Annotated in this window: 109 protein-coding genes and 2 tRNA genes (2 of these 111 only partly in view); 52 read left to right on the top strand and 59 right to left on the bottom strand. The window is 62.0% G+C overall.

Translation table 11 applies throughout. From position 1 onward, the window contains the following. On the bottom strand, positions 1–249 hold the 5' portion of the coding sequence (locus AC0L26_RS01850; protein ID WP_473630986.1) for a Wadjet anti-phage system protein JetA family protein. The gene continues 1,311 nt to the left of window position 1, outside the view; only the first 249 of its 1,560 coding nucleotides appear in the window; its start codon is at positions 247–249; the stop codon falls past the left edge of the window. 427 nt (positions 250–676) lie between these two features. On the opposite strand from AC0L26_RS01850, the gene AC0L26_RS01855 reads away from it, so the two are divergent. Then, entirely contained in the window at positions 677–1,669 is a 993-nt protein-coding gene (locus AC0L26_RS01855) for a type IV toxin-antitoxin system AbiEi family antitoxin domain-containing protein (protein WP_473630987.1), read from the top strand. Beyond that, complete coding sequence (locus AC0L26_RS01860) at positions 1,627–2,547, top strand: nucleotidyl transferase AbiEii/AbiGii toxin family protein (RefSeq protein WP_473630988.1); 921 nt, start codon at positions 1,627–1,629, stop codon at positions 2,545–2,547. The genes AC0L26_RS01855 and AC0L26_RS01860 overlap by 43 nt, the downstream gene beginning before the upstream one ends. A 752-nt stretch (positions 2,548–3,299) precedes the next feature. On the opposite strand, the gene AC0L26_RS01865 is transcribed toward AC0L26_RS01860, so the two are convergent. From AC0L26_RS01865 to AC0L26_RS01915, 11 genes are all read right to left on the bottom strand, one after another. Further along, entirely contained in the window at positions 3,300–4,484 is a 1,185-nt protein-coding gene (locus AC0L26_RS01865; RefSeq protein WP_473630989.1) for a tyrosine-type recombinase/integrase, read from the bottom strand. Between the two features lie 212 nt (positions 4,485–4,696). After that, positions 4,697–4,772, bottom strand: a tRNA-Phe gene (locus AC0L26_RS01870). A gap of 196 nt (positions 4,773–4,968) precedes the next feature. Further along, on the bottom strand, positions 4,969–5,166 hold the full coding sequence (gene yacG / locus AC0L26_RS01875) for a DNA gyrase inhibitor YacG (RefSeq protein ID WP_473630990.1): 198 nt from the start codon (positions 5,164–5,166) through the stop codon (positions 4,969–4,971). Between the two features lie 31 nt (positions 5,167–5,197). Further along, entirely contained in the window at positions 5,198–5,824 is a 627-nt protein-coding gene (locus tag AC0L26_RS01880; RefSeq protein ID WP_352937314.1) for a Maf-like protein, read from the bottom strand. A gap of 27 nt (positions 5,825–5,851) precedes the next feature. Next, positions 5,852–6,070, bottom strand: a complete 219-nt coding sequence (gene infA, locus AC0L26_RS01885) for a translation initiation factor IF-1 (protein WP_006200926.1) — start codon at positions 6,068–6,070, stop codon at positions 5,852–5,854. Between the two features lie 195 nt (positions 6,071–6,265). Further along, positions 6,266–6,733: an arsenate-mycothiol transferase ArsC gene (locus tag AC0L26_RS01890; RefSeq protein WP_352937347.1), complete on the bottom strand. Its 468-nt coding sequence runs from the start codon at positions 6,731–6,733 to the stop codon at positions 6,266–6,268. A 1-nt stretch (position 6,734) separates the two neighbouring features. Continuing rightward, a complete protein-coding gene (locus AC0L26_RS01895) occupies positions 6,735–7,220 on the bottom strand; it encodes a UPF0262 family protein (protein ID WP_352937313.1) in 486 nt (161 codons plus the stop codon). A 6-nt stretch (positions 7,221–7,226) separates the two neighbouring features. Then, positions 7,227–8,519, bottom strand: a complete 1,293-nt coding sequence (gene hisD, locus AC0L26_RS01900; RefSeq protein WP_473630991.1) for a histidinol dehydrogenase — start codon at positions 8,517–8,519, stop codon at positions 7,227–7,229. Between the two features lie 10 nt (positions 8,520–8,529). Then, the gene (locus tag AC0L26_RS01905) at positions 8,530–8,961 is read right to left on the bottom strand and encodes a DUF2948 family protein (protein ID WP_352937310.1); all 432 of its coding nucleotides are present in this window, start codon (positions 8,959–8,961) and stop codon (positions 8,530–8,532) included. 294 nt (positions 8,962–9,255) lie between these two features. Continuing rightward, entirely contained in the window at positions 9,256–10,548 is a 1,293-nt protein-coding gene (gene murA / locus AC0L26_RS01910; RefSeq protein ID WP_473630992.1) for a UDP-N-acetylglucosamine 1-carboxyvinyltransferase, read from the bottom strand. A gap of 130 nt (positions 10,549–10,678) precedes the next feature. Next, the gene (locus tag AC0L26_RS01915) at positions 10,679–10,867 is read right to left on the bottom strand and encodes a hypothetical protein (protein ID WP_473630993.1); all 189 of its coding nucleotides are present in this window, start codon (positions 10,865–10,867) and stop codon (positions 10,679–10,681) included. A 258-nt stretch (positions 10,868–11,125) separates the two neighbouring features. Here AC0L26_RS01915 and AC0L26_RS01920 point away from each other — a divergent pair. Beyond that, a tRNA-Thr gene (locus tag AC0L26_RS01920) sits at positions 11,126–11,200 on the top strand. Positions 11,201–11,284: 84 nt separating this feature from the next. Here the strand turns inward: AC0L26_RS01920 and AC0L26_RS01925 are convergent. Beyond that, positions 11,285–11,485, bottom strand: coding sequence for a CsbD family protein (locus AC0L26_RS01925; protein ID WP_352937345.1), 201 nt, complete (start codon positions 11,483–11,485; stop codon positions 11,285–11,287). 195 nt (positions 11,486–11,680) lie between these two features. Then, positions 11,681–11,944 carry a hypothetical protein gene (locus AC0L26_RS01930; protein ID WP_352937305.1) on the bottom strand — a complete coding sequence of 88 codons (264 nt, stop codon included), beginning with the start codon at positions 11,942–11,944 and terminating at the stop codon, positions 11,681–11,683. 214 nt (positions 11,945–12,158) lie between these two features. Here AC0L26_RS01930 and AC0L26_RS01935 point away from each other — a divergent pair, with 214 nt between their 5' ends. Then, complete coding sequence (locus AC0L26_RS01935) at positions 12,159–12,440, top strand: DUF3606 domain-containing protein (protein WP_473630994.1); 282 nt, start codon at positions 12,159–12,161, stop codon at positions 12,438–12,440. Here the strand turns inward: AC0L26_RS01935 and AC0L26_RS01940 are convergent. Next, the gene (locus AC0L26_RS01940) at positions 12,397–13,398 is read right to left on the bottom strand and encodes a YihY/virulence factor BrkB family protein (RefSeq protein ID WP_473630995.1); all 1,002 of its coding nucleotides are present in this window, start codon (positions 13,396–13,398) and stop codon (positions 12,397–12,399) included. The genes AC0L26_RS01935 and AC0L26_RS01940 overlap by 44 nt on opposite strands. 127 nt (positions 13,399–13,525) lie before the next feature. After that, complete coding sequence (locus AC0L26_RS01945) at positions 13,526–14,227, bottom strand: hypothetical protein (RefSeq protein WP_473630996.1); 702 nt, start codon at positions 14,225–14,227, stop codon at positions 13,526–13,528. 409 nt (positions 14,228–14,636) lie between these two features. Between AC0L26_RS01945 and AC0L26_RS01950 the strand changes: the two genes are divergently transcribed. Continuing rightward, positions 14,637–15,953, top strand: a complete 1,317-nt coding sequence (locus AC0L26_RS01950) for an NAD(P)H-dependent oxidoreductase (RefSeq protein WP_473630997.1) — start codon at positions 14,637–14,639, stop codon at positions 15,951–15,953. Between the two features lie 7 nt (positions 15,954–15,960). Here AC0L26_RS01950 and proC read toward each other — a convergent pair whose 3' ends face one another. From proC to AC0L26_RS01965, 3 genes are all read right to left on the bottom strand, one after another. After that, positions 15,961–16,773 carry a pyrroline-5-carboxylate reductase gene (gene proC, locus AC0L26_RS01955; RefSeq protein ID WP_473630998.1) on the bottom strand — a complete coding sequence of 271 codons (813 nt, stop codon included), beginning with the start codon at positions 16,771–16,773 and terminating at the stop codon, positions 15,961–15,963. A gap of 174 nt (positions 16,774–16,947) precedes the next feature. After that, the gene (locus tag AC0L26_RS01960) at positions 16,948–18,267 is read right to left on the bottom strand and encodes an O-antigen ligase family protein (RefSeq protein ID WP_473630999.1); all 1,320 of its coding nucleotides are present in this window, start codon (positions 18,265–18,267) and stop codon (positions 16,948–16,950) included. Continuing rightward, on the bottom strand, positions 18,236–19,234 hold the full coding sequence (locus AC0L26_RS01965; protein WP_473631000.1) for a glycosyltransferase family 2 protein: 999 nt from the start codon (positions 19,232–19,234) through the stop codon (positions 18,236–18,238). The genes AC0L26_RS01960 and AC0L26_RS01965 overlap by 32 nt, the downstream gene beginning before the upstream one ends. Before the next feature lie 173 nt (positions 19,235–19,407). Here AC0L26_RS01965 and AC0L26_RS01970 point away from each other — a divergent pair, with 173 nt between their 5' ends. Genes AC0L26_RS01970 through AC0L26_RS01980 form a run of 3 tightly spaced genes read left to right on the top strand, consistent with a single transcriptional unit; the run spans position 19,408 to position 22,303 of the window. Then, complete coding sequence (locus tag AC0L26_RS01970) at positions 19,408–20,580, top strand: glycosyltransferase (RefSeq protein ID WP_473631001.1); 1,173 nt, start codon at positions 19,408–19,410, stop codon at positions 20,578–20,580. Further along, entirely contained in the window at positions 20,577–21,383 is an 807-nt protein-coding gene (locus AC0L26_RS01975) for a WecB/TagA/CpsF family glycosyltransferase (protein ID WP_473631002.1), read from the top strand. Before AC0L26_RS01970 ends, AC0L26_RS01975 begins: the two co-directional genes overlap by 4 nt. Further along, positions 21,380–22,303, top strand: a complete 924-nt coding sequence (locus tag AC0L26_RS01980) for a DUF6492 family protein (protein WP_473631003.1) — start codon at positions 21,380–21,382, stop codon at positions 22,301–22,303. The genes AC0L26_RS01975 and AC0L26_RS01980 overlap by 4 nt, the downstream gene beginning before the upstream one ends. An 80-nt stretch (positions 22,304–22,383) precedes the next feature. Here the strand turns inward: AC0L26_RS01980 and AC0L26_RS01985 are convergent, their stop codons facing one another. From AC0L26_RS01985 to AC0L26_RS02025, 9 genes are all read right to left on the bottom strand, one after another. Beyond that, positions 22,384–23,532, bottom strand: coding sequence for an alpha-hydroxy acid oxidase (locus AC0L26_RS01985; protein ID WP_473631004.1), 1,149 nt, complete (start codon positions 23,530–23,532; stop codon positions 22,384–22,386). A 233-nt stretch (positions 23,533–23,765) separates the two neighbouring features. Beyond that, on the bottom strand, positions 23,766–24,830 hold the full coding sequence (locus tag AC0L26_RS01990) for an ABC transporter ATP-binding protein (protein ID WP_473631005.1): 1,065 nt from the start codon (positions 24,828–24,830) through the stop codon (positions 23,766–23,768). Next, positions 24,830–25,840 (bottom strand): ABC transporter ATP-binding protein, encoded by a 1,011-nt coding sequence (locus AC0L26_RS01995; protein ID WP_473631006.1) that lies wholly within the window; start codon positions 25,838–25,840, stop codon positions 24,830–24,832. The genes AC0L26_RS01990 and AC0L26_RS01995 overlap by 1 nt, the downstream gene beginning before the upstream one ends. Continuing rightward, positions 25,837–26,679 carry an ABC transporter permease gene (locus tag AC0L26_RS02000; protein WP_473631007.1) on the bottom strand — a complete coding sequence of 281 codons (843 nt, stop codon included), beginning with the start codon at positions 26,677–26,679 and terminating at the stop codon, positions 25,837–25,839. Before AC0L26_RS02000 ends, AC0L26_RS01995 begins: the two co-directional genes overlap by 4 nt. Then, on the bottom strand, positions 26,676–27,704 hold the full coding sequence (locus AC0L26_RS02005; RefSeq protein ID WP_473631008.1) for an ABC transporter permease: 1,029 nt from the start codon (positions 27,702–27,704) through the stop codon (positions 26,676–26,678). The genes AC0L26_RS02000 and AC0L26_RS02005 overlap by 4 nt, the downstream gene beginning before the upstream one ends. Positions 27,705–27,731: 27 nt before the next feature. Next, entirely contained in the window at positions 27,732–29,327 is a 1,596-nt protein-coding gene (locus tag AC0L26_RS02010; RefSeq protein WP_473631009.1) for an ABC transporter substrate-binding protein, read from the bottom strand. A gap of 83 nt (positions 29,328–29,410) precedes the next feature. Further along, positions 29,411–30,460 (bottom strand): transketolase family protein, encoded by a 1,050-nt coding sequence (locus AC0L26_RS02015; RefSeq protein ID WP_473631010.1) that lies wholly within the window; start codon positions 30,458–30,460, stop codon positions 29,411–29,413. Next, a complete protein-coding gene (locus tag AC0L26_RS02020; protein WP_473631011.1) occupies positions 30,460–31,341 on the bottom strand; it encodes a transketolase in 882 nt (293 codons plus the stop codon). Before AC0L26_RS02020 ends, AC0L26_RS02015 begins: the two co-directional genes overlap by 1 nt. A gap of 86 nt (positions 31,342–31,427) precedes the next feature. Further along, entirely contained in the window at positions 31,428–32,654 is a 1,227-nt protein-coding gene (locus tag AC0L26_RS02025; protein ID WP_473631012.1) for an aminotransferase class III-fold pyridoxal phosphate-dependent enzyme, read from the bottom strand. 159 nt (positions 32,655–32,813) lie between these two features. Here AC0L26_RS02025 and otnK point away from each other — a divergent pair, with 159 nt between their 5' ends. The 5 genes from otnK (at position 32,814) to AC0L26_RS02050 (ending at position 37,739) form a co-directional block, all read left to right on the top strand. Then, on the top strand, positions 32,814–34,094 hold the full coding sequence (gene otnK / locus AC0L26_RS02030) for a 3-oxo-tetronate kinase (RefSeq protein WP_473631013.1): 1,281 nt from the start codon (positions 32,814–32,816) through the stop codon (positions 34,092–34,094). Further along, complete coding sequence (locus tag AC0L26_RS02035; protein ID WP_473631014.1) at positions 34,095–34,745, top strand: class II aldolase/adducin family protein; 651 nt, start codon at positions 34,095–34,097, stop codon at positions 34,743–34,745. Between the two features lie 30 nt (positions 34,746–34,775). Beyond that, complete coding sequence (locus tag AC0L26_RS02040; RefSeq protein WP_473631015.1) at positions 34,776–35,564, top strand: shikimate dehydrogenase family protein; 789 nt, start codon at positions 34,776–34,778, stop codon at positions 35,562–35,564. A gap of 123 nt (positions 35,565–35,687) precedes the next feature. Next, complete coding sequence (locus AC0L26_RS02045) at positions 35,688–36,410, top strand: GntR family transcriptional regulator (RefSeq protein ID WP_473631016.1); 723 nt, start codon at positions 35,688–35,690, stop codon at positions 36,408–36,410. 27 nt (positions 36,411–36,437) lie between these two features. Continuing rightward, entirely contained in the window at positions 36,438–37,739 is a 1,302-nt protein-coding gene (locus tag AC0L26_RS02050; protein ID WP_473631017.1) for an aspartate aminotransferase family protein, read from the top strand. Positions 37,740–37,744: 5 nt separating this feature from the next. Here AC0L26_RS02050 and AC0L26_RS02055 read toward each other — a convergent pair whose 3' ends face one another. From AC0L26_RS02055 to AC0L26_RS02065, 3 genes are read right to left on the bottom strand one after another with little or no spacing between them, the layout of a single operon-like run. Further along, positions 37,745–38,425, bottom strand: coding sequence for a GntR family transcriptional regulator (locus AC0L26_RS02055; RefSeq protein WP_352937273.1), 681 nt, complete (start codon positions 38,423–38,425; stop codon positions 37,745–37,747). Beyond that, positions 38,422–39,414: a transketolase family protein gene (locus AC0L26_RS02060; protein ID WP_473631018.1), complete on the bottom strand. Its 993-nt coding sequence runs from the start codon at positions 39,412–39,414 to the stop codon at positions 38,422–38,424. Before AC0L26_RS02060 ends, AC0L26_RS02055 begins: the two co-directional genes overlap by 4 nt. Then, positions 39,411–40,283, bottom strand: a complete 873-nt coding sequence (locus tag AC0L26_RS02065; RefSeq protein ID WP_473631019.1) for a transketolase — start codon at positions 40,281–40,283, stop codon at positions 39,411–39,413. Before AC0L26_RS02065 ends, AC0L26_RS02060 begins: the two co-directional genes overlap by 4 nt. 121 nt (positions 40,284–40,404) lie before the next feature. Here AC0L26_RS02065 and AC0L26_RS02070 point away from each other — a divergent pair, with 121 nt between their 5' ends. From AC0L26_RS02070 to AC0L26_RS02100, 7 genes are all read left to right on the top strand, one after another. After that, positions 40,405–41,937: an ABC transporter substrate-binding protein gene (locus AC0L26_RS02070; protein WP_473631020.1), complete on the top strand. Its 1,533-nt coding sequence runs from the start codon at positions 40,405–40,407 to the stop codon at positions 41,935–41,937. 26 nt (positions 41,938–41,963) lie between these two features. After that, positions 41,964–42,977: an ABC transporter permease gene (locus AC0L26_RS02075; protein WP_473631021.1), complete on the top strand. Its 1,014-nt coding sequence runs from the start codon at positions 41,964–41,966 to the stop codon at positions 42,975–42,977. Between the two features lie 47 nt (positions 42,978–43,024). Continuing rightward, positions 43,025–43,810 carry an ABC transporter permease gene (locus AC0L26_RS02080; protein ID WP_352937344.1) on the top strand — a complete coding sequence of 262 codons (786 nt, stop codon included), beginning with the start codon at positions 43,025–43,027 and terminating at the stop codon, positions 43,808–43,810. Continuing rightward, positions 43,810–44,793, top strand: coding sequence for an ABC transporter ATP-binding protein (locus AC0L26_RS02085; protein WP_473631518.1), 984 nt, complete (start codon positions 43,810–43,812; stop codon positions 44,791–44,793). Before AC0L26_RS02080 ends, AC0L26_RS02085 begins: the two co-directional genes overlap by 1 nt. Positions 44,794–44,796: 3 nt before the next feature. Beyond that, positions 44,797–45,816: an ABC transporter ATP-binding protein gene (locus AC0L26_RS02090; protein ID WP_473631022.1), complete on the top strand. Its 1,020-nt coding sequence runs from the start codon at positions 44,797–44,799 to the stop codon at positions 45,814–45,816. Between the two features lie 19 nt (positions 45,817–45,835). Continuing rightward, positions 45,836–46,681 (top strand): SMP-30/gluconolactonase/LRE family protein, encoded by an 846-nt coding sequence (locus tag AC0L26_RS02095; RefSeq protein WP_473631023.1) that lies wholly within the window; start codon positions 45,836–45,838, stop codon positions 46,679–46,681. A 179-nt stretch (positions 46,682–46,860) separates the two neighbouring features. After that, positions 46,861–48,528: a N,N-dimethylformamidase beta subunit family domain-containing protein gene (locus AC0L26_RS02100; protein ID WP_473631024.1), complete on the top strand. Its 1,668-nt coding sequence runs from the start codon at positions 46,861–46,863 to the stop codon at positions 48,526–48,528. 22 nt (positions 48,529–48,550) lie between these two features. Here AC0L26_RS02100 and AC0L26_RS02105 read toward each other — a convergent pair whose 3' ends face one another. From AC0L26_RS02105 to torT, 7 genes are all read right to left on the bottom strand, one after another. After that, entirely contained in the window at positions 48,551–49,930 is a 1,380-nt protein-coding gene (locus AC0L26_RS02105; RefSeq protein WP_473631025.1) for an aminotransferase, read from the bottom strand. A gap of 220 nt (positions 49,931–50,150) precedes the next feature. Continuing rightward, positions 50,151–51,944, bottom strand: coding sequence for a hydantoinase B/oxoprolinase family protein (locus AC0L26_RS02110; RefSeq protein ID WP_473631026.1), 1,794 nt, complete (start codon positions 51,942–51,944; stop codon positions 50,151–50,153). Then, positions 51,944–54,001 (bottom strand): hydantoinase/oxoprolinase family protein, encoded by a 2,058-nt coding sequence (locus AC0L26_RS02115; RefSeq protein ID WP_473631027.1) that lies wholly within the window; start codon positions 53,999–54,001, stop codon positions 51,944–51,946. The genes AC0L26_RS02110 and AC0L26_RS02115 overlap by 1 nt, the downstream gene beginning before the upstream one ends. A 12-nt stretch (positions 54,002–54,013) precedes the next feature. Next, entirely contained in the window at positions 54,014–55,000 is a 987-nt protein-coding gene (locus tag AC0L26_RS02120) for an ABC transporter permease (protein ID WP_473631028.1), read from the bottom strand. Next, positions 54,993–55,994, bottom strand: a complete 1,002-nt coding sequence (locus tag AC0L26_RS02125) for an ABC transporter permease (RefSeq protein ID WP_473631029.1) — start codon at positions 55,992–55,994, stop codon at positions 54,993–54,995. The genes AC0L26_RS02120 and AC0L26_RS02125 overlap by 8 nt, the downstream gene beginning before the upstream one ends. Beyond that, entirely contained in the window at positions 55,991–57,526 is a 1,536-nt protein-coding gene (locus AC0L26_RS02130; RefSeq protein WP_473631030.1) for a sugar ABC transporter ATP-binding protein, read from the bottom strand. The genes AC0L26_RS02125 and AC0L26_RS02130 overlap by 4 nt, the downstream gene beginning before the upstream one ends. A gap of 148 nt (positions 57,527–57,674) precedes the next feature. Next, complete coding sequence (gene torT / locus AC0L26_RS02135; RefSeq protein ID WP_473631031.1) at positions 57,675–58,757, bottom strand: TMAO reductase system periplasmic protein TorT; 1,083 nt, start codon at positions 58,755–58,757, stop codon at positions 57,675–57,677. A 399-nt stretch (positions 58,758–59,156) separates the two neighbouring features. On the opposite strand from torT, the gene AC0L26_RS02140 reads away from it, so the two are divergent. Both AC0L26_RS02140 and AC0L26_RS02145 read left to right on the top strand, forming a co-directional pair. Continuing rightward, positions 59,157–60,368 carry an acyl-CoA dehydrogenase family protein gene (locus AC0L26_RS02140; protein WP_473631032.1) on the top strand — a complete coding sequence of 404 codons (1,212 nt, stop codon included), beginning with the start codon at positions 59,157–59,159 and terminating at the stop codon, positions 60,366–60,368. 31 nt (positions 60,369–60,399) lie between these two features. Then, positions 60,400–61,437 carry a phosphotransferase family protein gene (locus AC0L26_RS02145; protein WP_473631033.1) on the top strand — a complete coding sequence of 346 codons (1,038 nt, stop codon included), beginning with the start codon at positions 60,400–60,402 and terminating at the stop codon, positions 61,435–61,437. A gap of 58 nt (positions 61,438–61,495) precedes the next feature. On the opposite strand, the gene AC0L26_RS02150 is transcribed toward AC0L26_RS02145, so the two are convergent. Then, the gene (locus tag AC0L26_RS02150; protein WP_473631034.1) at positions 61,496–61,774 is read right to left on the bottom strand and encodes a hypothetical protein; all 279 of its coding nucleotides are present in this window, start codon (positions 61,772–61,774) and stop codon (positions 61,496–61,498) included. A gap of 163 nt (positions 61,775–61,937) precedes the next feature. Here AC0L26_RS02150 and AC0L26_RS02155 point away from each other — a divergent pair, with 163 nt between their 5' ends. The 11 genes from AC0L26_RS02155 (at position 61,938) to AC0L26_RS02205 (ending at position 72,029) form a co-directional block, all read left to right on the top strand. Continuing rightward, the gene (locus AC0L26_RS02155; protein ID WP_473631035.1) at positions 61,938–63,158 is read left to right on the top strand and encodes a helix-turn-helix domain-containing protein; all 1,221 of its coding nucleotides are present in this window, start codon (positions 61,938–61,940) and stop codon (positions 63,156–63,158) included. Between the two features lie 9 nt (positions 63,159–63,167). After that, on the top strand, positions 63,168–63,815 hold the full coding sequence (locus AC0L26_RS02160; protein ID WP_473631036.1) for a Vgb family protein: 648 nt from the start codon (positions 63,168–63,170) through the stop codon (positions 63,813–63,815). 385 nt (positions 63,816–64,200) lie between these two features. Beyond that, positions 64,201–64,917, top strand: a complete 717-nt coding sequence (locus AC0L26_RS02165) for a GntR family transcriptional regulator (protein WP_473631037.1) — start codon at positions 64,201–64,203, stop codon at positions 64,915–64,917. Continuing rightward, entirely contained in the window at positions 64,917–66,011 is a 1,095-nt protein-coding gene (locus tag AC0L26_RS02170) for an LLM class flavin-dependent oxidoreductase (RefSeq protein WP_473631519.1), read from the top strand. The genes AC0L26_RS02165 and AC0L26_RS02170 overlap by 1 nt, the downstream gene beginning before the upstream one ends. Continuing rightward, the gene (locus AC0L26_RS02175; protein WP_473631038.1) at positions 66,011–66,556 is read left to right on the top strand and encodes a flavin reductase family protein; all 546 of its coding nucleotides are present in this window, start codon (positions 66,011–66,013) and stop codon (positions 66,554–66,556) included. The genes AC0L26_RS02170 and AC0L26_RS02175 overlap by 1 nt, the downstream gene beginning before the upstream one ends. Before the next feature lie 131 nt (positions 66,557–66,687). Beyond that, the gene (gene dctP, locus AC0L26_RS02180; protein WP_473631039.1) at positions 66,688–67,629 is read left to right on the top strand and encodes a TRAP transporter substrate-binding protein DctP; all 942 of its coding nucleotides are present in this window, start codon (positions 66,688–66,690) and stop codon (positions 67,627–67,629) included. 57 nt (positions 67,630–67,686) lie between these two features. Next, entirely contained in the window at positions 67,687–68,199 is a 513-nt protein-coding gene (locus AC0L26_RS02185) for a TRAP transporter small permease (protein ID WP_473631040.1), read from the top strand. A 3-nt stretch (positions 68,200–68,202) separates the two neighbouring features. Beyond that, positions 68,203–69,513, top strand: a complete 1,311-nt coding sequence (locus AC0L26_RS02190) for a TRAP transporter large permease (RefSeq protein ID WP_473631041.1) — start codon at positions 68,203–68,205, stop codon at positions 69,511–69,513. A 26-nt stretch (positions 69,514–69,539) separates the two neighbouring features. Then, positions 69,540–70,259 (top strand): hypothetical protein, encoded by a 720-nt coding sequence (locus AC0L26_RS02195; protein ID WP_473631042.1) that lies wholly within the window; start codon positions 69,540–69,542, stop codon positions 70,257–70,259. 42 nt (positions 70,260–70,301) lie between these two features. Next, a complete protein-coding gene (locus tag AC0L26_RS02200; protein WP_473631043.1) occupies positions 70,302–71,057 on the top strand; it encodes an HpcH/HpaI aldolase family protein in 756 nt (251 codons plus the stop codon). A 15-nt stretch (positions 71,058–71,072) separates the two neighbouring features. Next, positions 71,073–72,029 (top strand): C-terminal binding protein, encoded by a 957-nt coding sequence (locus tag AC0L26_RS02205; RefSeq protein WP_473631044.1) that lies wholly within the window; start codon positions 71,073–71,075, stop codon positions 72,027–72,029. A gap of 242 nt (positions 72,030–72,271) precedes the next feature. Here AC0L26_RS02205 and AC0L26_RS02210 read toward each other — a convergent pair whose 3' ends face one another. The 8 genes from AC0L26_RS02210 to AC0L26_RS02245 form a co-directional block, all read right to left on the bottom strand. Next, on the bottom strand, positions 72,272–72,742 hold the full coding sequence (locus AC0L26_RS02210) for a MaoC/PaaZ C-terminal domain-containing protein (RefSeq protein WP_473631045.1): 471 nt from the start codon (positions 72,740–72,742) through the stop codon (positions 72,272–72,274). Position 72,743: 1 nt separating this feature from the next. Then, complete coding sequence (locus AC0L26_RS02215; RefSeq protein ID WP_473631046.1) at positions 72,744–73,820, bottom strand: Gfo/Idh/MocA family protein; 1,077 nt, start codon at positions 73,818–73,820, stop codon at positions 72,744–72,746. After that, positions 73,813–74,142: an L-rhamnose mutarotase gene (locus AC0L26_RS02220; protein ID WP_473631047.1), complete on the bottom strand. Its 330-nt coding sequence runs from the start codon at positions 74,140–74,142 to the stop codon at positions 73,813–73,815. Before AC0L26_RS02220 ends, AC0L26_RS02215 begins: the two co-directional genes overlap by 8 nt. A gap of 10 nt (positions 74,143–74,152) precedes the next feature. After that, positions 74,153–75,265: a mandelate racemase/muconate lactonizing enzyme family protein gene (locus tag AC0L26_RS02225; protein WP_473631048.1), complete on the bottom strand. Its 1,113-nt coding sequence runs from the start codon at positions 75,263–75,265 to the stop codon at positions 74,153–74,155. 4 nt (positions 75,266–75,269) lie between these two features. Beyond that, positions 75,270–76,367 (bottom strand): ABC transporter ATP-binding protein, encoded by a 1,098-nt coding sequence (locus AC0L26_RS02230; RefSeq protein ID WP_473631049.1) that lies wholly within the window; start codon positions 76,365–76,367, stop codon positions 75,270–75,272. A gap of 1 nt (position 76,368) precedes the next feature. Continuing rightward, a complete protein-coding gene (locus AC0L26_RS02235; RefSeq protein WP_473631050.1) occupies positions 76,369–77,235 on the bottom strand; it encodes a carbohydrate ABC transporter permease in 867 nt (288 codons plus the stop codon). 2 nt (positions 77,236–77,237) lie between these two features. Beyond that, complete coding sequence (locus AC0L26_RS02240) at positions 77,238–78,134, bottom strand: carbohydrate ABC transporter permease (RefSeq protein ID WP_473631051.1); 897 nt, start codon at positions 78,132–78,134, stop codon at positions 77,238–77,240. Between the two features lie 144 nt (positions 78,135–78,278). After that, positions 78,279–79,598, bottom strand: a complete 1,320-nt coding sequence (locus AC0L26_RS02245) for a type 2 periplasmic-binding domain-containing protein (RefSeq protein WP_473631052.1) — start codon at positions 79,596–79,598, stop codon at positions 78,279–78,281. Positions 79,599–79,760: 162 nt separating this feature from the next. Here AC0L26_RS02245 and AC0L26_RS02250 point away from each other — a divergent pair, with 162 nt between their 5' ends. Both AC0L26_RS02250 and AC0L26_RS02255 read left to right on the top strand, forming a co-directional pair. Then, positions 79,761–80,546, top strand: coding sequence for an IclR family transcriptional regulator (locus AC0L26_RS02250; protein WP_127289479.1), 786 nt, complete (start codon positions 79,761–79,763; stop codon positions 80,544–80,546). A gap of 67 nt (positions 80,547–80,613) precedes the next feature. Then, complete coding sequence (locus AC0L26_RS02255; protein WP_473631053.1) at positions 80,614–81,450, top strand: amidohydrolase family protein; 837 nt, start codon at positions 80,614–80,616, stop codon at positions 81,448–81,450. 6 nt (positions 81,451–81,456) lie between these two features. Here AC0L26_RS02255 and AC0L26_RS02260 read toward each other — a convergent pair whose 3' ends face one another. The 8 genes from AC0L26_RS02260 to AC0L26_RS02295 are packed head-to-tail and all read right to left on the bottom strand — an operon-like array spanning position 81,457 to position 88,983. Then, positions 81,457–82,422: an ABC transporter permease gene (locus AC0L26_RS02260; protein ID WP_473631054.1), complete on the bottom strand. Its 966-nt coding sequence runs from the start codon at positions 82,420–82,422 to the stop codon at positions 81,457–81,459. A gap of 5 nt (positions 82,423–82,427) precedes the next feature. After that, entirely contained in the window at positions 82,428–83,378 is a 951-nt protein-coding gene (locus AC0L26_RS02265; protein ID WP_473631055.1) for an ABC transporter permease, read from the bottom strand. Then, positions 83,375–84,106 (bottom strand): ATP-binding cassette domain-containing protein, encoded by a 732-nt coding sequence (locus AC0L26_RS02270; RefSeq protein WP_473631056.1) that lies wholly within the window; start codon positions 84,104–84,106, stop codon positions 83,375–83,377. Before AC0L26_RS02270 ends, AC0L26_RS02265 begins: the two co-directional genes overlap by 4 nt. After that, positions 84,099–84,836, bottom strand: coding sequence for an ATP-binding cassette domain-containing protein (locus AC0L26_RS02275; protein ID WP_473631057.1), 738 nt, complete (start codon positions 84,834–84,836; stop codon positions 84,099–84,101). The genes AC0L26_RS02270 and AC0L26_RS02275 overlap by 8 nt, the downstream gene beginning before the upstream one ends. Positions 84,837–84,894: 58 nt before the next feature. After that, complete coding sequence (locus tag AC0L26_RS02280; RefSeq protein ID WP_473631058.1) at positions 84,895–86,082, bottom strand: ABC transporter substrate-binding protein; 1,188 nt, start codon at positions 86,080–86,082, stop codon at positions 84,895–84,897. 22 nt (positions 86,083–86,104) lie between these two features. After that, complete coding sequence (locus AC0L26_RS02285; RefSeq protein ID WP_473631059.1) at positions 86,105–87,271, bottom strand: extracellular solute-binding protein; 1,167 nt, start codon at positions 87,269–87,271, stop codon at positions 86,105–86,107. After that, positions 87,268–88,428, bottom strand: a complete 1,161-nt coding sequence (locus tag AC0L26_RS02290) for a CaiB/BaiF CoA transferase family protein (protein ID WP_473631060.1) — start codon at positions 88,426–88,428, stop codon at positions 87,268–87,270. The genes AC0L26_RS02285 and AC0L26_RS02290 overlap by 4 nt, the downstream gene beginning before the upstream one ends. A gap of 3 nt (positions 88,429–88,431) precedes the next feature. Beyond that, a complete protein-coding gene (locus tag AC0L26_RS02295) occupies positions 88,432–88,983 on the bottom strand; it encodes a MaoC family dehydratase (protein ID WP_095484001.1) in 552 nt (183 codons plus the stop codon). 191 nt (positions 88,984–89,174) lie between these two features. On the opposite strand from AC0L26_RS02295, the gene AC0L26_RS02300 reads away from it, so the two are divergent. From AC0L26_RS02300 to AC0L26_RS02340, 9 genes are all read left to right on the top strand, one after another. Next, positions 89,175–90,272, top strand: coding sequence for a lactonase family protein (locus tag AC0L26_RS02300; protein WP_473631061.1), 1,098 nt, complete (start codon positions 89,175–89,177; stop codon positions 90,270–90,272). 92 nt (positions 90,273–90,364) lie between these two features. Further along, positions 90,365–91,882, top strand: coding sequence for a S10 family peptidase (locus AC0L26_RS02305; protein WP_473631062.1), 1,518 nt, complete (start codon positions 90,365–90,367; stop codon positions 91,880–91,882). 325 nt (positions 91,883–92,207) lie between these two features. Next, a complete protein-coding gene (locus AC0L26_RS02310) occupies positions 92,208–93,236 on the top strand; it encodes a proline racemase family protein (protein ID WP_473631063.1) in 1,029 nt (342 codons plus the stop codon). 75 nt (positions 93,237–93,311) lie between these two features. Continuing rightward, positions 93,312–93,896 (top strand): DUF1349 domain-containing protein, encoded by a 585-nt coding sequence (locus AC0L26_RS02315; RefSeq protein ID WP_473631064.1) that lies wholly within the window; start codon positions 93,312–93,314, stop codon positions 93,894–93,896. Beyond that, positions 93,889–94,971: a Gfo/Idh/MocA family protein gene (locus tag AC0L26_RS02320; protein WP_473631065.1), complete on the top strand. Its 1,083-nt coding sequence runs from the start codon at positions 93,889–93,891 to the stop codon at positions 94,969–94,971. Before AC0L26_RS02315 ends, AC0L26_RS02320 begins: the two co-directional genes overlap by 8 nt. A 110-nt stretch (positions 94,972–95,081) precedes the next feature. Next, entirely contained in the window at positions 95,082–95,993 is a 912-nt protein-coding gene (locus AC0L26_RS02325) for a dihydrodipicolinate synthase family protein (protein WP_473631520.1), read from the top strand. Positions 95,994–96,078: 85 nt separating this feature from the next. Continuing rightward, on the top strand, positions 96,079–97,578 hold the full coding sequence (locus tag AC0L26_RS02330; protein ID WP_473631066.1) for an aldehyde dehydrogenase family protein: 1,500 nt from the start codon (positions 96,079–96,081) through the stop codon (positions 97,576–97,578). A 54-nt stretch (positions 97,579–97,632) separates the two neighbouring features. Next, on the top strand, positions 97,633–99,270 hold the full coding sequence (locus AC0L26_RS02335) for a choline dehydrogenase (protein WP_473631067.1): 1,638 nt from the start codon (positions 97,633–97,635) through the stop codon (positions 99,268–99,270). Between the two features lie 78 nt (positions 99,271–99,348). After that, positions 99,349–100,029, top strand: coding sequence for a GntR family transcriptional regulator (locus tag AC0L26_RS02340; protein ID WP_473631068.1), 681 nt, complete (start codon positions 99,349–99,351; stop codon positions 100,027–100,029). 42 nt (positions 100,030–100,071) lie between these two features. On the opposite strand, the gene AC0L26_RS02345 is transcribed toward AC0L26_RS02340, so the two are convergent. From AC0L26_RS02345 to AC0L26_RS02360, 4 genes are read right to left on the bottom strand one after another with little or no spacing between them, the layout of a single operon-like run. Next, positions 100,072–101,172, bottom strand: a complete 1,101-nt coding sequence (locus AC0L26_RS02345) for an ABC transporter ATP-binding protein (RefSeq protein ID WP_473631069.1) — start codon at positions 101,170–101,172, stop codon at positions 100,072–100,074. Positions 101,173–101,200: 28 nt separating this feature from the next. Next, on the bottom strand, positions 101,201–102,568 hold the full coding sequence (locus AC0L26_RS02350; RefSeq protein WP_473631070.1) for a Xaa-Pro aminopeptidase: 1,368 nt from the start codon (positions 102,566–102,568) through the stop codon (positions 101,201–101,203). A gap of 56 nt (positions 102,569–102,624) precedes the next feature. Further along, positions 102,625–104,112, bottom strand: coding sequence for a M81 family metallopeptidase (locus AC0L26_RS02355; RefSeq protein ID WP_473631071.1), 1,488 nt, complete (start codon positions 104,110–104,112; stop codon positions 102,625–102,627). A gap of 31 nt (positions 104,113–104,143) precedes the next feature. After that, the gene (locus AC0L26_RS02360; protein WP_473631072.1) at positions 104,144–105,304 is read right to left on the bottom strand and encodes an ROK family protein; all 1,161 of its coding nucleotides are present in this window, start codon (positions 105,302–105,304) and stop codon (positions 104,144–104,146) included. Between the two features lie 269 nt (positions 105,305–105,573). Here AC0L26_RS02360 and AC0L26_RS02365 point away from each other — a divergent pair, with 269 nt between their 5' ends. The 8 genes from AC0L26_RS02365 to AC0L26_RS02400 form a co-directional block, all read left to right on the top strand. Then, on the top strand, positions 105,574–106,848 hold the full coding sequence (locus AC0L26_RS02365) for an ABC transporter substrate-binding protein (RefSeq protein WP_473631073.1): 1,275 nt from the start codon (positions 105,574–105,576) through the stop codon (positions 106,846–106,848). A gap of 152 nt (positions 106,849–107,000) precedes the next feature. Further along, positions 107,001–107,840 carry a carbohydrate ABC transporter permease gene (locus AC0L26_RS02370; protein ID WP_473631074.1) on the top strand — a complete coding sequence of 280 codons (840 nt, stop codon included), beginning with the start codon at positions 107,001–107,003 and terminating at the stop codon, positions 107,838–107,840. A 1-nt stretch (position 107,841) separates the two neighbouring features. Further along, positions 107,842–108,660, top strand: a complete 819-nt coding sequence (locus AC0L26_RS02375; RefSeq protein WP_473631075.1) for a carbohydrate ABC transporter permease — start codon at positions 107,842–107,844, stop codon at positions 108,658–108,660. A gap of 304 nt (positions 108,661–108,964) precedes the next feature. After that, positions 108,965–110,119: an ABC transporter substrate-binding protein gene (locus AC0L26_RS02380; protein WP_473631076.1), complete on the top strand. Its 1,155-nt coding sequence runs from the start codon at positions 108,965–108,967 to the stop codon at positions 110,117–110,119. A 143-nt stretch (positions 110,120–110,262) separates the two neighbouring features. Continuing rightward, positions 110,263–111,183: an ABC transporter permease gene (locus AC0L26_RS02385; protein WP_473631077.1), complete on the top strand. Its 921-nt coding sequence runs from the start codon at positions 110,263–110,265 to the stop codon at positions 111,181–111,183. 4 nt (positions 111,184–111,187) lie between these two features. Then, a complete protein-coding gene (locus AC0L26_RS02390; protein WP_473631078.1) occupies positions 111,188–111,976 on the top strand; it encodes an ABC transporter permease in 789 nt (262 codons plus the stop codon). Between the two features lie 12 nt (positions 111,977–111,988). Beyond that, positions 111,989–113,074, top strand: coding sequence for an ABC transporter ATP-binding protein (locus AC0L26_RS02395; RefSeq protein WP_473631079.1), 1,086 nt, complete (start codon positions 111,989–111,991; stop codon positions 113,072–113,074). A 289-nt stretch (positions 113,075–113,363) separates the two neighbouring features. Further along, a protein-coding gene (locus AC0L26_RS02400) for an ATP-binding protein (RefSeq protein ID WP_473631080.1) crosses the window boundary here: on the top strand, positions 113,364–113,846 show its start. The gene runs 2,196 nt beyond the window's last position; 483 of the gene's 2,679 nt are visible here — the first part of the coding sequence; its start codon is at positions 113,364–113,366; the stop codon falls past the right edge of the window.

Genomic DNA, 113,846 nt, shown 5'->3' on the forward strand with positions numbered 1-113,846 from the left:
GACGGCGGCCTCGTCCTCGGCCCAGAGGCCGGGCTCGCGCGTGATGCAGTCGTAGATCACGCCGACAACCTCCGCCTCGGTTGGGAACAGGAGGTCGGACCGGTAGAGGTCATCATAGACGGCGAGGATCGCACGCTCATAGAGCAGCCGGTTCTCGCCAGAGAACACCGTGAAGATGTCCGAGCCGAGTTGACCGAAGAGTTGCGGACGCGACGCATCAGGCGCTGAAGATACTGCTGAACTTGTCAAGATTCCCACCCCGATCGCCAAGTTGGCGGGAGCCCGTCTGAAGGTCAAGCGATTAGGGACGATGCCTGCCCGTTAGACACGGAAAATGGTTCACCGGCTTCAGACGACAAGTTTTAGGAGGTCTTTTACGCGAGCGCCCACCCAAAGTTCGTCCGGTAGCAAACTCAGTAATTCGCGGGACGCGCTCTCCGCTCGGAATTGTAGCACCGATGAACAAACGGCGGCTTCTGGGGTGGTCAAATTCAGCGTCGGACGTCCGGGGTGGCCGCGCCATCTCGACCCCGACCTCGGGGTGCCTGGAGCTCCGCACGTTCTGACGCAGACCGGAGCCTCACCCACTCGAACTGATAGTGCCCGCGATAAGTGTAAGCGTCGCCCCCCGCGTTATGCAGTTGTTTAGTTGCCCTATGCAAAATCAGAAGCTAGTTTGAGTTTTCTCTTAAATGCGGCGATCGTCGCCGCGTTCCTGAACAATTGCAAATTCACGTTAAAAGTGATAGTTTATCGGAGTCATGGAATGCGGCGATCATCGCCGCATGGTATCGAATATATAAACCAAGTGCCAACGAACATTGATCGGAGACAATTGCTACAAAACCTGGCGCCCGAGGGGCTACCGGTCACGAGACAATGGTTGGCGAAGCAGGCCCCAGACTTCGATCGCCACGCGCTCGATAATCTGGTCAAAAGCAGGCAGCTCACGCCACTCGCATCCGGTGTCTATATACGCCCCGGTACGCACCTGACATGGCAGGGCGTCGTCGCCGCGTTGCAGACTATCTTCCGCACGGATCTCACTGTCGGCGGGCTGACTGCACTCGAATTGCAAGGATTTGCACACTACCTGCCACTGTCGAGGCAACGTGTGGTCCATCTTTACGGCAAAGACGCTTTGCCGGCCTGGTTGCACGATGCGCTGCCTTCAGTCCAATTCGTTCGCCACAACCGCCTCTCTTCACTGGGCGGCTCCGGTCTGGTCAACCGTGAGTACGACACAAACGAGCGATCTCTCGTGGACAGCAATATACCGGGTCAGCGGCCAGGCACCTGGCCGTTTACCATGTCGTCGCCCGAGCGGGCTTATCTTGAAGTCCTGATGGACGTGCCTGGCGCCATCTCTTTCGAGCATGCCGACCAACTTCTACAGGGTATGACGACGCTCTCGCCAAAGCACATGGAGCAGCTCTTGCGCAAATGCACGAGCGTCAAATTACGCAGACTGTTCTACTGGATGGCTGAGCGCCATTCCTACGCATGGCTGAAGAAGCTCCCCAAACCCGAAGCGCTCGACGAGCTTGGCCTTGGCAGCGGCAACAGAGTGCTGGTCAGAGGCGGCAGACTCGATACAAAATACCGCATAACGGTCCCGGAGGAGATGTGGACACAGCCAGCCCTTACTACAGACAAGTCCGGCTTCTAACGCGTGTCTTGCCGCTCGTTGCGGCGGAGACGTGTTTCGCCCTCAAAGGTGGCACCGCCATCAATCTCTTTATTCGCGATCTGCCGCGGCTCTCCGTCGACATCGATCTTGTCTACCTGCCTATGGATGAGCGTGACCAGGCGCTCAAGAAAGTTGCCGAAGCGCTGTCACGCATCGCTGACGCAATCTCAAAGGCGATGCCCGATACAGAGATCATCCGATCGTATGAAGATCAGCGCGACGCGTTGCGCCTTTTCGTGACCCAAGGCGACGATCGCATCAAGATCGAACTCTCGCCCGTGCTGCGCGGTTCGGTATTTCCGGAGGAGCTACGAGAGGTCTCGCCTGCGGTCGAAGAGCAATTCGGCTTCGTCGAGATGCAGCTTCTTTCGATCCCAGATCTCTATGCCGGAAAAATCTGCGCAGCGCTCGACCGGCAACATCCGCGCGATCTCTTCGATGTCAAATTGCTGCTCGAGAATGGAGGGTTGACCGAGGATTTGGTCAAGACCTTTCTCGTCTACCTCATCAGCCATAACAGGACGATGGCTGAGCTCCTTCAGCCAGCCCGCAAGGACATTGCCGGGATCTACCAAGGTGAGTTTTTGCGCATGTCTCAGATCGAGGTTAGCCTCGATAAATTGCTCGACGTTCGCGAGCGGCTGATCACGGGCCTCAATCAGGCATTGACCGACGATCAGCGAAAATTCTTGCTTTCGTTCAAGGCGCGTCGACCGCAGTGGGGCCTGCTTGCCATTGAAGGGGTGGACCAGATGCCCGCCGTTCGATGGAAGATGCACAATCTGGGACGCATGCCAGAAGAACGGCATCGCCGGGCGTATGAGAATTTGGAACGCGCGTTGGCATCAGGTGCATGATGGATCCGACTGAATTCCCAACCGCCGATGGAGCAATTGCGGCGGTCATGGCGGAACACTTCAAATAGGTTCGAGGATGAGCAAGGGGAATTCCAGAGAACATCACTGGTCGCCTATAGGACTGGACCGACCGAAACGGTGACGTTTCACGGATCGATCCCGAAGGTCGCGTCTAAAGAAAAAGGCAAAGAACCGAAAGATTGCACGCAAATCCCATGGGCATACGATTTTTATAGGTAACGGGGAAACGAATTTCGAGCCCGAGTTTTCGAGCGCAGACGATCGTGTTCACGACACCATCGAGGCAATCGCCAAACTGCGACCTCCTGGGATACTCGATCTTTTCCGCATGATAAAAACTGCCCTAACTCGCGAGCGTCGTCTGCTGAACGTTTGCAAATTTATCATTTGGACGAGAGCACGCACCGATTCACTGCTGATACGGAGCCCAGGCAATCGGTTTCGCTATGAAAGCTATTCAAGATTCATGAATCGCCCACCCGAACAGGAGGTAGGAAGGCGAACATGCGTCAAAATTACCTTGCCGCCAAAAAGCTTTGCGTGGCTGGGATAAAGCGAGGCAGCATTATCGCCTTCACGGGCTCCGTCTGAATGTGAGTTGCGCCAGGACAGAGAGGCCGGTTTCTCGGTAGTGTATCGATACACCTAGCTGGCCGATCTGTTTCTGCGCGACAGCCAAGCCGGTCGCGATGGTGTATGGACAGCAGGCTTCCCGCGTCCCCCGATTGAGATCACCCGCAGGGTTTGCTCTCGAGTTCATCCAGATAATCGGCCCACCATTGCATCATCTTGACGCGCTCTTCCCAGTGCGCCGCCCGGGCGTAGGCGCGACGAACGTCGTTGTTCTCAATGTGGGCCAGTTGCCGCTCTATGGCATCCGGATGCCACTTTCCGCACTCGTTTAGCAGAGTTGATGCTGTTGCCCGAAAACCGTGCGCGGTAGCTTCTTCCTTGCCGTAGCCCATGCGGCGCAGGGCGGCGTTAAGCGTGTTGTCGGAAATCGGACGCGAACCGGATCCAACACTAGGAAATAACAGCGATCCACCACCAGAGATTTCTCTAAGTGAGGTCAGGACGCTGACGGCCTGCCTGGAAAGAGGTACGCGGTGCGGCCGTCGCATCTTCATGCGTCCTTCAGGGATGCTCCACACGGAGCTGTCGAGATCGAACTCGTCCCATCCGGCCGCGCGCAACTCGCCGGGGCGGGGAAACAGCAGGGCCATCAGCCTTAGGGCGGCTCGGGTTGTAGGCTGTCCGTCAAATGCATTGATCGCCCTCAGCAAGCCTCCCAAGGCCTTAGGATCGGTAACCGCGGCACGCGGCGTGACCGTTGGAGCAACGAGTGCTCCCCGCAGCGCTATCGTCGGATCTATATCGGCGCGTGCGGTTGCGATTGCATATCGAAACACGCTGCCGATAGTGGAGCGCAGTCGCCTGGCCGACTCGTATCGACCGCGAACCTCCACGCTGCGGAGAGCGGCAAGAATTGTGGCCGGATCAATCTCCCGAACGCTTTTGTCCCCCAACGTTGGATGGGCAAAGTCGAGCAACCATTTGACTTTGGTGATGGTCCGGTCGGCACGACCCTCCTTCTTCAGCTTTTCGACATAGTCCTCCGCGATTGAGCGAAAGGTGTCCTCTGCCGAAGCCTTCTGCGACTTACGCTCCTGTGCGGGGTCGATGCCACGTAGGAGGAGACGTTTGGCGGTATCGCGCGCCTCGCGTGCCTCAGTGAGGGAGATGAGGGGATAGCTGCCCAACGCCAGAAGCTTCTGCTTGCCGCCAAAACGATAGGCGAGGCGCCATAGGCGAGATCCGGTAGGCTGAACCCAAAGCTGGAGCCCGCCACCGTCAGACAATTTCACGAGCTTGGAAGCGGGTCGGGCATTTCGGCATTTCACGTCGGAAAGCGCCATTTTCGGGACCTCCAGTTGGCCACATCGATACCATCAGGATCTCCAATACCAGCGAAAATACCAGCCCTCCGCCTGGTTGGACCAACTACGCCGAAATTCCACAAAACACGACCAACCGCGCCTTGCGTCCAAAAATCACCAAGGATTTCAGACGTTTGCCGAGACAAAAGCGTAGATGCTTCGGCGAAAGAGACAGTCGGGAGAAGGGGGGATGGTGCCCAGAGGCGGATTCGAACCACCGACACGCGGATTTTCAGTCCGCTGCTCTACCAACTGAGCTATCTGGGCCTGTTCCGGCACGCGGGCATTCTGCGCACCGGATTTCATGAAAGCGCCGCAGGCGCCCCTTGAAAGCGCGTGGGTTATAGCACGGGAATCCGGCCTGTCCAGCGCTTAAGCGTTGATTTCAAGCGGGAAACGAGGAGTTGCTCGACAGGCCGAGTCATCGGGCGCGGTCGAGACCGGCGGACTGCCCCGAACGGCTTCATTTGGGAGGATCGCCGTCCGTTTCTTCCTCATCGTCACGGGCTGGAATGACGTAGGCGCCCTTAAGCCAGCGGTTGAGGTCGATGTCCTTGCAGCGCACCGAGCAGAATGGATAGGTCTCGCGCGCCGATGGCTTGCCGCATTCGGGGCAGGGCCGCTTGGGGCGCAGCGGCGTGACCTTGTCGTCCGGGCTCATGGTTGCCCCGGATTCATGGTTGTCCCGAAATTCATGGCCGAACCGACTGCCAGTTGGCGTGCACCTTGAACCCTTCGCCGGTCAGCAGCGCCACCGTCTCATAGAGCGGCAGCCCGACGACATTGGTGTAGGAGCCGACAAGCTTGACGACGAAGGCGCCGGCCAGCCCCTGGACGGCATAGCCGCCGGCCTTGCCGCGCCATTCTCCCGAGGCCACATAGGCGTCGATCTCGGCGCGCGGCAGCCGCTTGAAACGCACCCTGGTCTCGACCAGCCGCTGGCGCAGCTTGCCGCCCGGCGTGATCAGGCAAATGCCGGAATAGACCCGGTGCGAACGGCCGGACAGCAGCCCTAGGCAATTGGCGACGTCGTCGAATGTTTCGGCCTTGGGCAGAATACGCCGGCCGACGGCGACTACCGTGTCGGCGGCCAGCACGAAGCTGGGCGCATAGTCCTCTTCGCTCTGCAGCGAGGCCAGCGCCTTCTCGGCCTTGTCCTTCGACAGGCGCTTGGCCAGCGAGCGCGGATGTTCGGCGCGCAGCGGCGTCTCGTCGACACCGGCCGGCAGCACGCGGTCCGGCTCGATCCCGGCCTGCTGCAAGAGTTCGATCCGGCGCGGCGAACCCGAGGCAAGCACGAGCTTCTGCAAAATGCTCATCGCGATCCCGGCCGAACTCTGGCGATCTTACTTAAAACGGTAGGTGATGCGGCCCTTGGTCAGGTCGTAGGGTGTCATCTCGACCAGGACCTTGTCGCCGGTCAGCACGCGGATGCGGTTCTTGCGCATGCGGCCGGCCGTGTGGGCGATGATTTCGTGTTCGTTTTCAAGCTTCACCCTGAACATCGCGTTGGGCAACAATTCCGTGACGACACCCGGAAACTCGAGGACTTCTTCCTTCGGCATTCGATACCTTTGCTTGGATGGGATTCCCAGCGCCTAGAACATGATGCCGAAAAGTGTGAAGCGGTTTTCGGACGACATCATGCTCTACTTCTTTAGAGGCGGATTCAGATTTCAGGTCGAACAGACCTGAAATCATCCGACTCCAGCCGGAATTTGGGCGGAACCTATATGATAATCGCGCGCTTGTGAACATGCTTAATCAGCGCCGTTTTTTGCTTCCGGCGCCAGAAAACGGCTGGATATCCGCGCCTTCAGCCGTTCGCGCACCTCGCGATAGGCGGCCATGATCTGCTCACGCGTGCCGCCCACGTCGGTCGGGTCCGGCATCGGCCAGTATTCGACGTCGACGGCAAGCGAGCGGGTAAGCTCGAGCGCGGTGTGATGCGCCTCCGGCGATAGCGTGACGATCAGGTCGAAATAGTCGTCCTCGAGGTCGTCCAGCGTTCTCGGGTGTCGCCCACCCAGCGAAAGCCCGTCCTCGGCCAGTACGGCGTCGACGAACGGGTCGCGTTCGCCGCCGCGCACCCCGGCCGACGCCACGAAAGTGGTCGTCGGCAGCGCCTTGCGCGCCAGCATCTCGGCCATCGGCGAGCGCACGGCGTTCATGCCGCAGACAAACAGGATCGAGCGGGGCAGGATCGAGCGGGGCAGAGGGGCTGGCAGTTCAGCCTCGCCAGTGCAGCACGCAGACCAGCGTGAACAGCCGTCGCGCCGTGTCGAAATCGATGTCGATCTTGCCGGCCAGCCGGTCCATCAACGTCTGCGAGCCCTCATTGTGCAGGCCGCGCCGGCCCATGTCGATCGCCTCGATCTGGCTGGGCGTCGAGGTGCGGATAGCGTCGTAGTAGCTTTCGCAGATCATATAATAGTCCTTGACGATGCGCCTGAGCGGCGTCAGCGACAGGATATGGGTGACCACGGTCGCGCCATCCTCGCGCGTCACCGCGAAGACCAGGCGGGATTCGGCCAGCGACAGTTTCAACCGGTAGGGCCCAGCGCCGTCGTCATTGACCGGCTGGAAATGGTTTTCCTCGATCAGGTCGAAGATCGCCACCGCTCGCTCATGCTCGACATCGGGCGTCGAACGGCCAATCGACTCGTCGAGTTCGACATCGATCAGCCTGGCATGGGTTCGATCGTAGTCCGACATGTCAGTCTACATGTTCAGCCGTATGGCGACGGAGCGTCCATGCGCGTCGAGCCCTTCCGCCTTGGCCAGCGTGATGGCCGCCGGCGCCAGCGCCCGCAACTGCTCCGGCCCGAGCTTCAGGATCGAGGTGCGCTTGACGAAATCGAGCACCGAAAGCCCGGACGAGAAACGCGCCGAGCGCGCCGTCGGCAGCACGTGGTTGGAGCCGCCGACATAGTCGCCGATGGCTTCCGGCGTGTGGCGGCCGAGAAACACGGCACCGGCATTGCGCATCCGCGCCAGGAAAGCTTCCGGCTCGTCGATGGCAAGCTCGACATGTTCGGCCGCGATGCGGTCGACCAGCGGCAGCGCCGCCTCTATGCGGGGAACGAGGATGACGGCGCCGAAATCGCGCCAGCTCGCCGCCGCCGTCTCGGAGCGCGACAGACTTTTCAACTGGCGTTCGACCGCCCGTTCGACCGCCGCGCCAAAGGTAGGGTCGTCGGTGATCAGGATCGACTGCGCCGACACGTCGTGTTCGGCCTGGGCAAGCAGGTCGGCGGCGATCCAGTCCGGATCGTTGCTGCCGTCGGCCACGACAAGCACTTCCGAAGGCCCGGCGATCATGTCGATCCCCACCGTGCCGAACACCTGGCGCTTGGCCGCGGCGACATAGGCATTGCCGGGTCCGACGATCTTGGCGACCGGCTTTATCGTTTCGGTGCCATAAGCGAGCGCGGCGATCGCCTGTGCGCCGCCGACACGGTAGATCTCGGAGATGCCGGCAAGATCGGCCGCCACCAGCACCAGCGGCGGCACCTCGCCGCCTGAGGCAGGCACAACCATGGCGATGCGCTCGACGCCGGCGACCTTGGCTGGAATGGCGTTCATCAGCACCGAGCTCGGATAGCTCGCCGTGCCGCCCGGCACATAGAGCCCGACCGCCTCGATCGGCGTCCAGCGCGAACCGAGCACGACGCCGGCGGCGTCCGTATAGCGGTCGTCCTGCGGCAGTTGCCGCTGGTGATGGGTGCGGATGCGCTCGCGCGCGAATTTCAGCGCTTCGACCGTCTGCGAATCCGCCGCATCGTACGCCTTGGCAACGTCATCCTTGGAGACGGCAATGCCGAGCTTGGTCAGGTCGCCGCCGCCGAATTTTTGCGTGTAGTCGACCAGCGCCGCGTCGCCCTCGGCGCGCACTCGTGCGATGATCTCGCGCACCACCGCCTCGACGTCCGCCGAGACCTCCCGCTTGGTCAAAAGGAACGCGGCAAAACGCTGCTCGAAATCGGCATCGGACTGGCGAAGGGTGATGGCCATCTTGCGCTGCTCAGGCTCTGTGGAAGGGGCGCGAGGTCGCTTCCCAGGCGCCGCCGATGTCGGCGAGCCGCGCCTCGATGCATTCGACATCGAGCATGATCGCGCCGCCGCCTGAAAAGATCAGCTCGACAATGCCGGCAGGCTTGTCGAGGGCGAGGAAGCTGATCGCCAGCAGCGACAGCACCTCATCGGGCTTGTCGCGGGCAATGCCGCTGGTCTTGGCGCCGAGCACGCGGTCGAAATGCAGCACGCTTTGCCGCCGCTCATTGTGCTGGCGGAAGAAACCGGATTTCGCCTCCCAGACAAAGCGGTTCATGGTCATCACGAAGCGCTTGAGGGCCGGCATGTATTCGAGGTCGCCGACCTTCAGCACGGCGTCCTGGACATGGGCCGAGACGATGCTCAGATCCTGATCGTCGAGCGCGACAAGCTTGAGAGCCATTGCGGATTTGTACCTGAAAGTTGACTATTCAACCTTCTGTTAGAGCATGATCCCAAAAAGTGGAAACCGGTTTTTGGAAAAGATCATGCTCCAGGCAACAAAACAGCCGGTCTTGGCGATCCGTGCAACCGCGCCAATCGCTTCAGGTTTGCGCTGCCCCTCATCGCCCTACCGGGCACCTTCTTCCCGTACGGTGAGGGGAGAAGGACGCCTTGGCAAAGGATTCCGCCAATCTCCAGAGTTGCAGAAAGGAGCCGAGGTTGTGGCCAGCCCCTTCTCCCCGTTAGCCTGGGGTTAAGCCGAGATCCGCTCGATCACCGCGCCGCAGCCGGACAGCTTTTCCTCTAGCCGCTCGAAGCCGCGGTCGAGATGGTAGACCCGGTTGACCGTGGTCTCGCCCTCGGCCGCCAGGCCGGCGATGACCAGCGACACCGAAGCGCGAAGATCGGTCGCCATGACCGGCGCGCCCTTCAGCTTCGCAACACCGTCGACGATCGCCGTCTGGCCGGACAGCGTGATGTGGGCGCCGAGCCGGGCGAGCTCCTGGACGTGCATGAAGCGGTTTTCGAAGATTGTCTCGGTGATGCGCGACTTGCCCTTGGCCATGGTCATCAGGCCCATGAACTGCGCCTGCAAATCGGTCGGGAACGCCGGGAACGGCGCCGTCGCCACATCGACCGGCGCAATGCCGGCGCCGTTGCGCCTGACGCGGATGCCGGAATTGGTCTGCGTGATCTCGGCGCCGGTCTGCGAAATCACGTCGAGCGCGGTCTGCAACAGGTCGGCGCGTGCGCCTTCGAGCACGACGTCACCGCCGGTCATGGCGACGGCCATCGCATAGGTGCCGGTCTCGATGCGGTCGGGTATCACCCGGACGCGGGCGCCCGAAAGCGCTTCGACGCCGTCGATGGTAATGGTCGCGGTGCCGGCGCCGGAAATCTTGGCGCCCATGGCGTTGAGGCAATCGGCGAGATTGACGATCTCGGGCTCGCGGGCGGCGTTTTCGAGCACCGTCTCGCCCTTGGCCAGCGACGCTGCCATCATCAGCACGTGGGTGGCGCCGACCGATACTTTCGGGAAGACGTAGCGGTTGCCGACAAGGCGGCCGTTCCTGGTCTTGGCGATGACATAGCCGGTGTCGACGTCGATATCGGCGCCCAGCACCTGAAGGCCTTCCAGGAAAAGATCGACCGGGCGCGTGCCGATGGCGCAGCCGCCGGGCAGCGACACCTTGGCCTCGCCCATGCGGGCAAGCAGCGGGCCGATCACCCAGAAAGATGCGCGCATCTTCGACACCAGCTCGTAGGGTGCCGTGGTGTCGACGATGTTGCGGGCGGAGAAATTGATGGTGCGCGAATAGCCCTCCTGCTGCTTTTCGCGGCGGCCGTTGACCGAATAGTCGACGCCATGATTGCCGAGGATGCGGATAAGCTGCTCGACATCGGCAAGGTGCGGCACGTTTTCCAGGGTCAGCGTGTCGTCGGTGAGCAGCGAGGCGATCATCAGCGGCAGCGCGGCATTTTTCGCGCCCGAGATCGGAATGCTTCCGGCAAGCTTGTTGCCGCCGACAATTCTGATGCGATCCATTTTAAGAGGGTCCCCTCGGCCGAAAGGCCGGTTTTCAATCGGTTGAGTCTGTTGCGGCCCGTCTAGACCATTGGCCGGCTTGGTTCAAGAAACAGGATTCCCCACCCTGGACCCAGCCTGTTGATATAGGTCAATCCTTTTGCGTTTCCCTTAACGCGCTGAGCCCGTCCGGTCGCTTGTCGGCGTCCCCAGTGCGCCGCGAGCGCGACTGCGCCTTGCGCTTCTGCAGATTGGCGCGCAATTGCTCGGCAAGCCGGCTCTTGCGGTCGGCCTTTTTCGGGGGGTTGTCTTTGTCAGGTGGAATTGTCGTGTCGTTCATGGTTCCGTCCCGGCCGGCGATTAGAGCGACGTGCGTCCGCTTGGACGCACGAAGTACGCTCCAACACTTTTTACCTACGCATTGTGCTTTCCGAAAATCGATTCCGATTTTCGGGCCGATGCGCCAGCCGCTAATCAGGGATAGCCAACATTGTGGCGCCGCCATGTCCGGGAAATCTCCAGTCCCGGCTTTCAACATATGCCTTGCACCCGGCCTTGCGCTTGCCGGTTCGATATGGCAGAAGCCCCGCCATCAGCAGCTGCGGTAGCTCAGTGGTAGAGCACTCCCTTGGTAAGGGAGAGGTCGAGAGTTCAATCCTCTCTCGCAGCACCATTCCTGCCTTGTTTGATAACGAGCGCGAAGGCGCTGTCCGCTGCCTTCGCAGGACGGATTGATTTTCACGTCGCGACTGAACGATCAGGTGAGGCTTCTGGACCAGTCATCTATCTGGCGCTCTGCCTCTTCCTTGGCGATTCCATACCGTTCCTGAATACGTCCTGCGAGTTGGTCACGATTGCCCTCGATGCGATCAAGGTCATCGTCGGTTAGGTCGCCCCATTGCTCCTTGGCCCTGCCTTTGAACTGCATCCATTTTCCCTTGATCTGATCCCAGTTCATGGAATTTCCTCCTTTGTTGCTCAGAGGAAATGCAAATGGACGCCACATGTTCCCGAACAACGGATCGGCCATGACGATTATCGTTGGCGACGCAGCAAAAGCCGCCGGCCGGAGCCTGCGCGGCGAATTGGAGTGAGAAGGAGTGGAGACGATCCGCGTCTTAAAATCACATCCGCTCGACAGAAAATTCCCGGATCAACTGGCGCGTGCCAAGGCGATCGATATGACGTTATCTGCATCCGCCTCCGGTAGATCGAACAGCATCGGGAGTTGGCGGGTCATGGCCATTTCCACAATCAGCTCTTCGATGGAAGCTGTCTGCAGGTCGGTCTCGACACTCTTCGAGATCATCGAAGCAAGCTTGTGGACCGGCACTGGTGCCGACTTTGCATGGTCGTCGAGCAACCTGCTGATTTCGATTACAACGTCTGCGTCAATGCTCTTTGGCAATTCGCGCATGGCTCTTCCTCCCTGCCCATATCATGCGCGTACCAGAGGCCTGAGTCTCGAAAAATCGACGTGTTGAGGGCATGCGTCGGTCCGTTTGCTTTGGCATACGCTCGGCCTGCGGCGAACGGCCGAGCGCACCGGTGTCGCATGTGGCAACGAAATCGCTCCTTTTGCGTTGGCCAACCATGCGTCGTTAGCAAACGTAACCAAAGGAGAATAAGCAATGACAGCCGACGCGGCGAAGCTCTATCCCCGACACCGGGATCGGATCTCCGGCAGCGAGGACTACATAGTAACGCACTTTGCCCGGCAGAACGGCATCACCCCAGCGCAAGTCCATCAGTTGATCAAGAGACATGGAAGCAACCGCGCCAAACTTGTGGCCGCTGCGAAGGAACTTCGCGCGTCGCTTCGAACGGATTCCACTAAGGCGATCCCTTCGCGGCGCCGCGCCGGATACCTTAGCGCCGGTGTCGATGCCAGAAATGGCTTAGAAACACGGTGAGGAGACTGCCGAAAACAATCCAGCCGAGGATTTCGTTTTCTGAGTTTTCATTCCTGGCCGCCGTCGCCAGCTTCTGTTCGCGATCACTTGCGTCGATGGTCGCCTGCAGATCGGACCGGCTGCCGTACCGAACCGAGTAGGCGCGTGTAAATTCGGCGCCCAACAGAAAGATCTCCGACGAATAAAACACCCACAGCAGCACAACGAGCAATGCACCGGCTGCCCCGTATGACGATGCGATCGCATTTGCTCCAATATACCAGCCGATCAGCGACTTGCCGATCGTGAAGAGAAACGCCGTCACCACCGCGCCGATGCCAACATCGCGCCATCGCAGTGCGCGGTCGGGCAGCACCTTGTAAATTGCCGCGAACAAAAGCGCGATCAGGGCAAACGAGACGATCCCGTTGATCGCACTCAGGATAATGGTGCCGAAGGGCAGATGCTTGTTGATGATTTCGCCGAGCGCCGAAATTGCAGCGCTGGCGACTAGGGACACCAAGAGCAGGAAGCCGAGCGCCGCGACCAGGCCAAGGCTTGCGGCGCGGGCGCGCACAAGCCCGGAAATCGATGTTCTGCCCGGTTTGACTTTCCAGATTTCGTTCAGCGCAAGCTGCATTTCGCCGAACACGCCGGACGCGGTGACGAACAGCGCGACGAGGCCCACAATGGCAGCAAGAGTGCCCGCCGTTCGACGTGATGCGTTTTCGATTGTCGCTTGCAATAGCTCGGCGCTCTGCGGACCCATCAGCCCCGACAACTGGGCCGAAAGCGCCAGTTGCGCTGCATCGTTTCCGAAGGCCAGGCCAGCGATGGCGACAACGATGAGCAGGATTGGCGCAAGCGAGGTTGTGGCATAAAATGCCATGGCTGCGCCGTGGCTTAGGGCATTGTCATTGATGAAGCCGAGAATGCTCTCCGTAAGGAGCCCCCAGCCTTCTTTGGCCACATTCCACATGTTGCGTCACCTGCTTCTCAGCAAGCAATTAGAGGCAACACGGCAGCGGACCAGAGCAGCAATTGAGAAGTCCTGGCCCGTTTGTATCCGGAGTTTAGGTGATGGACCTCGGGTTTTTGGGACCGACCTAGGCCGAGGCCCTTTTCGTAAGACCATCCTGCGTCGGGAAGGCCGAGAACGCCGCGATGGCCAGAAAGATGGGAATCCCCAATTCGAGGATTTCCTCGAACACCATGGCGGTATAGGTCCGGGTGACGTGGATGTCGAGAAATGTGAGATTTGATGGCGCCCCGTCGAGAGCCTTGGAAAGAACAGTGCAACCGATAGCGGCGGCAATGGCAAAGGCAGTCGCCTCACCATGGCGAAGCCCGTGCACAAAGCTGCGGAAGCCGTCCCTCAGAAGCAAATAGACGGCAAAGCCGAGGATACCAACGATCGTCACGCCGATCAGCTTTTCCAACAGTGGAACGTCAGGCGAAATGTAGAGGGTGGTCTTGGTGATGTTGTAGGTCGTGAAATGCGCATGGAAGTCCAGCTCGCGCAGGCACATCGCGATCGGTATGGCGACGAGATACCACCGCTTGAACAGGTCCCGATAGGGCATTTCCCGGATAAGCGTTGCCACGACGATCAGATAGCCGGACGCCGAGAAGACCTCAATCGGACCGCCCTCGCCGAGGTACACTTTTCGTATGGAGTCGGGAAGAAAGACGAGCGGCAGGGCGACGAGAACGACGAGCACCAGCAGGGCAAGGCCCATTTGGTTGAAATAATGGCCTTTACCGTAGTCGCTCGTTCTTTCGCTCCACGCCATGTCCGTCTCGCTCATATCTGTCTTTAGCCGACTCTTTATTGATGGCGTTTCCACCCAATTTGAAAGATCGGGTCTTTGTCAAGTTTGCCGCACCTCATTCCGCCCGCTTGCCTTGGTGGCATCGGCCGAAAAAATAGGACTGGTCGTATGGCCGCCATGAGATCGGCGATATATCGGCCGGGAGGTCGCCATGCCGAATGTTTTCCAGCAGCGTTGCAGTTCAGCAACAGTCGGCCGATCTGGGCGGACCATTTGTTGAAGCGGTTGCGCCCGACACGTCCCCTCATCTCCGAACTGTATCCGGCCTGAACACCGATCCGCCCGCGGCGTACCACAAGAAATTGCCGATTGCGGCCGGTTTCGTTGGCAAAAGGTTACCGTTCCCTGCTATTCCCCGTTCAAATCAAAAGCAGTGGACTTGCGCATGACCAATGTTGCCCTGACCGGGCTTGCCCGCGATCTCGCCAAGCGCGCCGCGGAAGGGCATCCGGTGCGCATCGGCGTCATCGGCTCAGGCGAGATGGGCACCGACCTGGTGACGCAAGGCATGCTTATGCCGGGCATTTCGGTGTGCGCCGTCTCGACCCGCCGCCCGCACACGGCACGTGATGCTGTCCGGATCGCCTATGGCGACGAGGCGATGGCGCGGGAGGCCGATACGCCGTCGAAGGTCAGTGAGGCGATCGAAAACGGAAAGATCGCCATCACCTCAAACGAGCTGCTGGTAGCCAATCCGCTGATCGACGTGGTCATCGACGCCACCGGCAAGCCGGGCGTCGCCGCCGATTTCGACTTGATGGCGATGGAACACGGCAAGCATCTGGTGATGATGAATGTCGAGGCCGACGTCACCATTGGCTGTTACCTGAAGCAGCAGGCCGACCGGCTCGGCGTCGTCTATTCGGTGGGCGCGGGCGACGAGCCGTCGAGCTGCATGGAGCTGATCGAATTCGCCTCCGCACTCGGCTACACCATCGTCTCGGCCGGCAAGGGCAAGAACAACCCTCTCAACCACGACGCCGTGCCCGATGACTATCGCGCGGAAGCGCTGCGCCGCAACATGAACCCGCGCATGCTGGTCGAATTCGTCGACGGCTCCAAAACCATGGTCGAGATGTGCGCGATCGCCAACGCCACCGGGCTGGTGCCTGATGTTGCCGGCATGCACGGCCCCAAGGCCGACCGCGATGAACTGGCCAAGGTGCTTATCCCGCGCGCGGATGGCGGCATCCTGTCGAAGAAGGGCGTCGTCGACTATACTATCGGCAAGGGTGTGGCGCCTGGCGTCTTCGTCATCGTCGAGGCGACGCATCCGCGCATCATCGAGCGCATGGACGATCTGCATATCGGCCACGGACCCTATTACAGCTTCTTCCGGCCGTATCATCTGACCTCGCTCGAAGTGCCGCTCACCGCCGCCCGCATTGCGCTTTATGGCAAGCCGGACATGGTGCCGCTGCCGAGACCGGTTGCCGAGGTCTGCGCCGTGGCCAAGCGCGATCTCGCCGCAGGCGAGACGTTCGATGCGATCGGCGAGACCTGCTACCGCTCCTGGACCATGACTGTCGAAGAGGCCCGCGCCAACCGCGCCGTGCCCGTCGGCCTGCTCGAAGGCGGCAAGGTGCTGAAACCGGTCAGGAAGGGCGAGCTGCTGACGTCAGACAATGCCGCGCCCGAACCGACGACCAGGCTTTTCGCCTTGCGCCGGCTGCAGGACGAGATGCTGTACGGGACCGGCTGAGCGATTACTACCCCAGTTCGATCGACCTTAGCCGCGCGGCCTCCACGGCTTCGGTCAGCAGATTTGTCAGCCGCTCCTCGCCCATCAGCACCGCAAGCGCGGCGGCTGTCGTGCCATTGGGGCTGGTCACTTGCTGGCGCAGCACGCCCGGATCTTCGCCGCTTTCGGCGGCGAGCGAGGCGGCGCCATAGACTGTCTGCATGGCGAGCAGCCTGGCGGTCTTGGTCGGCAATCCGGCCTTCTCGGCAGCCACAGTCAGCGCTTCGATGAAATGAAAGATATAGGCCGGGCCGGACCCGGACACCGCCGTCACCGCATCCATCAGGCCTTCGTCGTCGATATCGGTCACTTCGCCGCTCGCCGAAAGCAGGTCGGCGACGAGGCGCTTGGTGTCGTCGGACACCAGCCTGTTGGCAAACACCACCATCATGCCCTTGCCGATGGCCGCCGGCGTGTTGGGCATGCAGCGCACGATTGGCGCGCGGTTCCCTAGAATGCCCTCGAAAGTGGCGACCGGCGTCCCGGCGGCAATGCTGACGAAGGTGGTGCGGCCATCATTGAAGCGCTTGTAGGCGGCGGTCACGTCGCGGATCACCTGGGGTTTCACGGCAATGACGACAAGCGCCGGCACCGCGTCCGCTGGCATGCCTCCGGTATCCGCGGCAGCACTGCAGCCCAGCGCTTCGGCGCGCTTGCGCAGATCGGCATTGGGCTCGACCACGAAAACCGCCGCCGGGGCGAGCTTGCCGGATTTCAGCCAGCCCGAGAGCATGGCGTGACCCATATTGCCGCAACCGGCGAGAACGAGCCTGATCGTCATGGAAAACCTCCGCTAGAGCGATTCCAGGAAAAGTGCGTAACGGTTTTCCGTCCGGAATTGCGTAAGAACAAATACTTAGAGCGGTTCGGCGATTCTATCAAAGCTGAACCGCTCTAGAAGGTTCTCCCATAGACGCTCGCGACTAAGCGGGAAAGCCCTCTTGGAGGGGTGGGTTCAGGACGGACCCCTAGCCGCCATCGGCCGCAGTGACACCTGCCGGAGGCCGAACATGCCGAACACGAAGAATAGCCAGACCGGATCGGCGCGACGGAAGAAGAAGCTTTCGAGGAAGGCATTCAGCGCTGCGAACAGCACCACCATCATGAAGAAGTCGCCGAGATAGATGTTTTCCTTGCGCAAGGGGATACGCATGTAATCGCGCAGCGGTGCGATCAGGAACGTGTAGACCGCCACGCAGAGCGCCGGGATGCCCATCAGCACCGCAACATCGAGATAGCCGTTGTGGCCGTGCACGATGGTTCTGATATCCCAGGCCCGGTCGAAGGGCTGATCCTGATTGAGCAGCAGCGGCGTCCCCCAGAAGCTCTCAAAGCCGTAGCCGGTCCATGGCCGCTTCGCCAGCATCTCGCCGGCGAATTCCCATAGCGTCGTGCGTCCGGTGTAGGTCAGCTCGGGAAAATAGAGTGCCGACAGATGCTTCACCGGCGGCAGGAAGACGATGCCCAGCGTGGCGATCGCCGTGCCGATGACGGCCAGGGCAAACAGGATCGGCGTGCCGAGCCGCATGCCGATCAGCCCCGGCAGCACGACGATCAGGATCGAAAACGGCACCAGCCCGGCCGTCGTCTTGGAACCTGTGTGCAGCATGAAGATCATCGCCGCGCAGAAGATCGACGCGCCCCATGGGCGCTGCCCGCGGCGATAGAGGTACAGCCCGGCGAAGCTGAAGCAGGCCATGACAGGCCCGGCGATGTTCTTGTGGGTGAACACGCCGCGCCAAAGGCCGGCATGTTCCGGCTCCAGCGAAGCAGTGGTGTGCAGCGCCTCGTTCGGAAAAACGATGAGCCCGATGTAGGAAAGGCCCATCACGACGACTGTGGTAAAAATGATGACCTTCGAGAAAGCCTCTGCGCCGCGCGGAAGCGCCAGTATCGTCGCCATCGTCAAAATGCCGATCAGCGTGAAGGACGCGGCGCGCATTGCCGACGGCGGGTCGGTTGCCATCACCACCGACAGCATGAAGAAGCCCAGCATCAGCAGCCAGGAAGGGCTGAGCAGCGAGCGCACCACGCGCGGGTCGGCAAAAGCCATCAGCGAGAAGATCGAGATCGCGCCAAGCGAGCCGAAGCCGAGCTGGTTGACGATGTCGCCGCCATCGCCGGTCATTTCGGCGCCGGCCGGCTGAAAGGGACGGAACGACACCAGGATGACAGTGAACAGCAGCGCCGCGATCGCGGTCGCGATGCCGTCGCGCGTGAACGCCGCGCTGAGCGGCGCGCGTTCAGTTCTTCTCAGGCTGTCGGTATTGCTCATTGGCATATCCGAATTCGGCAAGCACGCGGCCGAGAGCGACATGAATCGGGTACAACGCCGTCGCCAACGATCCCGTCCGCGCAAGCCTGATCGCGCCGCGAAACGGCGAGGCGGCAAGCAGCGCCAGGCTCTTCAAAAAAACCTTGGTGCCGGCGAACGGCGTGCCGGCCCGTTTCTTCTTCTCGACCAGTGTCGAGATGACGCCGTTGCGCAGGCTGCGGGCGCGGATCCAGTCGGCTTCGACGCGCCGGGCCGGGACGCTTTCGTGCACTTGCGCCTCGGCGCACCAGCCAAGCACAAAGCCTTTTTGCGCAGCACGGCTCAGGAAATCGGAATCGCCGCCGCCCATGAAGTTGAATTTCAGGTCGAGGAAGGGCGGCCCCATGGCGGTGAGCACGTTGCGTCCGACCAGCAGATTGCCGGAGGAATAGAGCGCGGGCACGCGCCCGGTCCCCCGGTAGGGTGGCGCAAAGACCGGGTGCTCGGCCCATCTGGCATGGGCCGGGTCGGCAAAGTCAGGCATTTGCGGGCCGCCGACAATGTCGGCACTGAGCGTCTCGGCCGTCTTGCACATGCGTTCGAGCCAGTGTGGATCGGCGATCTCGTCGTCGTCGATGACCAGCAGGTGCCTGAAATCGGGGAAGTGCAGGATTGCCGTCTGCCAGCCGGCATTGTAGGCGCTGCAATTGCCGCGCTCATGCGCAACGATCACCATGCCTGGAACGTCGCCGCGTTCGAACAGCGGCAGCGCCGCCTTGGCGCCGGCGCGCGCCTCGGTTTCGTTTTCGATGACGATGAGCGCGAAGCGTCTGCCGGTTTGCTGGGCCTTGAGCGATGCCAGCGTTGCCAGCAGCTGCTCCGGCCGTTTGAAGGTCGGTAGCGTGACGACCGCTTCGACGGCTTCCGTGACAAGCCCCGGAGACCGCCCAATGATCGATACCGAACCGTCCGATGGCAAAGGGATCATCCGTGTCCAACCCGGGATGGTGAGTTGGGTCTCGATAGCATCGCGACGATAACGTTTCGTTAATCACCTTTCGCGGACAAGCCCGCAAATCGGCGACCCCGGGCCGCCAAATATCGTCACTTAATCAAGGCTTCACCGCGCTTTGCTAGCCGTATCCGCTCAGGATAGGTGAGATGCATCTGCTGTTCGCCACATCGATCGTGCCCGACGGCGCTCTTGCCTCGGGCTATGAGATCGCCAATGCCGCGATCATCGCCGCGCTGCGGCGTGCCGGCGCGCGCGTCACCGTGATCGGCTTCACCTGGCCGGGCAAGCCTGCAAGCGATCCGCAAAATACCATCGTGCTCGGCGCCGTCGACGTGCGCACCGAAAGCGCATCATCGCTGCAAAAGCTCGGCTGGGTTGCCAAGGCGATGCTCTCCGGCCTCACTTTCGCATCGGTCAAGCTGCGCGTGGTCACCGACAACGAGGTCCACGCCGCCATCGAGCGCGCCGGCCCCTTCGACGGCTATGTCTTGAATTCCGTACAGTTCGCTGGCGCCTTCGAGAGCCTCTTCGGCGGCCGGCCGTCGATCTTCGTTGCCCACAATGTCGAGCACAGTTCGGCGCAGCAGAACGCCGCTGCCGCCGCCGGTCTGTTCCAGCGCCTGTTGTTTCGGCGTGAGGCCAAGCTGCTCGAGGCCGTGGAAGAACGGCTTTGCCGCCGGGCGCGCTTCGTCTTCACGCTGGCCGAGGAAGATCGCTCAGCACTCGGCGTCGCCTCCGACGACCGTTCGGCGGTGCTGCCGCTGGTGACTTGCGTCGAGCCGCCCGCGCAAAAGAAAACGCGCCGTATCGATTGCGACGCGGCGCTAATCGGCACCTGGACTTGGCAGCCGAACCGCATCGGCCTAGATTGGTTCCTGGACAAAGTGGTGCCGCATCTCAGGCCGGATTTCCGCATCAGGATAGCCGGCCGAGTGCCGTCGGGCGTCACGTCGGCACATCCCGGAGTCGAATTCGTCGGCCGCGTGCCGGAGGCGCAGGCTTTCGTGCGCAGTGCCGCTGTTATCCCGCTGATCAGCACCTCCGGCAGCGGCGTGCAGCTCAAGACCATCGAAACCTTCGAACTCGGCCTGCCTTCCGTCGCCACCAGCCATTCGCTGCGCGGCATCTGCTATCGCCCGGTCAATTGCACCGTGACCGATGATCCGGTTGCCTTCGCCGACGCTCTGCAAGCCGCCGTGGCCGATATCAGGGATGTCGACGGCAGCGCTTTCCACCACCGGCAGGTGAAGGCGCTCGATGCCGCAATCCGGCTCGGCCTGAAAAAGCTCGGACCTGTCGGGCAGGAGGTGTTGGCATGAACATGCACACCGCCCGCGCCGCGTTCGGGGTCGACAGTTTGAAATCGATCCTCGGCATTTCCGTCCTCGCCATCCGTTGGGACGACGCGGTCGCCCTGCTGGCCCGGTTGATTGCGGAGCGACGCTTCACCAAGGTCAGCTTTCTCAACGCCCACAACGCCAATGTCGCCTATACGGACCCGGTCTTTGCCGAGGCGCTCGACGATTTTCTCATCCTGCCGGACGGCGTCGGCGTCGATCTGGCGGCGAAACTGCTCTACGGAACGTGGTTTCCGGACAATCTCAACGGCACCGATTTCATCCCTGCTTTCCTGCAGGCGTCCGCCAGGCCGCTGACTGTGGGGCTGCTCGGCGCGACGCAGGCCAACGCCAAGGCGGCGTCGAAGAAGCTGGCAACGCTCGCCTTGCAGCACAGGTTCGTGGTCATCCACGACGGTTATTTCTCCCCCGCTGAAGAGCCGGCAATCGTCGATCGCATCGCCAGATTGCGGCCGGACGTGTTGCTTGTCGCCATGGGCGTGCCGCGCCAGGAATTGTGGATCGCACGCCACATCGATGCGCGCCATTGCACGCTGCCGATCGCAGTCGGCGCGCTGCTCGATTTCCTGAGCGGTGCGGTGCCGCGGGCGCCGCTGTGGATGCGCCGGCTCAGGCTCGAATGGCTGTTTCGGCTGTGGATCGAACCGGGCCGCCTCTGGCGCCGCTATGTGGTCGGTAATCCTGTGTTTCTGTGGCGCGTCATCGGTCAGAAATTCTTGCGCAGGCCCGCCCCTGCCAGATCAGGCCGCGGAGCGGGCCATTGAACAGCCGGTTCGTGCCGAGTCCTGCCGCCGGACCCGATGTCCTTAGCCAGACGCCTACGGTGGCCGTGGTTACGGCAAGCTATGCGCCGGATTTCGAGCGTTGTCGCCTGCTGTGCGAAACCCTCGACCGTTACGTTTCCGGCGTGGCACACCACTATATTCTTGTCGAGCGTCGCGACGTGGCGCTGTTTCGCCAGTTGGAGAACAGCCGCCGCACTATCGTCGACGAGCGGGACCTGTTGCCGCGCTGGCTGCACGCCTTCGACGATCCGCTCAGCCTGTTCCGACGGCGCATCTGGCTCAGCCTGAAGACCATGCCGCTGCGCGGCTGGCATGTGCAGCAGCTTCGCCGCATCGCGATATCGGCGCACGCCCGGGAAGACGTGCTGATCTTCTGCGATTCCGATGTGGCGTTCCTAAAACCTTTCGACTGCAGCGCCTTCCGGCGCGACGGCAGGGTGCGGCTGTTCCGCCGCGATGGCGTGCTGTCCGGCGAAGGCCATGAAGAGCATCGCATCTGGTCGCGCAATGCGGGCTCGGCGCTCGGCATCGAGCCATCAGAGGTTTCCGCCCACGATTACATTTCGACGCTGATTGCATGGCGCCGCGAAACCGTGACCGCCATGTGCGCCCGGATCGAAAACATCCATGGCCGCAACTGGGTCGAAATCGTCGGTGCTGTGCGCAAATTCTCCGAATGCATGATCTACGGCCGCTACGTCGACGACGTGCTCGACGGTGCCGGCCATTTCCACGGCTCGGAGGAGTTCTGCCGCGTCCACTGGACCGGCGAAGCGCTGTCGGATGACGAGTTCCGCCGCTTCGTCGCCGCCATGGCGCCGGAACAGGTGGCCATCGGCATGCAGTCCTTCATCGGCACGGATATCGGCCGTATCCGCCGCCTGATCGGGGTTGATTAGTTCCGGGTCAGACCCGATCACCTGGGTCGATCAACTTTCCATCTTCCCGGCAGGGGGATAAAACAGTGGGAAGCCGCCTGCTACTGGCGGAAGCGCAGGTTCCGTCGCGTGAGCTCGTTGACCGAGGTGCAGCCCATCAGCTTCATGCCGCGCTCGATCTCGATGTGCATCAATTCCAGTGCGCGTTCGACGCCGGCCTGCCCGGCCGCCGCCAGCGGGAAAAGATAGTAGCGGCCCAATCCGACGGCCTTTGCGCCCAGCGAGAGGGCCTTGAGCACATGCGTGCCGCGCTGGACGCCTCCATCCATCATCACATCGATTCTGTCTCCCACCGCATCGACGATCTCGGCAAGCTGGTCGAACGCGGTACGCGAGCCGTCGAGTTGGCGACCGCCGTGATTGGAGAGAACAATTCCGGTGCAGCCTATCTCGGCCGCACGACTGGCATCTTCGACCGACATGATGCCTTTCAGGCAGAACTGTCCGCCCCAGTGCTGCACCATCTCGGCAACGTCGTCCCACGACATGGCGGGATCCAACATCTCGGTGAAGTAGCGGCTGATCGACATCGCGCCGCCGCCCATGTCGACATGGCCGTCGAGCTGCGGCAGCTTGAAGCGCTCATGCGTGTAGTAGTTGATCGCCCATGACGGTTTGACCGCGAACTGGGTGATGCCAGCAAGATTGAGCCTGAAGGGGATGGCGAATCCCGTTCGCTTGTCACGCTCGCGGTTGCCGCCGGTGATGCTGTCCACGGTCAGCATCATCACCTCTACCCCGGCCTGCTTGGCCCGAGCCATCATCTCGCGGTTCAATCCGCGATCTTTGTGGAAGTAGAACTGGTAGACCTGCGGCCCATTGCTGATCTGGCGCGCCTCTTCGAGGCTGACGGTGCCGAGCGAGGAGACGCCGAACATCGTGCCATATTTCGCCGCCGCTGCCGCCACCGCACGTTCGCCCTGATGGTGGAACAGGCGCTGGAGCGCCGTTGGCGAGCAGTAGACCGGCATCGCCAGCTTCTGACCCATGACGGTCACCGACATGTCCACATTGGTCACGCCGCGCAGGACGTTAGGGACCAGGTCGCAGTCGTCGAAGGCTGCCCTGTTGCGCCGATAGGTGACCTCATCATCTGCCGCACCGTCGATGTAGTTGAAGATCGGTCGGGGAAGGCGCTGTTTGGCCATGCTGCGGAAGTCATGGAAGTTATGGCAGTTTCTCAGACGCATCTCATCACTCTGTCAGCCCGGGCTCAACTCCGTTGGTCTGGCACAACTCCGTTGGCCCGGGCACAACTCCGTTGGCCTGAGTTCACCTGCCCGAAAGCACACTGCCGCGCAATGCCTAAGCTTCAAGACAGGATGGCATGCGATTGACTTCAAGCATCGCGACCAGATGCCACCGATCGCGCATGCAGGGTCCATCGTCAAAGTCCCCCCAAATGGTGGGTGGCGTCAGTTGCCTAAAATCTGCCGGCCGGCTGCTGCAATGCGTTCCCCTTGGTGTTCCCAAACGGGTTATGGCAGGCAAAACGGCGATGACCCTCGGCTTCGGCCAGTGGCGGCTCGATCTCCCTACAAAGCGGCAGAGGCTGGAAACAGCGCGTGTGAAACCGGCATCCGGCCGGCGGGCTGGCGGGGCTGGGCACATCCCCGGTGAGCAGGATGCGCCGGCGCGCCCTTTCCTGGTCCGGGTCGTGCAGCGGAACGGCCGAAAGCAGCGCCTTTGTGTAGGGGTGGCGCGGCGTTTCGTAGAGTTCCTCGCGCTCGGCAAGCTCCACGATCTTGCCAAGATACATTACCGCCACCCGGTCGCAGAGATGACGGACCACCGAGAGATCGTGCGAGATGAACAGGTAAGATATTCGCGTCATCTCCTGGATCTCCTTCAGCAGATTCAGGATTCCCGCCTGGATCGACACGTCGAGCGCCGAGACCGGCTCGTCCAGGATTACGAGATCCGGCTTTGCGGCGAGAGCGCGCGCTATGCCGATGCGCTGGCGCTGCCCGCCTGAGAACTCGTGCGGATAACGCGTGGCGTGCTCCGGTCCCAGTTTCACCAGGTCGAGCAGTTCCGCCACTCGCTCTCGCGTCTCCGCTTTTGACAGTTTCAGCATTCGCAGCGGTTCGGCGATAATATCGCCGGCCATCATGCCGGGATGCAGCGAGGCGTGCGGGTTCTGGAACACGAACTGGATGTTTCTGCGCAGCGGACGCATTTCGGCGTCCGAGAGTCCTGCTATATCCCTGCCTCGAAAGACGATGCTGCCGCGCGTCGGTTTGATCAGTCGTGCCAGACACCGCGCAAGCGTCGACTTGCCGCAACCGGACTCGCCAACCAAACCGAGCGTTTCACCCTGCCTGAGATCGAACGAAATGTCGGACACCGCCTGGATGCGGGTTGGGGTGCTGAAGAAAGGCAAGTTGCCGCCGGTCGAGAATTCCTTCACCAAGCCTCGCACCGAGAGCAGCGCGGGTTGGGCAGGCGCCACATCTCCGGGCAAGGATATGGCAGGAGCCGTCCCCATCACACGGTCTCTCCCGGTGTCCGAATCGACGAAGAGACCTCGTCCGCGCGGTGACAGGCGACATCGACGTGACCGATCCGGCGCAGCAAGGGGTCCTGGTATTTGCACATGTCGACCGTCCGCCGGCAGCGTGGATGAAAGGCGCAGCCTTTGGGCAGGAAAGCGAGCGAAGGCGGCGCACCGGGAATGGCGCTCAGCCGCGCCACGCGCTGTTCGATCCGCGGCAGGCTGTCCAGCAACGCGCGCGTATAAGGATGGCGCGGCGACCTGAAGACGTCAGCTACTTCGCCGCGCTCGACGATGCGTCCCGCATACATCACTGCGATCTTGTTAGCGACGCTGGCGACGACGCCGAGATCGTGGGTGACCAGCACCAGCCCCATTCGCCTTTCCGAGCACAGTCGCTGCAGCAATTCCATAATCTGCGCCTGGATCGTCACATCAAGCGCCGTCGTCGGCTCGTCGGCGATCAGCATTTGCGGATCGTTGGCCATCGCCATGGCGATCACCGCACGTTGGCGCATTCCGCCGGAAAACTCATGCGGATACTGCCCGGCCCGTTGTCTGGGGGAGGGGATCGAAACAAGATCGAGAAGCTCCACAGCCCGCTGCAAGCCTGCGCGCGCGCCGACGGAACGGTCATGGATCCGTACCGCCTCGGCGATCTGTGCGCCGACGGTGAGCAGGGGATTGAGCGTGGTCATCGGGTCCTGAAATATCATCCCGATTCGTGCACCCCGATAGCGGCGCAGGAAGCTCTCCGCTTGCCCGATCAGTTCCGCGCCGCGAAATTTTACCGAGCCAGTGACACGGGCACGCGGCGGCAGCAGACCCATGACGGCCATCATGGTCGCGCTCTTGCCAGATCCCGACTCACCGACCAGCCCCATGATTTCGCCGTCCTCGACCGTGAAGTCGACGTCGCGAACGGCAGGCAGCAAGGTTCGCGAGCGGCTCTCGAACGAGACAGTCAAACGCTCGACGGCGAGCAGGGGGGCGGCGTTGCTCATCGCGACCTCGGATCGAGATAGTCGCGCAAGCCGTCGCCGAGAAAATTGAAGCCGAGCACGATGCTGAGGATGGCGATGCCGGGACCGGCTGCGATCCACCAGCGGTAGAAATGCAATGCCCCCTCGGAGATCATCTGCCCCCATTCCGGAGTCGGTGGCACAGCCCCGAGGCCAATGAAGGAGAGGCTCGCCGCGAGCAGCACGATCTGGCCGAAATCCATGGTCGCGTTGACGATGACCGGGCTCCAGCACAGCGGCAGAATATGCTTGAACAAGATGCGCGGCGGACTGGCGCCCGAGGCGATCGCCGCTTCGACATGCTCGCGCTCGCGCACCGAGAGCACCTGCGCGCGCATCAGCCTGGCGTAGATCGGCCACCAGACGACGACCATGGCTATGGCGGCGTTGCCGAGGCCGGGTCCGAGCGAGGCGGTTACGGCCATGGCGAGCAGGATCGGCGGAAAGGAGAGCGTCACGTCGACGAAACGCATGATGGCCTCGTCGAGCAGCCCGCCGACGAAGCCGGCTATCGCACCGAGCGCTGTGCCGATCAGCACCGAGCAGACGATGACCACCAAGGCGATAGGCAGCGATTGGCGTACGCCGTAGAGCGTTCGCGAAAACACGTCACGGCCGAGCGCGTCGGTGCCGAGCCAATTGGCGGCGTCGGGCGGCGTGAAGCGCTTGCCGGCGAGCATGGTCGGGTCGTAAGGCGCCCACCAGTGGACCGTGAGCAGGACGATGAACCAGGCGATGATGATGACGCCGCCTATTATGACAGGCGCTGTTGCCCAGCGCGGCAGACGCACGGATCCAAGCGTATGCACCTGAATACTCATGCAGCCCCGCGCGACCCGAGTTTGACCCTGGGATCGACGGCCAGGTAAGCGAGGTCGGTGACGAGGTTGGTCAACAGGAATGCCGCTCCGCCAACGATGGTAACGCCGATGATGGCCGGATGGTCCAGCCCTTGTGCCGCCTGCACGGCATAGGAGCCGATGCCGGGCCAGGAGAAGATCGTTTCGGTCAGGATCGCTCCGGTGATAAGATATGCGAAGGAGAAGCCGAGGATCGTGAGCGTCGGCAGGATCGCGTTGCGCAGCGCGTGGTTTAAAAGTACGCGCATGCGTCCGGCGCCTTTCGCACGGGCAGCGAGGATGAATTCCTGTCCGAGCACATCGAGCATCGATCCGCGCACCATGCGCGAAACGATGCCGGTCACAGTCCAGCCCAGCGCCAGCGCTGGCAGGATGAGGTGCGTCAGCACATCGCCGAATTTGGCGAAGTCGCCGGCAATCAGCGCGTCGATCGTGAACATGCCCGTGACAAAGGGCGGCGCCTCGGAGCGAGGATCGATCCGTCCCGGACCCGGCAGCCAACCGAATTTGACGGAGAAGATGTAGAGAAGGATGAGGCCCGACCAGAATACCGGGATTGACGCACCCAGCAGCGCGAAAAGACGTGCGAAATGGTCGGCCAGGCGGTCGCGGAAATTGGCGGCCAACACGCCGAGTGTGATGCCGCTGATGCTGCCCACCAGCATCGCCGCGATAACCAGTTCCAGCGTCGCCGGCAGGCGCTTGAGCAGGTCTTCGGAAACCGGCCGTTTGGTGCGGAACGACGTGCCGAAATCGCCGGAAAGCAGGTTCTTCAGATAGATCAGATACTGTTCGGGCAGCGAGCGGTCGAGGCCCCAGCGTGCCTTTGCGGCTGCGACCACTGCCTCGTTGTGCATCTGCCGCTCGCCGATGAGCGAGGTCAGCGGGTCGGCATTGGTGAAGTGCGACAGTAGAAACGCCAGCGTGACGACGCCAAGCAGCAGGAGCGGCATCGCGATCAGACGTCTTGCTATGTAGCCGACCATCGCGATGCCTCTGAGTGCGAGCCTCGCCTATTTGCGGCTGAGCTCTGACAGCGGAAGGTTGCAGCAGGCGGAATAACGAACGCCCTCGATGTTACTGCGGTAGGCTAGCACCAGGTTCGGGCTGACGACAGGGACAATGATCTTGTCTTCGATCATTTGAAGCGCGATCTCATGATAGACGCCGTCGCGTTCGGCGTCCGACGCCGCCATCGCCTTTTTCATCAAATCGGTTTCCTTTTGATTGAGCAAATCGACTTTGCCCTTCTGGCCGGCGCGGGTCAGCCAGAACGAATCCGGGATCATGCCGAAGAACTGGACGTACTGGGCCGAGCCGAAATAGTCAGGCGCGTAGAAGCGGGCCGAGAATGGCACGCCGGGGCTGGCGACCTGTTCGCGCCAGACGGCGGAAGCCACCGGTTGAATGTTGAGTTTCACATTGACCCGTGCCAGGTCCTGCTGGACCTTCTGCATCAAGAGCACGAGGTCGACACCGTAGACGTTGAGCTGCGCGACGGTGACGTCGAGCTCGAACCCGTCCGCCAGCCCGGCTGCGGCCAGCATAGACTTGGCCTTCTCCAGATCCTGCTTGGGCATCGGAAGATCGGCGGTGCCCGGGAAGCCGTTGGGTATCGGCGAAGCCTGCGGCTTGCCTTCGCCGCCGACCGTGAACTGGATGATGCCGTCATAATCGATCGCGTAGGCGAGCGCCTGGCGGACTTCCTTCGTCAGTGGAACCTTGTTGCCTTCGGCACCGGGACTGAACATCACGTAGATGAAGTTGTAGGACGGCACCGTTTTGATCGTCACATCCGGCGAAGAGATCGTTTTTGACGTGTCCGGATCGACCTGCATGGCGATGTCGGCCGCACCGCTTTGCAGCATCTGCGCCTGCGATACCGCATCGGCGGTTTCGTCAATGACAATCTCCCCGATTGCCGGCGCTTTGCCCCAGAATTTGTCGTTGCGGACGAAGCGTAACTCGTCATCGGGTGCATAAGACTTCAGCACATAAGGGCCGCTGCCGGCTGAATTCGCCAGGAACCAGCCTTCCGCGGTGTCGGTCGTCGATGCGTCCGCATCAGCCTTGGCGCCCGCCGTAGCCGCGACGTCGCTGTTGATGATTACGGCATAGGGCGCGGTCAGCACGCCGATGAATTCGGAGTTGGAGCTTTCCATCGTGACGACCACGGTCTTCGGGTCGGGCGTGTCGATGGACTTGACCAGCGACATCATGAAGGAGGCGTCGGCTTTGATATTCTTCAGCCGTTCGTAGCTCCACTTGACGTCTTTCGATTCGACCGGGCTGCCGTCGGAAAAGACCGCATTGGGGGCAAGCTTGAAGGTGAACACGGTCTGATCGGCGTTGACCTCCCAGCTTGTCGCCAGGAGCGGCTCGATCGACTTGTTGTCGGCGGCGAGCGAGACGAGGCCCTGATAGGCCGAGCTCAAATAGATCTGGCAGGTGTCGCAGAAGGCACGGCTCGGATCGAGTGAGTTGATCTCCAGGTGGCGTGCAATGATCAATGGTTGGTCTTGAGCCAAAAGCGGGCCGGCGTGAAGCGCGGTCGCGGCGGCAAGCATCAGCGCGGCCCGCCGGAATAATTTCGGAATATTCAGTGCCATCGGATTCTCCCATTCGCAAATCGTTCGGCTTGCGCTGATCGCAAGCCGGCAGGCGCCGTCCGGCGGGTCTTATCCCGCTCTTTTCAAACCGTTCCCGTTCCCGCGAGAAATTCCCGCGCCACAGCCGTGACCCCGGCAGCGTCAAGCCTGTAATGTGCGTAAAGCGCCGCCGGCGGGCCGATCAGCGAGAATTCGTCGACGACGCCGTGGCGCTGGAAGCGCACAGCCGGTCCGCCGGCGATCACTTCCGCAACGGCGCTTCCCAACCCGCCAATGACATTGTGCTCTTCAACCGTCAGGATAGCGCCCGTATCGGCTGCAGCCTTGCGCACGGCCGATACGTCGAGCGGCTTGATCGTGTGCATGTCGAGAACGCGGACGCTCTTACCTTCGGCCGCCAGCGCGTCGGCTGCGGCGAGGCTGGCATGGATCTGCGAGCCGGTCGCGATGATCGTGAGGTCGGTTCCGTCGCGCAGCATCTTTGCCTCGCCGAAACGGAAATCGCTCGGCACTTCGGAGTAGACCTCCGCATCGCGTCCTCGGCCGAGCCGGATATACATGGCGCCCGGGTGATCCACGGACGCGCGCAGGATGGCCCGCAACTGGTTGGCATCCGCCGCGCAGACGATTATGAGTTCGGCGATGCTGCGCATCATGCCGAGGTCTTCGAGCGAATGGTGGCTGGTGCCGTAAAAACCCATCGAGATGCCGGAATGGTGGCCGATGATGCGCACCGGCATGCGCGGATAGGCGCAGTCGGTCCGGATCGGTTCGGCGCAGAGGATGGCGCAGAACGAGGCGAAGGTCGCTACGTAAGGGATCATGCCGCACGAGGCCATGCCGGCGGCGGCGGTGATCATGTTGCGCTCGGCAATGCCGAAGTCGATGAAGCGATCCGGGTGACGCGCATGGAAATCGCGTGTGCGGCTGGAATTGGCGAGATCGGCGGTCGCTACCACGATACGTTCGTCGTGGTCGGCCAGATCTGCGAGCTCTTCGCCGAGGATGAACGCCGGCATGAGCTTGTTCGGCGTGCCGCGTACCGACTTTTCGTCCTTCAATGCGATTTCGGTGTCGCTGCCGCGAAACAGCGTGCTCTGGTCCTGGCCGGCATTGGACGTCACTGTGCTCATCACGCGTCCTCCCTCTGATAGGGTGTCAGCCCGGAAGCGATCTCGTTGTAGGCGTCGTCGTAGTCGGCGCCGACCAGATTGCCGACATGCCAGTTCAACGACAGTTCCATATGTTTGACGCCACGGCCCTTGATCGTGTCGGCGACGATCATCTGCGGCTTGCCATGACCGGCCGGCGCCAGCCCGTCGAGCGCCGCGAGAATAGCTTTGAGGTCATGCCCGTCGATGCGGCGGACATCCCAGCCGAAGGACTCAAATCGCCCATGGATCGGCTCAACCGACATGACCGCTTCCGTCGGGCCGTCGATGCACAGTTGGTTGCGGTCGACGATGGCGACCAGGCCGCTCAGCTTGTAATGGCCGGCCGCCATTGCGGCTTCCCAGATCTGGCCTTCATTGAGTTCGCCGTCGCCGAGCATGACATAGGTTCGGTAGTCGCGTTTCTGCAGCCGTCCTGCGAGCGCCATTCCAAGGCCGATCGACAGGCCGTGCCCAAGAGAACCGGAGGAAAAATCAATGCCGGCTATCTTTTTCATATCCGGATGGTCGCCGAATGCGCTGCCCAGTTTGGTGAAATTGTCGAGCAGCTTCGGATCGAAGAAGCCAAGATCGGCCAGAACCGGATAGAGCCCGATCGCGGCGTGGCCCTTGCTGAGTACGAAGCGATCGCGATCCGGCCATTTCGGCTTGCCTGGATCGTAACGGAGGTGCGCGTAATAGAGCGCTGCGAACAGTTCGGCGGCCGAAAACGTGCTCGAATAGTGACCCGCGCCAGCGATGCGCGTCAGGCGCAGTGTCTCCAGCCGGATGAATTTCGCACGGTCCGCGAGAAACTCCTCCGAAACGTTGCGGCCACGGTCGGACCGGCGGTTAGTATCCAAACCTCAGCCTCCAAACTGATACATGATATATCAAACCACACGCGTCTGGCAGCGTCAATGCCGTGCAGCGCCATACATTGGCTTGCCTAGAGACGCGCGACGGCGGCAAGCGATTCATCCGTCGCTTGCAGCGCGGCGTCTATATCGGCCTTGGTGTGCGCGGCCGAAAGGAACATCGTGTGCGCCGGATGCATGTAGACCCCCCGCTCGAGCAGATTCAGGCAGAATGCGTTGCCGCGACGCCGGTCGGGGTCGTCTTCGAACAGGACAACCGGCATCTGCACGGGGCCACTCTGCCGCAGCTTGAGGCCGTGGCGCTCTGCCTGCGCGTCCAGTCCGTCGCGCAGCCGCTGCCCCATCGCTTTCATGGTACCGATGGCGTCGGTCCTTACCAGCTTGTTGATTGTGGCTATGGCGGCCGCCATCGAGACGGATGCGGTCCAGAACGAACCGGTCGTGAAGATTTTCGTGGCGGCCTCGCGGAACCGGTCATTGCCCGTCACCGCTGCAAGCGCGTGCCCGTTTGCGATCGCCTTGCTCCAGGCGGCGAGGTCGGGCCTGACGCCGACCAGCTCCCAGCTTCCGCCCATGTCGAGCCTGAAGCCGGCTCGCACGTCATCGACAATCAACGCCGCGCCGGCTTCGTCGGCGCGTGCCCGTGCCCGCTTGGCGAATTCGGCGGTTGGCAGAATATGCTCCTTGCCGAGGTCATGCTTGAAGGCGGAAACCATGATGGCGGCGAGATCGCCCTTGGCCTGCTCGACGGCCGTATCGAGGCTCGCCGGGTCGTTATAGTCGAAATAGATGAGGTGGGCGCGATCCTCTTCGGTCACGCCGGCGACGGAGGGCGTGCACCACGGGATAGCTCCATGATAGGCGCCACGTGCCAGCAGAACCTTGCGTCGTCCGGTGCCCGCACGCGCGATGGTGACACAAGCGGTGGTGGCGTCGGTGCCGTTCTTGGAGAACATCGCCCAGTCGGCGTGCGGCACCGTTTGGACGACGAGTTCGGCCAGTTCGACCAACCGTTCGCTAGGCCCGTTCATGGCGTCGCCGCGATTTCGCTGGGCGGTTGCCGCCGCCTCGACGTCCGTGTCGTTATAGCCGAGGATCATCGGTCCCCAGCCGCAGATGAAGTCGATATATTCGCGCCCTCTGGAGTCCCAGGTGCGGCAGCCTTCGGCACGCGAAAAATACTGGGGATAGCCCTCAGGCAGCCGCGCGGCGTTCTGATGGCCCCACATGCCGCCCGGAATGACGGCGGCGGCCCGAGCACGCAAGGCACGATCCACATCTGTGACCCGCTGGTCCATCAGCGTCTTCTCCGGTTTTGTTGCGTCCGGGCAAAGGAATTGCGCCGGCACGGCTGTAAGGCAATTGCCTGATTTGATATATCATGTATCAATGCGTTGCAAGTTGACGGCAAAGCGTAGCGCGGGTCGACGCGGTTACGCTTCATAAGAGTGTGGAGAATGATGCAACCGATTTTTGGCGTGATCGCCGACGATCTTACCGGCGGCATGGAGACAGCTTCCATGCTGGTCGCGCTCGGCGTCGGTGTCGGCTTCGTCACCCGGCCCGAAATGGTGGCTCAAATCCCGCTCCAGCCCGCCATGGTGGTTGCGCAGAAGACGCGCGTCATCCCGGCTCCCGATGCGGTCGGAAAATCCGATGCCGTGGCCCGCGCGCTGCTCGCCGTCGGCGTTCGCCAGCTCTTTTTCAAATATTGCGCCACCTTCGATTCGACTGACCAGGGCAATATCGGCCCGGTCGCCGACCGGCTCCTTGAACTGACCGGCGAGACCAGGACCGCCTTTTGCCCTTCGGCGCCCGAAGTCGGCCGCTCGGTATTCAACGGACACCTGTTCGTCGGCGCCCAACTCGTCTCTGAATCGCCCAAGCGCCTCGATCCGCTGACCCCGATGACCGATCCGGACCTGGTCCGTGTTCTGCAACGCCAGACGAAGTCGCGCGTCGGTCTGCTGCCGCATCGCTTTATCAGGGGCGATTTCCAAGCGCTTCGCGAGTACGCCGACGATCTGGCCGAGCGGGGTATTCGCCATATGATCGCCGACGCCATCTACGAGGAAGACCTCGACGCAATTGCGGCACTTACACTCGACTGGAAGGTGATGACCGGCAACTCGCCGATCACCCAGCACTATCCCTCACTTTGGCGGAAGCGCGGCTGGCTCGACGAGGCACGACAAAAACCGGATCTTCCGGCCGTCGATGGAGCAGGGGTTGTCCTATCCGGCAGTTGCGCCGAGCGCACCCTCGAACAGCTCGCCGCCTTTGAGCAGTCCAGGCCGGTGTATCGCATCGACATTACAAAAATCGAAAGCGCCGAAGGTGCGATAGGCGCTGCGCTGTCTTGGGCGGGCAAACATCTCGAAAGCGGTCCAGTGGCCTTGGCCACCTCCGCGTCAAATGAAGACGTCCGTATCGCGCAGGAAAAATATGGCCGCGACGGTGCAGCACATCTGGCGGAAGCCATACTCGGCGGCTTGGCGATCCGCCTGCGCGAAGCAGGCGTTCGCCGCTTCGTCGTCGCCGGCGGCGAGACATCCGGGACGATGGTCGAGCGGCTCGGCATCGACCGCTTGCGCATCGGATCGTATCAGGGTCCAGGGATCGCCCGCGCCACGACAGAGGAGGAAAGGCCGATCGCGCTTTGCCTCAAATCCGGCAAGCTCGGCCCCGTCGAGATGTTCCTCCCAACGCTGGAGTCGATGAAGAATGCGGGAAATTAGATGAGCGACCAGAATGAATTGAAGCAATCGATCTTGTCGGTCGTCCGTCGATTGGAGGACAAGGGCTTCAATCATGTCAGCACGGGAAACGTCAGTTGCCGCGCCGGCAATGGGATTCTGGTCACGCCGACCGGCGGTAATAGCGGCAACATGAGTGCCGATCGCCTGGTCCAGATCGACTATGACGGAGGCGTCGCGGGCGAAGGGGTACCTTCCAGCGAATGGCACATGCACGTCTCGATCCTTCGCGCCTTTCCTGCCGCCAATGCCGTCATCCACACGCATGCCGATGCCGGCGTGGCACTCTCATGCCTGCGCAAACCGATCCCGGCCTTCCACTACATGGTCGCGGGTTTCGGCGGGGAGGACATTAGATGCGCGCGCTATGCGACATTCGGAACCGCCGATCTGGCTGCCTCGGCGGTCGAGGCGTTGCAGAACCGGACCGCCTGCCTCCTTGCCAATCACGGTATGATCGCGATGGGCAAGACGCTCGACGCAGCCTTCAATGCGACCGTCAAGCTGGAAACGCTGGCGAGGCAATACCTTCTGGCGCTGCAGGCGGGCGAGCCCGTGCTGCTGCCGGCTGAGGAGATGGCAAGGGTGGGCGCGCGCTACGGCAATTACGGGATTGGGCTGCTGCCGGGCTGATGGCCGGCTAGGGCTCAGTGGAGAACCAGCTTGCAAATCACCGGCCAGACAAAAATCATGTTCGTGCTTGCGCATCCAATCGGGCATGTTCGCGCCCCAGCTGTTTTGAACGCGCATTTCGAATCCATTGGCAAGAACGTCGCCGCTTCGCCGCTGCATGTTGCTCCCGAAGACCTTAACGGGGTCGTCGCCGCGATCCGTCACATGCGAAACGTCATCGGTTTCGGCACGACAATTCCGCACAAGATTGAGGTGATGCGTTTTCTCGATGAACTCACGCCGAATGCGAAAAATGTCGGGGCGGTGAACTTCACGCGCCGCGACGAGGACGGCCGCCTCATCGGCCACAACACCGATGGTCTCGGTTTCGTCGCCGGCTTGCGTCTCAACGACGTCGACCCCGCTGGCAAACGCATCCTCCAGATTGGAGCCGGAGGTGCGGGACGAGCGGTCGCCTTTGCGCTCGCCGAGGCTGGAGCCGGCAAGCTGCGCATCAGCAATCGCGATGGCGGAAAGGGCCAGGCACTGGCCGAGGCCATTGCCGCGCACTATCCGAAGTGCGATGTGACGGCGGGACCTGCCGCTGCCGAGGATTTCGACGTTATCGTCAACACCACCTCGGTTGGCATGAAAGAAGATGATCCCATACCCGTCGATATCGATCGGCTGGCGCCTGCCACCGTGGTGGCCGACGTCATCATGACCCCTCTGGTCACGCGTTTGCTTGCCAGGGCCTCGGAGCGCGGCTGTAAAACAATCGGCGGCAAGATCATGCTCGACCAGCAGATGAACCTCGTCACCGATTTTCTTCGCGCATGAGTCAAAGCTCGGATTTTTTTGGGATTGCCGGTGGATGGGCCGTTAATATCGGCAACCACGCTTGACGGAACGACGGTTTGGTCGGCAAGCCGATTGGATGCCGAGACCGGTTCGAGGACAACGATGGCGGAATTGAGCGAAATCCAGACGACGAGCCTGTCGTCCCAGATCTATCTGCGGCTGCGCCAGCAATTGATGTCGGCGCGGTTCCACCCTGGCGACCGCCTCAAGATTCGCGACCTGGCGCAAAGTCTCGGAACCAGCGAGACGCCTGTACGCGAGGCGCTGTTCCAATTGGTCAAGGATGGCGCGCTCGAGATGAAACCCGGCTATTACATCCGTGTGCGCCGGGTCAACCTGAAGGAATATCTCGAGATCAGGGATATCCGCCTGCTTCTCGAACCTTATGCGGCCCAGCAAGCCCTGCCGCACATCGACGATTCGTTCATCGAGCAATTGTCGGCGACCCACGACAGGCTCGTCGAGGCGGAGCGGACGAAAGACTATCCGGCCGCCTTGCAAGCGAATTACGATTTTCATTTTTCCGTCTACCATAAGTCGCAGATGCCGCATTTGATCGAGATGCTGGAGAGGCTGTGGATCCAGATCGGCCCGCTGCTGACCTTCCTCTACCCTCACGGCCACCCGACCTATGACGGCCAGCATCAGCATCTCAATGTCTTGAGCGCATTGAAGGCGCGCGACAAGAAGGTCCTGCGCAAGGCCTTTGAGCAGGATCTGATCGAAGGCGGCCGGAAATTCGTCGCTTATCTCACCGAGATCGAGGGCAAGGACTTCTCCGACAGGGAAGAGACGCCGCGCCCGACGAGACGCAAGCGTGCCTGACTGTTACGCCATGAGAGGGTGAAGCCAATGAATGTCTGCGACGGGAATCTGGCGCTTGCTGCGCGCGCAAGCAAGGTCATGGCCGGCGGTCACCTCAGTCCCAGTCGCAAGCTTGGCGCCTCGATCGCCTTTACCCGCGCTTCCGGATGCTACCTCTTCGATGCGGATGGGAACCGTTACACTGATTTTCACTGCGGTTTCGGCGCAAATGTGCTCGGCCACTGCCATCCGGCGATCGCAGCGCGAGTTCATGCCGTATCGCATGACATCGACCTGATCGGCGCCGGCATCACCCAGCTGGAGGTTGAAACTTGCGAGGTCATCGCCCGCCATATTCCCTGCGCCGAACTTGTGTCGCTCTGCAGCAGCGGTTCGGAGGCGACCTTCCATGCGCTGAGGATCGCCCGCGCCTTCACGGGTCGCAAGAAGGTGATAAAATTCCAGGGCGGCTATCACGGCTGGCATGACGCCGTCGCCATGAACGTCCAGTCCGAATCCGGCGCGATTGGCCGCTACGATCCCTTGTGTGACGGGATCATGGAAGAGACGGCGCGCCACACAATTGTCCTGCCCTACAACGACGCAGGCGCTGTTGAGGCCTATCTGAAGGCCAATCCCGGTGAGGTCGCGGCGATTATCGTCGAGCCGATTGCCCACAATATCGGTTCGGTGATCGCCACCGATGCTTTTCTGTCGGACCTGCGCACGATCACGCGGGAGCAAGAGGTCGTGTTGATCTTCGATGAGGTGATCACGGGCTTCCGTCATGCTTTGGGCGGCTACCAATCGATCTGTGGCGTCACACCCGACCTGGCCACCTTCGGCAAGGCGGCCGGCTCCGGCTATCCGATCGGCATCGTCGCCGGCCGCCGCGACATCATGGAATGCGTTGGCCGCACCGGGAAAGGGTCGGTGTTCATGGGCGGCACCTTCAACGGAACGCCATCGAGCCTTGCGGCAGTGCTGGCGACCATCGAGGAATTGTCGAAGCAAGGCACGTACGAACGGTTGTCGGCGCTCGGCATGCACATGCGAAAGGGCTTGGATGCGATCGCTTTGCGGCATGGCCTCGAAGCCCAGAGCGCCGGCTTCGGATCGGTGTGGCTGCTGTATTTCTTCTCGGGCGCCTACAGCCGCTACGACGATTTGCTGCGCAATGACGACGCGCTTGACCTCGCTTTCCGTCAGAAGATGATCGAGCACCGTTTGATAGGCCAGCCGCTGCCGTTGAAGCGGCTTTATCTCTCGCTCGCACACACGCCCGAGATTCTTGATGAATCGCTCGGTGTCATCGACAGCGTATTGGAGCGGCTGATAGCGCGGCGCTAAAGCCGTCAGGAAACGGCGGCAAGCGGCCGGGCACCGAGATAGGCGAGGATGCCTTCGCCGCCGCGCTCAATATCGCCCACAAGCGCCTCGCTTGCAGCGGCGCCGTCGCGCCTTTCGAGAGCCGCCATCACGTTCACATGCTCCTCGGCGCCCAGATAGTGGTCGTCAGCATGTTCGCGGTAATAGACCTTCAGGATCGGTCCCATGGAAACCCATAGATTCTCGATCTGTCCGAGCAGCATTTTCATGTTGCAAAGCTGGTAGACCCCGAAGTGGAATTCGCGATTGAGCCGGATCGAGTTGAAATTGTCATGCGCACGGCTCGCCTTGACGAACCGCGCATGGCAGTCGGCCAGCCGTTCCACATATTGCGGCGTGGCATTGATTGCGCCCTCCCTGGTCGCCAGGCCCTCGAGCGCGATCCTTATCTTGCGGATCTCCAGATAGCGCCCCAGATCGAGATCGGGCACTGTCAGGAACCGGCCCGAGCGGATCTCCAGCCCCTGCTCGCTGACCAGGCGAAGGCATGCCTCCCGCACCGGGGTGACGCTGGTGCCGAGGCGTTCGGCGATGTCGTAGATGACGAGCCGCTCGCCGGGTGCGAAATCGCCGTCGATCAAGGCGGCGCGGATCGACGTGTAGGCCCGAGTCGAGAGATTGTCGGTGGCAAGCGGCTTGATGCTCACGAAGGTCCCCGATTCGACATGGTCTCGATCGCATATGATTCGATACCCTTAGCATCCAGCCTATAATGGGCATAGAGATGCGTCGGCGGTGCGATCAGGCTGTACTCGTCCATGATGCCATGACGCACCAGGCGCGGTGCGCCGCCGATGTCACCAAGCACCTCGGCGACTGCGCCTCCAAGGCCGCCGAGCACATTGTGCTCCTCGACGGTCATCAGACAGCGTGAACGTCGCGCTGCAGCGATAACGGCGTCCCGGTCGAGCGGCTTTATCGTGTGCATGTCGATGAAGCCGACGTCGCGACCGCCCGCCCGCAGTGCGCGCACCGCGTCCAGCGACGGATGCACCATCGAGCCGCAGGCGATAATGGTGAGGTCGGCGCCCTCGTGATGGGTCACAGCCTTGCCGAACTCGAACGGCGCCGGTCTATCGTAGACGACCGGATCATGGCCGCGTGCGATGCGGAAGTAGATCGGCTCCGGCCAGGTCATCGATGCACGGATGGCGGCAGCGAACTGCGCCCCGTCGGCCGGCGACACCACGGTCAGATCGGCAATGCTGCGCATGATCGCCAGGTCTTCCGTGGCGTGATGCGAGGTGCCGTAGAAGCCGAGGCTGATCCCGGCATGATGGCCGACCAGCCGGACAGGCAGAGCCGAATAAGCGATGTCGGTACGGATCTGCTCGCAGCAGAGCAGCGCCAGGAAGGACGCGAAGGTCGCGGCAAATGGCATGTGTCCGGTCGTCGCCAAGCCTGCGGCGGCAGACACCATATTCTGTTCGGAAATGCCGAACTGGAACAGGCGCTCCGGATATCTGCGGGCAAAGCCGATCAGTCCATTGGAATATTGCAGGTCGGCCGTCACTGCGACGACCGGGCGACCTTCGGCGGCGAGTTCGTTTAGCGTGTCGGCAAGGACTGAAAGGCTCGGGGCGCGTGCGTTCAGTCCGCGATACTGCCAGCTTCCGGGATCGAGCGCCTCGCTCATTGCAAGCCTCCTCTCGCCCTGATTTCGGCCAGGACTTTCTCTTCGTCGCTCGGCGCGAGAAAACCGAGATGCCAGCCCGGTTCAGCTTCCATGAAGCCGACGCCCTTGCCCTTCATTGTATGGGCAATGATGCAGGCCGGCTTTTCGCGTACCTGGTCGGCCTTCAGCCGTCGCAAAAGCAGCGTCAGGGCCTCAACGTCATGGCCGTCGACCTCATGCACGTCCCAGCCGAAGCTGCGCCATTTGTCGGCCAGCGGTTCGATGTTGATGACGTCCTCGACCGTGCCGTCGAGCTGGTAGCGATTGCGGTCGACGATCGCCACCAGATGGCTGAGCCGGTGGTGGGCGGCCGACATCGCTGCGGCCCAGACCTGGCCCTCCTGCATCTCGCCATCGCCGAGGAGCACATAGACGTCGAAATCCTGGCCGTTGAGCCGGCCGCCAAGCGCCATGCCGACGCCGGCCGACAGCGCGTGGCCGATCGAGCCGGAACTGAAGTCGACGCCCGGCACCTTGCGCATGTCAGGGTGATCGCCGAGCGGGCTGCCAAGACGTGTGTAGTTATCGAGCCATTCCTTTGGGAAGAAGTCCCACTCGGCCAGCAGCGGAAAGAGCCCGACCGCTGCATGGCCTTTGCCCATCAGGAAGCGGTCGCGCTCGGGCCACTTAGGCTCGGCACGCGTGAGCCGCATGACCCCGCCGTAAAGAACGGCGAAAATTTCGGCGCAGGAGAAAACCGAGGAATAGTGACCGACTTTGGCGATCGAAATCAGCCGCACAGTCTCTGTCCGGACAAACAGGGAGAGCTCTTTGAGGTGGCGTGTTTCGGCCTCCGATAGCCCATTCGCGAGACTCGGCGATGAACTCATTCCCATAAACCTCCGGTACGAAATTCGCTTGCAAGGCTGCTGATAGTGGTATCATATATGATATATGTGGCAGCAAGCCAAGCCCGGCTGGGCTGAATAAAAAAGAGGGATGAAGATGAAAATGCTCTCCAAAGTCATGGGAACGGCTCTAACCCTTCTGACGTCGACATTCATCGCTGCATCGGCCTTTGCCCAGGATCCTGCTACCTTCGTCTACGCCGATGCCGGCGAGCCCAGCACGATCGACCCTGCCAAGGCCAATGTGAATTGGGAGTTTACGGTCACCCGCAATGTCTATGACCGCCTTGTCGATTTCGATCTCGATGATCCATCGAAGCTCTTGCCGGCGCTCGCGACCCAGTGGAAGCAGGAAGGCACTGCCTGGATCTTCACGCTGCGCGAGGGCGTGACCTTCCATGACGGCAGCCCCTTCGACGCCAACGATGTCAAGGCGACACTCGACCGCCTGCTCAAGATCGGTCAGGGGCAGGCCTATCTGGTCGACGACATCGCCAGCGTGACGGTCGTCGACCCTAAGACGGTCAGGATCGAGACCAAGGCGCCGACTGTGTTCCTGGCATCTAATCTTAGTCGTATCGAAATGATCGCCGACGAGGACGTCGCCAAGCACAAAGACGATCTGGGCGAGGCCTGGTTCAGCGAGAACGCCAACGGAACCGGTCCCTACGCCTTCGTCGCCTGGACTCGCGGCACCCAAATCGAGCTCAAGCGCAATGATAAATGGTGGGGCAAATTCCCGGCGAAGCCGTTCGACCGTGTGCTCGACCGCTTTGTGGCTGACGGTGCCAACCGGGCGCGTGGACTTGAAGGCGGCGAATTCGATCTCGCCAATTTCGTGCCGCTCGACGAGGCGCTGCGCATCGGCGGAACCAGCGGCTTCCACATGATCGAAGGCAACAATCTTTGGGCTTGGCCTGCCATCTATCTGAACATGGATCTCGCGCCGACCAACAACAAGGACTTCCGCAACGCGCTGGTGAAGGCGTTCGACTACAACGCCATGGTTCAGTCCTTTCAGGGCAGGGCCGAAGTCGGTCGTGGACCGATACCGGCATGGTTCCCCGGCAGCCCGGAAAAGGGCGCGCCGGAAATCAAGACCGACCTCGATGCGGCGAAGGCGGCCCTCGCGGCATCCGGCCTGGCGAACGCGACGATGAAATGCTCGGTTCCGGCCGGCTTCCCGGAATTCCGCTTCGCGGCCACGGTTCTTCAATCGTCGGCGGCCCAGATCGGGGTCACGGTCGAGGTCGAGGAAGCCCCCTTCGTCGAGGCGATTACCGCCATCAAGACCGACAAGAGCAATTGCTTCATCCTTGGCAACGCCAATTTGAGTCCGCAGGACGCGACAAAGTTCTTCTCCGCGCATTATCTCAAGGGCGGCTTCTACAATTCCGGGAAGTTCTTCGATCAGGGGCTTCAGGATCTCGTGGCCAAATTGCCCACCGTCGAGGATCCCGCTGAGCGTGCGGTGCTTCTGAAGCAGGCCGCGGAAATCGTCGTGGATGCCCACGCCATCATCTGGACGGCACGGCCCAAGACCGTTGTTCCGGAGCCCGACCGCATCGGCGGCTATCGCATCGATCCGGCCGAATACATCAACGCCCGCTTCTGGGAACTGTACAGCAACGAATAGGCAGAGCACGATCGGAGCGACACGGCATGATGAATTTCTTGATGAAGCGGCTGGCTTGGGGGGTGCTCGTGCTCCTGGCAGTCGCGGTCATCACCTTCTTCCTCAGCCGCGTCGTTCCCGCCGATCCTGCCGCCTTCCTGGCCGGCCAGAATGCGTCCGAAGCGACGGTGCAGCGGATCAGGACCGAACACGGGCTCGATCGCCCGATGGCCGAGCAGTTCGTGTCCTACATGGCCGGGCTGGTGCGGGGCGATCTCGGCGATTCCATCCGTACGAGGCGCAGCGTCAGTGCCGACCTTGCGCAATATCTCCCGGCGACCATAGAGCTTCTGCTGGTCAGCTTCGTCATCTATCTCGGGGCGAGTTTTTCACTTGCCGTACTGGCTGCCAAGAAGCCGGGCGGGATGGTCGACGGGTTCATTCGCCTCATGACCATGATCGGCACTGGCATACCCGTGTTCTGGCTCGGCATGACCTTGCAGTTCTTCTTTTTCTACAAGCTTCACTGGTTGCCGCTTGGCGCACGGTTTCCGATCCGCGAGTCGGCGCCGCCGGTCGTCACCGGCTTGATGCTGGTCGACTCCTTGCTCGCGGGTAGCCTCTCGGCCTTTGCCAGCAGCGTGAAACATCTCGTTTTGCCGTCGCTGACGATCGTCGTGAACCTGCTTGCCGTGGGCACGCGGCTGTCTCGCGCGGCGCTCATCCAGGAGCAGAGCCGGCTTTATGTCCGAACCGCGCGCGGCAAGGGGCTGGGTCCGCGAACGATCCTTTACAAACACATGCTGCGCAATGCGTTAAGCCCCATCCTCACCGCTACGACCATGCAGTTCGGCTATATGATAAGCTGGGTCATCCTCGTCGAGGTGATCTTTGACTGGCCCGGCATTGGCCTCTACGCCTACCAGTCGTTCCAGGTGTTCGACTACTCGCCGGTAATCGCGCTGGCCATCGTATCGACAGCCGGCTTCGTCATCATCAACCTCGTTATGGACTTGCTCTACCCGATCATCGACCCACGCGTACAGAGTGTCGGCTCGTGAGCGTTTCGACCGAATTCAAGCGCCACCGGCTTGCGCGTCCTAAAGGCATTCTGACGCCGCTGGCGCTGCTGGTTGTGGTGGTATTGGCGGCGTTCACATTGTTACCCGGCTTGATTGCCCCGCACGATCCGGTCGCGCTGGCTATGGCCGATCGTCTCAAGCCGCCGAGCCTGGCGCATTGGTTCGGCACCGACGAGGGCGGCCGCGACATCTTTTCACGCGTCGTCTACGGCACTCGTTATTCGCTCGGCGTGGCGGTTGCCATCGTCTTCGCCTCTGCCCTGTTCGGCGTGGTCTACGGCGCGGTCTCCGGCATGGCGCGTGGCTGGGTCGACAATCTCCTCATGCGCATCGTCGATTTGTTCTTTGGTTTTCCCGCCCTGGTCTTGGCACTCGCAGTCGCTGCTTCCATCGGGCGTGGCCTCGACAGCGTCGCGCTGTCGCTCGCCATCATCTGGTGGCCGGGCTATGCCCGTCTGGTGCGCGGCGAGGTGCTGCGGCTGCGCGAGCGCCCGCATGTCGAAGCCGCGCGCGCGCTCGGGGTCTCAGATCTGACCATCCTGCGCCGCCACATCATTCCTTTCGTCGCGCAGGAGGTAAATGTCCGCGTGACGACAGACATCGGCTACGCGCTGGTTGCCGTCACCGCGCTTTCCTTCCTTGGCCTTGGGGCGAATTCGCCGACTCCGGAATGGGGCTTGCTGATCCGCGACTCGCGCTCCTATTTTGGTTCGGCTTGGTGGTATTTGGTCTTCCCCGGCACAATGATCATGATCACTGCGACAGCCTTCTCGCTGATCGGCGACGCGCTGGCATCGAGGCGCGGCGGATGATCCTGTCGGTGCGTGACCTTGCTATCGGCTTTCGACGCCCGGGCGGCGAACTCAATGCGGTCGATCGTATTTCCTTCGATGTCGAGCAGGGTGAGACGTTCGTGATCATCGGCGAATCGGGCTCGGGCAAGTCGCTGACCGGTATGTCGATCGCAGGTCTGCAGCCGCAGACGTCCTTCGTATCCGGCTCGATCCGCTTCAAGGGCCGTGAATTGCTCAACCGCCCCGACGCCGAACTGCGCAAGACGCGCGGGCGTGAGATTGGGCTCATCTACCAGGACCCGCTCGGCTCGCTCAATCCGGTCTGGCCGATTGGAAATCAGATTGCCGAGGCGCTGACGGCGCACGGTCTCGCCAATCGTGCCGATGCGGCCAAAAGGGCCGTGGAAATGCTGGACCGTGTCCGTATCCCCGACCCGGTGCGTGTCGCCAGCGCCTATCCGCACGAGATCAGCGGCGGCATGCGCCAGCGCGCCATGATCGCCATGGCGCTGGCCGCTGGGCCCAGCCTGCTGATCGCCGACGAGCCGACGACGGCGCTGGATGTCACGATCAAAGCTCAGATGCTGGAGTTGCTGGCCGAACTCAAGCGCGAGATGGACCTCACCATCGTCCTGATCACCCATGACATGGGCGTCGTGGCGGAGGTCGCGAACCGGATCCTCGTCATGTATGCCGGCAGGATCGCAGAAATCGGCCCTGCTGATTCCATCATGCGGCGGCCGGCGCACCCCTACACCGCCGCGCTGATGGCCAGCGCGATGATCTCTGAGGCAACGCCGAAGCACGACCTCAATGCCATTGTCGGTGTCGCACCGGGATTGGGCGCTTTTCCGTCGGCCTGCCGGTTTCATCCGCGTTGCCCGAAGGTTCAGGATGACTGCCGCACCACCGAGCCACCGAAGCGGCCGTTCGGCGATGTCCAGCTTGCCTGTCATTACCCGATCGCGTCCGCAGACGCCGCATCGCTGGTCGAGGCCTGAGCCATGGCCGCACTTCTCGAACTCGAAAACATCGCCAAGACATTCACGCAAAAGCGTGGTGGCAAGCGCGACGTGCAGGCCGTCGCCGGCGTGTCGCTCGCGGTCAGCAAGGGCGAGACGGTGGGGCTGGTCGGCGAGAGCGGCTGTGGCAAGTCGACCCTCGCGCGGCTGGCGCTGAAACTGCTCAACCCGACCGCCGGCCGAATCCTGTTCGACGGCGCCGATATCACCGGGATGAGCGGCCGGCAAATGCTCCCGGTTCGCCGCCGTCTGCAAGCGGTATTCCAGGATCCGCTCGCCTCGCTGAATTCGCGTATGACCATTGCCGAGATCATGCGGGAACCCTTCGACACCCATGGCATCCGGCTCGGAACCGGACTGCCGGCGCGCATACGCGAGCTTCTGTCCTTCGTCGGTATGGAGAATACAGACATACAGAAGCTGCCGCCGCAGTTTTCCGGCGGCCAGCTTCAGCGCATCGCCATTGCCCGCGCACTGGCGCTCGATCCGGAAATCATCGTTGCCGACGAGCCGACATCGGCGCTTGATCCATCGATCCAGGCGCAGATCGTCAATCTGCTGCTGTTTATCCAACGCAAGCGGAAAATCTCTTATCTCATCATTTCGCACGACCTCGACGTGATCGGCCATGTCGCCGACCGCATAGCGGTGATGTATCTCGGCACGGTCATCGAACAGGGGCCGGCCGACCAGATCATGGCGCGGCCGCTGCACCCCTACACGCAGGCGCTGCTGTCGGCGGCGCCGACGCTTGCCGCGCGCCGACAGCGAGGCTGGAAGCGCATCGTGCTCCAGGGCGATCCGCCGAACCCCGCCAATGTGCCGTCCGGCTGCCGTTTTCATCCGCGCTGCCATCTGGCGCGCGACATTTGCCGGCTAATTACGCCGCCGCTCCGCGCCGTCGAGGACGGGCGTCTCGTTGCCTGCCATCTCGCGCCGGACGAGACGGCGGCGATAGGGGTCGAGATCGGCCGGGCGCGCAGGGGCGAGGCGGCGGCGTAGCGGGTAGGGAGGCTAAACGATGAGCTGGAAGCAGGAAATCCACGCGACCGGATTAGGGTTTCCCGAGGGACCGGTGGCGCTCGCGGATGGATCGATCGCCTTCGTCGATCTGCTGCACGCCAAGGTCAGGGCGTTCCGCGACGGCCATGTGCGCGAACTCGCCACGCTGCCGGGCGCCCCAAACGGCATGCGTCTCGGCAGCGACAACAACCTGTACATCGCTAACAATGGTGGCATCGCGCCGCTCTCGCTGGAACAGCTCAACTACACCGATCCACAGATCCCCGGCTGCATCCAATGTGTGAAGCCAGATAGGAGTTGGAGCGATGTCGCGGTCGATCTGCCCGGCGAAAAGCCGTCGCGACCAAACGACTTGGTCTTCTCCCCGGAGGGTGAAATCATCTTCACCGACCCGCAGAACTGGGAAGTGCTTGGGGTCGACGATGGAGCCTACCATGGCGGCCAGCTGCTTGCCGTGGGCGCCGACGCGAAGGTGCGCCTGTTGGCGCCGATGACCGGATTCCCGAACGGCCTGGTCTTCCACCCGGACGGCTCGTTGCTGGTCGGCATCACCATGGAGCACAGGGTCGTGCGGTTTCCCTGGGACCACGGGCGCGTCGGTGCGATGGAGGAGTGGTGCCGGCTGGGTGACAGCTTCAATCCCGATGGCATGGTGTTCCACGAGGACCGCCTTTTTCTCACCGGTAGCGGCGGTGACCAGATCGCAATCCTCGATATGGCCGGACGCGTGCTCGACATGATCGAAACCGGTCCCGGCAGCGATCCGACCAATTGCTGCGTCCATGACGGTAGGCTCTGGGTAACGCTTGGCCTTCCAGGCCAGCTCGTTTCATACGGGCTGTAAGCGATGGTTGCCACGATCCGATGTGTGCGGCCTTCGAGGTTCCCGCATCGACAAGTTCAGGGTCGCGCCTCGGGACCGGGCGCTGGCCTCAGCGTAGAGGTCACGGCACACCCTCCTTCATCCTGAGGTGCGAGCCAGCGAGCTCCGAAGGACGCGCACCACAACGCTAGGGATATCGTATGTCGACAAACACCCCCTTTCTCCCCCCCGAACTGGGCTCCCTCAATATCGCGCCGCGCGTCGCACGGCCCATGCACGCGGACGACCATTGGCACAGCAAGCCCTGGTACGAAGCCCCGCATGACAACCCGGCGCTGCCCGAGGTCTACAGCTACACCGACGCGATATCTTATGATCCCGGCGACGAGGTGGTTTTTCACTCAAGCAGCACAGCTCCGAACTGGACGCTCGAAATCTACCGCGACGGCTTCGAGCCCGAGACCGTCTACAAGGCGGAAGCCATCGAGGGCGTATTCTCGCCGACCCCAGAGGCTGCCTACCGCAACGGTTGCGGCTGGCCGGTCAGCCATCGCTGGAAGCTGCCGAATAATCTGCGCTCTGGGTTCTACCGCGTGGTCTCCACGTGCGCGCGGGCGAATGGCGGCAAATTCGTCCAGCATCATTTCTTTGTCGTGCGGCCGACGGAGAAGACCCGCCGCGCCAGGATTTTGATGGTGCTGCCGACCGGCACGTGGACCGCCTACAACGACTTTGGCGGCGCCAATCATTATTTCGGCATAGTCGGGCCCGAGCGCAATCTGCCGTCACCGGTACTGAGCACGCAGCGTCCGTGGACGCGCGGTATCGTCTGGCTGCCGGCCGGTGCGCCGCGCATCTGCGCCGATCCATTGCCCGAGATGGGCGACGCGCCCCGCTATCCAATGAAGGAATGGGCCTTTGCCAACGGCTTCGGCCAATACTATGCGGCCGCTGGCTGGGCGCAGTTCGACCGGCACTTCGTGCTCTGGGCAGAGAAAGAAGGCTATGCGCTCGACGTGATCACGCAGACGGACCTGCATTACCGTCCGGAACTTCTCGATGCCTATCCATGCGTGACGATCGTCGGCCATGACGAATACTGGACCCGCGAAATGCGTGTTGCGATTGAATCCTATGTCGATCGCGGCGGCCATCTGGCGCGGTTCGGCGCGAATTTCCTCTGGCAGATCAGGCTGGAGGACGATGGCAAGAGCCAGCATTGCTACAAGTTCAAGGCGATCGACGACGATCCGGTCAGTGGGACCGAGAATGCGCATTTGCTCACCACCGCGTGGGAAGACAAGGACGTGCGCTGGCCTGGCGCTTCCACGGTTGGCGTTAACGGACTGCATGGCGTCTATGCGTCCTGGGGCGGCTTCGCGCCGCACGGTCAGAAAGGTTTTACCGTCTACCGGCCCGAGCATTGGGTCTTTGAAGGCACCGGCCTCCACTATGCCGACATCTTCGGCGACAAAGAGTGCATATTCGCCTACGAAGTCGATGGGCTCGACTATACGTTTCGCCATGGCCTGCCCTACCCGATGCCGGTCGAAGGGCAGCCGGAGACGATCCAGATACTTGCCATGGCACCTGCCGTGCTGGCCGAAGACGAGCCTGATGGTGAAGGCTTTCGCTACTATGTGCGGGGCAGCGATCACGAAGGCCTCGTCAAATGCGTGACGGGCGAGGTCACGCCGGAAGGCTTGGCGCGCTACAAATACGGGTCAGGCATGATGGTGCACATGACTCGCGGCAAAGGCGAAGTGGTGACGGCCGCAACCTGCGAATGGGTCATGGGCCTGAAGCGCGGCGATCCGTTCACGCAGCGGATCACCCGCAACGTGCTCGACCGGTTCATCCAGGGGTGAATTCGGGTCGGCTTTGGTCGCTCTACCCGGTCTGCAACTCGGCGTGCACGTCGTCCAGCGCGCGCGCGAGGCGGGTAACGAGAAATTCTACCTCGTCTTCGGTGACGATGTAGGGTGGACAGATGGCGATGACGTCACCGACATTGCGCACGATCAGATCATGCGCGCGCGTCCGGCGCTCGACCATGGCGCCGACCTTGAGTTCGGCCGGGAACGATTGCCGGGTCGCCTTGTCGGCGACAAGCTCGACTCCACCGATGAAGCCTACCGAGCGTACGTCTCCCACCAGCGGGTGCGATGCGATCCGCTGGAGGCCTGCGGCGAGCTTACGCCCGAGCGACCTCGATACTGCCGGGAGATCCATCTCCTTGTAGATACGCAAGGCTTCGACGGAGATAGCGGCGGAAACCGGATGGCCAGAATAGGTAAAGCCGTGACTGAACAGGCCGTTGCGGCCGCTTTCCTCGGAAATTGCCTCGAACACCGGCGCTGAAACCACCACGCCGCCGATCGGCGCATAGCCCGAAGAAAGGCCTTTGGCTATCGACATGAGGTCGGGCTGGACGCCAAAAGTCTCGCAGCCGAACCAGCTTCCCGTCCGTCCAAACCCGCAGATGATTTCATCGGACAGGTAGAGTATTCCGTGTCGTTTGACCACTTCGTGAATTGCTGGAAAATAGCCTTGTGGCGGCACGATGACCCCGCCCGCGCCCATCACCGGTTCGGCAATGAAGGCGGCGATGGTTTCGGGCCCTTCCGCAAGAATGAGGGCATCGAGCTCGCGCGCCAAGCGTGCGGAAAAATCGGCCTGCGTCTCGCCTTCCAATGCGTCCCGATAATAGTGCGGCCGGGCGGTATGGATTACGTTGCAGTCGGGCAGGTTGAAGGATTTGTGCATCGCCGGGAGACCGCTGATCCGCGCCGCCATCACCGTCGACCCGTGAAAGGCTCCGGTTCTGGCTATGATCTTGCGCCGTTCGGGCTGCCCGCTCGCCGAATGGTAATACCAAGCCATCTTGACCATGGTGTCGACGGCCTCCGAGCCGCCGTCGGTGAAGAACATCCGCCCGCCCGGAATCGGAACAATTGTCGCCAACTCTGCTGCCAATTCGGCGACGAAGGGATTCGAGCGATGGTTGAAGGTATGATAGACGGGCAGCGTCTCCAGCGCCGCAGCACCGGCTGCGGCCAGCCGCACATTGCTGAAGCCCAGGCTCGCGCACCACAGGGACGCCACCGCGTCCAGATACTTCTTGCCGTCGATGTCGATCACATGCGGGCCCTCGCCGCGCACGATCATCAGCGGGCCGGTCTCGGCGTGCCGCCCCGGGTCTGTCTGGGAATGGAAATGAAAACGTTTGTCGGCGTCTTCGAGGTCGGCCGAAGCGTTGGAAAGCATCATGAAAGCCTCCGTCGAGTTTATATCATATATGGTATATGATATCGCAGGGGTGAGCTCAAGTGTTTACTCTGCTCCAGCGTTGGGCCAGATGGAGGGCAGCAGCGGTCTAAAATCCTAAACGGTTGCGATGAGGGCTCGCGCAGCCCGCCCCCCGCCAGACGGGGAGGCATGGAATCTCTCTACGCGTGGAGATACACGCGCGGCACGCCGTTCGAGACGTCTATTGCGCGGAACTCATCACATATTCTGCCTTCGCATCGTCGAAGCTGACGCTGACGCCATAGACATCGACCGCCTTCTCAGGGCTGAGCCAGCCGCGATTGATGCTGCGCACCACCCGCTCGGGCGCCCGCGCTTTTGGGTCGCCGTAACCGCCGCCGCCCGAAGCCAGGAACATCAGCTTCTGTCCCTGCTCGCAGATTTCGGCGTTGAAGGCAGGCAGCGTCGCGACAGTGCCATCGGAAAGACGCTTTTCACTGCGCGTCGGCGAGGCGGCATGGCCGCCAAGCACGCCCCGTGGGGGGAAGGTGGTGCCGTCGGCGGCGTAGACCAGGGTCATGTCGTGATCGACTGGATAAAACACTCCGCCGACCCCGGGAGAGCCCTCGAATTCGCCAAAGCCTTGCGTGTCCTTTTCGACGCCGCGCGACTCGATGACGAACGGGTACATCGCCTCATCGACCTCAACGGAATCGAGGTTGATCATGCCGCCGTTCGCAGGGCCGCAGTAGGTCAGCCACCCGTCATAACCATGGCGCGCGCCACTGCCCGCATACCCGACAAAGACCTGGTTCACATAGGGCTGGCCGTCCTTGAACGGATCGAAGCCCGAGACGACGCCGACACCGACCGGCAGGTGGCCTCCGCCTTCCGCCTGGCCGAACGGGGCGCCCATTTCGGAGAAGGCGCAGCTTCCGGCCGAGATCAGTCGATCGTTGACATTGGTGGTCGCAACCGACGTGCCGACGGGATAACGTGGTTTGCCGATGGCGCTGCCTTCGCGCATCAGCACCTTGATCCGGCTGGCACTACCGTGGTTGTGCGGGATCGAGGCGTCGATATTGTTGAAGACGGCCATCCGGCAGGAGCCGGTGCAGGTGTTCTCGGTCAGGTTGAGGCCGCCAGGCACGTTGTCGATATTGTCGCGCACGTCGACCGTGATCATGCCCTCGACCGGATCGACGGTGACTTCGACGCACACCGGGATGCCTTCGTCGGCGACGCCGGGCACCGGATCATGGCGGGTCTGGTAACGGTATGTGCCAGCCGGCAGCTTCTTGATCTCTGCGATGGCCATCGTGCGGCCGTATCCGAACCAGTCTTCGACATAGGTGATAATGCCGTCGCGGCCATATTTGGCCAGCAACTCGCCAAGCCGGCGCTCGGCCGTCCTGCAGGCGCCGATCTGCGCCCTCAGATCACCGAGCCACAATTCCGGTACGCGGTTACGCGTAAGGCCGATACGGATGACGTCGTCGATCTCCTTGTAGTCACGCATCATGCGCACGCAGGGGAAATGGATCCCCTCTTCGTAGATCGTTTTCGCGAAGGGCAGGTAGGTGGTCGGCACCGGCGCTCCGGTGTCGGCGTGATGCGACAGCGCCATCGCCCAAAACAGCGGCTCGCCGTCGAAGAACACCGGCATGCACAGGGTGAAGTCGGCGTGGTGCGTGCTTCCGTGATAGGGCGAGTTGTTGATGAAGATGTCACCCGGCCGAATATCGTCGAAAAGCTCGGTGATCGGCTTCGTCACCAGATCCATCGAGGCGACATGGATCGGCAACGCGTTCTCTGTCGAGACGATGCGGTGATCGTAGGTGAGGATCGCGCAACTGAAATCGCGCGCATTCTTGATGACCGCCGAACGGCTGGCGCGCATCACGACCAGCGTCATCTCGCGCACGATCGCCTCGAAGCGGCTTTTCAGAACCGACATCAGCAGCGGATCGCTCCGCTTGCCACTTTTTGCAGTCATCTCATCCATCATATCGTCCTTCACGGTAGGGCTGTCCATCAAGCGACCTCGACCAGAAAGTTTCCGTATTCGTCTGTTTGAGCCCTGTGTCCGTCCTTGAGCATCGCGGTGAACGTCGGCGTTTCGATCAGGCATGGACCGGTAAAATTCGCCCCTGCGCCGATTGTCTGCCCATCGAATACCGGGACGTCGACGGCGTCGCCGCGCTCATGCAGATAGAGTGCACGCCGGGCCTTCTGCACCGGCGCCGTTTTCTGCGGTTCGAAACGAAACTCGCGGTAGAGATTCTGCTCCGGCCTATGGCCGATCGCCCGCACTTTCCAGGTGATGAACTCGACCACGTCCTTGTCGGCGCGGATCGAGTAGATGCGCTCGTGCATCTTGTGGAAATCCTCGACCAGTTTGGGCAGGTCGTCATGCGAAATTGGCTTATCGCGGTTGAAATCCACCGAGATTTCCCAGGACTGATACTCATAGCGGCCCATGAAAGAGAACTCGTACTGCCGCTGCGCCTTCGGGATGCCGGCGCCCTCGAGGAAGCGTTCGCCCTCGGCCTGTAGGCGGTCGAGCATCGAGTTGATCGCATCAGGATCGAAGCGCTTACTGTCGGTCGGAGCGACCCCGCTCTGCTCCCAGCGGATATCGGAGATGAGGCCGCCGAAGGCACTGAGGCCAGCGACATAGCGCGGTATCATGTAGCGTTTGAGCTGCAGGATATCGGCCATATCGGCGATATGGCAGGGGGTCGCGCCGCCACCGCAGACAAAGTAGCTTTCGCGCGGATTGATGCCTTCGCGAATGGTGATCTCCTCGATCGCCGCCACCATGTTGTGATTGCTGGTGGTATGAATCGCGTGTGCGGCCTGCAGCAGGTCGATGCCGAGTCGGTCGGCGATGCGCTGCACGGCGGCCTCCGCTAGCTTGCGGTCGAGCTTGATGCGGCCGCCCAGGAAGAAGTCCGGGTCGATGATGCCGAGCACGACATTGGCATCGGTGACGGTCGCGTCCTCGTTGCCATTGCCGTAACAGGCCGGACCGGGCCAGGCGCCGGCGCTACGCGGGCCGACATGCAGCAGTCCGCCCTGATCGACCGAAGCGATAGACCCGCCGCCAGCGCCCACCGAACGGACATCGACCTTGGGGATGCCGAGCGAATCGTCATGGATCATGGAGTCCGGCGTGACGATGAGCTGATGGTTGCGCAGCGCCGAGACGTCGAAGGTGGTTCCACCCATGTCGCCGACTATGACGTCCGGCTCCTCGGTGAGCGCCAGGGCCGCCATAGGGGCCAGGGTCGGGCCCGACATGACGCTGTAGATCGGACGCTTGATCATGTCGGGAACCGGCATCATGCCGCCGACGCAATTGGCGAGCAGCAACTGGCCGCCGAAACCTTCGGCGGTGAGCGCGCCTTCCAGCGCTTTGATGTAAGTGCTGACGATCGGGCTGATCGAAGCGTCGATGACGGCAGCGATGATGCGCTTGTATTCGCGCGGCATCGGGTTGATCTCATGGCTGAGCGTAACAGCGACCTCCGGCCACTCGCGGTGGATGATGTCGCGAGCGCGCAGCTCATGCGCCGGGTTCACGACCGACCACAGGAAGCCGACGGCGATCGCTTCGACGCCGAGCTTGCGGAATTTCCGGACGGCGGCGACGACATCGTCGTTCTCGAACGGGACGATTTCCTTGCCGCGCGCGTCGATGCGGCCACGCACCGGCATTGTCAGGTTACGGCTGATATAGGGCTCGGGATAGTCGAGTTGCCATTCGAATGCGCCTTTGCGTGGACCCTCGCGCAGCACGAGGATGTCGAGATGGCCTTCATTCAGGAGCACGGCGGTACGCGCGACCTTGCGTTCTACCAGCGCATTGGTCGAGACTGTGGAGCCATGCACGATGATGCCGATACGACCGATGAATTCCGCTGCCGTCATGCCCAGTTCATGCGCCGCCACATGCAGCACGTCGATGAAGCCCTTGTGGAACTGCCCCGGCGTCGTCGGCGCCTTGTAGAGGGTGATCCGGCCGGACTCGTCGGATACGAGGCAGTCGGTGAAGGTGCCGCCGATATCGATGCAGGCTTGAAATGACATGCTGGACAATTCCTAGGATGAACGGGAAGAACTACGGGACAGCTGGTCGAAGACCAGGCTGAGGATGATGATGGCGCCGATGCAGAGCTGCTGGATGTAGCCGTCGATGCGGGCGAGGTTCATGCCGTTGGACAGGACGGTGATGAACAGCGCGCCGGCGAGCGCCGAGCCAACGCCGCCTTCGCCGCCACGCAGGCGTGCGCCGCCGATGACGGCGGCCGCGATCGTTTCGAGCGCCAGGCTGCCGCCGATATTGGGTTCTCCGGAGCCGGCGCGGGCGGTGAGCAGGATCGCGCCGAACGCCGCCAGCCCGGAGCAGAGCATATAGGCGCCGAGCGTGTGCAGACGGACATTGATGCCGGAGACGAAGGCCATGCGCGGATTCGAGCCAATCAGATAGAGGCTCCGGCCGAAAACAGTGCGGGTGAGAATAATGCCGATGGCGGCCATCACCACAGCTGCCATGACCAGCGGGATCGGGACGCCGAGCACATTGGCATTGACCAGCCAGTCGCCGAGCTGCGGCGGGAAGCCAGAGACCGGAAACCCTTTTGTGACGGTGGAGCTCAGCGCCAAAAGGATATTGAAGGTGGCGAGCGTGACGACAAAGGGATTGATGCGCACGATCGAGACGAAGAAGCCGTTAAAAGCGCCGATCAGCAGCCCGACAGCCATGCCGACCAGCATGAAGACGCAGACGGCGAGCAGCGGATTGTCGGTGAACTGCACCATGGCGAGCGCGGCGACCACGCTGACATAGGAAACCGCCAAGCCGATAGACAGGTCGAGTCCGGCAGTGATCAGCACGATGACCTGGCCGAGTGTGAAGATAGCAAGGTAGCAGGTCTGCAGCGCGATGTTCCACAGATTGCCCGGAGAGGCGACGACCGGCTGATAAAGCGCAAAGCCGGCAAACACGACGATCGTCGGCACGATGCGGATGAGGAATTCCACTCCGAACGACGTCCGGTTGAGCTTGGCGAGAACGCGGCTAGTCATATTTGCGGCGCCCCTTCAACAGCAACTCGCTGCACAGCGCCGCGATGAGCACGACGCCCAGAACCAGGGTCTGGTACTTGCTGTCGATCTTCAGCAGGTTCATCGAATTCGAAACGACTGAGAGGAACAGCGCGCCGGCCATGACGCGCTCGGCGCGTCCCGAGCCGCCGATCAGCGAGACTCCGCCCACCACCGCCGCAGCAATCGATTCCAGCACATAGGTGCCGCCGAAGGTCGACTGGCCCGAGCCGATGCGCGCGGTAAGCAGGATGCCGGTCAGCGCCGCAGCGGCGCCGCTCGCCGCGTAGACGGAAAGCAGGATGCGGGTGACCGACACACCGGACTGACGCGAGGCGAGCGGATTACTGCCGACAGCGTAAACATGGCGTCCGAAACTGGAGAGGCGCTGCACGGCGACGGTGAGCAGCACGACCACGATACCGACGACGACCACCACCGGCAGGCCGAACAGGAAGCCGCGACCGACTGCCGTCATGAAGAAATCCGGCATGCCGTAGATCGGGATGCCTTTGGTGACGTAGAATGTAGCGCCCGCGACGACGGAACTCATGGCTAGCGTGACCATGAACGGCGATAGGCCAACCAGCGCGACGAGCATTCCGTTGGCGAGGCCGATTGCAGCGCCGGTGCCTATCGCGAGCGCAACCGCCAGCACAACGGCCAGCACCTGCATCTCAGGCATCCAGGCGACCAGATAGCCCATCAGAAGCGCGGATTCGATCGAGGCGAAGGCGACGATGACACCGACCGACAGATCGAAGCCGCCTGCAATCATCACCAGCATCTGGCCCATCGAGATGATGGACAGGATCGACGCGTTGCGCAGCACGTTGATGATGTTCTGCTGACTGAGAAAGCGTGGTTGGATGTAAGCGCTGACGGCAATGACGATGGCGATCAAAAGCAGAATCAGCCCGCCATTGGCGAGCAGATGCATGGCCCTTTGCTTGTGGCCTTCGACAAAGGCAGTCATGGCCGCGCCTCGATGCCGACGACTTCGGCGGGCCGCTTGCCGAAGAAGCCGGCAAGCACTTCGGCCTCCGTCCGGCGCGCGCCTTCGAGTTCGGCGACGACTTCGCCCTCGTGCATGACGTAAATCCGGTTGGAGAGATTGAGGATTTCAGGCAGTTCCGACGACGCCAGAAGGACGGCGGCGCCCGCCTCGGTCAGGTCGCGCAGCAATTCGTAGATTTCACCCTTGGCGCCGACATCGATGCCGACTGTCGGCTCGTCGAACAGGAAGACGCTGATGTCGCGCATCAAGCCACGCGCAAGCATCACTTTCTGCCGGTTTCCGCCCGAGAACTGAGCGACATTTTGATCCGGCATGAGCGGGCGGACATGAAGCGTTTCGAGAACCTGCAGGACCCTTCGCGCTTCGGTTTTCTTACGCAGCCATCCCTTGCCGCCGATCTCAATCAGATCGAGCGCCGCAGCCGAGGCGTTCTCCTTGATCGGCCTGTTCGGCGCCAAACCGTCAGTGCCGCGATCGGCCGGAAAATAGCAGACGCCGCGCTGCAGCATCTTGCGCGGGGAGGGCGTTTCGGAGGCGCCGTCGCCAAGCGTGATGCGCCCGCCGGCAATCGCTTCGAGGCCGAAAACCAGCCGCCCGACCTCACCTTTTCCACAGCCGACAAGCCCAGCAAGCCCGACAATCTCGCCAGCGCGCACGTTAAGGGAGACGTCGCGCACCCGGCCATCGGCGCTGGACAGGCCTGAAATTTCCAGAAGGGTCTTGCCAGGTGCGTGCTTAATGGATGGATAGAGGTCGCCGACCGGTCGGCCCACCATCATCTCGACCAACTGCGCCTCGGTAACGCCGGCGCCTTCGACGGTCGCAACTTTCTTGCCGCCGCGCAGCACGGTGACGCGATCGGCGAGCTGGCGGATTTCACGCATGCGATGCGACACGTAGACAATGCCGACGCCGCCACGTTTCAGCTCTGCGATCAGCTTGAACAGCGTGTCGGCATCAGTATCGGTCAGCGATGCCGTCGGCTCGTCGAGCACGAGGATGCGCGACTTCTCAAACAGAGCCTTGGCGATTTCGACCATCTGGCGCTGGGCGCGCGACAATTCGGCCACCATCCGCCCCGTTGGAATGTCGAATCCGAGATCGGCAAGGAGCGCTCTTGCTTCGGAACGCATCTCGGATTTCCTAAGCAGCCCCAGGTGCTTGCGTTCCCGGCCGAGGAACAGGTTTTCTTCGACCGTAAGGTCGGGAATAAGGCTAAATTCCTGGAATACGGCGGCGATGCCGTTCTGTCTCGCGCCTTGCGGCGACATGCCGGAGATCTCCTCTCCGGCCAGCCGATAGCGGCCATTGTCCGGCGCGACATTGCCGGTGATGACGTTGATCAGCGTGCTTTTACCGGCGCCGTTCTCACCGAACAGTACATGCAGTTCGCCGGGGAAAAGATCGAAATCGACCTGGTCCAGCGCCAGGGACGGGCCGTAGCGTTTAGAGATCGCGGTGAGTTCCAAGAGCGGAGCGTCAATCGCCATGAAAGGAAAATGCCATTTCTATCCAACGTCGAAAATGTGACCCGGTGCGTCGAAGTGGAGGCGAAGCAATTGCCGGAAATTCTCCAATCGCTTGCGCGCCCACTTGCAGGAAGCGGCCGCACCATTTGCGCGGCCGCGATGTGTCGACCTATTCCGTATCGAACACCGGCTGCCAGTCGGCCGGTGCGTAGATTTGCGTCAGATCGACCTTGTCGATGTTGTCCTTATTGACCATGCCCGGCGTCGCACGCAGCACACGCACGTCAGGATGCGCTGCCAGGAACTCGAGTGGTTTCTTCTCCAGTGCCCGGACGGCAAGATCGACGCCGATGCGTGCCAGGATGACCGGGTATTCAGCGGCAAAGCCCAACACTTTGCCTTCCTTGATGCGGTCCGGCATCTTCTGGTCTTCCCAGGAAGAGACGACCTTGATGTCGTCACGGCCGGCTTCCGATATTGCGCTGAGAGCCGCCTCGGCTGTCGGAGCGCCGCCCCAGATCGCGGTCATCTCCGGATAGGTCTGTAGCGCGTCCTCTACCAGCGTGAGCTGTTCGGCAACGCCGGCCTCGCCGAACTTGGCTTCGAGCATCTCGACCTTTGTTCCGGCGATCGCTTCTTGAAAGCCCTTCAGATAGGTCTCGGCCCAGCCTGAATTCTGCGGGCCGGGGAACGCCACGACCTTGCCGCCTCCAGCACCAAGCGATTCCACGAGGTATTTTCCGGACAGCAGACCTTTCTGGTGGTGGTCGGTGGTGATCAGCGCGGTGATCGGGTTGTCGTAGATCGGGTTTGCGACGGCGATGATCGGAATGCCCTTGTCCATGCCTGCCTTGAGACGGCCCGCGACACCGGCCTCGGTGATGGCGCCAATCAGAATGGCATCCGGATTGGAAGCGAGGCAATCATCGAACTGAGCAAGCTGTTTCGGCAGTTGATCATAGCCTCCTGCCTGGAAGGTATAAGCCCGTACGCCGAGCCGCTTGGCTTCATCGACAATGCCGTAATTGGAGGCGACCCAATAGCTGTCCTTCAGGTGCGGGAAGAGGACGCACAAGTTCCACTTCTTGGATGCTTTTTCGAGCGGCACATATTTGATCGCCTCCATCGGCTTCTTATCCGGTCCGTCCGGGACGATCGTGAACGGCCACCAATCGGCGGCCATCGCTGGAAGGGAGAACGACAGCACTGTCGCCAGCGCCATTGCCGATCCAATTTTCGATCGCAGTCTCATCGCTTCATCTCCTTTGCTGATATTCACAGACTTCGCGGATATCGAGCTGGGAATGCGCAAAGAGCCGGCGCCTAGCCTCGGATCAAGGCGAACCGCAGATGTTCGGAATGCATATCGTTCCCAGATCAGCTACTCGCCGATTTCTCATATACGATATATGATGCATCACACTGCCACGCCGTCAAGTGATATTGTTGCGTGTCATACTTCTGATTGCCGGTAGCCAAAAGGTCGACGCGGCACACGCCTTGCTGCTGAGCGGTATCGTAAATGGGTTGATAATTGACGGCGATTCAGCCGAAATCCTGAATGCCGGAGACCGACCAGGCCGAAAACAAGATATCGGTGGTGAAGGCTGACAGAGTTTGAGGAGGCAGCGTTTCACCGCTGGGAGTTTCCATGAATTTCGATATTTCCGCTCGCACCGAAGATTACCGCGTCCGCATTGCCGACTTTGTCGAGCGTGAGATACTGCCGCTCGAAGCCGACAAGACGTCCTATGATGCGCATGGAAACATCGCCTTGCCGCTGCTGGAGGGGCTTCGCGCCAAGGTGCGGATGGCGGGCCTGTGGTGCCTGCAACTCAAGCTGGAAAGCGGTGGCGCCGGTCTCGGCAAGATGGACATGGCCGTCTGCTACGAGGAGATGAACCGGTCGATCTTCGGACCCGTGGTGTTCAATTCGGCAGCGCCCGACGACGGCAACATGATGGTTCTGGAGGCGCTCGGCACGCCAGCGCAGAAGGAAAAATGGCTGAAGCCGATCGTCGAGGGCAAGGTGCGCTCGGCCTTTGCCATGACCGAACCGCACCCCGGCGGCGGCTCGGACCCTTCGATGATCATGACGCGTGCCGAGCGGCACGGCGACAAATATGTCGTAACCGGCCGCAAATGGTTCATCACCGGCGCGGAGGAGGCCAGCCATTTCATCCTGATCGCGCGAACCTCGGACGACCCGCGCCATGGTTTGTCGGCCCTGATGTTCCACAAGGACCAGCCGAGCTGGCGCATCATGCGCCGCATCGAGATCATGGGCCCGGAGGAGCATGGCGGGCATTGCGAGCTGGAATTCGATGGGCTCGAAATCCCTTTCGAAGACATGCTGGTCGGCGAGGGCAAGGGCATGAAGGTGACGCAGGTGCGGCTCGGCCCGGCGCGACTTACCCATTGCATGCGATGGCTCGGATTGTCCAAGCGCTGCGTCGAGATCGCGCGCGCCTACGCTGCCGAGCGCTACGGTTTCGGCCAGCGCCTCGCCGACCGAGAAAGCGTCCAGCTGAAGCTCGGCGACCTCGCCATGCGCATCGAGATCGGCCGCATCCTGGTGATGAAGGCTGCGTGGGAGCTGGACCGCGGCGGCTTTGCCCGCAAGGAGGTATCGATGGCCAAGGTCCAGGTCGCCAATGTGCTGCATGACGCAGCCGATGTGGCGATCCAGATCAATGGCGCGCGTGGCTATTCCAAGGACACGGTGCTCGAATGGATCTACCGCTATGCTCGCCAGGCGCGGCTGGTCGACGGTGCCGATGAGGTCCACAAGATGGTGCTGAACCGTTTCCTCAACGAGGAAGAGAGAGGCTTCTGGCGCTGGACGGTCGAAGGCGAGGCGTAAGCGACGCGCGGTGGCATCTCAGGAGGAAAAGATGGCGCAGCCGTTGAATGCGGATTTCGATCCTGCTGCATTGAAGGCTTTTCTCTCGAACCGCTTCGGCGACGCCGCAATGACGCTCGAGCGGATTGGCGGCGGACAGTCCAACCCAACCTACTTCGTCGACTATGGTGCGCATCGCATGGTGCTGCGCAAGAAGCCGGCCGGGCCGATCCTGCGCGGAGCGCATGCCGTCGACCGCGAATTCCGTGTGCTTGAAGCGCTCACACCGACCGACGTCCCGGTGCCCAGGCCGGTGCTCTATCACGACGATATCGAGCCGCTCGGCACGCCCTTCTACCTGATGGAGCGGCTGGATGGTCGCGTCTTCCACGACTGTTCGCTGCCCGGCCTTTCGCCCGCCGAGCGACGCGGCATCTACTTCGGCATGGCCGAAGCGATGGCCAAATTGCATGCTGTCTCCCCCGACGAGGTCGGTCTCGACGACTATGGCCGGCCCGGCAACTATTTCGAGCGCCAGATTGGCCGCTGGACCAGGCAGCTCAGGGAATCGCCGAGCGACAGAATTCCGGCACTTGAAGCGGTCGCCGACTGGCTGCCGCAGCACCTGCCCGCCGATGACGGGCGCGCGTCGATCGCCCATGGCGACTTCCGCCTCGGAAATCTGCTGTTCCATCCCGGCAAGCCGGAGGTGATCGGCATTCTCGATTGGGAGCTGTCGACGATCGGCCATCCGCTCGCCGATCTCGGCTTTTGCTCGATGACCTGGCATTCGACCCCGGACGAATATGGCGGCATCCTCGGCCTCGATCATGCTGCACTCGGTATCCCGAGCCAGCGCGAATTCCTCGACCATTATTTCGCGCATGCCGTGCCCACTGCGTCCCTGGAACGCTTCCATCTGGTTTTTTCACTGTTCCGTTTCGCGGTGATCTTCGTTGGCATCGCCGACCGGGCGCGGGCAGGCAGCGCGGCGTCGGCCGATGCCGCCAGCAAATGGCCTCTCGCCGGCCGCTTTGCCGTACGTGCCCAAGAGATCATCCAAGGAGCAAGACCGTGGAGCGCGGTCTGAGGGGAGCGTTCACGCCTGGTCCCACTCAATCCACCCGAGAGGCTCGCGAATGTTGGGATCACGACCGGCGGGCCGCACTTCGCCGGCTGGCGACCAGCTTCAGCCACGGCGCCAAATGGAAGGCGCTCATCAGCAAGTACATCACGACCATGCCGTTCAGCGGTGACGCATGTTGCGCGGCCGAGCAGATCATGCCCGCATCGCCGGTAAGGGCTGTCAACAGCGCCATGATTGCAAAGGTTGGCGCGGCCGCGAGCGATAACCAATCGGTGGCGCCGAGCGTGGCCGTGCCGCTGCCGGCACAGGTATCCGCAGTTTCGTGCCGAGCAGTGATCATCGTGCTGGACCTCCCGGGTTGGCGCCTGTCATCGTTCTTCTCCTTCGCGTCCTGCGCATCGTTACGACACGCACCGTTTCGATACGGCGCGCTGGCTGTTGGTCCTGAGATAGACTAGGACCGGAGATCGAATGGTGAGAGTTACAAGTGTGACGGGATTCCGATGGACTCGCTGATCACCGCTGCGGCGCGCGCCCTCGCGACGGGTGATCCCCTCGGCGCATTGAAGCGGGTTGCCCTGCGTGACGATGCGCCGGCACTTGCGCTGCGTGGCATCGCGATGGCGCAGCTCGGCGATCTTGTTCGAGCAAAGGCTCTCCTCAAAAGTGCTGCGCGCGCCTTCGGTCCGAAAGAGGCGGTGGCCCGCGCCAGGTGCGTCGTTGCCGAAGCCGAGATCGCACTCGTCTCGCGCGACCTCGGCTGGCCGGCGAAGGCACTCGACGCCGCCAGATCGACGCTTGAAAAGCACGGCGATCGCGTCAATGCCGCGCATGCGCGCAACCTCGAAGTCCGGCGCCTGCTCCTGATCGGACGCCTAGACGAGGCCGAGCGCATGCTTGTCCGGATCGACCCCACACCGCTCCCACCCGCGTCAACGGCCGCCCACGAGCTGGTGATTGCGGGGATCGCGATCCGACGCCTCCGGACCAAGGCGGCGCGCGCGGCGCTCGCTCGGGCCGAGCATGCCGCGCGCGAGGCGGACATCCCGGCGCTGACGGCAGAGGTCGAAAGCGCATCCCTGGTGATGAACACGCCTGCGGCGCGCCTGATCGCGCGTGGCGAGGAGCGACCACTCCTGCTTGAGGAGGTCGAAGCGCTGCTCGCGTCGGGGGCGTTTGTCGTGGACGCCTGCCGCAATATCGTGCGGGACGCCGGCATGGTGGTCTCGCTTGCGACGCGCCCGGTTTTGTTCGCGCTTGCCCGCGCGCTGGGCGAGGCCTGGCCCGCAGACGTGCCGAGGAGCACGCTCGTCGCCCGCGCCTTTGGCGGCAAGCATGCCGATGAATCGCATCGCGCACGGCTGCGGGTCGAAATCGGTCGGCTGCGCGTGGAGCTGCGGCCGCTGGCGGACGTTAGCGCGACCAAGCGAGGCTTTGCGCTCAAGCCGCGCCGCGCAGGCGATGTCGCCGTGCTGGCGCCGCCGGTCGACGAGCAGCATGCGACGGTGCTCGCCTTCCTTGCCGACGGCGAGTCGTGGTCGAGTTCGGCGCTCGCCATTGCGCTCGGAGCCTCCTCGCGCACCGTGCAGCGCTCGCTCGAGCAGCTTGCCGCAGCGGGCAAGGTGCAGTCGTTCGGCCGTGGGCGAGCGCGCCGCTGGATGACCCCACCCGTGCCGGGTTTCCCGACAATCTTGTTACTCCCCGGCTCACTGTCGGGCTACTAGGATAGAACCATGAAACGATCTGCAGCCGAAATCCTCCGCGAATATGGACCCTTCCCGGGTGCCGACCAGGTGGCTGGGGTTACATTCGACGGTCAGCACGTCTGGTTTGCGTCGGGAGACAGACTGAACGCCTTCGATCCCGCGAGCGGCGAGGCGATACGCTCGATCGACGTCGCCGCCCACGCAGGAACGGCCTTCGACGGTCAGCACCTGTTCCAGATCGCCGAAGACCGCATCCAGAAGATCGATCCGAAGACCGGCCAAGTGCTGGCCACGATTCCGGCGCCTGGTGGCGGCGGCGACTCGGGGCTCGCCTGGGCCGAAGGGACACTTTGGGTGGGGCAGAATCGCGGTCGCAAAATCCATCAGATCGACCCCCAGACAGGGGCAGTTCTTCGTACAATCGATTCAAACCGTGTCGTTACCGGGGTCACCTGGATCGACGGCGAACTCTGGCACGGCACCTGGGAAGGTGACGAGAGCGACATCAGGCGGATAGATCCTGAAACGGGAAAGGTCCTGGAGAAGCTCGATATGCCGCCTGGAACAGGCGTGTCGGGGCTCGAATCCGATGGCGGCGATCAGTTTTTCTGCGGCGGTGGAAACAGCGGCAAGGTGAGAGCCGTCCGCCGGCCCAGGCGAGGCTCCGGCTCCTAAATCCCGATCGGCTCAACGAGCAGAGTAATCGAAGCGGCCCTCGCGGGCGAGCTTCGACGAACCGTCTGCTGGGACCGCCAGCATCGGTTGGCCACGACATGGCCGACTCGATCGCGGGAGCCCTTGCCCAGCCGATTGCCTGTCACCGCGCCTCTGCTTTTTCATCGCGGCAGCGCCGTTCCGCCGCCGTCCTGCGGTCCGCCAATCAAAACAGTATACATTATAGACTTAAAATATCTTGCCAGGCGGTCCAGCCTATGCTCCACTTGTGCCGGAGATAGGGCTGATAGGTCGAATCCAGCCGGGATAAGGCTGTATTTCAAAAGGCACGACCGCGGGAACACAGCCGTAACCATATACGAAATCTTCGCATGGGAAGGCGTGGATGGCGGAGCCGATAGAGTTCAAACGGGTTGGCGAGGGCAATCTGCGTGCCCAAGTCTATCAGCAGGTCCGCCTGACCATACAGCGCGGTGAACTGGCGCCTGGCCAGAAACTCGTCGATGTCGATATTGCCGCCCAGCTTGGCATCTCCAGAATGCCTGTCCGCGACGCGTTGATGCAATTGGTGCATGAAGGCTACCTCGTCGGCACGACGCGCGGCTTCAGGCTGCCCACGCTTACCGCGACGGATGTCGCCGACATTTTCGAGGTCCGCCGCCTGCTCGAACCACGGGCTGCAGCGCACGCTGCACGCACACTTGATGCCGCTGGCCTCAAGACGCTGGCAGCCGCACTTGAGGAGGCAGAGGCGGCGGCTGCCGCCGGCGATGCCGCCCTCTTTTTCCAGGCCAATTCGGCATTCAGGAATTGCTGGCTCGGCGCCGTGGAGAACGACCGCCTTTCGCAAACGATTGCCCGCTTCGCCGACCACGTCCTCGTCGTCCGGTTGAAGACGCTGTCGCACCAACCGACGCAGGCCGTCATCGTGGCCGGCATGCGCGCCATCTACGAGGCGTTCGTCAAGCGCGATGCCGTCGCGGCTTACGACCGCATGACCCACTTCATCCAGAACGCCGAGGAGCGTTTCATGAGGCTGAGCCCACCGTCGCAACAGTTCGACGACGAAGCTGTAAGCATCCCGCGGCAGGGAAAATCATGATCAGAAAGCGGCATCCGCTGAAAGGGCCGAACAGGTTCAAGCTCGGCGTCTTCTCGATGAACGCCGATGGCGGGCTGGCAATGACCACCGTTCCCGAGCGCTGGCGCGCCCGCTGGGAAGACAATCTCAATTCTGCCTGCATCGCCGATCGCGCCGGCCTGGAGTTCCTGCTGCCGATCGCGCGCTGGCGCGGCTTCGGCGGTTTGACGCATGTGCGGGAATGGTCGTTCGAGACCTTTACCTGGGCGGCGGGTCTCGCCGTCGCCACGGAGAACATCGGCCTGTTCATGACAGTGCATGTGCCGCTGGTTCATCCGCTGCAGGCTGCCAAAGCGCTGGCGACGGTCGACCACATCTCCAACGGGCGTGCCGGCTTGAACATTGTCTGCGGCTGGAACCCGGACGAGTTCGCCATGTTCGGGCAGACGGTCGGCGACCGGACCTACGATCAGGCCGAGGAATGGATCAACATCATCGAGCGTGCCTACCAATCCAGGGAGCCGTTCGACTTCGGCGGCGAGTTCTATGATCTGAAGGGGGTCGTCAGCCGTCCGCCAAGCCTGCAGGCGCCGCGCCCGGTGACCATGAACGCCGCTTTCGGCGCGCCGGGGCGTAACTATGCGGCGCGCCATTGCGACTATTTGTTTTCGACATTTTCCGAAATTGCCGATGGCCGTGCCCATGTCGTCGATATCACCAACCGAGCCGCTGAAGTCGGACGCGAGGTTGGCGTCTACACGGTCTGCCACGTCGTCTGCCGGGAGACCCAGCAGGAAGCCGAGGACTATTACCGGCACTACGCGCTTGAATGCGCGGACGAAGGCGCGGTCGACGAGCATATGCGCAAGAAGAAGGAATTCGCGAATTCGCACGACGCGAAGGCCTTCACCGAATATCGGCAAAGGTTCGCCGGCGGTGCGGGAACGTTCCCGCTTATCGGCACACCGGAAAAGATCGTCGACGATCTCACTAGGATTATGGACCAGGGCTATTCCGGCGCCGCCCTCACATTCGTCAACTACACCTACGAATTGCCCTTCTTCTGTGACCGCGTGCTGCCGCTGATGCGCCAGGCCGGGCTTCGCGTAAATTGATGCCGGCAGCCGCCATTCCGACGTCATGGGTGCATGGGCACGACGCCATCAATCCGCGCGCCTTCAAGCAGGCGATGCGGGCCGTGGCGGGTTCGGTCGCCATCCTCGCGTCGGAGCATGACGAGATCGGCTTTTGCGGCATCACGGCGACGGCCGTCTGCTCATTCAGTGCCGAGCCGCCTTCGCTGTTGGCCTGCGTCAACCGCAGCAGCACCTTTGCCTCGGCCATTCGCGAAGGCGTGCCCTTTTCCGTCAATCTTCCGGCCGGCGACCAGGAGAATGTTGCGCGTGCCTTTGGCGGCATGACCAAAGCCAAGGGTGTCGCGCGGTTCTCGTCCGGATCATGGGTGCGCGGCGAAACCGGTGCGCCTTTGCTTGTCGGCGCGCGGGCAATGTTCGAGTGCCGGGTGGCCGAAATCATCGTGCGGGCATCGCACATGATCGTCATCGGCATCGTCTCGGGGGTGGCGCTGGATCGCGCTGACCGATCGCCGGTCTTCTACGCGCATGGACGCTTCCTGACAGTGGGAGATGAGGCCAACTAAACGCCGTCCACGCAGCGGCGCAGCGATTGCAATTTCAGATCGGCCCGATCGCGGGCCCAACATAGACGAAGTGATCTATCAGAGGGAGTACGGCAATGCGCATTTGGAAGTCCCTTGTTCTGGCTGCACTTATGTCTGTCGTAGCGGGTATCGCCACGGCCGAAGAGATTGTCCTCAACGCCGTGCATTTTACGCCGACGCAGAACGGCTACGCACAGAGTTTCCTGAAATTCGTTCAGAAGGTGAACGAAAAGGGCAAGGGCGTGGTTCAGATCAATGTGCGTGGCGGGCCGGAGGTCGTTCCGCCGATTCAGCAGGGTGCGGCGCTCAAGAGCGGCCTGATCGATATGATCGACACACCGGCAGGGCAATTCCTGGAGCTCGTTCCGGAAGGCGAGGTTTTTTCCGCATCGACGAAGACGCCTTGGGAGATCCGCGAGAATGGCGGCTGGGATTTCATCAGCGGAATCTTCGAGAAGAAGGCCAATGCCCATCTGCTGGCGCATGTCGACGCCGGCTCGGGCTTCAACATCTTCACCATCGACGAACCAAAGCTCAACGATGAAGGCAGCATCGACTGGAGCAGTCTGAAGATCCGCTCGTCGCCGCTTTATCGCGACTTCCTCGAATCCCTGGGCGCAGCCGTGATCGTGCAAGCGCCGGGGGACGTTTACACCTCGCTCGAGCGCGGCGTCGTCAATGCCAACGCCTACACCGTATTTGGCTATTCGTCCTTCGGCTGGGACAAATTCACCAAATACCGCGTCGACCCGCAATTCTTCAAAACCGATGTGCTGGTCTCGATCAACAAGGCGAAATGGGACGCGTTGTCGCCCGAGGCGCAGAAGCTGCTTGCCGACACTGCCGTCGAATACGAGCGCGCGAGCTACGACGCCAATCTTGCCGAGTCTGAAAAACAGGCACAGGCGATGATAGACGGCGGGCAGAAGGTGATCAGCTTGACCGGCGCCGGCCGCGACAAATTCCTGGCGGCTGCCACGCAGGCGAGCTGGGCCAGAATGACCAAACGCGATCCCAGCAACATCGAACAGTTGAAGAAATTCTTTCAATAGCCCGATGGAGGGCGCCTCGCGCGCCCTCGCGGGGATAGGCATGAGGGTCGGCAGGAAATGGACAAGTTGTTTGCAGCGATTGCGAAGCTGAGCCTTGCGCTGGCAGCGGCGGCAAAGGTGGTGCTGGGCCTCATCATTGTTGCGGTGGTGGCTGACGTATGCGTCCGCAATCTGGGCCTGAAACCGCTTGCCTGGGCGGTGTCCGCGACGGAATACGGTCTGCTCTACGCGGCATTCCTGCCGATGCCCTGGCTGGTCCACAGCAAGGGCCATGTCTTCGTCGAGTTCCTGCGCAAGGCGCTGCCTGCACGGGCCCGGGCTGTGCTTGAAAAGCTGGTCTATCTCGCCTGCATCGGCGTCTGCCTCTACCTTGGCAGCGTCGCACTCTCTTCCCTGATAGGCGCCGTGTCGGGCGGCGAATATGAGACGCGCAGCTTCGACATGCCGAAATGGCTGGTCTTTCTGCCCATTACGCTCGCCTTCTATCTCTCGGCGCTGGAATGGCTGAGATATCTGCTGGGCCATGACACGCTGTACACGCTCGACCCTCTGGAAATGGAAGGGCTCTGATCGATGGCCTGGCTGTTTCCATTCGCCGTGCTCGTCGGCGCCATCCTTGTGTTGATGGGCCTTGGGCTGCCGGTCGCCTTCGCGTTCTTCGTCACCAATGTGATCGGGCTGTATTTGTTCTTCGGCGGCTCGGTCGGCGTGACGCAGATGGTCGCCAACTTCTCCGACGCCGTCTCGACATATGCGCTTGCTCCGCTGCCGATGTTTCTCGTCATGGGCAGCCTGTTCTTCCGCTCCGGCCTCGGTGAGAAGGTCATCTACGCGCTCGACCTGTGCATCGGCAATCTGCGGGGACGTCTTGCCTATGTCGTCCTCGCCGCCGGCACGATCTTTTCTGCGCTGTCAGGGTCGAGCCTCGCCAATACCGGCATGATGGGCTCGCTGATGGTTCCCGAGATGCTGAAGCGGGGCTATAAGCCGCACATGGCCTACGGACCGGTGCTGGGTGCCGGAAGCCTTGCGGTCATCATCCCGCCATCCTCGCTGGCTGTCTTGCTCGGCTCGCTGGCCCAGATCGACGTTGGCGCGCTGCTCATAGCAGGTGCTCTGCCTGGGCTGCTTCTCGTCGTCATGTACGCGATGTTGATCTTCGCACAGACGAAGATCGACCCTGACGCCGCTCCGCACTATCCGGTGCCCGCCGTTCGTGCGGCCGAGAAGGTGAGGGCGGTTGCCGTCAACATCATTCCGATGAGCGTCATCGTGTTCATGGTGGTCGGCACGATCATCCTTGGAATAGCGACGCCGACGGAGTCGGCAGGACTCGGATGTGCCGCCGTCTTCGCGCTGTTGTTTGTCTACCGAAGGTTCAGCTGGTCGGTTGTCTGGAAGTCGCTGGACGATGCGATGAAAGTCACGGGCATGACCTTCCTGATCATCTCGGCTTCAACGACGTTCTCGCAGATATTCGCCTTCTCCGGCGCGTCGAACGGCTTTATCCAATTCATCGTGGGCTACGATCTTGGACCGTATCCCATGCTGCTCATGATGGTGCTCGTCATCCTGCTGCTCGGCATGTTCATGGATCAGGTCTCGATGATGCTGATCACGCTGCCGATCTTCCTGCCGATCGCCCAGCAATTCGGGTACGATCCCGTGTGGTTCGGGCTGATCCTGCTGCTCGCCTACGAGGTCGGCTTCACCACGCCGCCGTTTGGTCTGCTGCTGTTCATCATGATCGGCGTTGCGCCGAAAGGCACGTCGCTCAAAACGGTTGCCATGTCCGCAGCGCCCTATATCGCGCTGACGCTCCTGCTGATCCTGCTGATTGTCCTCTTTCCGCAGATCGCTCTCTTCCTTCCGAATTTGATCTAGCCGAACTCGATCCCGCAGGTGTCCACATGCGCTTTGCCTATCTTGCCTTCTTTCACGATGACCGTCAGGCAAACCTGGCCATCGCCCGTGAAGACGTTGACGCAGTGCGGCGCGTAATCGCGACAACGCGGGGACTTGCGCTTGGAAACATCTATCTGCCCGAAGTGGCGACGGACATGTTCAACAAGGATGGGCCACCGCCGGTCTTTGGCTTCCAGCTCTATTTCGACGAGCTGGCAGACATGGAGGCGGCGCTCGCGCCGTCCGGCCATCTGCAGGCGCTCACCGCTCCGGGCGTGCTGTCGAGCATCGCCGGTTCGAGGCCGACGCAGCAGGCAATGTGCGCGCGTCTGTTTCCCGTCGATGACGCTGGCCTGAAGACGTCTGGGCTGCCCTGCAGCTATCTTGTCCACTACCCCGGGCCGGCCGAAGACATGAATGCCTGGCTCTACCACTATGTGACGCATCATCCGCAATTGATGCGGGGCTTCCCCGGCATTCGCCACATCGAAGTTCTGTCGCGACTGGATTGGTGCGGCTCGCTGCCTTGGCCACGGGTCGATTACATGCAGCGCAATCGGGTCATGTTCGACAGTCCTGCGGCGCTGACGCACGCACTGCAATCGCCGGCGCGGCTGGAGATGCGCGCCGATTACAAGACCTTCCCGCCGTTTTCAGGCGGCAGCCAACATTTCCCGATGTCGACGGAAGCCGTGCATCCTTTGCCGCGGGCGACCGCCTCGTAGCGCGAAGAGTTTTCGCCGATGCCAAAAATCTCTGGAGATCTCATGTACGACTTTCGAAAAAAATGCGTCTCTCTCGATCGCCTCATCGGCACCTTCTGCGCCATCCCGCATCCGGTGGCGGTCGAAGTGGCGGCCGCAAGCGGGGTCGATTTCCTGTGCATCGACTGGGAGCATTCGCAGATCGGCCGCGAGCGGCTTGAGGATCTGATCCGCGCCGCCGACGTTCACAAGGTTCCCGCCATGGTGCGTTTGCCCGGCCACACGCCGGAGTGGATTGCGGCCGCGCTCGACGCCGGCGCGTCAGGCGTCCTGGTGCCGCGCGTCTCGACGGCCGAGCAAGCGCGCATGGCGGTCATGGCCTGCCGTTACCCGCCTGTCGGCGCACGCGGCGTCGGTCCGGGCCGCGCTGCCGGCTATGGGTACAGAATTCCGGACTACCTCAAGTCGGCCAACGAGGTTCTGACGGTCGCGATCCAGGTCGAGACGGCCGAGGGTCTCGCCAACATCGACGACATTGTCCAGGTCGACGGCGTCGACGTGATCTTCATTGGCCCCGGCGATCTGTCGGTCTCGATCGACGCGACGGGGCCGGCCGGTCAGGATAAGCTCAATGCCGCGATTGTCAGGATCGCGGCTGCGGCGCGCGCGGCCCACAAGGCCGTCGGCATCTTTCGTCCCTCGGCGGACGATGTCGGCAAATGGTCGAAGCACGGCATCAGCTTCTACATGCTGGCCAGCGACACGATGTTTCTCGGCGCCGGCCTTGCCGCCGGTGCGGCCTCCGCGCGCAGCGCCTGATAGCAAGAGATTGGCATGAAGATAATCAAGACCGACGGCGTGTTGTCAGTCGAGGCAGAGCAACTGCGCTACCTCGACGGCTTGAACGCCGAGTTTATCGAAAAGACGCTTCTCACAGAGGACGCCCTGATCGAACAGTGCCGCGAGGCCGATGCATTGATGATATTGCGGGAGCCGATCACGGCTCGCGTGCTGGCCGAACTGAAGAACCTCAAAGTCATCGGGCGGTTCGGCGTAGGCCTAGACTCGATCGACGTCGAAGCCGCCAGTCGTGCCGGTGTTCAGGTCACCTATGTGCCGGACGCGAACCTGATGGAGGTCAGCACGCATGCGATGGCGCTGATCCTGGCCTTGACACGCAGGCTGAAGCAGTTCGACAGCGCCGTCCGCGCCGGCCGCTGGGCTGCAATGGCCGACGGCGCCGGCATCACGCGGCCGGACAGGCAGGTTCTCGGCCTGATCGGCTTCGGCCAGATCGGACGCCTGACCGCCGAGCGGGCGCGGGTCTTCGGCTATCATATCATCGCCTACGACCCATACATGCCGGCAGAGCGCATAACGGCCGGTGGTGCTGAGCCGGTTGGTTTCGACGAGCTGCTTGCCAGGGCCGACATCGTCTCACTGCATGTTCCCGCAACACCGGAAACCAGAAACATCCTATCGGCCGAAGCCCTGTCGCGTATGAAGGAAGGGGCGATACTCATCAACGTGTCCCGTGGCGGCCTCGTCGACGAAGTCGCGCTGGCGGATTTGATTCGGCGCCGCCATTTGGCCGGCGCCGGCATCGACACATTCGAGCAGGAGCCGCCTTCGCCCGACAACCCGCTGCTGGCGCTGGACGCCGTCCTGGTCAGTCCACACGCGGCGCACTACTCGACCCAGTCCTACGCCGAGGTTCGCAACAAGGTGTTTGCCGATGTCGCATCGGTCCTGCGCGGCGGCAAGCCGGTCTATCCGGTCAACCGGGTGTGACCAATTGTCGAAGTCGGCGCCAGCGGCGAAGCTGTCTGCCTCCGCGGACTTGGGAACCAAGTCCTGCAAATCGGGCAGCGCAAACTGATGCGCTTGCCCTACAATCGTGGGTGGTTTTCACTTGACAGGTGACGGCAGTTATGCTAGGAATTTATGCATAGTGCTGATTTGCGCCAACCACCCGCCCACGAGGCGGGTTTTTTGTTTCCAGGTCTCGGCGTCGTCCCTTGCCTCGCTTTTTGTCAACCTGAGTTCGAAGCGCTGTTCGGCTTATCGCGGCGCTCGACGATGTAGATGTGATCGGCCGCCAGGACCACGTCACCATGCTGGTTGATCACCTCGCAGCGCTCGATAACACGGCCGCAATCCGGCCGCTTCGGGTCGTCTTCCCTAGCCGAGATGGTGGTGCGGGTCTTGATCGTATCGCCGATGAACACCGGCTTGATGAAGCGCAACCTGTCATAGCCATAGGAGAAGGCGACCGGGTTGATGACGCTTGCCGTCAGTCCAACGCCGACCGAAAAGACCAGCGTGCCATGGGCGATGCGCTGGCCGAAAGGCGTCGTCTTCATGAACTCGGCGTCCATATGATGGGGAAAGAAATCGCCGGTATGGCCGGCATGCACGACGAAGTCGGTCTCGGTGATGGTGCGCCCGCTGGTCATGCGCGACGAGCCGATCTGGTAGTCTTCAAAGTAAAGCGTCTGCTCCATGTCAGGGCCTCGCCGCGATCGGTGTTGCCGGCGCCGCGCTCGATCGGTAAGCGGCCTCGACCAGCGCCATCGTGTTCCAGCCGTCCTCCACGGAACTGACCAGTTCGGCGTCTTCCCCGCAAGCGTAGCGCTGGACATTGGCCATGCGGCCGACAAAGGCGTCGGGAAACCACTCGCCGATGAGTGGCACAGCAACCCAGTCGGAGCCGCCCTTGGGATAGATTTCGAGGATGTCCGGCTCGCCGCGTGGATAGTCGAGATTGAGCCCGAGTTTGAGGTAGGCGGCGCCCTCTGTGCCGCAGATGCGGAACTCGCAGGCTTGGTGTTTTCGGCCAAATTTGTGGTCATGATTGATCGACAGCGCGCAGCGCACCGTATCGCCATAGTCGAGGATGGCGCTGGTGCGGGTTTGCGCAACCTTGTGGCCGGGATGACCGAGCGTCTTGGCGTGAACGCCCCGGGGATCGCCAAGCAATTGCCGGATCAGGTCGAGATAATGGATCGAATGCATGGCGATCTCGACGCGCGGCGCCTTGAGCAGGAACTCCCAGAGTTGCCAGGGCGTTGCCAGCGCCAGCCAGGCGTCGAAATCGACCACGTCGCCAAGCCAGCCCTTGGCGATCGCATCCTTCAGCGCCAGCATCATCGGCGCGAAACGGAGCTGGAAATTCACTGCAGCCTTCAGATCTTTGGAGCGGCAGATTTCAAGGATTTCGGTGGCCTCGGTAAGATCGCCGCCCATCGGCTTCTGGATCAGCGCTACGGCGCCGTCAGGCAACGCCCTGAGCACGCCGGCATGATGAGCCGGCGGCGTCGCCAGATCGAAGACGACGTCCCTGTTCACCGCCGCTTCCTCGACCGACCGGTAAGCCGTGACGCCCCATTTTTCCGCGAGTTTTTTCGCCTTGGCGTGGTCGGGATCGAAAAGCCCGGCGACCGGGAAGCCGGCTTTCTCATAGGCCGGGAAATGCGCGTCGCCGATGATCGACCCGGCGCCGAAAATCACGATCGGCCTCGGCTTCGATGGCTTCGCCCAGGACTGGGGGAGCGAGGTAGGATCGAAAACGCCATCAGTCATGATGGAAGACTTCGTCCATCGATGCCCACCATTCGCCGTCCTTGCGGGTCGGCAGCGGCTCCTGGCAAGGCATGCACAGCGCCCACCATTCCTGCGTCTTGGGATCTGCGGCCATCTTCGCCATGTCGGTGGCATAGTCGGTGCCGTGATATTCGAAAGTGCTGAACAGCAGGTGCTCCGGCTCCTTGAGGTAGATGGAATAGTTCCTGATGTTGCAGGCGGAGATCATGGCCAGCACATCGGGCCAGACGGCTGCGTGAAGCCGCACATACTCGGCGACCTTTTCCGGCTTGAGGCCGAGCACCATTCCCATCCGCTGCATGTCCGGCTCCCTATTTCGTTATGTCGGTCGTGAATTCCGCAATGCTCTTCGCTTTGACCGCGTCCCAATCCCAGTCGATGCCGATGCCGGGCTCGTTCGGCGCCAATGCGTACCCATTCTCGATGCGCATTTTCTTGCCGGTCAGATCGTCAAGCTGGGGAATATACTCGACATATCGGCCGTTCTGAACCGCGCAGGTCAGGCTGACATGCAATTCCATCAGGAAATGCGGGCAGACCGGGATGTCGAACGCCTCGGCCGCATGCGCCACCTTCAGCCAGGGCGTGATGCCGCCGATGCGGCCGACATCGACCTGCACGATCGAGCAGCCGCCTTTTTGCATATATTCGCGGAAATGGCGGATCGAATAGAGCGACTCGCCGATGGCAATCGGCGTCGACGTCGCATTCGACAGCCGCACATGGCCGTCAATGTCGTCGGCCGGCAGCGGCTCCTCGATCCAGGCTAGGTCGAGGTCGCGCAACCGCTCCGCCCGGCGAATCGCCTCGTCGACCGAAAAGCCCTGGTTGCAGTCGGTCATGATCTCGTAAGCAGCGCCGACTGCCTGGCGCACCGCACTAAGCCTGGCAAGATCCTCGGAACCGTGCGACCTGCCGATCTTGACCTTGGAGCCGTGAAAACCCTTTGCCTTGGCGGCCAGCGCGTCCTCGACCAGCGCCTCGGTCTCGATATGCAGCCAGCCGCCTTCGGTCGTGTAGAGCGGACAGCGGTCCTTGGCGCCGCCGGCCAGCTGCCACAGCGGCAGGTTTTGCTTCTTCGCCCTGAGATCCCACAGGGCGGTATCGATGGCCGCGAGCGCTATGGCAGTGATGGCGCCGATCGTCGTGGCGTGGGTGGCGAATTCGAGCTCGTGCCAGATCGCCTCGATCATGTCGGCGTCGCGGCCGATCAGCCGCGGCGCAAGGTGATCGGCCAGGAGCCGCATCACCGACGAGCCGCCGGTGCCGATCGTGTAGCTGTAGCCGGTGCCGACCGCACCGTCGGCGTCGGTGATTGTGACGATCGGCGTTTCCTGGCTGACAAAACTCTGGATCGCATCGGTGCGCTTGACCTTCGGCATCAGGTCGACCATGCGCAGTTCGACTTTCTCGATCTTGGCCATGACGTCAACCTCGCAATGTCTTGCCGGTATCGGCAGAAAACAGATGGGCCTGCGACAGGTCCAGGCTCATTTTCACCCGGTCGCCAGCCTTCAGCGGTTTTGGATTAAGCATGCGCGATACCCAGTCGCTGCCGTTGAATTCGGCGAACACCAACGTCTCGTTACCGAGCGGCTCGGTGACGGTCACCGGCAGTTCCAGCTGATGCACATCGGCATCTTCACCGGAACTGATGCCGTGTCCTGTTGGATAGATATCGTCGGGCCGCAAGCCGAACACCACCTTGTCGCCGGTTTTGACGTTGGCCTTGAACTGGCTGGGCAGAGGCAGCCTCTCGCCGCTGGCGAACAGCAATTGTCCATCGTCAATCGCTGCCTCATGCAGATTCATCGGCGGCGAGCCGATAAAGCCGGCAACGAAGCGCGTCTGCGGCCGGCGAAAGACCTCGTCTGGCGTGCCGACCTGCTCGATGAAGCCGTCGCGCATGATGACGATGCGGTCGGCGAGCGTCATCGCTTCGACCTGGTCATGGGTGACGTAGATCACCGTCGACTGGACCTTAGCGTGCAGCTTCTTGATCTCGGTGCGCATCTGCGTTCGAAGCTTGGCATCGAGATTGGAAAGCGGCTCGTCGAACAGGAAGACGTCGGGATCGCGCACGATGGCGCGGCCCATGGCGACGCGCTGGCGCTGTCCGCCCGACAGTTGTGACGGCCGGCGGTCCAGCAATTGATCGAGACCGAGAATGCCTGATGCCTCGGTGACACGGCGATCCATTTCCTCTTTCGCGGCGCCTGCGATCTTCAGCGAGAAGCCGAGGTTTTCGCGCACGGTCATGTGCGGGTAGAGCGCATAGGACTGGAACACCATCGAGATGTTGCGCGAGCGCGGCGGCAGGTCGTTGACCATGCGGCCGCCGATCTCGATGACCCCGTCGCTGATGTCCTCGAGGCCGGCGATCATGCGCAGGGTTGTCGACTTGCCGCAGCCGGACGGCCCGACCAGCGCGATGAACTCGCGGTCGGCGACCTCGAGGTCGATGCCGTGCACGACCGCCACCGGACCATAGCTTTTGGTGAGTTTCTTCAGGGATACGGTTGCCATGTCAGCCTTTCACCGCGCCGGAGGTGAGGCCGCCGACGAGATGTTTCTGGACGATGAAGGTAAGCGTGAGCGCCGGTATGATCATGACCACGGCCAGTGCGCACATGCCGCGCCAGTCGATGGTGAATTCGGCCGTATAGTCGAGCAGCCCGACCGGCAGCGTCTTGGAGTTGATCGAGCGCGTCAGCTGCGAGGCCAGCGCGAACTCGTTCCACGAGGTGAGGAAGGCAAAGATGCCGGCCGAGGCGATACCAGGCCCGGCAAGCGGAAACTCGACCTGCCAGAAGGCCTGCCAGCGCGTGCAGCCGTCAATCTGCGCCGCCTCGGCGAGGTCCTTCGGCACCTGGCGGAAAAAGCCGTCGATCAGCCAGATGGTGAAGGGCACGTTGAGCGCGACATAGACCAGGATCAGCCCGAAATGCGTGTCTATGATGCCGAGCCGCGCAAAGACGAAGAACAGCGGCAGCGACAGCGCGATGCCGGGCACTGTGCGCGTCAGCATCAGGCCAAGGAACATCGCCGACTTGGCGCGGAAGCGATAGCGGGCGAAGGCATAGCCGCCGGCCATGCCGATGGCGATGGCGATCACCGTCGAGGTCACCGAGATGATCAGCGAATTACGGAAATAGTCGACGACCGGTATGCCGCCCTTGCCGATGCCGCTGAACATGGCGACGTACGCGTCGAGCGAAAGCTCCTGCGGGATCCACACCGGCGGCTTGGCCATGATCTCGACGGTCGGCCGCAGCGATGACAGCACGATCCAGATGCCGGGCAGGCAGATGACCAGCATGGCCAGGAATAGTCCCACGCCGTGAGCGATGGTGAGCGCCTTGTTGCGGACGCGATGCAGGCTGTTCTGGTCCATCCTCACCACTCCGCCGCGATCTGCGTGCGCGCCGCGGCAAGTTTGCGGTAGAAATAGACGGTGAACAGGATCGACAGTAGGATCGAGAAATAGGCCATTGCGTTGGCCATGCCCATCCTGGCGTCGCTGTAGGCGGTGCGGGCGACGAGCGTCCAGACGAGTTCTGTGCGGCCGGCGGGACCGCCGTCGGTCATGATCTTGACGATGTCATAGGCGCGCGCGACGTCGAGCGAGCGGATGGTCATGGCGATGAAGGCAAACGGCATGATGAACGGCCAGGTGACATAACGAAATGTCTGCCATGGCGTGCAGCCGTCGACGCGGGCCGCCTCGACCGGCTCGCGCGGCATCGCCAGCAACCCGGCAAGGATCAGGATCGCGAACACCGACGTCGATGACCAGATTTCGGCGGTGAGGATGGCGATGAAGGCGAGATTGCCGTCGATCAGCCACGGGATGGCGCGGTCGGTCAGGCCGAGCGCCTGCAAGGCGTTGTTCACCAGGCCGATATTGTCGTTGAACATGAATTTGAACTGGAAGCCGACCAGGATCGGCGAAAACATCATCGGGAACATCATGATGGTGCGCAGCACCCGTTGTCCGCGCGACGCCTTCTCCACCAGCAGCGCCAGCCCGAGCCCGATCAGCATTTCCAGATTGAGCGCGACCGTCAGCAGCACCACGGTGCGGGCGAAGGCGATCCAGAAATCCCCGTTGCTCAGGATGTTGATGTAGTTGCGCGCGCCGATGAAGACCCAGAGTGTCTCCGGCTTGGTCAGCCGGAACGGCGTGAAGCTGGAGTAGAGCGAAAGCAGCAGCGGCAAGACCACCACCGCCGCCAGCACGATGACCGCCGGAAGCAGCAGCAGCAAGGGCGGCGAGGGTCTCCAGCCTTTCATGTCGATCCGGTTCTGGTTGGTGCCCGGACACCGAAGGCCGTCATCGGCGAGCTCGGATCAAGACAAAGCGTGTTGCGCATGGTCGGTCTAGAAACGGTTCGGGGGCGCCGCTCTTCGATAAGCGCAGCGCCCCCGTGGGAGATGTCAAAGCTTGCCGGCGTCTTCGAGGATCTGGGTGGCTTTGGCGGCAGCGTCGTCCAGCGCCTGCTTGGAGGTCTTGTCGCCGAGGATGGCCGCCTGCAATTCGGGATAGACGGCGTTGGAGATTTCGATCCATTCAGGCGTCTGCGGTACGGCGAAAGCGTGCTTTGCCTGTTCCTGGAAAGCCGCCAGCACTTCCGTCTTGTAAGGATCGCCGGCTGCTTGCTGGATGTCCCAGTCCCACACCGCCGTGCGGGTCGGCAGAGGCCCGCTTGCAGCTTCAAGCTTCTGGCTGTCCTCGTTGGTCAGGAACCATACCAAAGATGCCGCCGCTTCCTTGCTGGCACAGTTTTCGGTGACTGAAAACCCGTGATGCCCCGACCAGCCGGTGCGAATGCCGGCCGAACCCTTCGGCGCCACCTTCACCCCGACATTGCCGGCGACCTTCGATGATTTCGGATCGTTGAAGAACCCTGCCCAGCCCGGCCAGTCGAGATTGATGGCGACGGTGCCCGAGGCAAAGCCCTGGCCGAGATCGTCCCAGAGATAGTTGGTGGTGCCGGCCGGCACCGCCTTGGCCTTGTAGAGATTGACGAACCAGTCGAGCGCCTGCACCCCGGCCTCCGAGTTGAAGGCGGGCTTGCCGTCCTTGTCGAGATACTCGCCGCCATCGGCGATGAGCATCTCGTAGAAGCGGCCGTTGATCGCCTCTTCCTTGCCGGCGAACTGTGTGCCGTAGAAATCCGGCGGGCTGGCGAAGAATTCCGCCTGCTGGGCAACCTCGTCCCAGGTGTCGGGCGGCACCAGTTCGGTACCGTACTTGGCCTTGTAGGCGGTCTTCTTGGCTTCGTCCTGGTAAAGGCTCTTCTGGTAGTAGAGCGCCGAGACGTCGAACTGCGCGCGCGGCAGCATCACCAGCTTTCCGTCGAGCGTCGATGCCTTGATCGTCGACGGCACGAAGGCGCCGACTTCCTCCTTGGGCAGCAGCGCGTTGAGATCGGTGTAGATATCAGGATATTGCGGCGCGAAGGACGAATGGTTCGAGCCGACGCACCAGTTGATGCTGCCGGACGCGATGTCCGACTTGATTTCCTTGTCGAGCTCGAAGTGGTTCTTCTTCGAGATCACGTTGACCTTGGCGCCGGTCAGCTTTTCCCATTCCCCGATGCGCGCGTAGAGCCCTTCATATTGCTGGCCGCCGATCAGCTTGGCGTCGATGGTGACGCCGTCGAACTTGCCGGGCAGTTCGGCAGCAAAAGCAGTGCCCGCACCAAGCGCAAGCAGCGCCACGCCGGCCGACAGGCCGTAAAACAATCTGGTCATTTGGTTCCTCCCAAAGGCCTGCGTCGGCGAACTCGTATCGATCCGATCCGCAGCGCTTCATTCATATACAAACAAAACATTTATGCAGTCGTCAAGTGAAAGTTCTTTCCGGATGCTGGCCGTTGTGCGTATATGAAAGCCGAAATTCACTGGGGAGCGATTATGGCGGAGGACGAGGACGATGACCGATATCGTGCCCCGGCGCTGGACAAGGGGCTCGACATTCTCGAGCTTCTGGCCGGCGTCGACGGTGGCTTGACGCAAGCGGAAATCGCCAAGAAGCTCGACCGCAGCCCCAACGAGTTCTACCGCATGCTGGACCGGCTGGTGCGACGGGGCTACGTCACGCGGCCCGACGGCGATCGTTATTCGCTGACGCTCAAGCTGTTTGGCCTGGCGCAGTTGCACGCGCCGGTGCGACGGCTGGTTTCCTACGCGACACCGCTGATGCGCGAGCTTGCCGAAACTTCGCAGCAGGCAAACCAACTCGTCGTCTTCGATCGTGGTTCTGCGGTGGTGATCGCGCAGCAGGAAGCCCCTGATTACTGGGGCATCTCGATCCGCGTCGGCTCGCATATCAGCCTGTTCGACACCGGCTCCGGACATGTGCTGCTGGCCTTCCGCTCGCCGGAAGAGCGGCAGATGATGATCTCCGAATATCTGCGCAGCACCGACAGGCCGCCTCAGTCGCCGGAGTTCTTTGCCCGGCTCGACCAGGTCCGCGAGCGCGGCTATGAGATGATGGCGTCGCTGCAGACCGCCGGCGTGTTCAATCTGACGGCACCCGTTCTTGGCTCTGACGGCAGGGCAATCGCGGCGCTGTCGATCCCCTATATAACGCTGGTCAATGCCCCCAAGGCGCCCGACATTACCCGGACAATCGAATTGCTGCGGGCGGCGAGCGAAAAGCTCTCGCAACTGGCGGGATCGGCCGTCAACTCGAAGTGAATTCTTATTTGAATGAAGAATTTCTCCGTGAGATGATCCTGGAACGCCAGAGGAGGAGTGCGCCGTCATGATCTTCGATACCCATCTGCACCTGATCGACCAGTCGGCGCTGCGCTATCCCTGGCTCTCCGGTGTGCCGGCGCTCAATCGCCATTTTTCCCACGACGAATATGCAGTCCAGGCTCGCCGCGCCGGCATAGAGGGCGCGTTGCACATGGAGGTCGATGTCGATCCAGCCGACATCGAGGCCGAAACCGGCCACGTGAAGGCGCTGTCACAACAGAGGGGTAGTCTGTTGCGCGGGGCAATCGCCTCCTGCCGACCGGAAGAACCGGGCTTTGCCGCCTACCTGGAGGCGCAGCGCGCCGATCCCTTCGTCAAGGGTTTCCGGCGTGTGCTGCACGTCATGCCGGACGAGCTTTCGGGAGGCGCGCTGTTTCGCGAAAATATCAAGCGGCTTGCCGGCACCGGCCTGACCTTCGATCTCGTCGTTCTGCCGCACCAAATCCCCAAGGCGATCGCACTCGCCGATCTCGCGCCGGACGTGCAGTTCGTGCTCGACCATTGCGGCGTGCCCGACATCAAAGACGGCGGTGAGCACCCATGGCGCGAGCATGTTGCGGAGATCGCGCGACGCCCGAACGTCGTCGGCAAGATCTCCGGCGTGGTCGCTTATGCGGATGCCGGCTCCTGGACCGTCGATACCTTGCGCCCGTATGTCGAGCACACCATCAAGTGCTTCGGCTGGGACCGCGTCGTCTGGGGCAGCGACTGGCCGGTCTGCACGCTTGGCGGCGGACTTACGACCTGGGTGGCGGCGACGCATGCGCTGCTTGGCGGTGCAAGTGCTGCTGAACGGACGAAGCTTCTGTCGGCCAATGCCAAACGGCTGTGGCGTTTGTAGCCCGCCTCAGATTGTCGCCGAGACGTGCCGCTCACGGCCGTAGAGTGAGACCAACAGAACGATGACCAGACCAAGTGCAGCCTGCACGGTTGAGGGCCGGAAGCCGAGGCCGATCAGCAGCGTGTTGATCTCCGTCAGCACCAGCACGCCGGCGATGGTGCCGAAGTAATTGCCGCGGCCCCCGACAAGGGCGGCGCCGCCGACCACGACCGCCGCGATCGTCTGGAACAGATAGGGCTGGCCGACATCGCCATAGGCCGAACCGGTGAAGCCGAGCAGCAGCACACCGGCGGCAGCGGCGAAGAAGGCGCTTGCGGCATAGGTCACCATCCACATGCGGACCGGATCGATCAGCGCCAGCGGGGCAGCCCCGGGATTGCTGCCGAGCGCATAGAGGCGGCGGCCATAGGGCGTGCGTGCCAGCACCAGCGCCACCAGCAAGGTCAGCACCACCACGCATGGCACCAGCGCCGGCACCGGCAGCGGTCCGACCGAACCGCCGATCGAGACGAAGGCGGAAACCGCTAGCGGCGCCGATCCGGACGGAAAGCCGCCGGTCCATAGCAGGACGGCGCCTTGCACGATCATGCCGACGCCGAGCGTGACGATCAGCGGGTGGATGTCGAGCCCGCGCGAGATCAGGCCGTTCAGCGCCCCGATCAGCATGGCGAGCGCGCCGACGATCAGGCAGACAAAAGCAAAATTCCAGCCGGCGCCGTAGAGCTGTGCCGCAACGACATTGGCAAAACCGATGATGAAGGGAATCGACAGGTCGATACCGCCGAGAATGACGACGAGCGTCTGGCCGATCGATGCCACCGCGAGCAGCGAAGCGATGACCAGCAGCGCTCGTATGGCAAACGGCGCGGAATACCCCGGGATGAGCAGCGTGCCGACAATCTGCAAGGCGGCAGCGACCGCAAAGGCGCCGGCAACGCGGGCATTGGTGGACTGAAACCAGGTCTGGCTCATGCTTCTCAGCCTTTCCGTCCTGAGAGCCGTTCCTGCAGCGCCGTCATGATGACGGCCACGACCAGAATGACCCCATAGGCGATCTGCAGCACATAGGTGGAGACGTTGAAGGCGGTCAGCACGCTCTGCAGCAGGAAGATGTCGACGGCGCCGATCGCGGCGCCTAGAAGACCGCCGCGCCCGCCGGCAAGGCTGACGCCGCCGAGCGCCACCGCCGCGATCGCGATCAGCGTGTAGGTCGGTCCGATGTTGGGATCGGCCGAACCGATCAGCGCCGTCAGCATCAGGCCCGCGCAGGCGGCGAGTATGCCTGTTATGACATAGGCGATGAAACGGACTTTGGTTACCGGAACGCCGGCCGTGTAAGCGGCCCGGTCATCGCTACCCACCGCCATCAGCTGGTCGTAGTAAGGCGTCCGCCGCACCAGCCACCAGAACAGGAAGATCAGCGCCAGCGGCAGTGCCGACCAGGGCCCGGCCATAGCCTTCAGCCAGGCCGGCGCCGGGCCGATCGGCGCCGGCAGGATAGTCAGCGTCATGCCGGTGAGGATCAGATAGGTGCCGAGCGTCGCGACGATCGACTGGATGCGAACGACGGTCGCCAGAAAGCCGTTGGCGGCACCGATGATCGCGCCAATCAAAAGCGCTGCCGGCACGATGACCAGCGGCGAAGACATGCCGAGCTTGAGAAACAGCAGCTGGATGACGATCGCATTGACGAAGCCCATCAGCGGCCCGACGGAAATGTCGATGCCGCCGCGCCCGGCCAGGATCACTGGAGCCGAGGCAAGTGCTGCGCCGATCAATGGCGCGGCGAGCCCGATCAGCGCGCCCCAGGCGGCAGGATGGAAGCGTGTCGGGTTGAGCAGCAGATTGACCGCGATCAGGATGACCAGCAGCACCGTCGCAAAACCCGCGCCGCGCCACCGCTCTGCCATGCGCCGAAACCCGCTCATGCCGCGCGTCCGAACATAGCGGCGATCACCGTATCGCTTTTCATCTCGTCGCCGGTGATTTCGGCCGCCACCTGCTGTTCGCGGAAAACCAGCACGCGATGGCAAAGCAGGAGGATCTCCTCGATCTCGCTCGACAGGATGACCAGAGCCATGCCGTCCGCCGCCAGTCCCCGGAAGACATCGTAGAGGACATGGCGCGTCGCCACGTCGACACCGCGCGTCGGATCGTTGAGGAGCAGGATCGCCGGCTCCAGCGCCAGTGCCCTGGCCAGCAGCACCTTCTGCTGGTTGCCGCCGGACAGCGTGGTGATCGGAGCCTCGGGCTGCGGCGCGACGATGGAGAGTTTTTCGCGGTAGGCCTCGTAGCGCCGCCGCCGTGCGGCGAAGTTGAGCAGACCGAAATGCATGTCGCGCGACAATGTCGAGACGGCAAAATTATCGAGCACCGACTGGGTCGGGAAGATGCCGGTGGCGCGCCGGTCGCGCGGCAGATAGGCGATGCCGCTGCCGACCGCCTTGCGGAAGCTGGTGATCGCGCGGGCGTCGATGGTCACATCGCCACCGGCCGGCCGTTCCAGCCCGGCCAGCACTTTCAGGAATCTCTCCTGCCCATGGCCGTCGAGACCGGCAAGACCCACGATCTCGCCCGGCGCAATCGTCAATGTCACGGGGCTTGCGCCCGGCGCGATCACCAGGCCGCGCACCGAAAGGCTGGCGCGCTCAGCCATGAGCCAACTCCGCCGCCGTGCGTGGTGCCATCGCCTTGAGAAGCTCGGATGCGGTGGACGTGCCGCGTTCCTCGGTCGTCACCACGCTGCCGCCGCGCAGCACGGAAATCCGGTCGGAAAGCGCCATCACCTCGTCCATGCGATGGGTGATGAACAGGATCAGGCAGCCTTCCGAGGCAAGCTTGCGCATCATGGCGAAAACCGCCTCGCGGTCGGCGAAGTCAAGCGCGGCCGTCACCTCGTCAAGAATGAGAATGCGCGGATTGCGGACCACGGCGCGGGCAAGCACCACAAGCTGCTGAACCGCTAGCGGCAATTGCCCGGCCAACTGATCGAGCGGAATCTCGGTCACCGCGAACCGTTTCAGCACCGCTTGCGCGCGCTGCCGCCGCTCGGCGCGTGGCACGGTGCGCGTCAGCAAGCCGTCGAGGCCGAGCAGGATGTTATCCGTCACCGAACGGTCGGGCGCGATCAGCACTTCCTGGAACACGGTGGCGAAACCGGCGGCCTGGAACGCCGCCGGCTCGAAGCCGGCAAAGGGCGCTCCGTCGAGCAGGATCGTGCCGCTGTCCGGCTGGACAATTCCCGACAGCAGCTTGACCAGGGTGCTCTTGCCCGAACCGTTCTCGCCCAGGATGGTGTGGATCGTGCCGGCACGGAACGCGATGGAGGCATTCGCGAGAGCGACCGTTTCGCCATAGCGTTTCGAGACACCCTGGACTTCCAGCATGAGGGATTCCTGATAGGGAAAAGCCGGCTCTGCCTGAGCGGAGCCGGCCTTCATGAGCTTACTTGGCGCAGGCGTCCGGTACCTTCGAATAATCCCAGCCCTTGGTCGGCGCGGGATTGGCGAAATAGGCGTCGAGCCATTCTTCCGGCATCGGATCCTTCGGCGGAACCGGGAAGATCGAGACGGCGTCCGCCGTCATGCAGTCCTTGTACCAGGTGCCAAGGTCGGCATTGTGGACCGGCGGAATCGGGATCAGCAGCGTGTTGAGCTTCGGCTTCTGTCCGTCGAGCATACGCGATCCGATGCGGAACAATGTCTCGGCGGTCCAGTGCGGCAGAACCGCATGGCCTTCGAAGCGATATTTGTCCGGATTGGCTTTCCAGTAGCCGAGCGCATCGCCGGTGATCGAGCCGGTGATGAGCGGGGCAGGGCGGCCGGCTTCGGCAAAGGCCTCGGCGACGACGCGGCTTTCGCTGCCCGTCGTCCACACCGCATCGATCGGCGCCGGATTGGTGGCGATCGCCTGCAATACCGTCGTCTTGGTGACGTTGGCCGTCCAGTTGCCGTTGACGCTGCGCGAGACCTTAAGCTTAGGGTTCTCGGCCAGCGCCTTGTCGGCGCCCTGTCGCTCCTGCACCACGATCGGATGGCCGGCGATGCCTTCGACCAGAAGCACGCTGCCGCCGTCCGGCAGTGCTTTGCCGATCGCCGTCATCATGTCGTAGCCCCACCGGGCATAGTTGGAATCGACGTTGATGGCATTCGGGCTGGTCACCGACCCAGCCGCGGTGATGAAGGGGATGCCGGCCTTGGCGGCGGCATCGATGGCGTCGTCCAGTGCAGTCGCCGAGCCGGGGATCGAAGTTATGATCGAGCATTTCTTGTCGACGAAGGCGCGGATCTGGTTGATCTGCTGGCTGGCATCATTGTTGGAGTCCGACACTTCGAAGCTCGCCACCGTCCCGTCGGCGATCAGACCGTCGACAAGCCGCTTCAACTCCTTGGTGACGGTGACCCGCCACGGATTGCCCTGGTAGGATTCCGAGTGGCACCATTTCCACGGCTTCGCCGGCGGCGTGAAATTGTCCCACGCCGATGGCAGGATCGTCTGCGGCGCGCCGTCATATTGCGCCTTCAGTTCGCCAGGCAGTCCAGCGATTACGCCCGAAACGTCCTGGGCGCAGGCAATTGTCGTGATCGATGCAAGTGCGGTCGCAGCCATAAGGCCGCGGATCAGGCTGTTCATGTTCTCCTCCATTTAAGTTGTTTCAGGCTCCTCCACCGGCAGCGCCGGACACCCGCAACGGGAAATTCTCCAGAAACAGGCGATTGAGATCGGCGACGACGGGGCCGGCATCGTGCTTTTCGACCAGGCCGAGATTGATGCGATCGGACGCAGCCTGCTGGAAGGCCATGTAGCCATCGTGCCGTGGCCTGACCCAGGCGCCTTCGAGTGTGGCGCGTGTGTCCATGTAGAAATTGCCGGCGGCTGTATTGACGGCCGTGTCGTCCCACGCCGCGGCATGGCCGGGCTGGCCGCCGGCAGAAGCATAGGGGCCGCGCTGCACCTCGCCGCTGGCGATCCAGTAGGCAAAGTCGACGGCCGCCTGCTTCGCCTTCGAAAAGGCCGACACGGCAATGCCGGTTCCGCCGAGCGCCGAGCCGACCGGGCCGGCATTGCCGACGGCCGGAATGTCGGCGAAGGCCAGGCGGTTGGTCCGGAATCCGGCAATGGCATAGGAGACGTAGCCATAGATCAGCGGCGCACAGGCGATCCGCGAGCCGGACCTGGCCATTTCCTCCAGGGCGTCGATAGGGTCCATGCCAAGGCAGGCGGGATCGACGAGAGCCGCGATCTCGCGCATCATCTCGAACACGCGGCGGCCCATCTCAGGGTTTACGTGGCCGCCAGGTTCTTCGGCGGGGGGCCGGCCGAGATTGCCGGAAAGCGTATAGAACACCATCAGCGAATGCGGCGGCCTCAGCGGCAACAGCACACGGCCTTGCCGCGCCAGATCTAGCATTTCGCTCCAACTCGCTGGCTGAGCGGAAAGCACGTCGGGCCGCCACGCCTGTACCTGGCTCGCCGTATCGATCGGAAACGCCCACTGCCGGCCTTGCCAGTTGTAGCTCGGATAGGATCGGCCGACGCTGCCTGCCGCCAGCGCCGCGCGTTCCGCTTCGCGGCCCGCGACATCGAGCGGCGCCAGGCAATTCTCGGCGGTGATCTGGCCGACATGCGGATGATCGATGACGATCAGATCGTAGGCGCGGGCAAGTTCCTCGACCGGGAAGGATTCGAAATCCTGCAGCGAGCGCTTATCCCATTCGATGATAACGCCGGTCCGTTCCTTCCACAGCGCCGAACACGCGACCATCGGATCGTAGCCGCGCGGATGGCTCCAGGTCATGCCTTTGAGCCTCACGTCGCTCACAGCCCGAACTCCTTGCGGATCTTTGCGCTGTGCTCGCCGATGCGTGGCGCGGCCCGCTCGACCTTGGCGCGGACGCCATCGACCCGGAGCGGCGAGCGCGTGGTGAGGATCGAGACATCATCCTCGCGCGTCACCGTCTGCAGCATGTCGAGGACCTGGAAGCCCTCGCTGGCCATCATCTCCGGCCAGGTCAGCACCTTGGCGCACCAGATGTCGGCAGGCTCGAGGATGGCGAGCCATTCGTCGACCGTCTTGGTCGCGATACACTGAGCGATGATCGCCTTGATCTCGTCGCGGGCGGTGAACCATGTCGACGGCTGGTCGCGGTAGGGCGCTAGCTCTGCGAGCCCCAGAAGATCGGCGAGCTTCGGGATCGGCGTCATGGCGATCGCCAGATAGCCGTCCTGGGCCGGATAGACGCCGTAGGGCGCTGACAGATAGGCATGGGCGCTGCGGAAGGCCGATCGCCGCGGCAGGCGGCGGCCGTCATTGAGATGCGTGGTCAGCACCTCGAACTGGAAGTCCACCAGCGCTTCGAGCAGGCTGGTCTCGACATGGCTGCCGGTGCCGGTCACGCCGCGCCGCACCAGCGCGGCAAGGATGCCTTGCGCGGCGGCGGAGCCCGCCAGCATGTCGGCGATCGCCAGGCCGAAGGGCACCGGTCCCTGGTCCTCGTCGCCGTTCAGCCACATCACGCCGGAACGGGCTTGCGCCAGCAGATCCTGCCCAGGCCGCTTGACCCAGGGGCCTTCCTCGCCATAGCCGCTGATCGAGGCGTAGACCAGACGCGGATTGATCTTGCGCACCGCCTCGTAATCTAGGCCCAGGCGCTCGATCACGCCGGGTCGAAAATTCTGGATCAGCACGTCGGCCTTGGCCAGCAGGCCGCGCAGCGCCGCAAGGTCGGCCTCGTCCTTGAGGTCGATGGCGAGACTTTCCTTGGCCCGGTTGATGGCATGGAAGATGGTGGAATCGCCGCCAATCTCGGTGTCGCTGAGATAAAGCCGGCGCGACAAATCACCGCCATCCGGCCGCTCGATCTTGATGACGCGGGCACCGAGGTCGAGCAGCCGCAGCGAGCAGTAAGGCCCGGACAGGAACTGGCTCATGTCGACGACGACGAGCCCGGTCAGCGGCAATTCGGTAGTGGCAGCCATTGCCTATTTCTCCGTCTTGCCGGCGAAATCGGCCGGATTGCGGTATTTCACCGTCTGCAGGTGCTCGCAATAAAGCACGAGCTCTCCTTCACCCTTGAAGACTTCATAGCTGGCGCGGATCAGACCCATCTCCTTGTATTTGGGTTTCTTGTCGAGGTTGGAGCGGATCGAATAGATAGTGTCGCCGATGAACACCGGCTTGATGAAGCGCAGTTTGTCGTAGCCATAGGAGAAGGCGTTGACGCAATTGGTGGCGACGAGGCCGAGCCCGGCCGAGAACACGAAGGCGCCGGCGACCAGGCGCTTGCCGAATATGCCTTCCGTTTCGGCGAACATCTGGTCCTGCACGTAAGGGTGGATATCGAGCACCAGCGCGTTGAAAAGGTGGCTATCGCCCTCGGCCATGGTCCTGCGCAGCGAACGGATTTTCTGGCCGACCGGCCAGTCCTCGTAGAACCAGTTCTCTGCGTTCCAGACCGGGAGATCGGCGTGGTCCTTCGGCATGTTGGCGGGATGTGTCGACGCCACGCCGACGGTCGGCGCGAAACCGGTCATGACGGTATCCGTTGGAAGCATGGATCATCCGTCCGGGCGCGCCGCGGACCAGCGAATTGCATGATCGACCCTCCCGTCAATCTTCTTTTGTGAATACTATTTTCACATATGGGATTGTGTTGCAAGCGTGAACAGGCGAAATTTTGCTCGGATCCGCGGCGGGCAACGCCCGCGGAACAAGGGAGGATTTGATGCAGAATGCCTGTCTGGTCTTCGTTGGCAGCCTCAACCGCGAGGCGCCGTATTTTCAGGGCGCGCGCGGCGTCGGGCTCAGCGTTTACAGTTTCGACGAGGAGACGCTGGAGACGCGGAAACTGGCCGAAACAGGTGACGTCGACAATCCGACCTTTCTGTCGGTTACGCCGGACGGCTCCCACATCTACGCCAACTCCGAAGTGTTCGCCTGGCGCGAAGGCGTGGTCTCGGCCTACCGCTTCGATCGGCAAACCGCCGCGCTGTCCTACATCAACAAGCAGCCGAGCTTTGGCAGCATCACCGCGCACAATACCATCACGCGCGACGGCACGAAGCTGCTGGTCGCCAATTACGGCATGGGCGAAGGCGGTCCCGATCGCTCGGTCGTTGTCTACGGATTGCGCGAGGATGGCGGCCTGACCGCGCCGTTGTCGAGCGTCGCCCATGCCGGAACTGGTCCTGACACAGCCCGTCAGGAACGCCCCCATGCTCACAGCGTCACCGAGACGATTGCCGGCGGCGTGGCGATCGTCGCTGATCTCGGCATCGATCGGCTTGTCTCGTATCGCATTGGGCCTGATGGCAGCCTGACCAGACTGGCGGAGTCGGTGCTTGCCTCAGGCGCCGGCCCACGCCATGTGGCGCTGCATCCTGGCGGCCGCTTCGTGTTCGTCATGAACGAACTGGATTCAACGGTCGTATCGCTCGCGCTCGACGATGTGCCAGGAAGGCTCTCGGTCATCGACACGAAGCCGGCTGTGCCGGCCGCGGCGCGCGACAGCAATCATTGCGCCGACATCCAGATGTCGCCCGACGGCCGCTTTCTCTACGGATCCAACCGCGGCCACGACAGCATTGCGGTGTTTTCGGTCGACCAGCAAACAGGCGCGCTTGCGCTGGTCGATTACACGCCTTGCGGCGGCGCCACGCCGCGCAATCTGGCACTGACACCCTCGGGCCACCACCTCTTCTCGGCCAACCAGAACGCCGACCGCATCAATATTTTCGCGCGAGACGCGGCCACGGGGCGGCTGGCCGACACCGGACGATCGATCGATGTCGGCACGCCGATGTGCGTGAAGATCGTGCGATAAAGCCATCGGTCCTCCCAAGGCGCGCACGGTCCTGTGATTTCGGCTGAGCCATCGGCGTGGTAGTTTCCAGTCGTTTCCGCTCCGGAGTCGTCATGCGTACCAAGCTGCCAGAAATCACCCTTGCTTTGCTGCTGCTGGTTGGCGGTGTTCCAGCCGGCCATGCGGAAGTGACCGCGCGGCCGTCGCCTTCGGGTGGCGTTCTGTCGCTGCTTCCACCGCCGCAGATCTCCGATCATTCGATCGTGATCGCGGGACGTACGCTGAACTATCAGGCAAAGGCCGGCACTCTGTCGTTGCTATCCGGCAAGGGCGACGTCACCGCGGAAATTTTTCATGTCGCCTATACGCTGCGTCCCGAGCCAAGCCGGGAGCCTGATCCCCAGCGCCCGATCACTTTCGTATTCAACGGTGGTCCGGGCGCGGCTTCCGCCTATCTGCATCTCGGCGCGCTCGGCCCACGCGTAATGGCGACGGCGGCGAATGGAAGCTTTCTCCCATCGCCGCAGAAGCTTTTGGACAACCCGAACACATGGCTCGACATGACCGACCTGGTCTTTGTCGACCCGGTCGGAACGGGTTACAGCCGCGAGGCACCCGGCACCGAGGCACGCAGCTTCTGGGGCGTCAGCCAGGACGCCGCCTCGATGGGCGCCTTCATCAGGCTCTATCTGGCACAGGCGGGCCGCACCGCGTCGCCGGTATTTCTTGCTGGCGAAAGCTATGGCGGGTTTCGAGCGGCGCTGCTTGCCAAGACGCTTCAGGAAGATATCGGCATCAGTCCGAGCGGTATCGTGCTCATCTCGCCGGCGCTTGAATTCACCCTCGTGCGGCCCGACGAGTTCCAGCCGCTCCACTGGGCGCTCGAGCTCCCGTCGCTGGCGGCGGTGCGCCTGCGCAGTGAAGGCGTCACCGGTTCCGAGTTGCAGGAGCGGTTGGCCGATGTCGAACGCTATGCGCTTGGCGACTATCTCGTTGCGCTTGCCGGCGGGCTCGAAGAGGGTGGGCGCCTGGCGAGCCCGCGCGTGGCCGAAATCACCGGCTTGCCGCTTGAACTCGTCAAACGAAACTTTGCACGCATTCCCACCGCACTCTTCGCCAGGGAGTTTGCCCGGGCAAGGGGCAATGTTCTCAGCGCCTATGACGGCACGATCGAAACGGCGGACATCGCCCCGGAAAGCCTGAGGTATAGCGGCCCTGATCCAGTGCTCGATCGAAGCGTGCCGGTGCTCACTTCGGCCTTTGTCGGCTATATCAGTGAGGAATTGAAATTCCGCACCGATCTAAGTTACCGGCTTCTCAACCGTGAAATCAGTGGCAATTGGGATTACGGGACGAGCCCGACGCGCCAGGGCTATGTCGGCGTGATGGATGACCTTCAGCAGGCGCGCGCGTTGAACCCCGACCTCGGCGTTTTGATCGTCAACGGCTACACCGACCTGGTGACACCGTATTTGGTGTCACGCTACCTTGTCGGCCAGGTTCCTTCGCTTCCTGGCGCAAAGCCCATCCGCGTCGACCTGCTGGAAGGCGGCCACATGATGTATTTCAGGCCGGAGAGTCGGCGCGCGCTGAGAGAGGCCGCATCAGAGCTTTACCGAACGCCGAACTGAAACGGTTTTGTGAAGCAATTTTCGCTTTCCGAATTTGAAAGACGCTCTGGCCGCCTTCGAACGAGCGTGCGGCCATGAATGCGGCGACTGCGACCGGATAGTCGATCATCACCTGATGGTCTAACCGGACGGGTCCAGCCGGCATCACTACTTGCACGGCGCCGGTCTGAATGCCAGACGCCAACTCTTTTCGATGAACGCATTGACAAAAAATCGCCGCCGCAATAATCCAATATATTGGATGCAAAACGCAGATCACTTGCAAACAGAAGCATGCCGGGCGCGTGATGATCGTCGACAAACCTGGACCTGAGGATTCAAGCCAATGAACCTGGATCGCGTCATCACGGTCGTCGGGGCCCATGCCGAAGGCGAGGTGGGCCGGGTGATCACCGGCGGCGTCCTGCCGCCGCCCGGTGCCACGATGTTCGAGCGCATGGAGGCCCTGGAACGCGATAGCGCATGGCTCCGCAACATGCTGCTGTTCGACCCGCGCGGCAGCGTCAATGCAGCCGTCAACCTGATCACGCCGCCGATACGCGCTGATGCCGATATCGGCATGATCGTCATGGAGTCGGATTATTTCGTGCCGATGTCGGGCTCGAACCTGATCTGTACGGTCACGGTCGCCCTCGAGGCGGGCATGATCCCGATGCGCGGCGCTGAGACCGTCGTCAGGGTGGATACGCCGGCCGGCCTGGTCGAGGTGACGGCGGACTGCAGCGGTGGCAAATGCCGCCGCATCACGTTCCGCAACGTCCCGTCGTTCGTCATGCATCGCGACCGGATGGTCGACGTGCCAGGGATCGGATCGCTGCGGGTCGATGTCGCCTATGGCGGCATGATCTACTGCATCGTCGATGCCGAGGATGTCGGTGTGACGCTGGCCCGCGACGAGGCGCGCGACCTGATCGAACTCGGCGAGCGCATCAAGGCCGCGGCCGCCGAACAGCTTCCCTCGATCCATCCGGAGAACCCGTCGATCAACACCATCAACCAGACCGAGTTCGCCGGTCCGCTGCGGGTCGTCGATGGCGTGAAGACCTCGAAGAATGCTGTTGTCGTTTCTCCCGGCCGGCTCGACCGTTGTCCCTGCGGTACGGGAACCTCCGCGCGCATGGCATTACTGCACGGACGCGGCGATCTCGCTGTGGGCGAGAAATTCCGGCATACCTCGATACTCGACACCGTCTTCGATTGCGGCATCGTTGGAACGGCCACGGCGGGCAATGTGCCCGCGGTGGTGACGGAGATATCCGGGCGCGCCTGGCTGACCGGAGTGAGCCACTACGGGGTTGATCCGGAGGATCCCTTCCCCGAGGGCTATCGCCTGTCGGACACCTGGTTCACGTAACCGCAGAAACTTCGCCGGCTACTCAAACTGCGCAAGACCCATCACGCAACACGAACCGGACAGGCAAGCAAACCGATGACGAAGTCAAAGAATACCGACCTGACCTGGCTCAACCCGCCACCACACCTCGCGTTTTCAGGCAACACTTTAAATGTGCGCACCGGCAAGGAGACCGATTTCTGGCGCGAGACATTCTACGATTTCTGGCGCGACAGCGGTCATTTCCTCTATCGCCAGGTCGAAGGCGACTTCAGCGCCGAGGTCACGGTCAAGGGCGACTACAAGATACTCTACGACCAGGCCGGATTGATGGCCCGGTTGAGCGAGACGCACTGGGTTAAGGCCGGCATCGAGTACACCGACGGGCTGATGTACTTCTCCGTCGTCGTCACCAACGACGCGTCCGATTGGTCGCTGGTCAGTATTCCGGCCGGCCCGGACGGCGTCAGGATCCGCTTGACCCGCCACGCCGAAGCGATCCGCGTTCAATATCTCGATGCGTCCGACGGCCACTGGAAGCCGGTGCGGCTTGCCTATTTCCCGCCTTCGAAAACGATCGATGTCGGCATGATGTGCTGCTCGCCGCAACGGGAAGGTTTCGAAGTCACTTTCAGTGATTTTTCGGTTGGCCCGGCGATTTCGAGGGAACTTCATGACTGAGACACACAAAGCGGTGCCAGCCGCGAGCCGCGCGCCTCGAGATGCGGGCAAGGTCCGCTGGGCGATCGTGGGAGCAAGCCAGATCGCCCGCTCCTGGGTCGCCAAGGCGATCCAGTCCGTGCCGGATGCGGAATTGGTGGCCGTTGTCAGCAGAAGTGCGCAGCGCGGCCGTGCGTTCGCCGACGATCTCGGGATACCGGTATCCGCGACAAGCCTCAAATCCCTTCTTGCCGAAACCGCGCTCGACGCAGTCTACGTCTCGACGAACAATGACAGGCATTGCGACGACACGCTCGAGGCTGCGGCAGCCGGCCTGCACGTGCTTTGCGAAAAGCCGCTGGGGCTGACGCTGTATGATGCCGTCAAGATGGCCAGGGCCTGCGACAGCGCCGGCATAGTCCTGGCGACAAACCATCATATGCGTGGCGCGGCGACGCACAGGGCCATCCGCGACCTGGTGCAAACAGGCCAGATCGGCCGGCCGCTTGCCGCACGTGTGATGTATTGTGAATACCTGCCCAAGGAATTGCAGACCTGGCGCACGAAGGACAAGGAACAGGGCGGGGTCATCTACGACTTGACCGTGCACAATGTCGACGTTCTGCGCTTCGTCCTTGCGGACGAGCCGGTCGAGGTCATGTCGATGAAGGCGAGCAGTCTGATCGGCGAGAATGGCGTGGAGGACCAGGTGCAATCCATCGTCAATTTCGCTTCCGGCTTGATAGCCTACATGCATGAGGGCCAGGTCTTCGCCCATCACGAGACCGCGCTTGAGATCCATGGCACTGAGGGGTCGATCTATGGCCGGGGCATCCTGGATGAGGCGCCGTCCGGTCGGGTCTATCTTCGCCGCGGCACCGAGATGACGGAAATCCCGGTCGAGACCGCCAACCTCTACGCCACCACGATCGCCCAGTTCGACGCGGCAGTGCTTCGTGGCGAACAACCGGCGGCGACGGGTTGGGACGGGGTCGCCTCGCTTGCCACGGCACTAGCCGTCAGGCGTTCGGCACAAGAGGGGGTGCGTGTGTCCGTGCCACGCTTCGAGGGAAATCCGCCCGTTCCGGTGGCATGACATGCCCGTATGGGCGCTGCAGCAAGGTCGATTTCAGGGTGGACTTTCAAATAGAATATTGTAGATTGGATACATTATTGCGAAAAGCGAGTCCAAGGAGAGACCAGATGATGACGCATTGGCAGGGGGTATTCCCGGCGGTTACGACCAAGCTCGACCAGGACGGTTCGATCAATCTCGAAGCGACGCAGGCAAGCATCAACCGTCTGATCGACAATGGCGTTTCGGGCATCATCGTGCTGCCGATGCTCGGCGAGAATGCGTCGCTGCTGCCGCAGGAGAAGGAAGCCGTCATCCGGGCCGCGAAGGAAGCCATTGCCGGCCGCGTTCCGCTTCTCTCCGGCTTGGCCGAGATTTCGACCGCAGGCGCGGTCGCCAGCGCCCGCAAGTTCCAGGATTACGGCGCCGAAGGCCTGATGGTGTTCCCGAGCCTGGGCTACAAGACCGACCCGCGCGAGACGGCGGAATGGTACAAGGCGATCGCCGGCGCCAGCGACCTGCCGATCATGATTTACAATAACCCGATCGCCTACGGCGTCGATGTCACGCCCGCCATCCTCGAGGTGCTGGCCGATTGCCCGACCATCGTGGCGGTCAAGGAAGAGACCGGCGACGTGCGCCGGGTCACCGACATGTTCATCGCGCTGGGCAATCGCTTCGATATCTTTTGCGGCGTCGACGACCAGATCGTCGAGAGCATGTCGCTCGGCGCTACGGGCTGGGTTTCGGGCATGACCAATGCCTGGCCGAAGGAATGCGTCCAGATATTCAACCTGTGCGCGGCCGGGAATTTTGCCGGGGCACGCGACCTCTATCGCGTCATGACGCCGTCCTTCCACCTCGATACGCATGTGAAGCTGGTTCAATACATCAAAATGGCCGAGCACCTCGTCTACGGCGCACCGGAATGGACCCGGGCGCCGCGACTGCCGCTGGCCGGCGAGGAGCGCGAGCGCGTCGTTGCCACGATCAAGGCGACGATCGAGCAGCTCAAGCAGATGCAGTCACGCCGGGCTGCCTGATCTCACGCCAACGTCTGGGTCGAGGGGCAAAGCTCCGCGTCGGTTGCGCTTCTAAGCCGCAGCCGATGTGTCAGGGATGGACTGTATGGATAAAGTTCCAATGTTCGGCGTGTCCGACCTGAAGCAGACGCGCGATATGGCGCGGCGGCTAGACACGTCCTGGATCGGCGGCGGCTTTTCTCGCGACGGCGGCTCCGAGATCGCAAACATCATGTCTCCCTTCGACGGGGAAATGATCAGCGAGGTCGGCTTTGCCAGCGAGAGGCAGGTAGATCTCGCCGTGCAGGCTGCCCGTACGGCGCTGAAGGCGGATTGGGGCGGGATGGGGCACGAAGGACGCGCAAGGTTGATCCGTGCGCTGGCGGACGCCATCGAAAAAAATCGGCTCGAATTGGCGCTTCTCGAAAGCCTCGACGTCGGCAAGCCGATCCTGCATTCCTACAATGACGATGTGCCGACGACGATCGGTGTGCTGCGCTGGTATGCCAGCCTGATCGAAACCGCCTACGACCTCAGCCCAGCCCGTCGCAAAGGCGTGCTCAGCCAGATCGTGCGCGAGCCGCAAGGTGTGGTCGGCATCGTCCTGCCCTGGAACTATCCGCTGACCACGCTGGCGCTGAAGATCGGCCCGGCGCTGGCCGCCGGCAACACGGTCGTCTGCAAGCCGGCCGACGATACGCCGCTCACCACGCTGCGGCTGGCGGAACTGGCGATCGAAGCGGGATTCCCGGCTGGCGTCATCAATGTCGTGCCCGGCACCGGCGCGGTTGCCGGAAAGGCGCTGGGCCTGCATGGCGATGTGTCGGCGATCAACTTCACCGGCTCGACCGCTACTGGACGGCGCTTCCTGCACTATTCGGCCGATTCGAACCTGAAGGAAATTTCGCTGGAATGCGGCGGCAAGAATCCTGCCATCATCCTGCCTGATGTCAAATCGCTCGACCGTTTCGCAGACGACATTTCGACCGGCTTTCTGATGAATTCCGGCCAGCTCTGTTCGTCGATATCGAGGGTTCTCGCGCCGCGCACGCTGGAAGCCGATCTTCGCGACATGCTCGCCGCGAAGATGAGGGAATGGCCGATCGGCGATCCGTTCGATCCGGCCACACGCATCGGGCCGCTGGTCAGCGACGCCCATGCGGCCAAGGTCAATCGCGCCATCGACACCGAGAAGCAGCGCAACAATGATTTCAGCGTGTCGATAGCCGAAGTCACGGGCGCGTCGCCACGCCTGACAAAGCCGGTGGTGTTCTTCGACGTCGCCGAAAATGCCGATGCCTGGAGAGAGGAAATTTTCGGGCCGGTTTTGTCCGTCAGGTTCTACGATGAATTGGATGATGCCGTCCGCAGCGCCAATGACACGCAATATGGCCTGAGTGCCTATGTCTTCGGCGAGAATCCAGACGCAATTAGCGAAGCTTCGGCTACGCTCGACGCCGGTTTCGTGGCGATCAACGCCTTCTGCGAGGGCGACTTCACGACGCCGTTCGGCGGCTTCAAGACGTCCGGCTTCGGCGGCAAGGACAAAGGCATTCATTCGCTCGACCAGTATTCCAGGACCAAAAGCATCTGGTGGGCGACATAGGAATTCAGCCTGGCCCGAAACAACCGGCCAGGTGCAAGTGAAGGAAAGTTCGACATGGCTTCCAAGGCGTATGACTATATCGTCGTCGGGGCAGGTGCCGCCGGTTCGATCGTCGCCGCCAGGCTAGGCGAGGACAAGAGCGTTCGAGTGCTGGTGTTGGAGGCCGGCCCGAGCGACAATTCCATCTACGTTCGCATGCCGGCCGCCATGTCCTATCCGCTGACCGACCAGCGCCGGACCTGGAGTTTCGAGACGGGGCCGGAGGCCGCGCTCGGCGAGCGCATGATCACGCATGTCAGGGGCAAGATGCTGGGCGGCTCCGGGTCGCTCAACGGCATGGTCTATGTTCGCGGCAATCCGCGCGATTTCGACGGCTGGGCACAGGACGGTCTGCCGGATTGGTCGTATGCGCATTGCCTGCCCTATTTCAAAAGGCTGGAGACTTACGACAAGGGCGCCAATGCCTATCGGGGCGGCGACGGCCCCATCGCGGTCACCACGCTCAAAGGCGATCTGCCGGTTTTCAAGGCGTTTATCGAGGCCGGCCAGCAGGCCGGGCACGACCTTAACCCCGACTATAATGCCTATCGCCAGGAAGGCGTCCATATCTACCAGGCAAATATCGACAGAGGCGTACGGGCGAGCGGCGGCAGGGCCTATCTCAGGCCTGTCATGCGCAAGGGCAATGTCGAGCTGAAGCTCAACGCGCTGGTGCATCGGGTCAATTTCGACGGCAAGCGCGCGGTCGGCGTTACCTACGAGACGGATGGCGCGGTCCACACCGTCGAAGCCGGACGCGAAGTGGTGCTGTGCGGCGGCGCCTTCAACTCGCCGCAGCTTTTGCTGCTGTCGGGCGTCGGTCGCTCAGACGAACTGGGCAGTCTGGGCATCAAGTCGGTCGCGGACGTGCGAGGTGTCGGCAAGGGGCTGGTCGACCATGTCGCCGTTTCGGTGCGTTACAGGGCATCGCGTCGGGGCGTCTCGCCCGCCATGGACCTGAACATGTTCAAGATGGGGCTGATCGGCGCGCAATGGCTGTTTCTGCGTTCCGGGCTCGGCGTGACAAATCTTTGGGAAGTCGGCACGTTCTTCAGGAGCAGTGCGGCTGCCGACTATGCCAACATCCAGCACGAGTTTCTGCCGATGCTGGGCGAACTCATGCACGGCAAGGTCAATATCGAGGAGGGGTTCCAATACCAGACCTGCCTGATGCGGCCTAAGAGCCGGGGCGCCGTTACGCTGAAATCAGCTGACCCGCGGATGCATCCGTCGATCGTTTCCAATTACCTCGCGCATCCGCAAGACCAGCGGGATCTGATCGACGGCGTGCGTCACACCGACGAGATCATCCAGCAGCGCGCCTGGGACGGCATGCGCGGGCAAGCCTTGACGCCTGGGCTCAGAACGATGCCCGATGCCGAAGTGCTTGCCTGGCTAAAGGAAAACCTCGGCACGCAATACCACCCCTGCTCGACCTGCCGTATGGGCGTCGACGACATGTCGGTGGTCGACGCCAACGGAAAGGTGCACGAGACCGAGGGATTGCGTGTCATCGATGCTTCGGTCATGCCGCGGATCACCAGCGGCAATTTGCACTGCCCGACCATGATGATTGCGGAAAAGCTTGTCGACCGCGTGCGCGGGCGCGCGCCGCTGTCGCCAGAGGCGGCTGAGTATGCGGATCAGCGTTGATGCAATGCCGACATTGGACCTCAAGGAAATATTGGATACGATCCTGCGACAAGTAGAACGATTCTGAAAGCGCCTGCTATGCCGACACCGCCTAAGCCTCTGTTGCAGCGCCAGACCGTAACCGCGATGGTGGCGGAATACATAGCCGCCAAAATCATCGGCGGCGATTATCCCGGCGGCCATCAGATCCGCCAGGAAGCGATCGCAGCCGAGTTGGGCGTCAGCCGGATCCCGGTGCGCGAGGCGCTTCTGCAACTGGAAGCCGAAGGTCTTGTTGTCATCAGGACGCATCGTGGCGCAGTCGTTTCCGATCTGTCGGCTGACGATGCGATCGACCTGTTCGACGCACGGCTTCTGCTGGAACCCTTCCTCGTCAAAAAGGCCCTAGCGCGCCTGTCCAATCAGGACATCGCCAATGCCGAGCGGGCGCTTCAGGATTACGAGGCTGCTATCGCCAAGGGCGATCCGAAGGAGCTCAGCCGTCTCAACTGGGCCTTTCACACGGCGCTGCTCGAACCGTCGATGCGACCGCGTTCGATGGCGGTGCTTCAAACGCTCTACAGTTCGGCGGATCGCTATCTGCGCCTGCAGATCGAACCGTTGAAGGCGCAGACCAAAGCGCTGCAGGAGCATCGTGACATTTTTGAAGCCTATCGCCGGCGCGACACGGTCGAGACATCGAGACTGCTCAAGAAGCACGTCGCCGACGCGGCCGATGAGATCGTCAGCCAACTGAAGCGGGGCGAAGCAGCCGGCTGATCCTGTCCCGGATTTTTATTTGCGCCGCCGTTCACAGTTCCCTTATTCGCCGTACAGAGTGCTGCCGCTTTGGCGGTCGAAGACATAGATGTCTTGCGGGTCGACAAAGAGGGGAAGTTCGCTTCCTCGTCGCAAGGAACCATCGGGCGGCACGCGCGCAACGGCCTTCGTGCCAGCGATGGTGAAGTGAACGAGCGGGTCCATTCCAAGAGGTTCGACGAGCTCCGCAGTGGCGCTGATCCTGTTTCCAGACTCGCTGCCTTTTGGATCGGGCGAAAGATGTTCGGGCCGGATGCCGAGATCAACAACCTGTCCCGCCACATCGGCAAATCTGGGGATGTCGCTTGGCAGTTCGAGGCGTGTGCCATCGGACAGGACGCCGCTGAATCGACCGTCGTTTCGTTCGAGCGTCGCGCTGACGAAATTCATGCCCGGGGATCCGATGAATCCGGCGACGAACTTGGTTGCAGGCCTCAGATATAGTTCCTGAGGCGGCGCTATCTGCTCGATCCTGCCAGCATTCATCACCACGACCCTGTCGGCAAGCGTCATCGCCTCGATCTGATCATGGGTGACATAGACGGTCGTGGTCGGCACCGCTTCGTGGATCTGTTTAATCTCGGCACGCATCTGGACGCGGAGTTTGGCGTCGAGGTTCGAGAGCGGCTCGTCGAAAAGAAATACAGCCGGATTCCTGATCATCGCGCGGCCCATGGCAACGCGCTGGCGCTGTCCGCCGGACAGTTGCCTTGGCTTGCGTTTGAGCAGATGTTCGATGTCCAGGATCCGCGCGGTCTCGGCCAGCCGCGTCTGGATTTCGCCGCGCGGCGTCTTCTTCAAACGCAACCCGAACGTGATGTTGTCCTCGACCGAGAGATGCGGGTAGAGCGCGTAATTCTGGAAAACCATGGCGATGTCGCGCTCTCCCGGCAACAGGTCGTTGACCCGCCGCTCGCCGATCTTGATCTCGCCATCCGTTATCGTCTCCAATCCCGCGATCATGCGCAGCGTAGTGGACTTTCCGCAGCCGGAAGGGCCGACAAGGACCACGAATTCATGGTCCTTGATCGTGAGATCGATCCCGTGAACGGTTTGAACGCCCCCATAGGCTTTCACGACTTTATTCAGCTCGATGGCAGCCATCGGACCCTCCGGTGCTGGATCTCGGCGGTTATCTATCGCGGACGAGGACGTTGTCGCTTGCGAGCCAGAATGGTGCGAAATAAAGCGGTGTTGAGGAAAGCGGCAAGATGTCCGGCCGCAGTTCCACGCCGAGCTTTTCTTTCATGAAGGCGCGGCGTGCCGCCATGCGCTTGAAGACCGCCGGATGTTTGACCTCCAGCTCGGCCCGAAGCGCTTCATCGGCAAGCACGACCGCGTCCTCGCAGTTCAGCGCCCAGCCATCGGCGATCGGCGTCGGGATGATATCGACCTGGAAATGCATGCCCGAACGGATGCGATCCGTGGATCCTGGCCGGATCGGGCTGTGCGTCCATTCCTCGTAGCCGCCGAGATGCCCCGGGTTGAGCGCCGGCCTCAGCTTCGCTTTGGCGAGAGTCGACGTCACGGCCTCATGAAGAGTGCCGCCCTCGACACCGATCGAGGCACTCTCATACCAGGAGATCAAGCCCTGGAAGTAGCCTTTGGCGATGGCGAGAAATTCGTCATCGGCACGATCGAGAAGGCCTGCCCGGGAGGAAAGGCCGCCCCAATGTCCGACCGCGGTCGTCACGCCGTCGCCCCGCCTAAGCTTGCGGCCCGTTGCGCTTCGCAGGCCAATCACCGGCTCGCCCTTGCTGGCCGATGCGAACATGGTGTGGACGTTCAGCGGGTCTCCGGCATAGCCCATGCGCGCAACCGCATCGAACTCGCTGTCGCCCTCCCGCACTCCCGAAACGATCCGCCACATTGCCAACGAGCTGCGTGATGCTGCCCATTCGAAGGCCGCGATCTGATCGGCATCGATGGTGACGGCGATGCCATTTTCAGGATGCATCAGGATATGAGTCGCGTCCCGCAATCCGCCGGAAGCGCCAACTGCTCGCTGGAACGCCTGCACGTGGACCGCGGGAACGAAAAAGGCCGTTTCGGGAGCTTCGTCCTCGAACGGTTCGAGATATTTCCAGCCCACCAGCCCTACGGTGTCGCCGGCTTTTATTCCAGCATCGCCAAGACGAGCGGAAAAGCGAGGGAAGCGAGAGCGATCCTGCGCCATGAGGCTCAATGTCTGGGCCAGAAGCACGCTCATCCCGGGCAGACGCGCCAGCGGCGCGTAGCTCTCGCACTCGTTGCCCGTGAGAAGCACGCGCTTGTCGTTTGGCCCAAGCAGGAGGAAGGCTTCTTCGAAGCGCGGCTCGAAACCGCTCAGGAAGGCGATGTTGCTGAAATGCTCCCGGTCCGCATAGATCGCCAGCCAGTCGCATCCTGCCTTGTCGTAGGTAGCGCGGGCGCGCGTATCGTATGTCTCAACGGGAATGTCCGGCTTTTCGCCGAAGGAACCGAAGTCCGGCAATGGAACGGAGGTGAGGGATGTGGTCATATGGCGTCCTTTTTTCGTGTCGGGGCAAGAACAATGAAAATCGACTGCGAGGGAGATCAATCGCCGTAGATTCGGGCCTGCGCGTCCCATGCAAAATCCTTGTCGAGAGGGTAGGTCGGACGCGGCAAGACGTTCCATTGGAGCCGTGTCATGTCCAATTGCGAGGTGCCGTCGCTCAGCAGGAGGATATGCCGGGCTGAGATGTCCTCGAGTTGCGGGTGGAGATAGCCAAGCTTGACGACATACGCCTTGTGCCTGGTCGGATCGATGTCCATTGCCAGGAAATGGTGCGGCGTGGTTATCCCAATGGCATTGGCGTGGAATGTTGCAATGACATTGCCGCTGCGAACCTTGGCCCACGCGCCTTCCCTTGACCGGTATGGCTGGAAGCCCGGCAGCACCAATTCTTCTCCGCATGCCTCGACGAGCACGCTGACGCGATACGCTGTCTTCGGGCGGGAAAGGTGCTCGCTTCCCAACTCGATCTCGACCGTCGAGCCGACCCCGGCCTGGACAAGCCTGCGGACGGTTTCGGGAGCGGTAATGCCAGCGACCACGATGTCGCTGACCAACTCGTCTGCAAGCGCCGCCTGCAATACAAGCGTCAGGTCTCCGGCCGCACCCGCCGTCGTGTTGTCTCCGGAATCGGATACGAAAACGGGACGCTCGGGACATTCGACTGCGAGCCGCAACCCGTGGCGAACCTCCGCAGTCTCCATCTTGAGATCGAATTCGGCGCGTCTGGCCCATATCGCCCGCGCCAATCGTGTCGCCTGCGCACGCGCGACCTCGGCATCGCCATCGCTTACCGCAATCGCTGACACGGCGGTCCACGGCCTGTCGTTCCACGCGAACCCGACAAGGATGTTTGCTTCCATCATGCCCGGCACGCTGTCGTATTCCGGCAGCGCGCCGTAGAGGCTTTTCGCAGGCTCCAGTGCCGTGACCGCAGTCTCGCCAGGGACGAGGATTGGCAGGCTCACGACGGATTTCTTGGGCGTGATGCCGGTTCGGATGACCCGGATAAGCTGGTCTGCCGCCCGGTACCCCGTCTGCCTGTCGTCACGATGTGGCGCGGTGCGCAGAACGCTGATCACCGTTGACGCGTCGAGAAGCTCCGGAGTCATGTCGCCATGCAGATCAAGCGACAGCCCGATCGGCACATCCGGCCCGAGGGCATTCCTGACGGCACAGATGAAATCGGTATCTGCGTCGACGTCCAGCCCCTGGACTTCCAACGCGCCATGATTGGCGATCAGCATCCCATCGAACGGACCGTGTGTGCTGATGAGCGCGAGCGTCTTGTCCTTGACCTCTCGGTATGCCGACAATTCGAGCGGGCCGCCGGGCAACGCAGTGGCCCAGTACAACGGCACCGCCTCGACGTCGCTATCTTCCGCCATGCGCGCCAGCATGCCTCGGACCATCCAGACATCGCCTTCGGACATGTCCTTGCCGGTGTAGTGCTGGATTGCGTCCCATGTGGTCGGGACCGGGGAGGCGAGCATGATCTCGATGGAGAGGCCGACAATAGCTATGCGCATTCTCTGACTTTCGAACTGACCTGAGCTGAATTCACGGAAGCACGTGGGGGGAGTCGAGACCGGTGACACCATCGAGTGCGAGCGCGACACCGCCGAGAAACGGGCTGACGGTCGACAGTTGCGAGAAAATGACCTTGGTCTGAACCGACATCGAAGGGTGCGCCAGTCGTTGCATCGCGCGCTCGACCGCCGGCCGCAGGTAAGGCTCGGCGCTCGCCATATCGCCGCCAAGGCAAACCAGCGGCGGATTGAAGATGTTCACGAGACTGGAAATCGCCGAACCGAGGACGGCGCCGGCATTGTCGAGCACGCCGACAACCACTTCGTCACTGGCGTCGGCGCGCTCCATAATGTCCTTGAACGAGGATGGCCGATTGCCGGTCAGCCTGTCGATCTCCTCTGCCAGCCCGGGCTCGGAAAGATAAGGCGAAAGGCAACCCGAGGCGCCGCACGAACAATAGCGGCCCTGCGGGACAACCTTGATGTGCCCCAGTTCGCCCGCCAGTCCGCTGGCGCCGCGATAGATGTCGCCGTCAAGGAACAGGGCGCCGCCGACACCCGAGCCCGAAAACAGGTAGATGAAATCCTTGATGTCGATGCACTCGCCGAACATGTATTCCGCCATAGCGGCGGCCTTGCCGTCATTGCCCGCGAAGACGGGCGCATCGAGTGCCTCGGAGAACATGTCCACCACCGGGACCCCGCGCCATCCAAGGACGGGTGCGTGAAGCAGCACGCCTTCGTCGGTGAGGAGGCCCGGAAGCGAAATGCCGACACCGAGCGTCTCGCTGGTGCGGCCGCATTCACCGACAATTTCCTTGACTCCTTGGGCGACGAGATCGGCGACCCTGTCGAGCTTGCCGTCGAAGGTCTGGGCCCTCGAGCACAGAGGAATTCCGTCGAGCGCGGCAGCGACATAGCCGATTGTGTCCGCCTCGATCTGGACGCCGACGATCAGGCCGCTTTCAGGAGAAATGGTAAGACCTTCCATGGGGCGGCCAGGTTTGTTGCTGGTCGCTACAGGATTGCGTTCGACCAGGCCCAACTCACTGAATTGATTGATAATCGAGGAAACGACCGACTTGTCGATGCCCGTCCTTGCAACGATATCGCGCTGCGAAACGTTGGGCTCGATGCGTATCCTGTGAAAGATCGCATTGGCATTGAAATGCCTGATGTACGACTTGCCCAAGCCTCGCTCCGATATTTTTCTTGTTATGAGAATAATTGATACGAGGAGATCAGCCGCATTGTCAATCTCCGGGCAGTCATCGAATTCCATGTTTCAAAAAAGATAGGATAAAACAAAGAGGTAGGCCAAATCTCTGGTCGATCGCATTCGACGATTCGGAAATTTTGCGCGCAATCTGTTGACGTCTGTCGATTTTTAGAGGTAGGTTTTTCTTGTTTACAGAATATATGCCGGCGACACCAACGTTCGGCTCAACAGAGGGTAGAACAATGCGTAACTTGAAGTGGATCGGCGTGGCGCTTGGCGTGCTCGCCGGCGCATCAGCGGCCAGGGCCGACGGCCCGAAGGAGCTTTGGCATTATTATGCGGCCGGATCTGAAAAGGCCGGCATCGAAGCCTTGATCGCTTTCGCCAACAAACAGAATCCCGACAATCAGATCGTCGGCAAGGTGATCCCGGGCAACGCGGTTGAAATGCGTCGCCAATTGCAGACTGCCTTCATGGGAGACACGCCGCCGGCCGCATATCAGAGCTCGATGGCCTTCGAGCTCAAGACCTTCGTCGACAGCGGCAAGCTCCATGATCTTTCGGAGACCTGGGCGAAAATCAAGGGCGACGAGATTTTCCCGGAGGGCGTGCAGCGCGTCGTCAAGGTCGACGGCAAGCCCTATGGCATCCCCTATGATTTGTCGCTGATCAACAACATCTTCTACAGCAAGGCGATCTTCGAAAAGGCCGGGCTTCAGCCTCCCAAGGACTATGAGGGCCTGGTGGCCGTTTGCGACAAGCTGCGCGCGGCCGGCGTCGAGCCCCTGGGCAATGCAGGAGGCCCATTCTGGAGCCTGTACAATTTCTACGCGCCGCTCGTCTCCACCGTCGGCACCGAGGGCTACTACAAGATCGCAAGCGGCGAGCTCGGCTTCGACAGCCCGGAATTCCGCAAGGCTATCGAGCTGTATCGCGACACCATGGTCAAGTGCTACGCCAAGAACTGGAGCGGCAAGACCTGGACCCAGACAGCCGACGATGTCGTCAACGGCAATACCGGGATGTTCATGATGGGCGCCTGGGCGGCCGCCTATTTCAAACAGGCGGGTTTCGCACCCGTTGAGAAGTTCGACGTGTTTCCAGCGCCCGGCACAGAGGGCAAGGCCATCTTCCAGATGGATGCCTTTGCCGTTCCGGAAGGTCCGGCCGACACGCTCGAAACCGCTGAGAAATTCGTCATCTCGGCGGCGTCGGCAGAAGGCCAGGCAGCCTTTGCCGTTCCGAAAGGCTCGCTCGCGCCAAACGTGACCGTCGATCCGTCGATCTATGATGCCGTCGGCGCCAAATTCGCCAAGCAACTGGCGGATGCGTCGAAGGCCAACGCGGTGCTGCCGAACCTGTTCTTCCTGCTGCCGACGAAAGTCGGCACCGAACTCGGCGTCCAACTCGAGAAATTCGCGATCGACCCTTCCGATGCAAATGCGAGCGAGTTGATCTCGACGCTCGAGAGCCTCCGGCAGGAAGCCCAGGCGGAGGGTGCTTACCTGAAGTGGTGATCTCCTGGTCGGGCCGACCATGCCGGCCCGACCTCCTCCTTGACCGCGCGGCATCAGCTCACAAGAGACAATTCGACATGCCCAACGTCCAACTCATGCGCCGGAAGTTTCAGACCGCAGGGATGACGCACGCAATCTTCTTGTCACTTCCCGTGACCCTTTTTGCGGTTTTCTATGTCTATCCCATCATTTCCACATTCAATCTGTCGCTTCACAGTTGGGATGGTTTCTCGCCCACGCCGAAATATGTCGGGCTGCGGAACTATGTCGTGCTGCTTCACCAGTCGCGCTTCTACCACGCCGTCCTGAACAACATTTCCTGGCTCGTCTTCCTCCTGCTTGGGCCGACAAGCCTCGGCCTGCTCCTGGCGGCCTTGCTCGACAGGGGGATGAAAGGCGAGTCGGTTTTCCGCGTCGTCTTCTTCCTGCCTTTCACCATCCCGGCCGTTGCCGTGGCTGCGATTTGGCGCTGGATGTATGAGCCGACCAGCGGTCTGCTGACGACGATCCTCCAGTCGGCCGGGCTGGGCGGCCTGGCCCAGAACTGGCTGGGCGACCCCTCGATCGTCAATTTCGCGCTCATGGGTTCGATGTTGTGGTGGACGACCGGTTTTGCTTTCCTGGTGTTCTTCGCCGGCCTGCGCAACATTCCGGTGGAGTACATAGAGGCGGCAAGGATCGAGGGCGCGACGCCCTGGCAAGTGTTCTGGAAGGTCAGCTTCCCGCTTCTGTGGCCCTCGACGATCGTCGTCCTCGGTATGGCAGCGGTCGACGCGATGCGCTTGTTCGACATCGTCTGGGCGATGACCAATGGCGGCCCCGCATACGCATCCGAGGTGCTCGCCACGCAGATGTACGATACCGCCTTCGGCAGGTTTGAAATGGGCCGCGCCAGTGCGATCTCGGTCTACCTTCTCGTGATCGCTGGCGTCATCATCATGCCTTACATCCACCAACTGGCAAAACGCGTCCAGGACGCCGAGGCGGAATAGCATGAACACAGCGGTTGCCAGGCGCACGGCGTTACCCTTTTCGATCCTGGTGGTGGCAGCGGTGATATTCGCCGCGCCCTTGGTCGTCGCGTTCCTGACGTCGCTCAAATCGCCATCCGAAATAACGCGGGTGATCGCGTTGCCGAACGAGCTCTACTTCCAGAACTACGCCATCGCTTACGATCGGATGGGGCGAAGCTTCCTGAACTCGATTGCGATCACGGTGCCATCGGTGATCTTCTCACTGCTGGTCGGCGCGATCTCAGGCTATCCGCTTGCCTACATGCGCGGAGCCGGCGGACGGGCGGTCTATTTTTTCCTGCTGACGGGCATGCTCGTCCCGTTCCAGATCGTTCAGATTCCCTTGTTCTTTCTGATCAGGTCGATCGGTCTTTACGACAGCATTCCTGGCATGTGGCTGGTGCACACCGCCTATAGCGTTCCCTTCTGCACCTTCTTCATGCGCAATTTCTTCGCCTCGGTGCCGAGGTCCATGTATGAGGCGGCGCTCATCGACGGCTGCACTCCGGCAGGTTACTTCTGGCGGCTTCTTCTTCCGGCATCGGGATCCGGTCTCGCCGCGCTTGCGATCATCCAGAGCCGCGCCATCTGGAACGACCTGCTCTTCGCCATCACGCTGACGACGAGTGACAAGGCGACGCCTGTCACGGCGACGATAGCCGGCTTCGCCAGCAGCTTGCAGGTCGAGTACGGTCCACTGATGGCGGCCACGCTTATCTCGCTTCTTCCGGTGATGGTCACCTATCTGCTTTTCCAAAAGGCATTCGTGCGTGGCCTGCTTGGCGGAGCCGGCAAATAATCCAGCTTCATCTGGATTGAACGGACGGCGACACAACTCGAATTTCGGGCTCGCCACATTGGCGACCGCCTTTCCGCATCCGCATGAAACGTTGAGCGTCAGCCAACTGCCATATCGGCGCTCGTACCCTTGAGCAGGCCGGCGACCAAGGCGGCCGATATCCCGTTCCGCTACGAAATATTCAAAAGGAAATCCAGAGCCATGCCCAAGCGGCAGGACGATTTCGTTTGACTCCGATGATTATTGTATCCAATATCCTGTAAAGCAAGGTTATCGAAGCCACCATAAAAAAGGGGAACTCATCATGACGCGCAAAGCAGGAGACGAAGCCAGTTCGAGCTTGTTCACATCGGCGATCAGCAGGAGAGCCGCTCTTGCGGGGATGGCCGGCCTGGGAGCCGGGGCATTCCTGTTGAGGCTGTCCTCGCTGCCGGCGCAGGCCGCTGCGGGCGGCGAACTCCAGGTCATGGCCTGGGAAGGCTATGACCTGACCAACGAGCTTTCTGACTGGCGCAAGGCAAATGGCGTGACGGTGGAAGCTACCTCGATCGCCAACCAGGATGACGTCCAGGCAAAGTTCGTGGCCGGCAACCCGCCGCCTATCGATCTGGCCGAATACAATCAGGCCTATGCCGATCTCTACATCAGGGAAATGAAGATCGTAAATCCGATCGATATGTCGAAAGTGCCGAACTACAATGCCGACAATCTCTTCGGCCAGTTTTACGACCAGCCGACATGGTTCGCCGACGGGCAACATTGGGGATCGCCTTATATCTGGGGCTTCAATACGATCCTGTTCAATGCCGACAAACTGGCCAAGCCGGCATCCTATGCCGACCTGCTCGATCCCTCGCTCAAGGGCAAGATCGCCATCATGGACGACACGGTAAGCTCCTGGCCGGTGGCTGCGCGCGTTGCCGGCTTCGGTGACAAATATCCGCTGCTGACCAAGGACGAGCTCGGCAAGACTTTCCAGGAATTCTCCAAATACCGCGCTCAGGCCCGCGTCATCGCCCTCAACCAGGGCGAACTTGTCAACCTCATGGTTTCTGGCGAGGTCGTGGCAGCCCTTTGCGCCGATCCCTCGATCATCACGCAGACGGACCAGCAGAACATGAAGATCGAGATGGCCATTCCAAAGGAAGGTCCGATCCTGTGGGTGGACGCCTGGTTCATTCCAGTTTCGGCGGACAATATCGAGGCCGCTCACGCCTTCATCAACCAGTCGCTCGATCCCGCCGTACAGGCCAAGGTTGCCATGGCTGTAGTCCAGGCTCCGGTTTCCAGGAAGGCGGTCGCACTGCTTGATGAGAAGTCGCGCAGCCGCATCGACTATGACGCCATCGACACGATGTTCGCAGCCGGCCTGCCCGGCATTCCGCCGCGGGCGTCCGACACCCACGCCACCTATGACGACTGGATCGCGGCGTGGCAGGAATTCAAGGCAGGGATGTAGATATTCCCCGTTTCAACAGGTTGAATTGAGAATTGGCTATCGGCGTTGTTGCCGATAGCGCGTTCTTGCGTGGGATCGGTCCATGAAGGCATCAAGAATTACCGCATCGGCCCGAAAATCGCACTCGATTTTCGGAAAGCACGATGCGTAGATTTAAAGTGTTAGAGCGTCCTTTGCGCGTCCAAAAGGACGCGCGGCGCTCTAATATGGGCGGGCTGCTGGCGGCTCCCGCCGTTCTGTACATGGTCGTGTTTTTCGTCGTGCCGAGCCTGATCCTGTTCGTCTACAGTTTCTGGACGGCGGCTTCGTACAGGATCGTGCCGGACTTCGTGTTTTCGAACTATCTGAATTCGCTGATGTCGCCACTGTTCTGGACGGTGACGATCAACGCCATCCTGATCGGGCTGGTCACGGCATCGGTCACGCTGATACTGGCGATCCCGGTCGGCTACTACCTCGTCTATGTCAGCCGCTCGCAGGTCATCCTCTATCTGATCCTGATCACCTGGTTTTCCAGCTATCTGGTCCGCATCTATGCCTGGCGCACCTTGCTTGGCACCAGCGGCGTCCTCAATACCATCCTGATCCAGGCCGGCATCGTGGATACGCCTGTCGGGGTGTTCCTGTTCAGCCGCTTTGCGGTCGCGATTACGCTGATCCACATTTACCTGCCGTTCTGCATCCTGCTGGTGGTGTCGTCGCTCAGCGAAATCAAGAAGGACCTTATCGACGCCGCGCGCGACCTTGGCGCCTCTCCGCTCGGGGCCTTCTTCCGCGTCATCGCGCCCAATGCCGCCAACGGCCTGGTCGGCGCCTTCATGCTGACCTTCGTCATGGTTGCGGGTGACTATGTGACACCGCAGATGCTGGGCGGCTCGTCGGGCCAGACGACGGGGCTGCTGATCGCCGATCAGTTCCGCAAGACCGGAAACTGGCCGCTAGGGGCTGCCCAGGCCTTCCTGATGTTTCTGGTGTCGATCGCCATTTACTTCGCCGTGATGGGGCTTGGGCGCGCGACAGGCCTCGTCGTGAAGCGCCGGCCCGCAAAGAAAGCGGGAGCGTAGCGCGGTGGTGCTCAAATTGGTGGTCTGGTCGATCCTGGCTTTCTTGCTAATGCCACTGATGATCATCGTTCTCTTCTCTTTTCACGCGAGCCCTTCGCTATCCTTTCCTTTTGCCGGCTTCAGCCTGCGCTGGTACGCCGATGTGCTCGGCAATGCCCAGCTCGGCTCGGCCCTGGTCAAGAGCCTCACCGTCGCCGGCTTCACCGCGTTGATCACGCTGATCCTCGGGGCGGCCGCCTCGCTTGCCTGGCTTCGCCTGGGACGTCGGGGCCGCGCCTTGCTGGAGGTGCTGTGCCTGACACCGATCGCACTGCCTGGCCTCTTCGTCGGCGTCTCGCTTCTGGTGCTGTTCGCCCAGGCCCGCGTTCAGCTCTCGACGGTTACCATCATCATCTCTCACGTGGTGCTGGCTCTGCCCATCCTGATCGTGGCGATGCGCGCCAGGCTTGCTCTGTTCGACCCGTCGCTGGAGGAGGCATCGCGCGACCTCGGCGCCAGTCAGATGCAGACCTTCGGCAAGGTGACGCTGCCTCTGATCGCACCGACTTTGATCGCCTCGGCCATATTGGCCTTTGCGGTGTCGTTCGACGAATTCGTCGTGACCTCCTTTGTCGCCGGCACCGAGACGACATTGCCCATGTATATCTGGTCGACGATGCGCCGCACCGTCACGCCGCTCATCAACGCCATCTCCACGCTGGCGCTGGCGTTCTCCATCGCCATCCTCTTCATCGCCTGGCTCATCGGCCATCTGCGCAGAAGATCGGCCGTCGCCGGCCGCACCGTGTCATAAGGATCGACAGGCATGACAATCCGCCCGCCCGTGATCGAGATCACCGCGGCCCAGAAAATGTTCGGCTCGTTTCAGGCGCTGAGCGACATAGACCTGTCCATCGAACAGGGCGAGATCGTCACGTTGCTTGGTCCCAGCGGCTGCGGCAAGACGACCCTGATGCGGCTCATAGCAGGCTTCGAGACAGTGACTGCGGGTACCGTCAAGATCGACGGCAAGGATTGTGCCGACCAGCCGCCCGAGCGGCGGCCCGTGAACATGGTCTTCCAGCGCTATGCGCTTTTTCCGCATCTCGACGTTTTCGAGAACGTCGCCTTCGGCCTCAAGGTCAAGGGCACGCCCAGGGCGGAAATCCGCGAGCGGGTCCAGCGCATGCTGCACATTGTGCAGCTCGACAGCTTCGCCAACCGCTATATCAACGAGTTGAGCGGCGGCCAGAGCCAGCGTGTGGCGCTCGCCCGGGCGCTCGTCAACGGTCCGAAAGTCCTGCTGCTCGACGAGCCGCTCGCCGCGCTCGATCTGAAGATCCGCCAGCACATGCTGGTCGAGATGAAGCGCATTCACGCCGAGACCGGCGCCACTTTCGTCTATGTGACGCACGACCAGGACGAGGCGATGATCCTGTCTGACCGCGTCGTTCTCATGGAGAAGGGCCGCATCGTACAGATCGACCGGCCCGAAATCATGTACGCAGCGCCAAAGTCGCTGTTCGCCGCCAAATTCCTCGGCGAGACCAATTTGTTCGAGGCGACACTGGCAAACGATGACGTTTCCGGCATAACAGCCATCACTGGATCGGGGCTCCGCTTTCACAGCACTATCGTTCCCGCCGGTGAATTGCGCGGCAAGGTGATCGTCTCAATCCGACCGGAGTCCTTCCGCTTCAACAGGGACAACGACACCACGCAATCGGCGATGGGGCGGGTCGAGGATGTCATCTTCATCGGCAGCAGGTCGTTCTATACAATCTGCTTGGCTGACGGCACCCGCGTTCGCGTTCAGGTCCAACGGAGTACCCGCACAAGCCTGCCGAAACCGGGTGAGACGGCAGAAATCTTCTGGGACGCCGAAAATGTCGTCATCCTTCCGCAATCCTGATTGCCGGCTGTCGATCAGATCCGCGGGAAGACCAGCCGAAGCAACTTGGCCTGCCGGCAGTCACTTTCACGATGCGAGCAAACTGCCTCCAGGCAGCGTTTAGCGCCTGAGCCGACGGGTCTTCCTCGGCGGCGGTATCAGGGTATCCTGCCGCAGTTGGCGGCTGTGCAGGATGTGATTCGAGCCGAAATAGACGAAAACCGTCAGGCCGATCAATCCGCATGAAATGACGTTGTTGCACTCGAGGCTTACTGCTGTACCTTCGAACCTTATGGAGGCGTGAGCTTTTATGCTGCTTGAGCGAGAGGGGCCGCTTGGAATTTTATTGGCCAGGGCCGAGAGAGCTGCAGCCGGACACGGCGGCACTGTGTTGGTGGACGGCGAAGCGGGCGTAGGCAAGACTTCCCTCCTGCGCGAATTCGCGGAAAGCGCCGACGGGAACTACCGGATGCTTTGGGGCTGGTGCGAGGCGCTCTTCACACCCCGCCCGCTCGGTCCTCTTCAGGACATGGCGCACCTGCTAGACCTTCGCGTGGCGGCGCTGCTCGAGGAGACCGCCGCGCCGGAGCGGCTTTTTCCGGCGTTGTTGAACGCGCTTCAGCACACCAGGGGCACGACCGTGCTCATTTTCGAGGACATGCATTGGGCCGACAATGCGACACTTGACCTGGTAAGATACCTCGGTCGCCGCGTCTCCCTGCTTCGCACGATGCTGGTGCTCAGCATGCGCAGAGACGAGATCAGTGCCGATCATCCTCTCACCCACGTGCTC

The sequence above is a fragment of the Mesorhizobium sp. WSM4823 genome, assembly GCF_055811195.1.

Bases quoted from the DNA above. Each gene is read 5' to 3' on its own strand.
- AC0L26_RS01865 (WP_473630989.1), bottom strand. From the start codon at position 4,484: ATGGCGCTTTCCGACGTGAAATGCCGAAATGCCCGACCCGCTTCCAAG.
- yacG (WP_473630990.1), bottom strand. From the start codon at position 5,166: ATGAGCCCGGACGACAAGGTCACGCCGCTGCGCCCCAAGCGGCCCTGC.
- AC0L26_RS01880 (WP_352937314.1), bottom strand. From the start codon at position 5,824: ATGAGCATTTTGCAGAAGCTCGTGCTTGCCTCGGGTTCGCCGCGCCGG.
- infA (WP_006200926.1), bottom strand. From the start codon at position 6,070: ATGCCGAAGGAAGAAGTCCTCGAGTTTCCGGGTGTCGTCACGGAATTG.
- AC0L26_RS01895 (WP_352937313.1), bottom strand. From the start codon at position 7,220: ATGTCGGACTACGATCGAACCCATGCCAGGCTGATCGATGTCGAACTC.
- hisD (WP_473630991.1), bottom strand. From the start codon at position 8,519: ATGGCCATCACCCTTCGCCAGTCCGATGCCGATTTCGAGCAGCGTTTT.
- AC0L26_RS01905 (WP_352937310.1), bottom strand. From the start codon at position 8,961: ATGGCTCTCAAGCTTGTCGCGCTCGACGATCAGGATCTGAGCATCGTC.
- murA (WP_473630992.1), bottom strand. From the start codon at position 10,548: ATGGATCGCATCAGAATTGTCGGCGGCAACAAGCTTGCCGGAAGCATT.
- AC0L26_RS01915 (WP_473630993.1), bottom strand. From the start codon at position 10,867: ATGAACGACACGACAATTCCACCTGACAAAGACAACCCCCCGAAAAAG.
- AC0L26_RS01925 (WP_352937345.1), bottom strand. From the start codon at position 11,485: ATGAACTGGGATCAGATCAAGGGAAAATGGATGCAGTTCAAAGGCAGG.
- AC0L26_RS01930 (WP_352937305.1), bottom strand. From the start codon at position 11,944: ATGCGCGAATTGCCAAAGAGCATTGACGCAGACGTTGTAATCGAAATC.
- AC0L26_RS01935 (WP_473630994.1), top strand. From the start codon at position 12,159: ATGACAGCCGACGCGGCGAAGCTCTATCCCCGACACCGGGATCGGATC.
- AC0L26_RS01940 (WP_473630995.1), bottom strand. From the start codon at position 13,398: ATGTGGAATGTGGCCAAAGAAGGCTGGGGGCTCCTTACGGAGAGCATT.
- AC0L26_RS01945 (WP_473630996.1), bottom strand. From the start codon at position 14,227: ATGAGCGAGACGGACATGGCGTGGAGCGAAAGAACGAGCGACTACGGT.
- AC0L26_RS01950 (WP_473630997.1), top strand. From the start codon at position 14,637: ATGACCAATGTTGCCCTGACCGGGCTTGCCCGCGATCTCGCCAAGCGC.
- proC (WP_473630998.1), bottom strand. From the start codon at position 16,773: ATGACGATCAGGCTCGTTCTCGCCGGTTGCGGCAATATGGGTCACGCC.
- AC0L26_RS01960 (WP_473630999.1), bottom strand. From the start codon at position 18,267: ATGAGCAATACCGACAGCCTGAGAAGAACTGAACGCGCGCCGCTCAGC.
- AC0L26_RS01965 (WP_473631000.1), bottom strand. From the start codon at position 19,234: ATGATCCCTTTGCCATCGGACGGTTCGGTATCGATCATTGGGCGGTCT.
- AC0L26_RS01970 (WP_473631001.1), top strand. From the start codon at position 19,408: ATGCATCTGCTGTTCGCCACATCGATCGTGCCCGACGGCGCTCTTGCC.
- AC0L26_RS01975 (WP_473631002.1), top strand. From the start codon at position 20,577: ATGAACATGCACACCGCCCGCGCCGCGTTCGGGGTCGACAGTTTGAAA.
- AC0L26_RS01985 (WP_473631004.1), bottom strand. From the start codon at position 23,532: ATGCGTCTGAGAAACTGCCATAACTTCCATGACTTCCGCAGCATGGCC.
- AC0L26_RS01990 (WP_473631005.1), bottom strand. From the start codon at position 24,830: ATGGGGACGGCTCCTGCCATATCCTTGCCCGGAGATGTGGCGCCTGCC.
- AC0L26_RS01995 (WP_473631006.1), bottom strand. From the start codon at position 25,840: ATGAGCAACGCCGCCCCCCTGCTCGCCGTCGAGCGTTTGACTGTCTCG.
- AC0L26_RS02000 (WP_473631007.1), bottom strand. From the start codon at position 26,679: ATGAGTATTCAGGTGCATACGCTTGGATCCGTGCGTCTGCCGCGCTGG.
- AC0L26_RS02005 (WP_473631008.1), bottom strand. From the start codon at position 27,704: ATGGTCGGCTACATAGCAAGACGTCTGATCGCGATGCCGCTCCTGCTG.
- AC0L26_RS02010 (WP_473631009.1), bottom strand. From the start codon at position 29,327: ATGGCACTGAATATTCCGAAATTATTCCGGCGGGCCGCGCTGATGCTT.
- AC0L26_RS02015 (WP_473631010.1), bottom strand. From the start codon at position 30,460: ATGAGCACAGTGACGTCCAATGCCGGCCAGGACCAGAGCACGCTGTTT.
- AC0L26_RS02025 (WP_473631012.1), bottom strand. From the start codon at position 32,654: ATGGACCAGCGGGTCACAGATGTGGATCGTGCCTTGCGTGCTCGGGCC.
- otnK (WP_473631013.1), top strand. From the start codon at position 32,814: ATGATGCAACCGATTTTTGGCGTGATCGCCGACGATCTTACCGGCGGC.
- AC0L26_RS02035 (WP_473631014.1), top strand. From the start codon at position 34,095: ATGAGCGACCAGAATGAATTGAAGCAATCGATCTTGTCGGTCGTCCGT.
- AC0L26_RS02045 (WP_473631016.1), top strand. From the start codon at position 35,688: ATGGCGGAATTGAGCGAAATCCAGACGACGAGCCTGTCGTCCCAGATC.
- AC0L26_RS02050 (WP_473631017.1), top strand. From the start codon at position 36,438: ATGAATGTCTGCGACGGGAATCTGGCGCTTGCTGCGCGCGCAAGCAAG.
- AC0L26_RS02060 (WP_473631018.1), bottom strand. From the start codon at position 39,414: ATGAGCGAGGCGCTCGATCCCGGAAGCTGGCAGTATCGCGGACTGAAC.
- AC0L26_RS02065 (WP_473631019.1), bottom strand. From the start codon at position 40,283: ATGAGTTCATCGCCGAGTCTCGCGAATGGGCTATCGGAGGCCGAAACA.
- AC0L26_RS02070 (WP_473631020.1), top strand. From the start codon at position 40,405: ATGCTCTCCAAAGTCATGGGAACGGCTCTAACCCTTCTGACGTCGACA.
- AC0L26_RS02075 (WP_473631021.1), top strand. From the start codon at position 41,964: ATGATGAATTTCTTGATGAAGCGGCTGGCTTGGGGGGTGCTCGTGCTC.
- AC0L26_RS02090 (WP_473631022.1), top strand. From the start codon at position 44,797: ATGGCCGCACTTCTCGAACTCGAAAACATCGCCAAGACATTCACGCAA.
- AC0L26_RS02095 (WP_473631023.1), top strand. From the start codon at position 45,836: ATGAGCTGGAAGCAGGAAATCCACGCGACCGGATTAGGGTTTCCCGAG.
- AC0L26_RS02100 (WP_473631024.1), top strand. From the start codon at position 46,861: ATGTCGACAAACACCCCCTTTCTCCCCCCCGAACTGGGCTCCCTCAAT.
- AC0L26_RS02105 (WP_473631025.1), bottom strand. From the start codon at position 49,930: ATGATGCTTTCCAACGCTTCGGCCGACCTCGAAGACGCCGACAAACGT.
- AC0L26_RS02110 (WP_473631026.1), bottom strand. From the start codon at position 51,944: ATGGACAGCCCTACCGTGAAGGACGATATGATGGATGAGATGACTGCA.
- AC0L26_RS02115 (WP_473631027.1), bottom strand. From the start codon at position 54,001: ATGTCATTTCAAGCCTGCATCGATATCGGCGGCACCTTCACCGACTGC.
- AC0L26_RS02120 (WP_473631028.1), bottom strand. From the start codon at position 55,000: ATGACTAGCCGCGTTCTCGCCAAGCTCAACCGGACGTCGTTCGGAGTG.
- AC0L26_RS02125 (WP_473631029.1), bottom strand. From the start codon at position 55,994: ATGACTGCCTTTGTCGAAGGCCACAAGCAAAGGGCCATGCATCTGCTC.
- AC0L26_RS02130 (WP_473631030.1), bottom strand. From the start codon at position 57,526: ATGGCGATTGACGCTCCGCTCTTGGAACTCACCGCGATCTCTAAACGC.
- torT (WP_473631031.1), bottom strand. From the start codon at position 58,757: ATGAGACTGCGATCGAAAATTGGATCGGCAATGGCGCTGGCGACAGTG.
- AC0L26_RS02140 (WP_473631032.1), top strand. From the start codon at position 59,157: ATGAATTTCGATATTTCCGCTCGCACCGAAGATTACCGCGTCCGCATT.
- AC0L26_RS02145 (WP_473631033.1), top strand. From the start codon at position 60,400: ATGGCGCAGCCGTTGAATGCGGATTTCGATCCTGCTGCATTGAAGGCT.
- AC0L26_RS02150 (WP_473631034.1), bottom strand. From the start codon at position 61,774: ATGATCACTGCTCGGCACGAAACTGCGGATACCTGTGCCGGCAGCGGC.
- AC0L26_RS02155 (WP_473631035.1), top strand. From the start codon at position 61,938: ATGGACTCGCTGATCACCGCTGCGGCGCGCGCCCTCGCGACGGGTGAT.
- AC0L26_RS02160 (WP_473631036.1), top strand. From the start codon at position 63,168: ATGAAACGATCTGCAGCCGAAATCCTCCGCGAATATGGACCCTTCCCG.
- AC0L26_RS02165 (WP_473631037.1), top strand. From the start codon at position 64,201: ATGGCGGAGCCGATAGAGTTCAAACGGGTTGGCGAGGGCAATCTGCGT.
- AC0L26_RS02175 (WP_473631038.1), top strand. From the start codon at position 66,011: ATGCCGGCAGCCGCCATTCCGACGTCATGGGTGCATGGGCACGACGCC.
- dctP (WP_473631039.1), top strand. From the start codon at position 66,688: ATGTCTGTCGTAGCGGGTATCGCCACGGCCGAAGAGATTGTCCTCAAC.
- AC0L26_RS02185 (WP_473631040.1), top strand. From the start codon at position 67,687: ATGGACAAGTTGTTTGCAGCGATTGCGAAGCTGAGCCTTGCGCTGGCA.
- AC0L26_RS02190 (WP_473631041.1), top strand. From the start codon at position 68,203: ATGGCCTGGCTGTTTCCATTCGCCGTGCTCGTCGGCGCCATCCTTGTG.
- AC0L26_RS02195 (WP_473631042.1), top strand. From the start codon at position 69,540: ATGCGCTTTGCCTATCTTGCCTTCTTTCACGATGACCGTCAGGCAAAC.
- AC0L26_RS02200 (WP_473631043.1), top strand. From the start codon at position 70,302: ATGTACGACTTTCGAAAAAAATGCGTCTCTCTCGATCGCCTCATCGGC.
- AC0L26_RS02205 (WP_473631044.1), top strand. From the start codon at position 71,073: ATGAAGATAATCAAGACCGACGGCGTGTTGTCAGTCGAGGCAGAGCAA.
- AC0L26_RS02210 (WP_473631045.1), bottom strand. From the start codon at position 72,742: ATGGAGCAGACGCTTTACTTTGAAGACTACCAGATCGGCTCGTCGCGC.
- AC0L26_RS02215 (WP_473631046.1), bottom strand. From the start codon at position 73,820: ATGACTGATGGCGTTTTCGATCCTACCTCGCTCCCCCAGTCCTGGGCG.
- AC0L26_RS02220 (WP_473631047.1), bottom strand. From the start codon at position 74,142: ATGCAGCGGATGGGAATGGTGCTCGGCCTCAAGCCGGAAAAGGTCGCC.
- AC0L26_RS02225 (WP_473631048.1), bottom strand. From the start codon at position 75,265: ATGGCCAAGATCGAGAAAGTCGAACTGCGCATGGTCGACCTGATGCCG.
- AC0L26_RS02230 (WP_473631049.1), bottom strand. From the start codon at position 76,367: ATGGCAACCGTATCCCTGAAGAAACTCACCAAAAGCTATGGTCCGGTG.
- AC0L26_RS02235 (WP_473631050.1), bottom strand. From the start codon at position 77,235: ATGGACCAGAACAGCCTGCATCGCGTCCGCAACAAGGCGCTCACCATC.
- AC0L26_RS02240 (WP_473631051.1), bottom strand. From the start codon at position 78,134: ATGAAAGGCTGGAGACCCTCGCCGCCCTTGCTGCTGCTGCTTCCGGCG.
- AC0L26_RS02245 (WP_473631052.1), bottom strand. From the start codon at position 79,598: ATGACCAGATTGTTTTACGGCCTGTCGGCCGGCGTGGCGCTGCTTGCG.
- AC0L26_RS02250 (WP_127289479.1), top strand. From the start codon at position 79,761: ATGGCGGAGGACGAGGACGATGACCGATATCGTGCCCCGGCGCTGGAC.
- AC0L26_RS02255 (WP_473631053.1), top strand. From the start codon at position 80,614: ATGATCTTCGATACCCATCTGCACCTGATCGACCAGTCGGCGCTGCGC.
- AC0L26_RS02260 (WP_473631054.1), bottom strand. From the start codon at position 82,422: ATGAGCCAGACCTGGTTTCAGTCCACCAATGCCCGCGTTGCCGGCGCC.
- AC0L26_RS02265 (WP_473631055.1), bottom strand. From the start codon at position 83,378: ATGAGCGGGTTTCGGCGCATGGCAGAGCGGTGGCGCGGCGCGGGTTTT.
- AC0L26_RS02270 (WP_473631056.1), bottom strand. From the start codon at position 84,106: ATGGCTGAGCGCGCCAGCCTTTCGGTGCGCGGCCTGGTGATCGCGCCG.
- AC0L26_RS02275 (WP_473631057.1), bottom strand. From the start codon at position 84,836: ATGCTGGAAGTCCAGGGTGTCTCGAAACGCTATGGCGAAACGGTCGCT.
- AC0L26_RS02280 (WP_473631058.1), bottom strand. From the start codon at position 86,082: ATGAACAGCCTGATCCGCGGCCTTATGGCTGCGACCGCACTTGCATCG.
- AC0L26_RS02290 (WP_473631060.1), bottom strand. From the start codon at position 88,428: ATGGCTGCCACTACCGAATTGCCGCTGACCGGGCTCGTCGTCGTCGAC.
- AC0L26_RS02295 (WP_095484001.1), bottom strand. From the start codon at position 88,983: ATGACCGGTTTCGCGCCGACCGTCGGCGTGGCGTCGACACATCCCGCC.
- AC0L26_RS02300 (WP_473631061.1), top strand. From the start codon at position 89,175: ATGCAGAATGCCTGTCTGGTCTTCGTTGGCAGCCTCAACCGCGAGGCG.
- AC0L26_RS02305 (WP_473631062.1), top strand. From the start codon at position 90,365: ATGCGTACCAAGCTGCCAGAAATCACCCTTGCTTTGCTGCTGCTGGTT.
- AC0L26_RS02310 (WP_473631063.1), top strand. From the start codon at position 92,208: ATGAACCTGGATCGCGTCATCACGGTCGTCGGGGCCCATGCCGAAGGC.
- AC0L26_RS02315 (WP_473631064.1), top strand. From the start codon at position 93,312: ATGACGAAGTCAAAGAATACCGACCTGACCTGGCTCAACCCGCCACCA.
- AC0L26_RS02320 (WP_473631065.1), top strand. From the start codon at position 93,889: ATGACTGAGACACACAAAGCGGTGCCAGCCGCGAGCCGCGCGCCTCGA.
- AC0L26_RS02325 (WP_473631520.1), top strand. From the start codon at position 95,082: ATGACGCATTGGCAGGGGGTATTCCCGGCGGTTACGACCAAGCTCGAC.
- AC0L26_RS02330 (WP_473631066.1), top strand. From the start codon at position 96,079: ATGGATAAAGTTCCAATGTTCGGCGTGTCCGACCTGAAGCAGACGCGC.
- AC0L26_RS02335 (WP_473631067.1), top strand. From the start codon at position 97,633: ATGGCTTCCAAGGCGTATGACTATATCGTCGTCGGGGCAGGTGCCGCC.
- AC0L26_RS02340 (WP_473631068.1), top strand. From the start codon at position 99,349: ATGCCGACACCGCCTAAGCCTCTGTTGCAGCGCCAGACCGTAACCGCG.
- AC0L26_RS02345 (WP_473631069.1), bottom strand. From the start codon at position 101,172: ATGGCTGCCATCGAGCTGAATAAAGTCGTGAAAGCCTATGGGGGCGTT.
- AC0L26_RS02350 (WP_473631070.1), bottom strand. From the start codon at position 102,568: ATGACCACATCCCTCACCTCCGTTCCATTGCCGGACTTCGGTTCCTTC.
- AC0L26_RS02355 (WP_473631071.1), bottom strand. From the start codon at position 104,112: ATGCGCATAGCTATTGTCGGCCTCTCCATCGAGATCATGCTCGCCTCC.
- AC0L26_RS02365 (WP_473631073.1), top strand. From the start codon at position 105,574: ATGCGTAACTTGAAGTGGATCGGCGTGGCGCTTGGCGTGCTCGCCGGC.
- AC0L26_RS02375 (WP_473631075.1), top strand. From the start codon at position 107,842: ATGAACACAGCGGTTGCCAGGCGCACGGCGTTACCCTTTTCGATCCTG.
- AC0L26_RS02380 (WP_473631076.1), top strand. From the start codon at position 108,965: ATGACGCGCAAAGCAGGAGACGAAGCCAGTTCGAGCTTGTTCACATCG.
- AC0L26_RS02385 (WP_473631077.1), top strand. From the start codon at position 110,263: ATGCGTAGATTTAAAGTGTTAGAGCGTCCTTTGCGCGTCCAAAAGGAC.
- AC0L26_RS02395 (WP_473631079.1), top strand. From the start codon at position 111,989: ATGACAATCCGCCCGCCCGTGATCGAGATCACCGCGGCCCAGAAAATG.